Raw genomic sequence first — 111,813 nt, 5'->3', positions numbered from 1 at the left:
GAATATTTACGGGGATTTTCAAATAGGTCTTACCATTGACCTCAGGTGTGGGCAGGTAGCCAGCACGGATATTGACCTGAATAGACGGTAGTATGAGATTGGGCATATCTAAGGTAGCGTCACGTTTATTGCGCATTTGCACAAATTGTTCTTCGCTAATACCTGTATGCACATGAATATTGGACTTCTTTTCCTCGCCAACTGTTGTGCAGTAGGCTGCGGCACGATCAGTAGGCGGGTAATCATGGCACATATACAGCCTAGTCTCATCAGGATAAGCCAATACTTTCTGAATAGACCTATACAAATCTTGAGCACTGCCTCCTGGAAAGTCGCAACGCGCTGTACCAACATCAGGCATAAATAAAGTATCCCCAACAAATAAGGCATCGCCGATTTCATAAGCCATACAAGCAGGAGTATGTCCTGGAACATAAAGCGCTTTTAAGGTGAGATCTCCAAATTGAAGGGATTCACCGTCTTGCAATAAATAATCAAATTGAGATCCATCAATCGCAAATTGATCATCCAAATTGAAGACACCCTTAAAAACGTTCTGAACGCTAGTAATGTGATCTCCAATAACAATCTTACCGCCCAGCTTACTTTGGATATAGGGCGCTGCTGTTAGATGATCTGCATGAGCATGGGTTTCTAAAACCCAAGTTAGCTGCAGTTGTTCACTTTGTATAAAGCCAATAACCTCATCAGCAGATTTTGTAGAGATGCGACCTGATTTAGGGTCATAGTTCATGACCGAATCAATTACTACGCATTGGCTTTGCTTTCCAGCATAAACAACGTAGGTAAAAGTCCAAGTTTCTGGATCAAAAAAGGCCTCAACATTGGCTTGAATGAGTGATTTCATGGCAATCTTTCCTAACAATATTGCAATTACACTCGAAAAGAGTCATTAATATATTTATTTATATATTATCTTAATATAAAATTAATTGCAATGGACTACTCAATTCTCATCAGCCCCTGCTTGGGCCTTATTGTGGGCTTATTAATGGGTCTGACTGGTGCTGGCGGCGGAATCCTGTCCGTTCCTTTACTGGTATTCATCTTGCATTTGCCAGTAGCTGAAGCAGCCCCTATCTCCCTTTCTGCAATTGCGCTCTCTGCAGGAGTTGGCGCCCTATTAGGTTTAAAAAATAAGATTCTTCGCTATAAAGCTGCGGGATTCATGGCAATATTTGGTTTGATACTTTCTCCAATAGGATTATGGGCATCACAACGCATTCCCAATGCTCCCCTATTAATTCTTTTTAGCTGCACACTGTTCTACGTTTCTATTCGCCTATATCGACAGGCTTACAAAGAAATTCACGGCATATCTGATTTTGAGGGCAAGCCTCCGCCGCCATGCTTATTAGATACTTCCAGGGGAAAGCTAGCATGGAATATTCCATGTGCAAGAGCACTCATGTTATCCGGCGGGTTGGCAGGATTTCTTTCTGGCTTACTTGGGGTTGGCGGAGGATTCGTCATTGTTCCTGCATTAAAACGCTACACAGATTTGCCCGTTAAGTCGATTGTTGCTACCTCACTAGGAGTACTAGCAATCATCTCTAGCGGCGGCGTTATATTTTCAGGAATCTCTGGCAATCTGGATTTGACTCTTGCAGCGCCTTTTTCACTAGGCGCTTTAATTGGCCTGCTAATTGGTAGAGCATTTGGCAAAGAGCTCAGCGGTCCAAGATTGCAACAAATTTTTGCTGTGTTGACGTTTGTCGTGGCTGTCAGCCTCATTCTTAAAGGGCTTAATAGTCTATGAGAAAGCCATTGGCATCTATTATTTATATTCTTGTATTCAGCCTCTTAGGGGCCCTACTGATGTCCACATCTAAATCTAGAGTCTTTCTATCCAACTCAGTCAGCGCCATCTCCGGTACGGTCAGCAATCTCAATCATGAGCTACTCGAATACGTCAATCCCGAGAAGCCTACCCACGATCATTCCTCAGTCTATTACCAGCGCTTCTTTATCTCCAAATTTAACTTGGGTGATAAGGCAATCGAGGCTAAGTTTTCAGCACCAATGCAAATTGCCGAAGGTGATCAGGTGATCGTATCGGGATACCCAAAAGATGGAACCCTTCAGGTTCTTGCTTATAGCAACCAAACGCAACAGGTCAGCAGCAATGAGAATTGGATCGTGCTGGCCTTAGGTGCCCTCTTCTTTCTTGCGGTAGCACTAGGTTTGCTTAATAGCGAACTAGTCATTGAGGGCGCACTTATTCCTAAGCTCTTTTTATTTGGCTTTACTTTAGTAGCCATGTATATGGGATACCGAGCGCTCTTGATACGTGAGGCTATTAAACTGATCTCAAACTAAGTTAGCGCAAAAAGAAAAAGCCCTTATTACTAAGGGCTTTTTGTAGCTCGTAGTTTAGATAACTACTTAGTGACCACCAGCACCACCCAAGTAAGCTGCTTTCACAGCCGGGTCATCCTTGAGTTTTGCAGCTGGGCCATGAGTGGCGATCTTACCGTTCTCAAGAACATAGCCATAATCAGCGACGTTCAAGGCTGCGGCAGCAAACTGCTCAACCAACAACATCGTCACACCCTGTGACTTGAGATTAGCAATGATCTTAAACACTTCCTCAACCAAGATTGGCGCAAGACCCATGGATGGCTCATCCAAGAGAATAATCTCTGGGTTCAACATTACGGCACGAGCCATCGCCAACATCTGTTGCTCACCACCAGACAGAGTGCCGGCTAATTGATTGCGACGCTCTTTGAGACGTGGGAACATTTCGAGAGACTTCTCAAGGTCGCTCTTAATATCGCCCTTTGGGCGGCTGCCGGTAAAGCGTGGAAATGCGCCAAGCAATAAATTGTCAGTTACAGACATTGTCGTAAACACGCGACGGCCTTCAGGGCTGTGAGCCAAACCTAAGCGTGCGATTTTATGAGAGTCGTAACCGTCAATTTTTTCGCCGCCTAATGTCACTTCACCAGCCGTTGGTTTAATCATGCCTGTAATAGCGCGCATGGTGGTGGTTTTGCCAGCACCGTTTGAGCCAATCAAAGTAATAACCTGTCCTTTAGGAACATCAATATTGATGCCGTGGAGGACTTTAACTTTGCCGTAGCCTGCTTCAAGATTCTTAATAGATAACATGGTATTTACCGATTCAATATGTTCTAGTGATTAAGTACCCAAGTAGGCATGAATCACCTTCTCGTCTGCCTGAACTTCAGCTGGTTTACCTTCTGCAATCTTCTGACCGAAGTCCAATACAGAAACGGTATCGCAAACTGACATCACCACATCCATGTGATGCTCAATCAGGATGAAGGTAATACCGCTATCGCGGATCTTACGGATAATGCGCAAGAGTTCTTTAATATCCGGGGCTGTCAAACCTGCAGCTGGCTCATCTAACAAGAGCAACTCAGGATCTAATGCCAAGGCACGAGCGATTTCGAGCAAACGCTGCTTACCATATGGCAAGTTACGTGCTTCTTCGTTCGCCAAATCATCTAGGCCAACGAACTTGAGCAAGGCCATTGCACGAGCATGGGCTTCAGTTTCTTCTTTCTTATAACGTGGCAGATGCAATGCAACTTCAACCATGTTGGATTTGAAGGTGTGATGCAAGCCAACCAAAATATTTTGGATAGCAGTCATTTCACCGAAGAGCTGAACGTTTTGGAAGGTACGTGCAATACCAGACAAGGCGATGTCAGAAGAAGTCTTACCAACAACACTTTCACCTGCGTACAAGACATTACCAGCGGTAGGTGTGTAAATACCAGTCAACACGTTCATCATCGTGCTCTTACCGGAACCGTTAGGGCCGATCAAACCATGAATAGTGCCGCGCTTGATGCTGAGATCAACATTGTTCAAAGCCTTCAAGCCACCAAACTGCATCAAGATGGAATCTACTTTAAGGAGTTCTGCACCTGTATTTTGATTGGCTACAGTGCTGATGAAGCTAACGGACTCATCCACCACTTCAGCATCACCACCACGCGTGGTTTTTGCTTTGCCAGCAATAGACTGGTAGAAGCTCTTCGCAAAACCAACAATACCGTTTTGCAAGTAATACACAACCAACAAAATCATGAAGCCGAAAATACTCAGGCGCCAGTCAGAAATAGTATTTAACCAGAATGAGAATGCAGCTAAACCAACCACACCGGCAATAGGTACTGCAACACGGCGTGGAGTAGTAACCTTCTTAGACAAGGCCATACCAGCACCCACCACTACAACGATTGCAATAATCGAAGCAACGATACGGAACAAGTTGATATCGTCCAGGAGTTTAGGCAGCAACACAATAATTGCCGCACCGATCACCGCCCCTAAGCGTGACTTGCGTCCACCCATAATGATGCCAAGCAAGAACAGAACAGCTAATTCGTTGTTATAAGTGTTTGGAGAAATATATTGCTCGGAATACGCATATAAGCAACCAGCTAAGCCAGCAAAACCAGCGCTAATCACAAATGCGATTACCTTAAAGCGGTAAACGGATACACCCATACAGTCACAGGCAATTGGACTATCACGCAATGCTTCAAAAGCACGGCCAATTTGTGATTTAACAAAGCGATCGACCACGATCATGGAGAGAATCAAGATGATTCCAACCATCCAGAAGTACTCAGCCTTAGTCATTGGCACGCCCATGAGTTCAGGCTTTGGAATCTTGATGCCCAATGGGCCTTCAGTCATCCAAGTCATCTCATTAATCAGAATCTGTGCAATCGTACCGAATGCCAAAGTCACCATCGCTAAGTATGGTCCGATTACCTTCAGCGCCGGCAAAGCCAAGATGCCACCGAAGATTGCTGTAACTACGATTGATGCAGGGAGAGTTCCCCAAATAGTCCAACCAAAATGGAAGTACAGAACACCAGCAGTGTATGAGCCGATGCCAAAGAGTGCTGCATGACCTAAAGAAACCTGACCTACATATCCAACAACAATGTCTAAACCAAATAACAAGATGGTGTAGATCAGAATAGTTTCAACTAAGTGAATGTAATAAGGGTTATGAATAAATAACGGCAGAGCAAAGAGTGCCCCAATCGCAATTAATAGAGGTAATAGAGACTTCAATTTCATCATTAAACTTTCTTAATCGCAGATTTGCCGAAGAGACCAGATGGTTTGTATGCCAACACGAGCAATAACAAAATCAAGCCTGGAACATCTTTGTAACCAGTTGAAATATAGAAACCAGTTGCTGTCTCAACAATACCCAGAATCAAACCACCAACAATAATTCCGAGACCGCTAGACAAGCCGCCAATAATCGCCACAGCGAAAGCCTTCAAACCTAGCGCGCCGCCCATCGTGGCGCCAGTCAAGGTCAGCGGAGCAATCAAAACACCTGCGAACGCTGCTGTTAAGGAAGAAAGTGCATAAGAGAATGTAATGACTACGCTGGTGTTGATACCCATCAAGCCAGCTGCATCACGGTCGTTTGCTGTAGCAACCACTGCTTTACCGTAAATTGTTTTACGGTTAAAAAACTCGACCAACAACATCATGACCAATGCACCAACTACCACCAAGATTTCCATTGGGAGAATATTTGCGCCCAAGAAATTCATTGGCTCCATTGGCAATGGTGATGGGAATGGCAATGCATCGCGACCCCAGATATTTTCAGCAACGTTCTTGAAAATAATGCCGAGTGCAATGGTGGACATAATCCAACCAAACTCAGACTTAATTTTGATTGCCGGACGAACACCGATGAGCTCAACAAAGCCACCCTGAATCATTCCGAACAAGCAAACCACAGGGATCATTACCCAATAGTTCATACCAAATGTGTCAACGCAGGTTAAACCTACCAGAGCACCCAGCATCAAGGCCTCACCCTGACCGAAGTTCAAGGTGCCCGATGTGGCAAAAGTGAGCTGGAACCCGAAGGCGATGACCGCGTAGATCATCCCCACCGCTATACCGCTCGAGAGAATTTGTGCAAACATGTCCATGTTATTGGCCTAAATATTCTTAAAACTGTTTTATTAACGAATCCAACATTGTAAGCAAAACGCCGCCTTTTGGGCGGCGCTCTACCTTACAAAATGCTGCAGTGCAAAATAAAAGATAAATTGCCTGCTAATTACTTAAATTACTTCTTCTTGGGTTTAGCGTCCTCAGCATTCAAGAATTCAACACGACCATTTTCAACTACGCCCATCACTACGTCTTTTGTCTTGATAGCGTCGTGATCAGTTGCAGAGAATGGTTTGTTGTAAGTAATCACAACACCTTCAACAGGAGTCTTCAGATCTTGCAAAGCTGCAACAATCTTTGGTCCTTCAGTGCTGTTTGCTTGCTTGATCGCTGCAGCCAAGAGGTATACAGAGTCGTAACCTTGGGCAGCAGAAACTGGGGAAGCGATGTTGTTATTTTTTGGTTTGAACTCTTTTACGTAAGCATCTTGGAATGCTTTGCGTTTAGCAGTTGTAGAAGGAGATTGAATATAGGTTTGTGGCATAGTTGCGCCGTCACCATTCTTACCTGCTGTATCAATAAAGCTAGCCATAGACAATGTCCAGCTACCGATCATTGGTTTTTTCCAACCCAACTTAGCCATACCGTTAGCAATTTGCGCCAACTCAGGTCCAATTGCGTAAGTCAAAATTACATCAGCACCAGCATTTTTTGCTTTGAGCAATTGTGAAGTCATATCTACGTCACCAATGTTGAACTTTTCAGTTGCAACTGGAGTTACGCCATATGTCTTCAAGGCTTTTTCCAAGTCCTCACGACCCAACTGACCATAGTTTGTAGAGTCAGCCAAAATCGCTACTTTCTTCAGGCCACGCTTTTCAACGGCCTCTTTAGCAATCAATGGTGCTTGAATATTATCAGGGGCAGCATTACGGAAAACGTAGTTCTCTGGTGCGTTAGGGAATTGCTTGGTCAAAATAGAACCAGTAGCAACGTTATTCATTACTGGAATCTTGGCGTCTTGATAAAAACGTTGTGAAGCCAATGCAACACCAGTGTTGATGTAGCCAAGAGTAGCAACTACTTTTTCGTTATTGATCAACTCTTGTGCAATTTGAACGCCACGTTCATTTTTAGCCTCATCATCGCGCTCAACCAATACGATTTTGTTGCCATTGATGCCGCCAGCAGCATTAATTTCTTTTGCAGCAAGACGCACACCGTCACGCATACTGACACCCATTGAGGATGATCCACCAGTAAACGGACCTGCAACACCAAGCTTAATATCGGCAGCGTAAGCGCCGGTAGAGAGCATTGCAGTAGCTGCTACTGCAAAAATGTGACGACGAATGTTCATAAAGTCTCCATGACTAAAAATTGCTAATGAATAAATACTTTTTTATAGATAAAACACAAACGAACAGTTATCTTACTGTTAATACAAAGCCAAAAAAAGGGCCTTGTATTAGGGTTTTACATTAGCCTCATGGGCTCAAGAAAGTCTTTGTTTTAGGGCGCGCTCAATATTGGGCCAAAAGAGATTGATTACTAACCCCACAATCACCAAACTTGCCGCCAAAATCTTCCATAAAGGCAATGGTTCAGCCAAGAAGTAAGCCGCTGCCCCCATGCCAAAGATAGGCACCAGCAATGGCGCTGGAGCCACTACCGCGGCTGGATGCTTAGAAAGCAGCCAGGCCCAAGCTGCATAGCCAAAAAGGGTATTTCCCCAGGATTGCCAAAGGACCCCAGCCCATGCCCCTAATGGCGCAGAGCTTACTGAGCTACTCATGTGTTCCCAGCCACCTTCAAATAGAAGGGATATACCAAATAAGGGAGGAATAGCAAAAACGCTCGCCCAAACTACATAGGCCAGCATATTGATAGAGCCCGCCCTACGACTGACAGTATTGGCTACCCCCCAAGAAAAACCGGTAAACACCACTAAAGCCAAACCAAGAAAGGTAGTGCTGGCGTCAGTGTGCAGCGCAATAATTCCCAATCCGATCATGGCAACCAATACCGCCAAAGTTTGGTAAGTGCGCAAACGCTCTTTAGCAAAAAACATCGCAAAGCCGATTGTGAAAAATACCTGCGTCTGAATTACCAGCGAAGCTAGGCCTGGAGAGATGCGGCCATCAATCGCAAAATACAAAATACCGAACTGCCCGACACCCACTGCTAAACCATAAATACAGAGATTGACCCAAGACACTTTAGGTATCGGCAGGAAGAGCGCTAAGGGCAGAAACGCAAAGGTGTAGCGAAGTGCGGCAAATAAGAATGGTGGGAATGCACTAAGCGATAACTTAATCACTACAAAGTTCGTGCCCCACACTGCCACAATGGCGAGCGCCAACAGTAAATGACTCGCTGGTAATGAGTAAGTCTTTTGTGAGGTCTTAGGCACGCGTCAGCAATTCTGCCACACGCTGCGCAATCATCATCGTCGGAGCGGCGGTATTACCCGAGGTGATTGTTGGCATTGCTGAAGCATCCACTACACGCAAATGATGAATGCCTCTCACGCGCAACTCGGAGTCAAGCACGGCCATTGGGTCATCATCACGACCCATCTTGCAAGTGCCAACTGGGTGAAAAATCGTAGTGCCAATATCACCAGCAGCTTTAACTAATTCAGCATCCGTTTGATACTGCATGCCAGGCTTATATTCTTCAGGGGCAAAAGGTCCGAGTGCGGCCTGCTCCACAATCTTGCGTGTTAAGCGTAATGACTCTGCTGCCACTTTGCGATCTTCCTCGGTCGATAAATAGTTTGGGCTAATCACCGGCGGAGCTTCTGGATTTGTTGAGTTGATGTGCACGCTTCCTCGTGAGGTGGGACGCAAATTACAAACGCTCGCAGTAAATGCATTAAATGAATGCAAGTCCTCACCAAACTTTTCTAATGACAATGGTTGCACGTGGTACTCCACGTTTGCACGCCTTTGCTCTGGAGAACTATATGCAAATGCGCCGAGCTGTGATGGCGCCATCGACATTGGACCAGAGCGCTTCAGCACATACTCTAAGCCAATCATCATCTTGCCCCAGAGGGTATTGGCTTTGGTGTTTAAAGTCTTAATACCATTAACCTTGTAAACCATGCGAAGCTGTAAATGGTCTTGTAGATTCTCACCAACCCCTGGGAGATTGGCAATCACAGGAATATCTAATTGATTGAGATGTGCAGCCGCGCCAACGCCAGAGCGCTCTAATATTTGCACGCTTCCAATAGCACCAGCACTTAATAAAACTTCACCGCCCTGTTCAGTAGCGCAGAGCGCTTCAGAAGCGATGCCATTCTTCAGATACTCAACCCCAAGACAATTTTTAGTAACAGGATCAATTTTGAGTTTAGTCACTACTGCCTCAGTCAATATCGTGAGGTTACTGCGCTTGGCTGCATCCCTCAAAAAAGCTTTTGAAGTATTTAAGCGCCAACCTGCGCGTTGGCTAACATCAAAATATCCCACACCAAAATTATCGCCACAGTTAAAGTCGTCTGATGCTGGGATGCCAGCCTGCACGGCAGCCTCTTTAAATCGATCCATGATGGGCCAACGTAAGCGCTGCTTTGAAACAGTCCACTCTCCGCCTTTACCATGCCATTGATTAGCGGCGCCGTGGTAATCCTCAAATGACTTGTAACGCATCAGTGCATTTTCCCAAGACCAAGATTCGTCACCGGTTGCCTGCACCCAAGACTCGTAGTCACCTGCTTGGCCCCGCATATAAATCATGCCGTTAATGGATGAGCAGCCACCTAAAACACGGCCACGGGGGTATAGCAATGAACGGCCATTTAAACCTTTTTCAGCGGCTGTTTTAAAGCGCCAATCTGCTCTTGGGTTATCGATGCAATATAAATATCCAACAGGAATATGAATCCAGATGTAGTTATCGTTTTTGCCGGCCTCAATGAGCAAGACCTTCTTGTTGGGATTTTCAGTTAAACGCTTAGCCAACATGCAGCCAGCACTGCCTGCCCCAATAATGATGTAGTCGTAAGTGTTTGCTTGGGTCATGTTGTTTGCATCTAATAAAGCGTTATTCAATGGTTAGAGGGTTTCCCGCTGCGAATGCCTATTATTTACCAATCTTGCAAATTAGGCATCCCATTAGTCACCTCTGTAGATACCCTCAATAGCAGTCTAAAATAGCTACATGCATATTAATGAGAAGAATCGCACCCCCAAACTGGTTGATGCCGATGAAGGGCCCAGCAAGTCAGAATTAAAGCGCCAAATGACTGAGCGCCAGAAACTGGCGGAAGTTTTGGCTGCCCTAAGTAGTGACGCCCTAAAAACGATTCCTCTCGATGAAGCGATCAAGACTGCTATTGCAGAAACAAACAAGATTAAAAGTTTTGAGGCAATCCGTCGTCATAAGCAATATCTTGGCAAGCTCATGCGCTTTTTAGATGAAGAAGAGCTAGATGCGATTCAGAAACGCTTAGACGCAATTCAGGGCGTTAGTAAAGCCGAGACTGCAAAGTTGCACTTTCTGGAGAGCTATCGTGACAGACTCATTGCGAATGATGAGGCATTTACCAAAATGATTGAGCAATATCCCGATATGGATATTCAGAATATGCGTACTTTGATTCGTAATGCGCGTCGTGAGAAAGAACAAAACAAACCACCTAAGGCCTATCGCGAAATCTTCCGCGTTCTCAAAGATATGGGTCTCTGAACCGAGTCTTGAGTTAGACCTTGAGTTTGTTCGCTGGAATTTCTATCCAACGATAAAAATAATTTGCAGACAAGATGCTGCAAACCACAACACCTAGCATCAATACAATTGCTATTGCCCCGCTTTGCTGGGTATGCAAGCCCAAGGCGATATAAAGCGTGTTTGCCAGCAGAATAAATGCGAAGTGAATTAAGAAAGCGCAGTATGAGCGCTGACTTCCCCAGGCAATAGCTCTTAGCAATCCATTCTGCCTAATGCCAGCAGGATAAGCGGCATTGCCCCACAAGAACAATGCCAGTGCTACAAACCATGCCAGAAAATTTCTAAGCCAAATTTGCTGAATCGAAGCGGCGGCAATAATCAGTCCAATCAAAATTAATGCAGCCTTAGCTAAACGCTTCACACCGACATCTTGAAAGCCGCTAGCCAAATACGCTAAGGCGCCCAATCCATAAGAACCAATGAAGTAAATAAAATACGCTTCATACTCGCCAGAACGATTAAAGAACAATAAAGAACTGACAGCGAAAATACTTACCAACCAAATTAATGCCTTATAGCTGGGAAAAGAAACAAATAGAATGGCCAGCACTGAATACAACTGCCAATCAATTGCAACATACCAAGCGCCAGCAGAAATAGAATCTAAGCCTAAGATGCCTTGAATAAAAAAGAGGTGCGCTAAAAACTGGGAAAGTGTTTCTGATTGACCAACAAATTCATCATTGACCCAGATGCGTGCAATGTAAGCACACGCAATCGTAAAAATGAGTGCCGCGGCATAAGGGGCAAACAATCGTAGATAACGATTCAGAATGAGTTTCAGCAAACCGTTTGCGCTAAATTTAATGTTGGCATAACGGCTCAAAGACTGAGCAGCCAAATAACCCGCCATGACCAAAAAGATTTGCACCGCATAACGCCCGTACTCAAAGAGCCAAGTCATCAGTCTCGGTAAGACAAGCCTTGCATCCTCTGCAATTTGCCCATAGCTTGAGAGGTGATGCAGAATAATCATCAAGGCCGCAAGGACCTTGAGGATATCAATCAGAAAAAGCGGAGACGCTTGCTTCAAGATTTACTTCGATTTGGTCTTGCCCATCAAAGAAGCCAGCAAGGGGTTAGCGCTTGCCATTTCCTTTTTAGACTTTGCTTTCTCTTCTGCCCCTAGCTTAGGAGTCTTAGCAGCGTTTTTCATTCCCTGCGCAGTTTTCAAAGCTAAATTCTTATAGAGATCGGTTTTTTTCATTGTCATGATGAACGCTCTTTATTTTGCTGTTGCAAACTGAATTATTTACTTAGTTACTTAATCAATGAGCGTGCTGCTAAGCCCATAAATAATAATGACCAGCCCTGCAACAACAATTCAATCGCAATCAACATGCCAGGCAGCCATAGACTAGACTCTGGATAGCCATTCATGATCAGCACACCCATCAAAATAGAAATTGCTGAAGAGAGAACCAACCAAAACCATTCACGGAAGTGGCGATGCTGAAATGCTGAGATCAATCGTAATGCACCTGTTACAAAAAAGATTGCCGCAAGCCACAAGGTAATTGCTTCCAGAGCTGGAATTGGGAAAGCCCAGGTGAAGATTGCTGCTGCAATATAGAGTGCCGCCAAAATAAGTTGCACGCTAACACTTTTCCAGCCATGCGACTTCAATGCATGTGCACCCTGCAATATGCCGCCAGCAAATAAAAAGATGCCTAAGACATTAACGGATATAAAAGAAAACAAAGTTTGGCCGGCAATGCCAATCATGCCAAGCACGATAAATAAAATTCCGAGACCAATTAAAGCGCCTGGAACTTTGGCAGCTGCGCCTAATACTTTTGTGCGGAGCTCTTGAATCTGAGCATTGGATAGTTCGGTCATAAAGATGCCTTCTTTTTAATAAATGCTGTTAGTAAATCTAAATAATGAAAATAAGTTACAAAGCATCATCAACGGAGTCGATAAATTGACGCACCGTCTTGTTAAAGGCTTCTGGCTGCTCAATGTTTGATAGGTGAGCAGCCTCCTCCAGTATTACCATTTTGGAGTGACCTATTACACGATGTAAAACAATTCCTTGATCAACAGTACACGCAGGATCGTCACGCCCCGACAGAACCAGGGTAGGCGCCTTAATCTTCAATAACATTGTACTTTGCGCCATATCACGTACGGCGCTGCCGCAAGCCATATAACCATCCACATTGGTACCCAAGATCATTTGACGAACTTTTTCGATTTCTTTTGGTGCTCGTTCAATAAAAGGCGCAGTAAACCAGCGCTTAATTGTGCCCTCCACCAACCCAGCGATACCTTGAGCGCGAGCAATTTCAAAACGCTCTTCCCATAAGCTGCGTGGTGGCATTTCTGAGGCGGTATTACAAAGTGACAATGAGAGAATGCGCTCTGGAAAGCGAGCGCCTAATTGCTGGCCAATCATGCCACCAATCGATAAGCCCATAAAGTGCGCCTTCTGAATACCAAGAGCATCTAATAGTCCAATAGCGTCATCTGCCAATTGTGCAATGGTGTAAGGGCCGGCATTGAGACCAGAGCCACCATGCCCTCTTTTGTCATAACGCAATACGCGATAGCGATCTGCTAATGCGGGCACATTGCCATCCCACATACTACCATTGGCCATCAAACTATTCGCTACCAATAAAACAGGGCCATCTTTGGGGCCATCAAAACGATAAGCAATATCGACACCGTTTACCTTAATCATTTTCAGATCCTGCATTTGAGTCATTTATCTCCACCCTATCTAAAGTTCTATTGATCTTCTATTTATCTATTTGTCAGAGCATGTTAGATTATCCAACGAAACTATAAAAATACTAAGGAGACAAGATGTTTACAACGTTCAGGCGGGTACGCAGCATCCACAAGCCCACTAGACTTATTCTCGCGTTTTGCCTTGCTTTTGGTGTGAGCATTGCTTGCGCCCAAAGTTATCCAAACCGCACCGTGAAAATGATTGTTCCCTTAACTACTGGCTCCGGTGCTGATATTGCTGGAAGGGTGGTAGCAAAAAGCCTCACGGAAACATGGAAGCAATCCGTCATTATTGAAAATCGACCCGGTGCTGGTGGTCTCATTGGTACCGGAGTGGTTGTGAACTCTGACCCTGATGGATATACCCTGCTAGTGCAATCGGCTTCGTACGCAGCTAATCCTGCAATTTATAAGAAGCTACCTTACGATCCACTCAAGAGTTTGGTGGATGTCGCCATTTTGGGACAAACACCTTATGTCATGGTTACTGCAGCCGATGGCCCCTACCAATCCATTCGCGACCTTGTCATTGCGGCTAAATCTAAACCGAATGAAATTACATTTGCCTCTGCTGGCGTGGGTAGCTCAACACACTTGGCGGCGGAGTATTTCAATCAGATGATGGGCATCAAACTCATCCACGTTCCTTACAAAGGATCGCCTGAAGCTATTCAGGACACCATGTCCGGACGCACCGCTTTTTACATGGCTCCTTTGGATACTGCAATTGGTCAACTCAAAGGTGGAAAAGTGCGCGCCCTAGGAGTTACCAGCAAAACGCGCAATCCCGCTGTTCCAGAAATTCCCAGCATCGCAGAACAAGGCTACGCCAACTTTGAAATTGGTTTGTGGTTTGGAGTTTGGGCACCTGCAGCTACCCCACCCGCTATTGTGAAAAAGATTAATCAAGATATTAATCAAGCAATGCAGGATCCAGAAGTCAAAACTGCTTACGAGAACAAGGGGATTAAAGCTACCCCAATGAGTCCTGCGGAGTTTACAAAGTTTGTCCGTGAAGAGATGGGCAAGTATCAGAAGATCGCCAAAGAAGCGGCCATTGAACCCCAGTAATTCTGCGCCTCTGTGTCAGGCTCCGAGTATTGAAGTACGTTCGCCCCTGAGCCCATTCCCGGCAGGGGCGGTGGATTGTCATGCTCATGTGTGCGGTCCTGCCACGCAATTTCCATATGCGCAGGAACGCATCTACACACCACCGGATGCAACACTGGAGAGCTACGAATCGCTATTAAAGATGCTCGGAGTGGATCGCGCAGTTTTAGTGCAACCTAGCGTTTATGGCACTGACAACCGAGCAATGCTTGCAGCCCTCAAATCCAAGCCTCAACAATTGAGAGGTGTTGCCGTTATCTCTAACGACCCTAAAGCGGTGAGCGATCAAGAGCTGGCTGACTTGCATGCTGCCGGAGTAAGAGGACTGCGTTGCAATATTGTTGATATCACCGATAAATCTGCTGGATTACCGATTGCACAATTACGAAACCTAGCAACACGCATTAAACCATTTGGTTGGCATCTAGAGTTATTGATGCATGTGAATGAGTATCCAAATCTTGCGAAGACTTTTGAAGATTTTCCAGTCGACTTAGTGTTTGGTCACTTTGGCTATAGCCATGCAAAGCATGGTGTTACCGATAAGGGTTTTCAGGGTCTTCTAGATTTAATGAAAAACCAACGCGCTTGGGTAAAAATGACAGGCCCCTATCGCATCTGCGATGGTGACCTTCCTTTTATGGATATGCGCCCTTTTTCTGATGCCGTCATCAAAGCAAACCCTAATCGCCTCATCTGGGGAAGCGACTGGCCCCATGTGATGGTGAAGAAGCAAATGCCTCACGATGCCGATCTATGTGACCTGCTTGGTGAGTGGGTGCATGACGAAAATCTCAGAAATGCGATATTGGTCAACAACCCCTGTATCCTGTATGACTTTCCGGCCTTCACTGGGCCAAATGACTTAAATCCCTAGGGATATAGGTCACCACTTTTGAAATAAGCAAGAAAGATTACAAATAAATATGGACAACACTCTGACCGTTATTTTAGGAATCGTTGCAATACTCCTGCCGCTAGTTGTAGGGCGCCTTTTTTGGAAGCGTTTTGATCACTACTTCGGTAGAGGCGATGAGGCTTACATGGATACCTTGGAATATTTCCTTAAAAAGATAGGCTCAACTGTTTTGGTTGCATTTGTTATTTTGTGGATTGGTATGAGTCTCGTATTTAATGGCAGTGCTTCATAAAAAATATGAGCGATCAATTTAAAACCATCCTCCTCAAGGCAAAGCTGAACTTTGCTATCTTGGCTGCCATCCTGGTGATAGCCGTGTTGGGCAAATTTACCAATCCGGAACTCACTAACGGCATCTTTGTAACGGCTGATCAATTGGTGTCTGAGCTGTATCTTGTATTTATTGCAATTACTTTGGGTGCTTTTATTCCCAATTTCAAACTCGTAGTGTTGGGATCTATCGCCGCCTTTATTGCTGCAGTCATATTGATTCAGATGGGCATCTTTACTTACCTCACCAGTGAATACCTTTTTGCTGTACTGATTGTGGTTCTTGGATTTGCATCCATTGCAAACCTTTATAGACACTATCGTGAGAATGGGCTGTAAGACTGAAGATAACTCTTTAACAAACATCCAAATAAAAAGCCCCGAACTGTCGGGGCTTTTTAATTATGTGGCTGGTTTATGCGGCCATCTGAAAGATTCGAATTCTGGATTCCATATCCTTCTGTAGAGTCCTTTTTGCAATTCGCATGTCATATTCTGATTGCAAATTCAACCAAAATCTCGGCTCCATCGAAAAGAAAAGGCCTAGACGCAAGGCGGTATCTGCAGTAATGGGTCGTGCGCCATTCACAATTTCACTAATGCGACTAGGGGAGACATCTATATCAGCAGCTAATTGTCTCGCTGTTATACCCATTGGCTTCATAAAGTCTTCTAACAATATTTCACCGGGATGAATTTCATCAAGTAATTTTGTCATCATCATATCCTCAGTGGTAATCCACAATTTCTACGTTATATGCCCCGTCTTCTCGCCAAGCAAAACAAACACGCCACTGGCCATTAATGCGAATACTGTGTTGACCTTTGCGCCTACCATTTAATGCCTCCAGCATATTGCCAGGCGGGATACGCAAATCCAACAAATTAACAACTGCGTTTAATTGCAGCAATTTTCTTCGCGCCACTCTCTCTATATTCACAAACTTTCTTGCAGCCTTGCTTTCAAATAAATCTTTAGTAAGTTCACAAGAGAATGAGCGGATCATAATGTATTTTATTCCGTATAACAGAATCTGTCAAATAGAATATTTATCACTTATCTGTTGTGCCATAGAAAAAGCCCCGAACTATCGGGGCTTTTTTGTTCATCAGTGTGAGATGAATTACTTCTCTAAAGCTCCATAAATTACCGCATTGAGTTGTTCGCGATGCACCTTACGAATTTCTCCCGGCGCAACACCCATCATCACAACAACCATCTGTTCTTTTGGATCAGCCCAGAAGATGGTTCCGTATGCGCCGTTCCAAGTAAAGTCCCCAACGTTGCCGTTGATAGCAGATAAACCTCTATCAGTACGAACCGCAACGCCCAGACCAAAGCCATAACCCACACGACCCGGCTCAGTACCACCGACATTATTTTTAATATCTTTATTGAGGTGATTTGATGTCATGAAGGCAACGGTTTGCGGACCAAGGACGCGCTTACCATCTAAGCTTCCACCATTGAGCAACATCTGACCAAAGCGAATGTAATCACCAGCAGTGGAATAGGCACATGAGCCACCACAATCAAACTTCACCTTTTGCGTATGAATATCCACTTTCTGCGGCTTGCCAGTTAATGGATCAATCGGGAGTGGTTGCGCCAAACGAGCGCGATCTTTTTCTGCAAGCTCAAAGGTCGTATTAGGCATACCGACCTTATTCCAAATACGTTCTTGCATTACTGCGCCCAAAGGCTTGCCAGCAATTTTTTCCTCAATAATTCCGAGTACATCTAGACCAAAACCATAATCCCAAGCAGTGCCTGGCTCATAAAGCAATGGTGCGCTAGCTAACTTATCAATAAATTCTTGCGCCGTGTATTGCACTGCTGCTGGCGCTGAGCCTGCGGGGTACATCTTGTGCACTGGTGTAGCACCACGACCACCGTAAGTTAGACCATTGGTATGGCGCATTAGGTCTTGGATGGTAATTGGATTTTTTGCCGGCACTAGATTGAGCTTTCCATCGGCATCTACTTGACCGACTTTCATATCTTTAAATTGCGGCAGCCAATTAGAAATGGGTGCATTTAATGGAAGTTTGCCTTGCTCATAAAAAGTAAGGGCGCTTACCGATGCCATTACCTTAGTCATGGATGCCAGATTAAAAATAGCATCCGTAGTCATGGGCTTGTTGTTTGCCTTATCTAAGTATCCATAAGGCTTAAAAATAGTTAACTTGCCATTTTTAGAGACCGCCAAAACAGCGCCGGCCATATTGTTGCCAGCGATCTGATCGGCAAAAAAGGCATCAATTCTTTTAAGGCCTTCTTGGCTAAATCCCTGTCCAGGGGTCGCGCTCAGAGGTAAGGGGGCTTTTGATGTATTAGCTGCAAATAGGCTTGCACTGACCAATAAACCAGCAATAAGGCTGGTTGCCTGCATTGTTTTCATACTGTCTCCACTTTTATCGTTTTATATATGGCAAATCTGGGGAATCAAGGTCCCTCTAAGGCTATTGAAGCAGAGTTTTCAGAAAATGAGTGAATTTTTGGTTCTTTTATATAAATTTTGATATATAGAATCGATTTTTCAGTATTTGAAGGAATAATCAAAATACATGACAATCCATGGCTATGTATAAATACGACGCCATCGACCAAACCCTTGTAGATCAACGGGTTGCCCAATTCCGCGATCAAGTTGCCCGACGTTTGAATGGCAGCCTAGCTGAAGAAGAATTTCGCCCCCTCCGGTTACAAAATGGTCTCTATCACCAACGCCACGCCTACATGCTACGCGTTGCTATTCCCTATGGTTTATTCAGTGCAGCGCAATTGCGCACTATGGCACTCATCTCCGAAAAATATGACCGCGGTTATGGCCACTTCACTACACGCCAGAACATTCAATACAACTGGGTAACACTGGAAGACACGCCGGATATTTTGGCTGAGCTTGCTAAAGTAGAAATGCATGCCATCCAAACTTCAGGCAACTGTATTCGCAATATTACGAGCGATGCATTTGCAGGTGTCGCTGGCGATGAATATGTCGACACACGTCCTGTTTGTGAATTACTCCGTCAATGGTCAACTTTGCATCCAGAGTTTGCACACTTGCCGCGCAAATTTAAATTTGCTGTGAATGGCGCAAAAGAAGATCGCACCGTTTTACTTTGTCATGATGTTGGCATTGAGCTCAAGAAAAATGCTGCCGGTGAACTCACTGCCGATATCTATGCTGGTGGCGGCATGGGTCGCACCCCCATCCTCGGCTCCCTGATTAAACAAGGGCTTCCTTGGAATGTATTGCCTAGCTACCTCACTGCCCTTCTGCGCGTTTATAACCGCTTTGGAAGAAGAGACAATCTCTACAAGGCTCGCATCAAGATTTTAGTCAAAGCCTTAGGTCCTGAAGAATTCGCACGCCAAGTTGAAGGTGAGTGGGCTCATATTAAAAATGGTAACGACAACTTTACTCAGGCGGAGTGGGATCGTGTTGCTAAGCATTTCACAAAGCCGGCATACAAAACATTGCCTGCACTAAGTAATGAACAAATTATTAATGCCGCTACTGAAGCAGAGCAAGCGGCGTTTGCACGTTGGTTAGAGCGCAATGTCAAACCACATCAAGTGCCTGGTTATGCCAGCGTGATTCTGTCACTTAAGCCCCATGGCACCGTTGCCCCTGGTGATGCAACGACAGCGCAAATGTATGCGATTGCAGATTTAGCTGATCAATACAGTTTCGGTGAATTGCGGGCTACGCATGAACAGAACTTAGTTCTTGCTGATGTTGAGCAAGCCAAGTTACTTGAATTGTGGCAAGAAGCGAAAAAGCAAAAGGTAGCTCTACCTAACGTAGGCTTACTCACCGATATCATCGCCTGCCCAGGCGGGGATTTCTGCTCACTGGCTAATGCCAAATCGCTCCCAATTGCGAAAGCGATTCAAGAGCGCTTTGATGACTTGGATTACTTATTTGATTTAGGTGACATCAGCCTCAATATCTCAGGCTGTATTAATTCTTGTGGCCACCACCACGTTGGCAATATTGGCGTGCTCGGTGTCGATAAAGATGGAGAAGAGTGGTATCAAATCACTTTAGGCGGCGAGCAAGGTAACGATGCAGCTATCGGCAAAGTCATTGGCCCGTCTTTCTATGCCGATGAAATCCCGGATGTCATCACCAATGTCATTAATACCTTCGTCGCCCAGCGCACTGAAGATGAATCTTTTATTGAGGCTTATCGCCGCTTAGGAGTTACTCCATTCAAAGAAGCTGCCTATAAAGATAAAAATGAAAACGCCAAGAAAAAAGAGAAGGCTATTGACGGAGGTGCAGCATGAGCCAGCTCAATATCACCTCTCATGCAGAAATTTTGCATTTTCCAAAAGATGGCAAACCTGCTCTAGCTCCTAATGAATGGCAAGTCTGGGGTGGCAGCCAAGATGAAGGAGGCCTCCCGGATCTTGAGCATGGCGCCCACAAAGTATTAGTGCCGTTTACCTGGTGGCTAGAACACCATCATGAAGCAGATATAGCCTCCAAAGCGACTAATGGTCAGATTGGTGTGTGGTTTGCTACCGATGATGACATCCTCAAGCATGCCGATGTGATTGAAGCAGGTAAAAAGGTTTGGCCTTTAGTCGCCGCTCACTTTCCTATTTTTAGAGATGGTCGTAGCTTTAGTACTGCAGCGTTATTGCGTGATCGCTTTCAATGGCAAGGTGAGATCCGCGCAATTGGCGATGTGTTGATTGATCAACTCCTCCAAGGCGCTCGCGTTGGCTTTGATAGCTTTGCTTTGCGCCCTGATCAAAAGCTCGATGTCGCCTTAAAGCAATTTGATTTGTATAGCGTGACTACACAAAATAGCTGGCGTGGACTCAGAACTACACGCACTTCCTTAAGTGCTTAATCTGAATATCATGACTACAACGCCTACTAACGCAAACAATACGCTCGGAAAAGTGTATTTGGTTGGTGCTGGCCCAGGTGCGGTTGATTTAATTACCGTACGTGGCGCCAAGCTATTGGGGCAAGCCAATATCGTGTTCTTTGATGCCTTGGTTGACCCAGAGATGCTGACACTCTGCCCACAGGCTATTCAGGTAGAAGTGGGTAAGCGATGTGGCAAGCTGTCTTCAGCGCAGCAGTTCATTAATAAGCGCTTAGTTGATGCAGCCAAGAAACATTCAGTAATTGTTCGCCTTAAAGGTGGCGATCCCATGCTCTTTGGTCGTGCCGATGAAGAAATTCAGGCTCTTAAAGATGCTGGTATTGAAGTTGAGGTAGTTCCCGGAATTACAGCGGCTCTCGCTGGCGCAGCAAGCATTCAGCAGTCACTGACATTACGTGGGGTTTCCCGTAGTGTGGCGTTTGTTACCTTAGCTCAGGGTGCCGAGAACCTTACCCCAGGACAACCAATCTCCAACCCTTCTGCCGATACTCTGGTGTATTACATGGGCCGTAAAGATGCGGCTCTTATTGCACAGCAATTGATTGCACAAAGCCCCAATCAACATGGCAATACACCTGTACAAATATTAGAAGCCGTGAGTACTTCACGTGAGCGCTTATGGACAAGTACTCTAAAAGAGTTGGCAGCTGGCAAAGCGGATCAGTGGTTTGACGGTAGCTCGCCTGCACTCATCATGATCGGCGAGGCTTTGAGAGCCCCTAGCAGGCTAGCCTCAACAGATACTTCTCAGGAAAAAATTGACGAGCGCCTGCAGAAAGCAGGCTAAAAGAATTATCCTAAAGTTGCAATCATTTCAATCTTGGGTGCAACTGTTTGCACCATCTTTTCGATACCATGGCCTGGGTTACTAATCTTTTGTGACACCAAAAGGCCGATCTTCTCTAAGAGGCCAATATCTTTGTTGATAGCAGAGCGATCACGGTGCAATTTATGACTTAATTGCGTAATAGTTTTAGGCTCATTCATTACCTCCATCATTAGACGTCTACGAGCCTCCGAGAGCACCATAAACATCTCTTGTGGGTCTTCAAACGAAAAGGTAGCCGACCTCTTAATTGATTCTTTACGATCACTTTTTTGAGCAGCTTTTTTAGCGCGATCAAAGAAACCTTCAACCGTATCGGTACGAATAATCATCTTTGTCATTTCTTATCCTTTTTCACTTCCTTGATAATTTCTTGCCACTCTTTTTCAAAACGTTCTAATGTTTTTTCATAACTTACAAAAGTTACTGGAGTTACCTTACCCATGTAATGCTTGTGGTGATAGTCATGAGCATTATCAAATCCGAGCACTCTTCCATTATCTTTTTGGCAAATCAACCGATTGATATACGCCAGGTTATAGCGAGTCACTACCGTTTTACCCTCGCTTACATGGCCCCAAACTTCAAAACTCAAAACACCACCACCGCTACTCGCTTTCAACTTAAATGTTTCTCGTTCAATCAAGGATTCAAGCTTCGGCCTGGTTTTTTTGGTCATGCGCTATTCTAATACAGGTATGTAATTATATTACATACCTGTATTAGAAGTGTGGCTAATGATTACAGCCCTATTTTTTGTCTTCCAAAATCAACAATGGCTTGCAAGACGGCCAAGTCCTCGCCAACGGCAGGCGTAGCGCTTAATGTCATGTTGGGAAACTTACTACGACACTCCTCCAGCAACACTGGAAAATCATTGCGCAGGTGACCACCTTGCCCAAAGAAAACCGGCACTACAGTAATTTCATTCGCCCCCTGCGCGCTTAAGCTGATCACTGCCTCCTCTAAAGAAGGTTGCATCATCTCTAAAAAAGCCAGCTCTACTGGGGTCTTGGGCTGCTGCTCTCGCCACAATACAGCTAAGCGATCAAATGGCTCACGCCAACGGCTATCTCTTGCTCCGTGCCCAAATAAGATAATGGCTTTCATGGATGGCTATAAACTCTCAGTAATTAATAATTAATCGTTTTAGGGTGATTTCACCTGCTAGCTTAACCTTATTTTCTAGATTGCATCTATGACTGCCCTATTAAGCCAAACTTGGTTTATTGCCCTAATGAGTGTCACCCTGATTGGTGCCGTTCTATCAGCTGTTCATCACGCTGAAGTGATTGCCCACAAAACGGGTGAGCCTTATGGCACTTTGGTACTGTCTATTAGCGTCACGATTATTGAAGTGTCACTCATCATATCGATGATGCTGACAGGGCATGAAGGATCAGAGTTTATTGCCCGTGATGCGGTCTTCGCAACCGTCATGATTGTGATAAACGGCGTCATTGGTCTTTGCATCTTTGTAGGCGGTCTCACCCATCATGAAATGACGTTCAGAAATGAGGGTACCAACTCCGCACTGGCAGTGCTTACCGCCTTGGCAACCTTTATTTTAGTGATGCCGATTGTGACTATCAGCACGCCAGGCCCTGACTTCACTAAGAGCCAGCTGGCTTTTGCGGGTATTGCTTCATTTGCACTCTATATCGCATTTCTCTTCTTCCAAACAGTCAGTCATCGTGACTATTACCTACCTAAAACAGAGGATAAGAAAACCGATATCAATTTTCATGCGCACAAGCCCAGTAATGCCAAGACAGCTTTTAGCGCTGTATTACTTTTGCTATCTCTCATCACCGTAGTAGGTCTTGCAGAGTTATTAAGTCCTGCAATTGAGAGAGGTGTTGCCGCTGCTGGCGCTCCTAAAACGATTGTGGGTATTGCCATTGCTTTATTGGTGCTAATGCCTGAGGGGTTTGCAGCTGTAAGAGCCGCCAAGGCTAATCGCCTGCAAAGTAGCTTGAACTTAGCCCTAGGCTCTGCTCTCGCCAGTATTGGACTCACCATTCCCACAGTTGCAGCAATTGCAATCTTCTTTAATCTTCCGCTCAGCCTAGGTATTAGCGATCTCAATATGACGCTAATGTATTTGTCATTCTTTATTGGGGCACTGACTCTCGCCATTGGTAGAACTACCCTATTGCAAGGAATAGTTCACATCATCATCTTTTTGGAATATTTGTTCCTAAGTCTCGTTCCGTAAAAGCGGAATAGGAAAAACAAAACTATTTAACATGCAGTTAACCCATGAAGATCAATTTTTACCTAAGCTAACACCATCCCTTAAGACCTCATAGTGCAAGTGAGGGCCGGTTGATCTTCCGGTTGATCCCACTTTAGCAATGGCTTGGGATTGTTTGACGTAATCACCCTGCTTTACCAAGATCTCTTGTGCGTGGGCGTATCTAGTCACTACTGCATTCTTATGCTGCACATCCACTACATAGCCATACTCTTGATCCCAGGCTGCGCGGATTACTACCCCTTCAGCCGTAGCCAAAATAGGTGTGCGATAAGCTGCTGGGAAGTCTGTTCCCTCATGCCAAGCGGTTTGTTGGGTAATCGGTTGGTGCGATAACTTCTATCAGAGCAAAACCATTTGGAATTGAAGGCTTCTGCATTGAAGGCTTCTGAATTGAAGACTTACAAATAGCGACTCTCAAACTAAGTAGTCTAAGCAGACTAAGTATTTTCTTGGGAGAAAATTTCATGGCTTCATCCAACTAAATCGACCATTACTATTGCGTATCAATATGGCTTGAGAATTCGCTTGCGCAGATGACTGACTGCTCCCTTGAGCATTGAATTGCTTAATAGGAATTTGTAATACTTGCGCTACTTGCTCGCCACCGAGTGTTAGCTGTATTGGCGCCATATCGACAGGCTTATACCAAGACTGGGCTCGGTACACATCGGGCAATAGGCCAGAATTGCCGTTAATGATTGGGCTAGCGGTCGCACCAGGCGCACTACCTGACTGACCCATTGCAGCAGCACCATTAGCACTCGAGCTATTAGGAATAAAAAAGCGCCAGCCAGCAGAATCAATTTGCGCAATCATCGGCGTGCCAGACATGGCACTTTCTTCTTGGGCGAGGTTGAGTGAGGACACTAACTGATCGAGGTTGTCACGCCAGTAACGATCCTCATGATTCGGAATTGCCAATACCGCGACAGCCAAGATCACTGCCATGATGGCTATCGCAACCAGTAATTCGATTAAGGTAAAACCAGACTCAGCAGACTTTCCTTGCGAATGCAAAAGGGTAACTACTTTTTTACGAGTAGAAGCTAAAAAAGATTTACTGCCAGCTACCGATATCGGCATCATTTCCAGTTCCGCCAGGTTTACCATCAGCACCATAACTAAAGACATCGATTTCGCTACGAGTGCCTGGATTGGCGTATTGATATGGATTGCCCCATGGATCTTTTGGAACGGTATCTAAGTAGCCGCCAGTTTTCCAGTTTTGTGGGACTGGCTCTGAAGTCGGTTTTTCTACCAAAGCTTTGATACCTTGCTCTGTAGTTGGATAGCGACCGATATCGAGGCGGTAGAGCTTAAATGCCTGCACCAGGGTACCTACATCATGCTTAGCTGCAGTTGCACGGGCTTCATCAGGGCGCCCCATGATCTTGGGAACAATCAGAGTTGCCAAGATACCAATGATGGCAATCACCACCATAATCTCAATTAAGGTAAACCCAGCATCCCTACGTGCTCGATTGACTGATTTAGCCAAACTTGAGGTTTGCATAGCTAGTTTTGGATCTAAAAATGTAGACTTGGCGTTGGATATAAAGCGAGCAATGCACTGAGCAATAAACTGAGACATTTAGTGGCGCTTTCAATGATTTAAACTGAATTAAATTCTATAGGTATTTTGTCACTTTGAGCGGATTTATCAAACGAATACAGGACAGACTGAAGTACTCTATGAAGGGCTCTAAACAAGCCCTTCAGCAAAGCTTCATGGCGTGCTCAAAGTCAGATGCAAACTCATCTGCGCTCCCAGGAAATCAAGAGCGCATTCAGAAGGCACTCAGCATGCCGCTAGGCGTGCCAACACCATCATTTGTCAGCAAGGGGTTAACCTACGGCTTGATGTTGGCATGCGCGCTCTCGACCACCTTCTGGCTCATGAGAATTGCTCAATTACCAGGAATACCTGCTCAGCCAGCAAATGGGATTTCTAAAGGGATGGCTCTGTATAGCAATCAAGATGCAAACAGCGCTTATGCACTTTTTGGCAGCAAGCCATTGGCTACAGAGAATATCTACCTATGTGGTGTTGTTATTACCTCAAAAAATCCTGATGGCACTCTCGATGGCTTTGCCATATTTGAGATTGATGGCAAGCCCACTAATGCAATTAGCGTAGGCGAAACAATAGGTAAAGGGCTTAGCCTGCAGAGCATTGGCGATGAAACTGCCACCCTGCTATATCAAGGGCAGAAGTTGAACTTTAAGCTCAATAAAAATAAAGATAAAAGCAGTAGTAAATCTGATAACTCCAAGAAATAATCTTCATGGCGTTCAAAAAAAGCTATTTATCGCTTAAGAGATGTGCGCTTGAATTTCTCGCATTAGTCACACTCAGTGTCATGGGATGCAATGTAAGCGTAGCAAGCGAATCAAACAATAGAAATGACACAAGCAATACAAGCGACCTGATTCAAATTATTAAGCCTCAAACAAAAAGCCAGCTGTGGGTTAATGCGGGCATGGTGTCTCAACACTTTGATCAAGACAAGAATTTCAATAATGGCAATTGGGGTGCAGGACTTGAATATCGCTTTAATACCGTTGCCTCACTAACAGCAGGACGCTTTTATAACAGCGATCGCGCTTACTCCAATTACGCCGGAATGTACTACCAACCTATCGCCATTGGCCCCATCAAAATTGGCGCAGTGATTGGTGGCTTTAATGGTTATCCCAACACTAATAATGGCGGCTGGTTTGCCGCAGCCCTGCCAGCACTGACTTGGGAAGGTGATTGGGTCGGAGCAAACGTCTTTGTAATCCCAACCATTGGTGATCGCGTGCATGGCGCAATATCACTCCAGGTCAAGCTTAAGATTTGGGAGTAATTTCCAATGCAGCGTTTTTGATGCATCACCTCTAAATCTGAGTCTTTGCTTTAGCCATTGTTATCTACTCTTGGCCATCTAGACTCAAGCAAGATCATCGTCAGAAACAATAGGGGGCTTTCAGAAAAAAGGTTTGCCAACTATCGCATCAAAGCGTAAGGTACTTTTATGACGTCGATTGCTACTACTCCAACTATGCCCTAGCTTTAGGGGTAATACCTCAAATATTCTGGGGCCTTGGAGTCGCTAGTCTTTCGGCAATGAATACAAAAACCTTTTAGTGCACTCAGACTGCCAGTGTATTTATAAAACTTCGTGGGGCCAGAAAGAAATTTTATACCCTAACTATTTTAGAAAATCATCAAATTCATAAAGTAATAATGCAGCTTTAATAGAGTATGTATAGTTTAGAAAATCACTTTCTTATTTCAATTTACTCCATCACCATTGGGCAGGTATCCAGGTACCAATTTTTTGAGCAGGCCTCTAATTAAATTAGTATCCCCTGCGTCTAATGCCAAATTAAGCTTTTCAAGCTCTTGCTGCAAATCATCCCAAGACAAAAACTCTTCATGCGCCTTCATAATTTTCGGGTGATCCGTTGGCTGTGGATTTTCACCAATCAACAGCTCCTCGTAGAGTTTTTCTCCTGGGCGTAATCCAGTAACCTTAATCTCAATATCACCGTGAGGGTGATCTTCATCTTTCACCAGTAAGCCCGATAAATAAACCATCTTGGCAGCCAAATCATAAATACGCACTGGCTCGCCCATATCTAATACAAAGACATCTCCGCCAACAGCCATTGCGCTCGCCTGAATCACTAACTGTGCCGCTTCAGGAATAGTCATGAAATAACGTGTCACCTCAGAATGCGTTAGGGTAATGGGGCCGCCAGCTGCAATTTGCGCGCTAAAGAGCGGAGCTACTGACCCTGATGAACCCAGTACATTACCAAATCGCACCATTGAAAAATTGGTTGAGTGGTTACTCTTATTCGCAATATCAGCCATTGCCTGCAAAACAAGTTCGGCAATGCGCTTACTAGCGCCCATGACATTAGTTGGTCTAACAGCCTTATCGGTACTTACCAAAATAAAATTACTTACGCCACACTCTAAACTTGTCTGGGCGCAAGTAAAGGTTCCAAAAACATTATTGCGAATGCCTTCGCCAGGATTTTGCTCTACCAATGGAACGTGTTTATATGCGGCAGCATGAAAGACCGTAGCTGGTCGATGAGCCCCAAAAATCTTCAGCAAAAGATCAGCATCGCGTACTGAAGCCAAGCAGGGCACCAGCTTCACCGGCAAACCCAAATGAGGCGAAGAAGCTTGATCAGCGCCATCCGCAGCCGAAAGGTCATCTTCGAATCCGCTAAGGGCTCTCTTTAGTTCTTCATAAACCAAATAGAGAGAGTGCTCACTACTATCAATCAGAATTAATGATTTAGGAGAGAATTTAATAATCTGGCGACATAGCTCACTACCAATAGAGCCGCCAGCACCAGTCACCAAAACAACTTGATTGCGAATATTCTTCTCTAATAGTCCTATATCCGGCGGAACTACCGCTCTTCCGAGCAAGTCATTCATATCCAAATCATGCAAGTCCGATATCCTGACACGTCCAGCAGCCAAATCTATCAAACCCGGCAAGGTCCTAACGCGTACTCCGCACCCATTTAATGAGGCTATAATTTCACTTCTTCGCATCTGACTGGCAGAAGGAATGGCCAATAGTACATCCGTAATATCAAGTCGATGCGCAAGATCTTGCAAATCAGCATTGGAATGCACTGCAATCCCATTAATAGTGCTGCCCTGTAAGCGTGGATCATCGTCAATAAAACCTTTAACTAACATTTCCTTGTTGCTAGATAAGCCAATTGCGAGCTGACGACCTGCTGAACCAGCGCCGTAAATTAGTGCAATAGGCTGCGCCCTGTGAAATGCTTTTTGAACATTATTAATGTTGCCTAACCAATAACGCACAAAATATCGACTAGCACCAATTCCAATAAATAATAGGATAGGCTGAATCACGCCAATTGATCGAGGTACATCATCCACACCAAGAAGTGTAAAAACACAGAAAAATAAACCTGAATAGATAATGAAAACGTGCACCATGGAAGAGAACGCAGTTGAACCAACATACCTAAAAATTGCTCGATATAAGCCAAAAGAGAGAAAAAGAGGCAAAGAAATTCCGATTGTGGCAATGAATACCATCCATTGGCTACTTTGAAAATGACCCCATTGATCCAGGCGCAGTCCAAATGCTAACCAAACACTGAATCCGCAATTCAGAATATCGCAAAACATCACCAAGCTCCGCTTAACTGAGCGAGGCAAGTTTAAGAGTGATTGTTTAGTTGCATTAATTGGCACAATTTATTATAAATTACATAGTCAAATAAGGGGGATAATCCACCTATAGGTCAACCGACCTCAAGAGTAGAATTTTCACGAATTTAAAGGGGTTCTACATAAACTGTTTTAAATTGACTGACAACCAGATGAAGGGGGGGGTTATTGCAGCAATTCCAAGCAAATAATAAGCACAAGAAAATTTGCAAATAGGATTTTCCTTGCAACTTTAATCCAGCCCATAACTGACCTTGTAATCAAAGTTTAATGACTGCGATTGCTTTGATTTTTCTAGAAATGCATTTCCCACCACCAAGATATCGAGCTCAGTGCCCATAAAACATCTAAAGGCATCGCTTGGTGAGCAAACAATAGGTTCACCTCGAATATTAAAAGAGGTATTCACCAATACAGGGCAACCAGTTAACTCTTTAAAGCGTTTAATGAGATAGTAATAGCGAGGATTAGTTTGCTCGTGAACCGTCTGTACTCTAGCCGAATAATCCACATGGGTTACTGAAGGAACATCTGAGCGCAAGATATTAAGCTTTTCAATGCCAAATAATGCCTCTTCCTCAGATGACATGACGCGCCGCTTGGATTTAGCTACATCCGCAACCATTAACATATAAGGGCTATCCGCATCAAGATCAAACCACTCGGAGACATCTTCACGCAAGACGCTCGGTGCAAACGGTCTAAATGATTCGCGATATTTGACCTTAAGGTTGAGCAATCTTTGCATTGTGGCAGATCTTGGGTCAGCTAAAATACTCCTACCGCCCAATGAACGAGGGCCAAATTCCATACGGCCATTCATCCAGCCAATAGCTTTACCATCAGCTAAAGCTTGGGCCGCTCTTGACACCAACTCATCTGGCCCATAACTAGTAAAAACTGCACCGCCCTCTTTCAACTCCGCTTCAATCTCTGCCTGACTAAACTCGGGTCCCAAGTAAGAACCTTTCATCCCATCCAAAGAATCTGAATTAATTTCTCGAGGCTGCTTCAACATAATGTAGTAAGCGCCTAGTGCAGCGCCCACAGCACCACCAGCATCACCAGCTGCAGGTTGAATCCAGATATCGTCAAAGAGATTTTCGCGAAGGAGCTTGCCATTGGCCACACAATTCAACGCTACACCGCCTGCCAAGCACAGATTTTTTTGACCTGTAGATTTAGCAATTCCTCTAGCAAGCTTGATCACTATCTCCTCAGTAACCGCCTGGACAGAAGCAGCGAGATCCATCTCCCGTTGCGTCAACTCAGATTCAGGCAGTCTTGGAGGGCCACCAAATAGGCTATCAAACTTTTTGTTGGTCATGGTTAAGCCAGTGCAATAATTGAAATAGCTCATATTTAAAGCAAATGAGCCGTCACCCTTGATGTCAATCAGATGTTTCTTTATCAGCTCGGCATAAATGGGTTTGCCGTAAGGCGCCAAACCCATTACCTTGTATTCCCCTGAATTAACCTTAAAGCCTGTGTAATAAGTAATGGCTGAATATAGCAATCCAAGTGAATGCGGAAAATGGATTTCTTTGATCACTTCCAGCTTGTTGCCACACCCAACCGCAAGAGAAGTTGTTGTCCACTCGCCCACACCATCCATTGTGAGAACAGCTGCGGACTCAAAGGGAGAAGGGAAAAAAGCGCTGGCTGCATGACTTAAATGATGCTCAGAAAAAAGTAGGCGCTCACCCCACTTAATGTCTTTCCCCCACAAATCTTTTAGAGCATCCGTGATCACGCTTTTTTGAAAGAGTTTATCTTTCAACCATATGGGCATAGAAGTAATGAAGCTCCTTAAACCATTTGGCGCAAAAGCAAGATAAGTCTCTAGCAATCGCTCAAACTTTAAAAAAGGTTTATCGTAAAACACAATGTAATCGACCTGATGAGGCAAAATACCAGCCTCTTTTAAGCAATAAGAGATGGCTCTATCGGGAAACGCTGAGTCATGTTTTTTGCGAGTAAAGCGCTCTTCTTGTGCTGCAGCCACTATCCCACCATCGCAAACTAAGCAAGCCGCTGAATCGTGATAGTAAGCCGAAATTCCTAAGATATACACAGATAGCCAATTAAAAGAGCGTATAAATGAATGGAGCCAAAACTGAACCTTGGGCAAAAACTAACAAAGCACCAAGTACCACCATAACAACGATGATGGGTAACAGCCAAAGCTTTTTTCGGTAACTCAAAAATGCCCACAGCTCTTTTAGAAAGCTCAAAATTAATCCTTAAAATTGATTTTTAAATGAATCCGGCTTGATTGGTGGTTTATTAATCCAATAACTCATAGATTGGCGTTTTTTTAGCAATAATTCATCCCTACCAAACAAACGAGTTACCAAGGCAACAGGCACAATCAAAACAAAAAAAATTATACTTAAGGCCATAGGACTAATTAATTTTCCTAAAAATAAACTTAAGGCAAACCAAGCTCGATTAAGTGGCGCCAATATGATGGGTGCGCAGATAGTAAATAATAGAAAAAGAATGGCTAAAAATAGTAAGCAAATCACCAACCAGGAATAGTTTTTCCACTGAAAATAGATAGAAGATCCAAAAAAGATAGCGCTAAACAACAAGCCAAATTTTTGATTGGAAGGCATATTTACATTGTTTTTAACACTGTTCACCATATAAGAATTATAACTGCACCTATTTATTCGATAGGGCAATACTTGCTCCCTCAACCCCAAAAAGCTTTAAACAGCCGTAGCCTTATAAATTGCAGTAAGGACTCAGTCACAATCCCCCATTGGAGACTTTTCTCAGTATTTTCTAAAACTCCAGCAACTCAAGCCAAAAGGACATTAATATAAATTGGCTATGATGTGATAATTGATGCAAATATCAATACAAGAAAAATATAAAACCACTGTTAATTTAGACCCAAAAGTAAAAAGTATTTTTCTGTAGTAAATAATTGCAGCAATGTACGTTGATACTACATTAATTGGGATACTTAGAATACCAGAGTGTCTAGGATATATGAAACCATGCGGGATTATTTAAAAGGCTTTTATTAGTGAACAACATCGCTTTGAAATAATACCTTTATAGCAGTAAGAATAATGATCTTACAGTCAAGGATAAAAGATATTTTATTTAGGTATTCAACCTCAAACTCGACCTTATCATGAATGGATAGGTTATCTCTTCCATTTACCTGGGCCCAGCCGGTCAAGCCGGGCTTCAACAAATGAACATTATTCTTGGTGCGCAATTCAATAAGATCAATTTGATTAAATAGCGCAGGTCTTGGACCCACAACCGACATTTCTCCGACTAATATACTCCAGAGCTGAGGTAGCTCGTCCAGGCTAGTTCTTCGCAAAAATGAACCAAATGGTGTGATTATATGATCGACTCCCTCCAAAAGATGTGTAGCAACTATAGGAGCACCTTTATCCATAGTGCGAAACTTGGGCATGAAAAAAAAACCATTTTTTTGGCCAACCCTTGTTGAGAAGAAAAGGATGGGGCGCCCTAGTTTAAAAAAACTAATTACAGAAATTATAATAATAACTGGGGAAAGTAAAAGCAGTAGAGACGCAGAGAAAATAACGTCGCAAAATCTCTTAACATAAGAATATGCATGCGAAGGACCAATAGGCCTGAGATATTTTTCCAATTTATATTTTTAGCAAGCTTGCATTACAAGACTGGGCAATTTTTATGCAAAAAATGCCTTGAAATTCTTTCGAATTTTTGAAATTTTAGGAATCATTATGTTTCGTAATCTACTATAGAAATAGTTATTCAATGGCGTAAAGTAACAATCATCACGGACAATTAAGCGAGCGCGATCGTCTTTTGCCCAGAGTGATAAATTTGCAAGCACATTGCCCCAATCATTTCTTCCGCAATATCTTGGCCATTTTGTGGTTTCTTGACAATAAGAAAGATCTATAAAATAACGGGGGCTATTTCCTCCACCCGATCGTGCTCGACGAGAATGAATGGTTGCAGAATTTATGACAACCAAAGATCCCGGCGCTAATTTATCTATCACCTTATAGCCCTCAAAAAAATCAAAATCCTTTTTAAAGAACTGACGGCTTTTTACAAGCATCCGATGCGATCCTGGTACAACCAATAATTCGCCAATTTCACCATTTAATCCACTCAAATAAATTAAAAAATGAAGCATTAGATGTTTGCGGGGTTGATCCGCAAGCTCATAATCATGATGCCAACCCATAGATTTCATTCCCTCTTCATGGCGTGCAGAATGAAGATGGTGAAACCTAAAGCCAACACCACCCATTAATTCATCACAAACCTTGAGAATAGAGTTGTGGGTGATCAACTCTTGATGGGCATCTTTTTTTGTTAATGGCATTAAACCAGTGGCTATATGAGCTTCAATTTCTCGCTGAAGTTTTTTGCACTCCTCCAGAGAAAATACAGACTCTAATACCAAAAATCCCTCTTCATCAAATTTTTTACGATCTAATTTATTCATAACAGATCCTCCAGGCCCAGAAGAAGGCTCAAAAAAGTTGTAATAGTCTCTAAAAATTTGATAATAATAAAAAATTGGGCTAATTTCGAACTTTTATAGCATCTTCCAAAGTTTGAATAGCGCGCCTAGTAAAATTATATGATATCAATGGCTGCAATTTTTTTCCTGAAATTAAATCATTAATATCCAATACTTGATAGTGAAGTGGATTATATTTTTTTGAAAGTAGTTTATCACCAGCCAACTGCAAAAGATAATTAAAAACACTTTCAAGAGAAAGAAAAAAACAAAAAATATTTTTTTTAATAGAAAGCCTATTTTTAGGTAGAAAAATAATAATTTTTGGATTAAAAATTGGATGGGGTATTAAAATTTCATATTCATCAGAAATTACTTTGAAAAAACTATGTTCAGGCGCAACAATCGAACCACTTAATCGAGCGGAAATATTATCTCCTAACAATACAATGTTGTAGGTTAGATCTACACTCGAAGAATTCTTAATAAAACTGCAGGCTGTATGAGCAATATCCAGGCGTGAAAATAAAGAGGCAATGTAAATTTGATAAACACCCAAATCAGCCAAGGCGCCGCCATACTCCTTGGACTCAAACAACTCATTAGCAACTATTGTATTGTTGAATGCCAGCGTAGATTCCATGTGTTGTAGACGACCAAATTTTTGGATGAAATTTTTGTCAGATATTTTTTGTATATTTCTATTATATAAAGTCCACATACCATCAAGAATATATGCTTTATTGTTATTTGCAATTTCATACAAAATATCTAATTGATCAACATTAACCACTATCGGCTTTTCTACCAATACAGAGATTCCGTGCCTAAGAAATAACTTTGCAATCTCAAAATGAGTTGAAATAGGGGTTGCAATATAAACCGCATCAATGCCCGAAGACAAAATCATTTCCATGGGCGACCCATAGGCATAATCTAACCCAAATTCATTTGCAAATGCATTAGCCTTTTCGATGCTTCTAGAGCAGATGGATGTGATTGAACAATTCTTTAAAAGTGAAAAATTTTTAACAAATTTTTTTGATATAGCGCCTACGCCTACAATGCCCCAATTAATTGAATTAGATTCCGAAACATTCATACAAACAGCGCCTTTATAAATTCATGTTGCAACCGTATTTTTGAGAAGCAAAAAAATCAAAGTATGCAAATGCATGAAGTCATTGTATTATTTTTTATGCGGAACTACTGGGCTGATAAGCTGAAATCTTTCTGGTACCGCTCTGATAGGCGCCTGGCAATAACTTTCCCCACCAATTTGCTGCCTTCCCCATTTAAATGAACGGCATCATAAATATATTTTGAATTCGAAGGGATCTCTTTATCCAGATCAATTAAGGTAACCTTTTTTTCGCGAGCGACCTCACGCGTTATTTCGTTCATTACCGCATATAGAGATACAAAATCATCCCAATTAATGCCGGTTTGAGAGTCTTTTTCATAAACTTCTTGAATAAATTTATCACCCATATGAATTCTATTGAATTGGGTCATTAGAACCGGCTCAATCCCCCATGCTCTTGAAATTTCAACAAAAGAAATGAGAGATTTTTTAAATTGGTCATGAACACTACGTCTAATTTCGATGTAGTTTCGTGATGATAATTTATATTTTTTATGGTCTAAATTTACATTATATTTGCTGGCGATATTTGAAATAATGTATTTATACTCGGGCCATGTATTTGGAATAAGAACTTGCTTAATGAAGTTAAAGGAAAAATATTTGAAGCCAAAATCCTCCCTTTGGCCGCTAACTACCAAAGCTCTGTCAGTCGGCGCATCCCAGTATGAAGGGACTAGCTCTAGCAGGGTTAGGTCGTTAATAGCATGCATTAAAAAAGCATATTTTGGCCTCTTTGGCAATCCTTTTCCAATTAGCGAGATAAGGGAATGCATCGAGTTGCTGGCCCCCATTCCTGCATTTAAAGCAACTATTGGCGCACCATCTTTGCGAGTAATCAAATCTGAAATATGTGCTGGAAATCTTATATCTTCATCAACTAAAATACATTGAGTTGTACTTCCGCCAAAAAATATAATATCCACCTTAGCGGAATCTTTTTCTGAATTTGCCTTGCCTAATATAAACCCATTTGAGTCTGTTCTGTACTTGTAATTCTTCTTTTCAAGATTTTCCGTTCTACTTAAATAATAAGTAGTTGGAGTTGTATAGCTCTCTGTATTCGGGGGTATCTCTCGAAGAGAGATGGACCTTACGCTGCCATTAACCCTTTCAGACGGAGAGATGAAGCCCCAGGCAATATCTATAGTTTTTAGCGTTAGCAAAAACAAAATAAATGCTAATAAAAAGGTTTTAATCCAACTCATAATTTCCCTGGCAAGCCTTAATAAGTTTTTTAATAGTTTTGTTATACACAATCAATCCTCTGGTATATAAACTATTCGATATACATGGCATGTTTAGATGTTGCTAAAGTCTTTTCATGAGGCCGCTGACACTTACGGCATACGAAACATGCCCCCCAAAAAAAATGCTGGATAGATTACAACTCAAAGCAAAACTTCAAAATAATTACTTAATTATTTGTAATCTTTCAGGCCCTCAAATAGGCTGATTTTAGGGCTCCATTCTGTTAGGGACATAAATTCCTCGGCTGGGTAATATGCATCATCCATTAATTTTGTAAGGGTTAAAGAGTTATAAGGCAGCTCATTACGAATAACTTCCTGCAAGATATCGCAGATTATTGCCGAAATTACAAAAAGGAACTTAGGAACCTCAATAGATAATTTTCTGTAGCCGTAAATCTCTCTAAATTTATCAAAAATCTCCCTGCCTGATGGAGCATATAACGCCGATACAGCGAGGACTTTTCCGTTGATATTATCGTTATTAATTGCAACTTCAATAGCCGTAGTTAGGTCATCAATATGAATCATAGATCTACGGTTCCGAGTCTCCGGAATCGGAGGGAAGATGCCATTTTTGACATAACGGGCCATCAATGCCAAATACCCCTTACTACTTTTTCCGAAAACCATGGGAATTCTCAAATTAACAGAGCTAAAAAAAATTTGACAGGCAGGGTCCCTCAGATAATCTTCGGCTGCTTTCTTATATTTACTATAAAAGTCTGAGTCAGGAGCGTAAGCCTTGATCGATGATATATTGACGATTTTAGATACGTTAGCCTTTTTGCAGGATGCAGCTAAACTGATCACTGATTCGTAATTTAGAGATTGGTGCTTAAATTTTTGAGTTTTATCAAACTTAGAGCTTACTGAATGGGCATAACCCACGCAATTGACCACCACGTCAGCCCCATTAATCAGCGCGCTAAGCTTATCCACCTCAAAAATATCACATTTCAGCACGCCCTCAATATTTGGATTTCTTGCTATTCCTGTGCACTCATACCCCCTGGAGCGTAGATAGGAATATAAGTGTGACCCCACATATCCCCCTGCACCTACAATTGCAATTTTTTTCACCCCTGGGTCCTTTTGGGCAAATTAAAATTTTTTACAAGATACCTTGTTAAACTTTTAAGATGCCATAAAAAAAATTTCAAGTTTTTATGACTTTGTCTACGTGCATCATGTATTACTTTCGCAGCAGGAACTACATATACTGACCTATTGATACTCCAGACTCTTGCGCAAATATCAACGTCCTCATAATATAAATAATACTTGCGGTCAAAACCACCAAGGATGGAAAAAGTTTTTCTCTCAAAAAGCATAAACATACCCGCTACCCAGTCACTTAAAAAAGGCTCACCATCACCTTGATAATTGGACTGACCCTTTTTATCAAAAAAAACTTTTAAAAACAAAGAGCTCAGACTTGGAAAATTGCGAAAGCTATCTTCAATATCCAAACTCTGATTGCAAACTAATGGTGCAGAAACCCCAACGGATTGATTTAAAAAAATATCAAGCAATAGAGGAAATGGATTTTCTAAGAAAAAAATATCTGGGTTTAAAACACAGAAAAAATCACTATAGCATTCTTCAAAAGCGGAGTTATGATTGTCACCAAATCCCTTTGGTGACAAATTCCTTATGACCTGAAGCTTATCTGATTTAGGTAGATATGATTCATCAGGAACATTGATTGTCAATATTATTTTTTCTACCTCAGGAAATTGATCAAGAGCAACTATAAGCGCCGGCAAAAACTCTCCATGATGATGGCTAACGATAGAGACGGCTATCACATCACACCCATAATTTTTTTGAAAAAATGTCTCAAAGACCTAATTCTGGGGTGCACTGCAATTATTCCAACTATGTATAAAATATTTTTTGTCAGTAAGAACTCGGTGAAAAGGAAACCTGAAATCTCAGCATAATTTTTTTTAGCATTTTTTACCGAAGTTATTTGCCCCTGATGACGCCGGTAAAAAAGTAGGGATTTATTTACATTCTTAAAACGAATTTCAGGATTTCTCGCCAATCGAATAAAGAGCTCATGATCTTCTGACATGTGTCCGTACCTATAACCGCCAACCGAAAGCAAAGCTGAGCGTCTGATCATTAAACTTGGATGAACAAGGGGATTTCTGTATGGCAAAACCCTTCTAATTTCCTTATTAGTTTCATAAAACTTAAAAGTTTGCTGGAGGACTATGCCTTTTGAATCAATTAATTCAACTTTTGTGCCTAATACATCCAATCCCTCACCACCAATCATTTCATAATATTGAGACTCGAGCCTTAAAGGGTGGGCAATATCGTCAGCATCCATCCTTGCTATAAATTCACCTCTCGCATAAATAAGGCCGTAGTTCAAAGCATTTGCTAAACCCGAAAGCTCAAGACGATGAACGCAAACATTATCACCCCCTTGTACCCTGTTAATTAAAGCAGCGTATTGATGCTCGCTCATGCCATTAGCAATGATATGAAAATCAAAATCTTCAAAAGATTGATTAATAATGCTTAAATAAGCATCTTCAAAATACTCATCAAAAGAATTTATTGCCATCAAAACTGAAATCTTCATTTAGATATTTTATCCCTTGATATCAACATACTTATTATTATTGATGGTATTACTACGGAAATAAGCTCAGCAGTGATTAATACAAAAATTCCATTAACTGGATTATTTTCTACTAGAAAGTAACTGCATAAAACTACAATGAAAATATAAAAAATCCTTGTAAAGTAAAATCTGGCAACCTTACCAAATGCAATGATTCCTATTGTTAAATAAATAGTTGATATATAAATAGCAAAAGAATACAAGCAAGAATACATTAGCCAAACAATAAGAACTTTATCGTCGACTGAAAATCCTATAATTTTTTTAACCAGGGCTATTGGAGTTAAAAATTTGATAGATAAAAGGCATGCACAAGTCGATAAAAATCCAAAGAAAAATAGCTTTTTATAAACCTTCTCTTTTGTTTGTACTTGCATAGTTACATTTTTAAATGCAGGCGTAATCACCACACTAAGGAATGCTGTTAACATTCTAGCTATATTGAAGATAAACATGAAAACACCATAAACCTCTGAAGCTAATATATTTTTAAAAAAATATAAAATAAATAATCCCTCATTAAATAAGAAGATCCTGTTGGCCCCCATTGGGATAGCAATCCATAGCTGCCTGGCTCCATCCACTAAATCAATTTTTGGGAAGAAATTCTTTTTATTTACATTGGCAATAACAGTACTATAGATAATATTAGTAAATCCAAATGCGAATACATAATACTCAAAGCTAACTCCTGCACCCAAAAGGATAAGAACAAAAACTAAATAACTTAACCTAGTAAAAAAAAGCGTTTGGCTTACCCTCTTTAGCTCTGAGTGTTCCATATGAAGGTATGAAACATCCATAACTGAACTAAACATCATCAAGAGGATACCAATCTGAAGAATGCCATTTTGAATGAGCAATAAAAATGGTAGCAGCAACAGAAAAACTAAAAACTTTGAATTAAATATTAAAACATCATGCTGCTCGATCAGATTTCTTGACCTTTTTTCCGCGTAAAGACCTATTGATTGCTCATATCCTAAAAGTATTATTGCCTTAAAGCCCTCTCCAACAGCTACATAGAATGCATAGTCTCCGTATTCAGTTATTCCAACACCCCGAATTACCAATACTGTTGCCAATAAAGAGGCAAGCAAACTTAAAGCTTGCATTATTGAATAGCCAGTAAGGCGTTGAATAAACCTCATTAGGCTACTTTATATTTTTTTCTAGTAGTGTTGTTTTCCCCTTTATGGATTACATATCCATTTTCTTCAAGTGAAATTCCACCAATTAATCCTAGACTTCTGTAAGCCTGAACCACGATCCGTTCTTTTTTGAATTTTTCGTAAGAGCCCAATAAATCATAATTAGCTTTTTTATAGATTCCCGGGTTAATTGAAATTCCTTGCCATATAAAGTTATGAGATTTTTCAAAGCCATAATAATCAACTTTTTTTTCAAATTCCCATTTATTCCAATCAGCATGAGGACGCAATGAAAGACTTACAAGTTTTGAATTTTTTTCAAATACTCCTATTGAATTCTCAATAAAACCAGATTTAATGAATTCCCAATCCTCTTCGAGATGAAAAATATACTCCGTATCAACAAATGCATATGCTTCATCAATTGAATTTAATTGTCCAATATTTTTTGAATGTAGCAATATTTTTAAATTCTCATCCTTTAATTGCTGCCTTGCAATTTCAACAGATTCTTTGCAGCCAGCATCTTCTACAATAATGAATTTACTAATTTTATATGTATTAAATTTAACAAAAGATACTAATAAATTTCTTAATTCCTTAGGTCTATTGCATGAAGTAATAACTACCGTGACTCCTTTGCTATATTTAGATTCTTTATGATCACTAGAAATTAAATACCGATAATATAAAAAAAATACAATCAAAGAGTACAAATCATTAAATAATAGTCTTTTAATTTCTTTTAAATTTCTCAAAAAAAATTTATATACTTCCATCATATAATTTAATATACTTTCAATAATATTCATTTACTAATATTTAATTTTAAATGTTTTGTTAAAACTAGAAGTATTAATAACCATGCCATAGTATTAACAGTCGGCGTTTCAAATGTTTGCTGAACAGTCATCATAACAAAAAATGCAGCTATATACGGGAAAATATTTAGCGCACCCTTACCAATAGCTCTTAAAATACTTGAGATAGTGGCCATGTAGTAAAGAACGCCTATGAAGCCGCCATGAACCAGAAGTGCTAATACAAAGCTTTCATAATGAACGGCTCCGGGATTTATCCTCCCAGATGCTGGCCCCGTAGCGCCGACACCCCTTCCATACAAGTGGAAATCATTTATTACATCCCAATATCTCGCGGAACGGAGTGCATTATCTCCGCTGGTAAAATTAAACGTATTACTCAACCGCCAAATTAATTCATTTACACTTGCGCTGCTATATACTTTAAATTCACTTAAAAATAATAATACTAATATTAACGGCAATAAAAAAAGAATAAAAATAATTATTATCTTTGGAGATAAAAATTTTATTTTTTTTATACTTATTAAAAAAATAAAGGTGAAACAGGCTAATAAAGCACCTCTACTTTGCGAGCATAAGACCCCAATAGCTATAATAAACATGAAAAAAAATCTATAAAAATTGCACCTTATATTCCATGCGGCTAAAAAACCAAGAAACATTAGACTGCTGTAATTCAAGGTTGATCGAGATAATCCTCTTGCCCTATTTATATCGATTGGGACAATTTCAATAAAATGAAAAAATTGACCCAAGGCAAATACTGAGCTTATGGAAGCAGCAAAAGCCATTAAAAAAAATCCAAATTCAAAATTAATATCAATATATTTTGAGTTAGCATACATCATTATTGATAAAGGAGGTAAATACTGATATAGAAATATATATCTTAATAAGCTTTCGTCATTAATTACTATATAATAAGATGTTATGAATATTAAATAAATTATATAAATAATGGTGTAGTAAACATATGAGTTATCAAATACTATATTTTTATCATATTTTCCAAAAAATATTAATCCTGCAAAAATAATTATGCCAATGACCATTGGAAGACCTTCGGCGATAAATTCGCTAAATCCTAATTTATTCTGAACTATATAAGTATTGAATCCTAGAATTATTACAGCAGCCAATAACAAACTATTAATTTTTGTAAGTTTACTGGGCATTATTACTACCCCTAAATTTACTGAATGCTTCCTTAAGTAACAAAAGAAATAGGCCGAACATTAGCCCAGCAATTGCTCCTGCAGGAATGATTTTGAGAGGGCTAGGACGAACAGCCTCGCCAATGTAAATTGGTGTTAACAGCACTGCATCATATCTTTTAGAACTCTTCAAAAAGTCTCCTAAGCCCGAAATACTCTCTCGAGATACATGTATGTCCGCATGTGCTAAACGCAATTGCTCATTGACATATTTTTCATTCACAAGGGATAAATACTCCTTAAGCATTTTAGATTCACTGCTTTTTATCAAATTAAATATTGACTCTGCACACTCACCAGCAACCTGAGCATTATCTGCCCTAACCTTAAGCTCTACAGTATTTGGCTCGCCAGAGACTGGAACCCTTAAGTCAATTTTTTGGAGCAGTTTCCTAGCAGATCTGTCGTCCCCCTCAGCACCACAGAAATTTTGATCTCTAAGATCATATAAGCCAGCCGTCTTAATTCTATAAATTAACATCGATGGTATTTCGGGGTATATGCTAGTAATTGCAAGGCCTGGAGTAGCCACCCCATCAATATGACTTAATTGTATGTAAGCTTTAGCTTCATATGTTTTGGGGAAATTTTGCAGGTATAACGCTGAAGCTATTGCCCCAAGAAGACTTATGCCCCCCAATAACCATTTATTTTTGATAAATAAATTAAAGACATCAAAAATTGATTTTTTTTCGTTCATTTCATTCACTTTTTATTTACACACCCTACTGTTCATTGAAAAAGCAAAATATTTTTTATAATGCCTTCAAAATATAGTTGGAAAAAACCAAAAAGTTTCTCATTAATTAGGAATAGTAGAGGCAATTTTTGGACTCAATCAATCCAATGTGCAATTAAGGGTGCCTTAATTATCAATTCTTTTGATGTGAGGCTCACTATGATCATAACTCCTTGTGAGTTAATTTCACCCTAAGTGCGGGCTCGGCATACTTAGCAATAAGAAATGATACCAGGACTAAAGCAAACAACCCCGGAAAAGGAGTTAGGATCCCTGGCAGCCATTCTATATAACTATGCGTTTTCATAGTCAATGAAACAATTGCATTTTCGTGTATCAAATATAATGGGTAGCTTATAAAGCCAAATAATAATAAAAGCCTGCATTCAAAAATGTACCTAGATTTTTTTATAAATACACTACAAAAAAATATAAAAAAAACAAGAGCACCAAAAATAAACCCAGAAAAATCTAAGCCAAACATCAAGGCTATTGAAGGCGGCATTAATGCAATAGCATAAAGTATGTATAAATTTTTCTTCATTTTTTTTGCGCTATTAAGCATTATTCCAATACAAAACCATCCAAAATATTGAGCCGATAAAAAAATAAATATAATTTTTTGTATTACCCCATCAGGAGGAATCATCTCTAGATGAATCAAGGTCTTACATAATATGCTGCTAAAAAAAATAGCTAGTAGTATATGAATTGATTTATCTCTTTTAACGAAATAAATTATTCCATATATTAAATAAAACTTTACCTCTACATATAATGACCAGAATGCACCTTCTAGCCCTGTAAATTTTGTATCAAAAATTATCTGAAGTAGTTCTGGTTGAATAAGAGTTAGGCCTGGGATCAGGTCTTTTAGATTGGGCGCTCCTGCTGGTCTTTCATGTAGAAAACTAGCCGAAATAAATATAAGTATCGTGGCTAAAAATATTGCTGGAAATAATCTTAGCCACCTTTTAAAAATAAATAGAAAAAAGCTTGAGGAATTTTCTATTGTCATATTAATAACAAAGCCTGATATTATGAAAAATAACGCAACCCCAAAGCCTCCATATTTAAATAGCGTAAAATGCGCATGATCAGTTACCCAGGGAATGTATTCAGGCCATCTGGAGAACGTATGACACATCAGAACCATGATGATGGCGATACCTCTCAATCCATCCAAATACCGAATTCTTTGTTGTTTTTCTGAAGGCATTTTTAATAGAAAATTTAATTCCACATTATCTAATTACTACCAGTCATTTTTCAAGCGCAAATGATAATTTAAAAATTTTTATGCGGGACTAAAATTCTGCACTTGACCACTATCCACACTTAAGTCTAGTTACCCTGAATAGACTAAACGGCTCCCTAGCAAGACCATCAATCTAAACGCGAAACAGCTTGACAGCTATTTTCAAAGTCCCACGCGCTTTCACACATTTCCTCCAAAGAACGTCTGGCATACCAGCCAAGCTTTTGAAGTGCCAATTCAGCGCTAGCGTAATAGATGGGCAAATCACCGCTGCGTCTTTCTATATAGTTGATGGGCAATGATATTCCCGTTACCTTCTCAAATGCGCTTACACACTCCATAACACTTGCAGATTTGCCAGTACCCAAGTTTATAGTGTGACACCCTGAATTATTTTCCAAAAAATTCAGGGCTGCGGCATGCCCCTCGACGAGATCCATTACATGAATATAATCTCTTTCACCAGTTCCATCGCGTGTATCGTAGTCTCGCCCAAAAATACTAAGCTTTTCCAGCTTACCAGCAGCAACCCTAGTGATGTATGGCATTAAGTTCCCCGGTTCTCCTGATGGATTATCCCCAATCGCGCCAGAAAAATGCGCACCAATTGGATTGAAATAACGTAAACAAGCAATTCTCCACTCCGGGTCTGAATTAGCTAAATCCCTTAGAATTATCTCTACCTGTAATTTGCTATTACCATATGGATTGATTGGATTGGTTGGGTGATTTTCATCATAAGGCAAATAAATGGGTACGCCATAGACAGTTGCACTTGAACTGAAAATAATCTTCCTTACCCCTGAAGTTTGCATTGCCTGCAAAAGACTAATCGAGCCCTGAACATTATTAGCATAATAGAATGTAGGTTTTTTAACTGATTCACCCACCGCCTTTAATCCCGCAAAGTGAATCACGGCATCAATTTTACAGTCTTGCAGTGTTTTGGTAACAAGTGCGGTATCGCGAACATCACCCTCAATGCATGGCAACGCCTTACCCAAAATCTTTTGTAGTCGCTCTAAAATACTTTTTCGACTATTACAAAAGTTATCTAACAACACCACCTCATGACCGGCTTGTGATAGCACCACTGCGGCATGACTACCAATGTACCCAGCGCCACCAGTTAACAGAATATTCACAAAGAGTTCTTTTGATTATTGGTTTTAAACTGCTTAAGATTTATCTAACACTCAAGCCCGCTAATGCCCGATACCGGACATTCAATTGCATTCTATTAGCGCTGGACCGCATGCGTTGACCCAAGAGCAATAAGAGCGCTAAGAAAAATCTGCAAGCCAACCCGGCACCTACAAAGGCAGCAAACGCGAGCTTCTTCCAAAAATCGGTTAGGCAATTGAGGGCGTCTAGAAGAGAGATTCGAGGGTCGCCATTAAAATCATGGGGAGTGGATGTGTTATCACTCATGGATAGGCTTGGAAGTTACTGGGTTTAGTGGGCAATTTAATTATTATTCGTTTTCTTATACTCAATTTCCATTATAACTTTTTGCATTCATTAGGGTCAATATATGCCTTATTCATAACGCCTATGGTTATAACCTGCATTAAAATTACAGCCCTAAAAATGGATGAAATTTTTTCGGCACTCAAGGACTCATTAATTGAGCTCAAGATCAATCCTAAAGTCGGGGGCTAGTGCAATCCAAATAAATAGTGGGTTTAACTTGCTATTATTTAATGCTTCGGTAGGGCGCCATAACAAGAGTGTCAATAAAAGTATCCACGTTTCTGGGCATTGTAAAATTTCGAGTATGCGTTAGTGCCATGGGAATTTGGGTAGTAACCCCGTACATCAAGTTGGCCATCAGGAGGCAGCTACAGCGCCAAAAAACTAAAAAGTACATAGAAGCCTAATTTGAGAATGGCCAAAAGAGGTAATTCCTTGCCTCCAATGAATCAATTTTGAATTTTCCGACAGCCACAAAACTGACTGCCATTTTATTTATGAAGCAAAGGGAGCTATAAGTAGTGCTAGCCATATAAGCTCTCAGAGTACCTTAACTAAGGATAAAGCGCTCCCAAAGGGCTAATTCCTCTGATTTTTATCTAGAAAATTTAATCCAGATGCCCAGCAAATCCAAAAAATAAGAGCCGAAAAGGAAACGGTTGCAGCAACCTCTGTAGTAACCCAAAGCACTAGATTAGCGATAAGCCCCCAAAATATTAACGATATCCAGGGCCGCTGGACTGCTAGTGATAGCCTAATATTTAGAATCAAGGCCCCCAGTAGACACAAAATCCCTGGGAAGCCCAAACCCAGAATTAAATCAAGCCAGCCGCTATGACTGTGAGAGAGATTTGGGCTTGCCTCAGGCCAATGGCCCTTGACCATCTTTTTGAAAGAATCTTCTACTAATCCATAGCCTAAGGGATCAATAAGCGCCAATTGCAAACCCGCCTTTAACCAAGCAGCACGCTCATAGTTGGTTCCAGAAACCATCTTTCCATATTCATTATTAGGATAAACTTTCTCGCCCGCGAACTTCCACTGGGGAAATTGCTCAAGCTGAAAACCAATCTTGATATCAGCAATCAAGGTGCGCCAAGAATCATTCTTTTGCAAATGTGGCAGAAGTAAAGCATATCCAGCAATCACTACAGTCATCATAAGAATTACCTTTTGCCAGAGTCTGACTGAGGATCCTCGAAAGAGAATGAACCCAAGAAATAACGTGATCAGAATTGCTGCATATGCTATGCCATTCTTTGTATTTTGCACATAGAAAAGGAGTAGGGTTGTAGCAATTACAAATAGGTAGCAGAACATTGCCAGATATTGAGTTGTGCGTAGACGAAAATTAGAAATGAGCAGGCCATAAATTTGCCCCAAAGATAGCGCTAAAACTGGCAAACAAAAAGCAATATAGTCAGTTTTAGGAATGTAATATGCAGAATGAGGATCGGAATTAATCCTTAAAAATGCTGGGGGTGCGATACCCAACAAAGATCCATAGGTAGATAATAAATATCTAAGTAAATATATTAAAACTGGCAAACATAGTCCGAAATAAATCAAAGGCCAATAGTGAGGGGGTTCTACTGCGTTAGGCCTACTGATCTGGGTGCTTGCTAGCGATAAGCCTAGACCAAGCGCAAAAATTGCACCCAATCCTGCATATTTCCAAATACGCTTCAATTCCATTAACTGCGCAGGATAATCATGGGCTAAGAAGAAAAGATGGAAAAGCGCCCACACAAATAGCCCAGCCATCAACCATATTGGGGCAGCTCTTTTTCGAAGAAAGTAGTGGCGATACTGGTAAATCGGATATAGCGACAGTAAGGCGCCACTAATTAATAGAATTCTTCGAAAGTAAAGCAACTCATAGATCATCCAGACTGAGTAGAGCGCAGTAAAAATAATGCACTGCGCCCAAATTAGGGGCGGCGGTATACGCACAGTATTTTTATCCAGGGTATCTGAGGTCATGATTGCTTTTCATATGCTGTCTTTTGGGGCGTCAAGAATCCTGTTTCGCCTCAATTTAGACCATTGACTGATATTATCATCCAATCCAGTTGCCACAATTCACACTACAGAACACCCGCTTAAGCACTTAATCCAACCAATGCTGCATAGACCAATTTATCGATTTTTAGGGAGTTTGCTCAAAAAATATGATCGTCGCAAGCTCGCCTCCAAAATATTGATGAGTGAGAGTTTTGACTACTCCATTAGAAATGCAAGTTTTGTTAATAGCTGGACACTGATGTTTGCCTGCGATATACATCCCGTAAGCCCCCAGTCGGATGCACACACCCTCTCATACATAAGCAGCATAGCTACACAGGTTTCTGACTTCTCCAAATCAAACCCTGATCGCACACCATCCGTTTATGTACCTAGCGATCAAATCGTTACCTTTACCAATCAAATTTTAAGACGCCTTGATAAACCCTTCATTTTGGTTACAGGCGATAGTGATCTACCGGTAAATTTTGCAAGCCTGAATGGCAGCCTCGAAACCTTACTTAGTAGCCCACTGGTATTAATTTGGTTTGCTCAAAATAGAGACTTTGATCACCCCAAGCTCCACTCCCTGCCTATTGGGATCAATATTCATAACCAGTGGAGCAATCCTTTGCAATGGGGAGGTGGATTTATATTGCCCGCCTTCCAAGAGCTACAACTCAGAACTATTGCTGACACAGCCAAACCCTTTAATGAAAGGGAGGCAAAGGCTTTTTGTAATTGGCACTTTTCACTAGATAGGGCGGATCGTAGAGAGTGCGCAAATTTATTGGATAAATCCGTTTGCCACTTTCAGCAGCAGCCTGTACCGATGGCAGATACCTGGGAACAACAATCTCAATACCAATTTGTCATCAGCCCTCACGGGGCTGGACTAGATTGCCATCGCACTTGGGAAGCTTTATTACTTGGCTGCATTCCTATTGTCAAAAAAGCCAAGATGAATGATCTCTTTAAAGATTTGCCATTCATTGAAGTAGAAGACTGGGGACAGATCAATCAAGCTTTTCTAGACGATGCCAAAAAGCAGCTTAGCCTGAAGACTTTTAATCAAGAAAAGCTTCTAATGCGCTACTGGAAGAAGCTAATCAATCAAACTCAATAAGCTTATTAAGTTTACCTAAGCAGACAACGTAAATTAAGCCGCTCTTATATCGTTAATACTCTTTGATCTCTAAAGAGATAATCATGGTAACTAAGCTGCTCAACCAATTCATAATCGTTTTGATGTAGATAGCTCTTTAGTTTCTCCAGATCCTGGCATTCAATGCAAAGGTACTGAAAGCGAAAGCGTGTGTGATCCACCCCTTTGAGCACCTCAATCTCAACACCCTCAACATCCAGGGATAAAAAATCAATCTTCTGAGGGGCATTCGCCTCAAGCAGAATCTCATTGAGTGTTTTTGCAACTGCTCCAAAGCTAAAGACCCGCTCATCCCCCTCTAAGAACTGTGTTCCAGCATTAGCATGCGATACAGGATCTTGAATATCGGATTCAAGACCTATAGAACTTGTCATGAGGTTTGAAAAAAGGATCTCAACGAAGCGGTCTTTGTAGTCAAAGGATACGCAAGCATTGCAAGCGATGTAATTGTCTTTTGAACGATTAGATAAGCATTTGAGGTAGTTGTGTGGGGTGGGCTCCACTAGCACACCCTTCCAATTTTTATATCGCTCAAAGTACAAAGTGTTGGATTGGCTAACACCATCATTAGCACCAAGCTCAACATAGAAGCCATTGTCATGAGGCAAGTACTGCTCAATTTTTTGATCTAAGCCATGAATACTGAAGAAGTTTTTCTGATTTCTTTTCCTAAACTTCTTGAAATAAGTACCAATACCCCACAACAAAGGTGGAGTTAACTGCTTCATGATGGTACGAATCGGTTTTTCCATTTACCTACTTATCAAGAATAATGATGGCAGCTAATCAAATGCCCATTCAACGGATCAAGCTCAAGCCTGATGTGTAACAAATTCAGAATAAGCCTCGCGCAAGCCCTCTTCTAGATTGACCTTTGGCGTCCAACCTAGTTTATTCAAACGCTCAGAGCTCATCCACTTTCTAGGGGCGCCATCTGGCTTCGTAGAGTCAAAAACAATATTGCCTACATAGCCTGTCGCTTTGGCAACCGCATGCGCTAATTCATTAATGGTGATGTCACTGCCATAGCCCACATTAATGTGGCCTTGCATTGCCTGAGTTTGAGTATCGTAAGTTGCTTTATCAAGCTGCATCACAAACACTGAAGCAGCAGCCATATCGTCCACAAATAAAAACTCACGCCTTGGAGTGCCAGTACCCCAAATAACCACTTCTGGCGCATTAGCAACCTTGGCCTCATGGAAGCGTCTAATCAAGGCTGGAATGACATGGCTATTTTCAGGATGGTAGTTATCGCCAGGGCCATACAAATTCGTAGGCATCACTGAGCGATAGTCAACACCATGCGATTGGCTATATTGACGGTTATAGCTTTCGCACATCTTGATGCCGGCAATCTTGGCAACAGCATAAGGCTCATTGGTTGGCTCGAGCTTGCCAGTAAGGAGTGCATCTTCACTCATCGGCTGAGGTGCTAGCTTTGGATAAATACAGCTAGATCCCAAGAACAATAGTTTTTTGACGCCATTCAAAAAAGCTTGATGAATGACGTTGTTTTGAACCATCAAGTTATCGTAAATAAACTCGGCTGGATAAGTGTTATTCGCATGAATACCCCCCACCTTTGCAGCAGCCAAATAGACTTGATCGGGCTTCTCTTGCTCAAAAAAGGTTTTTACTGCCGCCTGATCTGTCAAATCCATCTCAGCGTGAGTACGGGTAACAATATTGGTGTAGCCCTGTGCCTTAAGATTGCGCACAATGGCTGAACCCACCATGCCGCGATGTCCTGCAACATAAATCTTTTGACTTAGATCGTTACTCACGTTTTTGATTTTTTCTTTATATCTTGTATTTTTTATTTTTGTTCTTTTTTAATTCTCTTTACCAACCGACACTGAAAATCCATGCTTACTCAAGAGTGCATGCTGCTTGGCTTGGTCTAAGTCATTCGCCACCATCTCTACGATCATTTGATCAAGAGTGATTTCTGGAACCCAACCTAATTTCTCTTTGGCTTTTGTAGGATCACCCAATAAGGTTTCTACTTCGGTTGGACGGTAGTAGCGTGGATCGATCTGTACAACTACATCACCTACCTTGAGTGCTGGAGCTTTGTCGCCCTCGATGCTAGCAACAATCGCTTTTTCATTTTCGGCACTACCTTCAAATTTCAAGGTTATGCCTAGTTGCTTAGCACTACGGATAATAAATTCACGGACAGTGAACTGCACACCCGTCGCAATCACAAAGTCTTCTGGCTTATCTTGTTGAAGCATGAGCCATTGCATGCGGACGTAGTCTTTAGCATGACCCCAGTCACGCAAGGCATCGATATTACCCATGTATAGGCACTTCTCAAGGCCTTGTGCAATATTGGCAAGACCACGGGTCACTTTACGAGTGACAAAGGTTTCGCCACGACGCTTAGATTCATGGTTAAACAAAATACCGTTACAAGCATAGATTCCATAAGCCTCACGGTAGTTCACAGTAATCCAGTAGGCGTACATCTTTGCTACTGCATACGGGCTTCTTGGGTAGAAAGGTGTAGTTTCTTTTTGTGGAATTTCCTGCACTAAGCCATAGAGCTCTGAAGTGGAGGCTTGGTAAAAACGGGTCTTCTTTTCCAAACCCAAAATACGAATCGCTTCCAACATACGTAGTGGACCCATCGCATCAACATCAGCCGTGTACTCTGGAGACTCAAAAGAAACTGCCACGTGTGACTGCGCGCCCAAGTTATAAATCTCATCAGGCTGGCACTCTTGAATAATACGCACTAAGTTGCTGGTATCGGTCAAATCACCATAGTGAAGAATTAAATCAGGATGATTGATGTGCGGATCTTGATAGATATGATCAATACGCTCAGTATTAAAGGACGAGGCACGACGCTTAATGCCATGAACAATGTAGCCCTTTTCCAAAAGGAATTCGGCCAGGTAGGAGCCATCTTGGCCGGTAATGCCGGTGATTAGCGCAACTTTTTGCTTGGTCATTTTTTGGGTCATTTCATAAACTCGTTGTGATATTTAAACTGATTTTTTAATTTCTGCCGTAGGAATCTTCAAAACGCACAATGTCGTCTTCGCCAAGATAGCTACCTGATTGCACTTCGATAATTTCTAAGGGTGTTTTGCCTGGATTTGCGAGGCGATGGGTCTGGCCCTGCGGAATATAAGTACTCTGATTTTCAGCAAGATGAATGACTTTATCGCCATTTGTAATCTCGGCAGTACCTTTAACAACAATCCAATGTTCTGCGCGGTGATGATGCATTTGCAAGGAAAGACTGGCGCCCGGCTTTACCTGAATACGCTTAACTTTAAAACGTTCGCCTTCATCGACGCTGTCATACCAACCCCATGGACGAGATACTTTGCGATGCAGATTCTTCTCTTCACGCTTTTGCGCTTCAAGTTGACCAACAATATTTTTAACGTCTTGGCTATTTTTTCTATCGGCCACCAACACCGCATCAGCAGTTTCTACGATGATAAGATTCTCTACCCCTACTGCGCTCACTAATCTGCTACTTGCATGAATCAATGAGTTCTTGGAGTTTGTCAATAAAGTATCGCCACTCGTGACATTACCCTGTTGATCTTGTTTGCCTACTTGCCATACTGCATCCCAGGCACCAAGGTCATTCCAGCCGGCATCAAGCTCAACCATCTTGATGGGGAACTTAGCGTTGCCTGGGCATTTCTCGATAACTGCGTAATCAATCGACTCACTCGGAATAGTCTTGAATATCTCTTTATCGGGGCGGATGAAAGTCGCATCGCCTGAATGATCTTCAGCCTTGCCTACCCAGGCAGTTTCTGTAGCCCCAAAAATATCAGGACGAAACTCTTTTAAGGCAGCCAACCAAATGCTGGCTTTAAGCACGAACATGCCGCCGTTCCAGTAGTAACCACCCTCTTGCAAATACTGTTTAGCAGTTGCTTCATTCGGCTTCTCTACAAAGCGCTCCACAACAAAAGCATCATCTTGCTGATGCTTAGTTTCTTGATTTGCTTCATGCTTTGTCTTGATATAGCCGTAACCAGTTTCTGGTGCAGTTGGCGTAATTCCTAAAATAGCAATTGCACCTGTTTGAGCAATATCAATACTTTTAGCCAATGCTTTTGTAAATGCAGCCGGATTAGTCACCGTTTGATCTGCTGGCGTTACCACCAAGATAGGATCACCGTTTATGCCAACGGTCTGGTCTTGCGCATACAAAGCTGCCAAAGTTAATGCAGGAGCTGTATTTCTTCCGATCGGCTCAAGCAATAAGGTTGCTTCTAGATTCTGGTGTTCGCCTTTGAGCTCGCGCAACTGATCGAGTGCCAGAAAACGATGCTCCTCATTGGTAACAATGACTGTTTTGCCTAAAGCAACCTCTTTACCAGCCACCGCATGAATACGGCCAATTGCCTGCTGAAAGAGGCTTTGATTAGAGCCGTCGCCAGAGAGGACTAAAAACTGCTTTGGGAAGCCACTTCTGGATAATGGCCAAAGACGGGTGCCCGAGCCACCGCACAAAATCACAGGGATTATTTGAGATGATTTAGAGGCTAGCGTAATATCAGTCACAGATTATGTATTTTGACGAAATAACTGCCATTGTAAGGCCCAAAGCATATAGGGCTACCCCAATTTCACAGCCAAATTAGCTCTACAGAACACCTGCCCAAGAACCCCATTTAGCCATGCCCACCCCTTCCTCCCTGTGCTACGTCACGACCGTGCCGGTTTATAAAGCCAAGCCCTCCCAAACAGAGGCTTTTTCGCTGCTGCAATTGCGCATTTTGGGGGTTCAAAATGTCACCTTAGTTTGCCCAGAGGGTTTAGACCTCGCTGCCTATTTGGATTTGTGGCCAGAGCTGCAAGTGCAGCGTTATGCCCCAGAGCATTTTGTCAGCGTACAAAGCTATAACAATCTCGTCATTAGTCCGGCTTTCTACACCCCATTGATTCATTACGACTATCTCCTGATATACCAATTGGATGCTTTTTTACTCAGCAATCAAGTGCTCGAGTTTTGTAACGAGGGTTACGACTACTATGGCGCCCCTTGGATCAAAGGCTTTCCACAATATCGCTTCTTATTTAACCGCTGGCCCATTCAGATCAATGGTAAACGGTTTCATGTAGGCAATGGCGGACTCTCCTTACGCAAAATTGATAGCACCCTCAATTTACTCAAACGCAAAGCCAGCCACATTAGCAAAACCTTCTTTATGGAAGATGCTTTTTTTGGCTATTGGGGCTCTCTAGACCCCGACTTTCATGCTTGCCCACCCTTGGTGGCAGCACGATTCTCGCTAGAGATGGAGCCTAGCCATTGGATGGAGCAAACAGGGGTATTACCCATGGGCATGCATGGCTTTGAAGTTTGGCACAAAGATTTTTATAATGCACTATTACAAGAAAGCTATCAAAAGCTTCGTGACACTTATCCACAACTTAATAATCAACTCAATAATTAATTCAACAACATTTAGGAGACAACATGAGCAACACACCAAAAATTAATGTTCGTAATTCAGTAGTAGAGTGCGCCCAATCACTCAAAAAAGAAAATGCAGGCAAGTATCACAACTACGGCATTAAAGATTGCATCGCCTCGATAGCTGCTACCAAGGTTAAATAATCTGACTGACTTCAGAGTAGGGGAACTACAGACTCTGATATAGATCGCGATACAGGCCTAAATAACTTGGCTTTTTCCTAAGCCGCTTTATTTAGGTCTATTGGGATAGGCTTTACCAGTCAAATTGCTGTAAATGCCACCCGCCAAGACAAGCAAGATTGAATCGACCATTACCGGAAAGAAAGCATAGCGGTAATGCGTTACATGACCCAGCACCACAATTAACGCAACTGCAGCTGCTGGTGGATGCAAACAGCGCAAGATAAACATTCCCATGATTGCTAGGCTGGCCGCTAAAGGCATGGCCAAAAGAGGCTCGCTGACTAGATGCAATACGGTAATTCCAACCAGCGCCGATAGGGTGTTACCAGCTACGACAGCCCATGGCTGAGCCATGGGGCTTTGCGGCAGAGCAAAGACCAATAAAGCACTTGCCCCCAAGGAAGCCATAAGCCATTCATCTAAGCCGCTGAGCTCACCCAGATACTTTGCGACAGTCAGCACTAACGCAAGCCCAATAAAAGCCCCAAATACAGAGCGCAGACGCTCTGCCCAAGCTACCGCAGGCTGATCACCACCAAAGTAAAAAGAATACTTTTTTACGAGAATTACAAAAGATTGCTTCATGTGTTTTTATAAATGCTCTCAAGCTTGAATTGGTAATGTAATTTCATTACCTCATCATAAGGCTGGACTAATAAGTGTGTTTTGATTTTTAAGGTAGCTACCTTTGAAGCAATAAAAAAGGGCCACCGAAGTAGCCCTGATTTATTGCCGAAACAAATCGACTAAAACTAGATTGCTAACTTAAGCTTTCTTGGCGTAAGCAGAGCACCAGCCTTTACCAGCAACTTGCTTGCCAGCAAACAAAGAACAACCACCAGCAGCTGAACCCGCTTTACCTTGATACAAGGCACAGTTATCGCACTGTTGACCAGCAGCGTATTTAGCGTATTTCGCTTTATCCACTTTAGAAGCGTCAGCTTTGTAACCCAATGCAGCAGCTTGTGGATCAGTTTCTGCAACCATTGCTTGAGCTTGAACTTTACCGTTCAAGGCCAATGTACAGGCACCAGCAGCAGACAAAATCATAAATTGGCGACGACTATTTTTCATGGATTCTCCAAAAATAAATCAGTAAGTAAAACGCAAGCGCATAAACAAATACTGCGCACCATTAAAAGCTAAGGGAGATCATAGTGGAGAAGATTTGATGATGCTAGCTACCACGTAAGCTGATGATTTATATAGAAATATAGATGAGAATTGTTCTCAGATATCCAGCAGCGCGTTTATGCACCAAACCTAGCCAAGAATATTGGCTTTGGAAAAGAAAAAGCCACTCCGAAGAGTGGCTTTAATAAGCAACTAATTTAGTAAGTCTAAATTAGAACTTGTAACCTACGCCAACTGTACCAACAGTAGCGCTAGGAGTGTATGTCAATCCTGACTTAGTTACGCCAGAGTAGGTGATTTGTTGTGCTTCAGCTTGAACGTAGATATTTTTGGTAACCAAAGCTTGGATACCAAGGCCAGCGCCAAAACCATTAAATGTTTGGTTAGCTGACATACCGTTAATGCTAGCTTTACCAGTCATGCTGTTGTAGCCCAAAATGGCATAAACCATAGTGTTGTTGTTGAAAACATATCCAGGCTTAAAGTTAATACTGTAATGATCTGTATTCTTGAAGTTCAAGTTGTCTACAGTACCAGCTTTAGTTTCAGCTAAGTCGTAAGTCGCTGTCAAACCTAAAGAAATTTCTTTGCTCAAACCATAAGCGTAGCCAACTTCAAGAGTAGGAACGATAGATTGTTGCCCTACGTTAGCAGAAAAACCAGATGCTGAGAGTGCAGTAGAAGCACCAACTGAGCTAACTTTAACGCCAGCAGAGAAACCTTCGAATGCGTTAGTTTGTGCAAATGCGCCAGTAGCAGCTACTGACAACAAAGATGCAACTAATAATTTTTTAGACATGTATAAACCCCTTTTTATAATTGAGTGTCTTTGAAAGACTGATTGCACTATATATGAAAAATAGAAGTAATCACCTTCAATGTGGTTCATTTACAACGCTAAAGAGGCTGATACATTGAGCAGGAAACGGCTAAATTAGGCTATTTCCAGCCCTTAAGCTTCATACAACCCACCCATTGACGCAAGTGGGCACCAGAGCCTGTTTCTGGGTAATCCTCCCCGCACTCCCTTAGATCCTTCTTGTAGGTTGCCTGGTTATTTTTGACAGGGTCTACGTTCTCAGAAGGAATGCTGACACACGCGCCCACACCCATTGCCAGCAAAAGAGTCATTATTTGGGAGAGACGCCTCATGAACTTATTTACGGTCTATCAAAGCCAAGAACTCACGTCGTAAGTTAGAGTCTTTTAAGAAGGCACCGCGCATCACGCTATTGATCATTTTGGAGTCACGGTCTTTAACGCCGCGCCACTGCATACAGAAGTGGTCCGCATCCATCACTACGGCAACACCGATTGGTTTGATCTTTTTCTCCAGCATGTCGGCTAGCTCTACTACAGCCTCTTCCTGAATCTGTGGTCGACCCATCACCCACTCGGTCAGGCGCGAGTATTTAGATAGACCAATGAGGGCAGACTCTTTGCTTGGCAGCACGCCAATCCAAATGCGCCCCATGATCGGGCATAAATGGTGGGAGCAAGCACTGCGGACCGTAATTGGGCCAATAATCATTAATTCATTTAAGCGACTGACGTTCGGGAACTTCGTCAATGCTGGCTGCTCTACATAGCGGCCATTAAAGACTTCTTGCACAAACATCTTCGCCACACGACGGCTGGTATTTTTAGTGTTGTGATCGTTTTGAGTATCAATCACAAGGCTTTCCAATACAGCCTGCATCTTCTCTGCAACTTCATCTACTAAACCCTCAATCTCGCCTGGCTTAATAAAAGCAGCAATATTGTCATTTGCATGAAAGCGGGCTTTTTGGGCCTCGATACGACGGCGAATCACTACTGACAATGGCAAACCAGCATCATCTTTTTTAGATGCTGACTTTTTGGCTGGTAGTTTTTTGGCTACCGCGGGCTTTTTAATGGGCATAAGAAGTATTCTGTCTCGAATTATTTAGAGTTGTGGTTTTTATGAATTAAGCGGTGTGAATAATCAAGAGTGCGGATATTCAGATCTGGAAAAACAAACTCACCACACAGATGATCCCAAAGGACCAAACAATTGATCGGGTGGTTGGCCAGTTGGCTACATAGCAAACGAGGTAAGTAATACGTGCAAGTACAAACCCCATTGCAAGCAGATCAATTCTGTCTTGGGGTGCATTTGCTACTGAAGCGATGATCACTGCAGCAAAGAATAGCGGTAAAGATTCAAATAAATTAGCCTGCGCTGCATTGGCTCTTGCTCTAAAGCCTGTTTGTTTAGCAAGCCACTGTCTTGGCATGGCATTGTCATAACCTTGGAAACCTTTTTTAGCAATACCCGCTGCTACATAAGGCAGAAGGCCCATAAAGAGAATACAAGCGTAAGCAATAGTCATAGTGAGGGCCTTTGAATGTTTGAGGATGTCTTAATGAGTAAATGAAATTTATTGCTTTAATTATTTGGGGCTCTTTTTAGAACCAATACGACTTTCATTGCCGTTGATTAAGTTTTGGATATTGCTGCGATGACGCCAAATTAATAAGCAGCAAACTACCAGCAATGCGATGCCCATAGGCTGAAAGCCAAATAAGAAAACAAAATAGATGGGGCCAAAGATGGCGGCAGCCAATGCAGCCAATGATGAATAACGCATGAACATGGCAACAATGATCCAAGTGCTTAGTGTGGCTAAGCCTAAGATCCAATTAATGCCAAACAATATGCCGCAGGCAGTAGCAACACCTTTGCCACCTTTAAATCCATGGAATATTGGAAAGAGGTGCCCAAGAAACACTGCCAACACCACACCACAGAGAAGCCAAGAATTTAATGTTGAAGTGAGGGACTCATCACCCAAAATGTGACGTGCGAGCATCACCGCAAAGTAACCCTTCAGTGCATCACCAATCAAGGTAAGTACGGCGGCCAACTTATTACCGGTACGCAATACATTGGTCGCGCCTGGATTACCAGAACCATAAGAATGGGGATCGGGTAGGCGCATGCACTTACTCACCACAACCGCAAAAGAAATTGAGCCTATTAAATAGGCAATCGGGATCAGTAATAAATCGAATGTAAATTCCATACCGCTATCTTAAACACTTATGAACTGCATAAAGCCCCAGCTTTCTGGCTTTATTCTGGTATTTCAGGGGAGAACTCTTAAGAACCCCGTGGATGGTGCTGCTGATGGATGGATTTAAGTCTTTCGCGGGCTACGTGGGTATAAATCTGGGTGGTGGAGATATCCGCATGCCCCAAAAGTAGCTGTACTACCCTCAAATCAGCTCCATGGTTTAGCAAGTGAGTGGCAAAGGCATGGCGCAAGGTGTGGGGTGAAAGCGCTACAGGGATATTGGCTACAGTGGCATAGCGTTTAATCAAAGCCCAAAATGCCTGTCTTGTTAAGCCGGTACCAGTATGACGCCCTACAAATACGGCATCTGATGATTTTCCTTCGAGCAAGGGTGTGCGCGCTTCGGCTAAATACTTTCTGAGCCACTGTCCTGCCTCACCACCAAAGGGCACTAAACGCTCTTTACCGCCTTTACCGTTGACGACTCTTACAACACCTTCATTCAAACCGAGTGCAACCGTTTTTAAAGAAACGATTTCTGAAACGCGTAAGCCACTGGCATACATCAACTCCAACATCGTGCGATCACGCAAACCTAAAGACGTTTCAATATCTGGCGCATTTAGTAATGCAGTAACTTGATCTTCACTCAATGTCTTCGGAAAACGAAGAGCTTGCTTTGCCGCACGCAATCCCATGCAAGGATCACTCTTGACTAAATTCATGCGCATCGCATGACGATAGAAACGTTTAAAAACAGTGAGGCGGCGATTAGCAGTCGTTGCTTTATCGGCTCTGCGATAAGCAATGTAGGCAGTCAGATCTTTTTCAGTAACACCATAGAGATCACGGCCAGAGTCTTTATAAAGCCACTGGGCCAATAACAGTAAGTCTCTGCGGTATGCGGCCAAGCTGTTTTGCGCTAGGCCATCCTCTAACCAGCAAGCATCGCAGAAGCGCTCAATGGCCTCTTGGCTCACTTGAGAGATACCATTTTTATCAGCTGGCATTATTTTTTCTTAATAGGCGGGTAAAGACGCCAAAATTACTTGGTTACCTCTTCCAGCTTTTCAGCAAGCCAGATTTTCATTAGGGACTGATATGGAACATCGAGCTTGTTAGCTTGCAATTTGATGTTCTCTAAAAAACTCTGCGAGAGTCGAAGAGAGATAGAGGCAGTGCTTGGCTTGAGGTTGGGCATAGTGACTCGTACCGCTTTTGACAGGTCAAAATAGTCGGATGCGTCATTCTTTTCCCAAAAAGCACGCTCCTCTTTTTCAGTCTTAAAAGCAGGGATTGGTTTGCTAGGCTTTTTCATAAAACGCCCTTTCTCTTTTACTCATAGGCCTTGCAGAAACTACACGAACTAGCGTTGCATTTTTCCGCAAGGTAAACACCACCGAAAGAAGAGTGCCGGGAGAAGTAATGCCTAGGGCAAGGTAACGATTTTCCTTATCGCTATGCTTGTCATCTACCGATACCAACAGGGGCTGATTAAAAAAGATTTCCTCAGCCTCTGCCTGGGTGACGCCATGCTTCACTTGACTCTTGATGGCATTCCCAGCGTCCCACTGAAACCCAACTATTCGATGAAAATCAATCATTTATGTATATTATCATAATATACATGATCCTAAAAAGCAAATGGTTATTGCTGTGACGATCAGCCAATTAGTCACGGAAATTATTAAAGCCCAATGGCGCTTCGGTCACTTCTTTTTTCAATAAAGCCATAGTCTCTTGCAAGTCATCACGCTTGCCACCAGTGATACGTACTGCATCACCCTGAATACTGGCTTGCACTTTGATCTTGCTGTCTTTAATAATGCGCACTACTTTTTTAGCCAATTCTGATGTGATCCCTTTTTGGATCTTCATCGTCTGCTTGCGCTTATCGCTGCCAATGGTTTCCGTTTTGTCATCTTTGAGATAACGCACATCCACATTGCGTTTGGCCATTTTGCTGATTAATACATCACGCACTTGACCCAACTTAAAGTCATCATCACCAAACAAAATCAAGGCTTCGTCTTTTTGCTCAACTCGGCTATCAGAGCCCTTAAAGTCAAAACGATTGGTAATTTCTTTATTGGATTGCTCGATGGCATTTTTGAGCTCAATCATGTCCGGCTCACACACTACGTCAAATGAAGGCATTTCTACTCCTTAATTAATCTGGTATCCATTTTTGCGAATTTCTGGAGGATTGGGGCAGCTTTTTTGCTACAAAGCCAAAATAACCGCTCCAGATTCGTTTACGAATAAGATTGTGGCATGACTCGCCCTCAAAATGCGTCCACCCCAGCAAAATTGATCCCAAACTTAGGGCTCAAGGAGCGCAATACCTTTGGCTTAGACGCTGTAGCAGAGTTCGCCTATGACATTAGCTCAGCCGAGCAAATTCCGGCTGTGATGTCTGATATTGCAAAGCAAAAGTTATCTTGGCGGATTTTAGGTGGTGGCAGCAATGTCATTTTGCCAAGCACTTTAGCTGGCGCCACCCTGCTCATGAATATCCTGGGCCAAGAAATTATCAAAGCCGATGATGAGGCCATCTATTTATCGGTTGGGGGCGGAGTTATTTGGCATGACCTCGTTTCTTGGACTCTAGAAAATGATTTACCTGGCTTTGAGAACCTGGCTCTCATTCCGGGAACAGTGGGTGCAGCGCCGATTCAGAATATCGGGGCTTATGGTGTTGAGATTGGTGAATATATTGATCACATCGAAGCCTTTGACGTCAAAGACCAAGCCTTTGTCACTCTCCAACAAGATGCCTGCCGCTTTGCTTATCGCGATAGCTACTTTAAGCAACATGCCGGACGCTTTATTGTGACAAAGGTCGTTTTTAAAATGCCGAAGTCATGGCAGGCCCGCATTCATTACGCAGATCTTGCCAAGCAGTTTCCAGATAACGCTAGCCCTAGCCCGGAAGAGATCTTTCTAGCCGTTTGCAAAATTCGGACTCACAAATTACCAGACCCTAAGGTGATTGGTAATGCGGGCAGCTTCTTTCAGAACCCGATCATTCCCAATGAGCAGTACGAGACCTTACTGAGAACCTACAGTGATCTTGTTTCTTATCCTGATACGCCAGGCAAACGAAAGCTTGCTGCAGGTTGGCTAATTGATCATTGCGGCTTTAAAGGTCAACGCATGGGCGCTGTTGGTGTTTATGAAAACCAAGCACTAGTTTTAGTGAATCATGGCGGTGGCACAGCCCAAGATATCCTGGGCCTAGCTAAATGCATTCGAGACAAGGTGCATGACAAATTTGGCGTTACTCTTCAAATCGAGCCAAATATTCTGTAGTACATAGCATCACCTCATTCTTGTTGAGGTGATTGGGGTCCACACCCCAAAGAGGGTCAATCCATTCAAAGATAATACGTTGCACCCAATGTTCTGGTGCAGCCCTCATTTAGCCCGCATCATTACAAAACACAACATATATGTTAAGATTTGCATGAATTCAAAACAAATGAAAAGATGGCTTGAACAACAAGGCGCCACTTTTCTTCCGGGCAAGGGATCGCATTTGAAAGTGTTTTTAAATGGCAGGCAATCCTCTTTACCAATGCATGGAACAACTGAACTTGGTAAGGGTTTGGAAGCCGCAATTAAACGTCAATTAGGCTTGAAATAATGGAATATATGTTTAGATACCCGGCAATCCTGTCCAAAGACGGTCGTAACATCCTGGTAACCTTCCCCGATGTTCCCGAAGCAATTACTTTTGGCAAAAATGAATCTGAGGCATTGGATAAGGCTATTGAAGCATTGGAAACTGGCCTATCTTTTTACGTTGATTCCCGTAAACCATTGCCAAAACCAAGCAGGGCAAAACGCGGTCAAAAATTAATCAGCCCTTCAGCCCTAGAGTCGGCCAAGCTTGGGATCTACCAAGCCATGATGGATCAGGGTATTAAGAAAACTGAATTAGCACGACGCCTTGGATGGCATATGCCGCAGATTGATCGCCTGTTTGACCTAAAACACTCTTCAAAATTCGATCAAATTGAATCTGCAGCAAATGCTCTAGGCTGCCATATAGAAATTACTGTCGCAGCTTAAAAAGCTTAGGGCGACTGTGCAGGCCCTAGGCTTGGTGCTTTAGTTGGCGCAGCAACTCCCACAAAAATGACCATACCATCACCACCTGGATTTAAGAGGATGTCATTCAAGCCAGACGGCTTCCAATTGTTTGCAGCCCAAACATTACCCGCCATATCTGCGTTCACAGAAGTTAAGCGCATTAAAGGTAAACAAGAAGCAGGCGCGCCCGTTCCATACAAAGGCTGACCAGAGCTCAATAGCACCTGACTACCAGCAGATGGAAGAGTGTAGCCAGCGCTAGGGGTAATTGCCGCGCCCATCGCTACACCTGTAGGGCAATTTGATGTCGCGCCACAAAGTTGCACGACGCTATATCGCGCGCTTGCTGAGGTGGTTCCAAAATTCGCCACCCAAACATTTTGATTAGCGTCCAATGAAATGCCCCATGGGCCATTAATACCCTGCCCTGTATACGTTCCCACAATTGTGCCGCTGGAGTTAATCGCATACACAGTAGAGGTGGCGCCTGCTGCAACCCATGCATTACCCAAGGAGTCTACAGCCACCCCTTTAGGGTTGCTACCGGTCGGCAGTGTGACTGTAAATAATTTAGAAACGACACCACTGCTGTAGCGTAATTTAGATACAGTGTCTGAACCCGTATAAGTAACCCACGCATATCCATCGCTAGTGATTGCCATACCAAAGGGCTCTGTATTAGCATCAGCATAACTAATGGGGGTATTGGTTTGATTTGGATAAACCACTACTGCATTATTTCCGTAGCTGGCCATCCAAACATTATTAGATTGATCCACTGCAGTTCCTTGCACGCGCAATAAACCGGCGGTGTAACCAGCAGCAGGAGAAATAGGAGCACCAAGTGCGGATAGTTTTGCTACCGCTCAGCTGCTTGGTACATTATTTCCCCAGCCAAAACTGCCTGACCAGATATATCCAAGCTTATCTATCGCCACTCCAAAACCTGATCCTAAGATACCGCCCCCAGTGATAGGTGACGTGGGGGTCGCAGTATATCCATTAGCAATGCCATTCGCGGCTTGTCCGTTTGGTTTCAGAACCACTAAGCAATTTGTAGAATTTGGTGTTCCTTGAATGACATTGTTATTGATCCACGCATATCCATTAGCATCAAACGCCACATTAGCAGGGCCTCCGAATGGGCAACTGCTACTGCCGGTGTTATTCACTTTGACTGCCATAGTCCAAGCATCGAGCTTTTGCAGTACCGATGCTGAATTCGGTCCTTGAGTTGCTGTGAGTGCTGGCGCATAGCTAGTAACAACACTACCTAAGTTATAAATCGCAGCGACATTGACTGCCGGATTTAAAGCGATATTCACGATCGCTTGCAAAGTTGTCGTTGGTGTCACTCCACTTGCAGTAGGCGTCAGAGCAAATAAATTAGTACACGCATTTGCTATCCCTTGGGTGCATCCAGCTAAGACATTGGCCAATGTGCCAAGGGCACTCCAAGTATTAGTTTCATATCCGTTCGGTGATGTTTGAATCACGGTAGATGCTGAACCAGATTGCGCGGCAACTAAATTCTCAGCCATCCCCGCAGCAATACTCAAAGGCAGCGCACTGCCAGCAATCGAGTAATCACTCCGAAACAATTGCGCAAAAGCATAAGCTGATGCAACTGTAGTGAGCTCATTAATACGTACCGCCGTTAAAGGGCCCGTTCCTAGGCTCGCCATGAGCTCAATACTGGGAGATTTGGTGGGCTACCGCATAGTAAGTAATAGGATTGCTAGCAGTGTTAGCGGTATTGCTGGGTACCTTTACCGAAAAATTACCTGCACCATCTGAAGTGGCTTGCGCAACAACTGAAGGTATACCGGACTGCACTTGATAGACCGTCACAGCGGCGCCACTAATTGCAATCGGTGTTGAACCTCCACCCGTACTGACTACACCATTAATCACTGAGCTATTACCAGATCCACTACTCGGACAGCCTGAAAGCATTGCAATACAGGTAGATACACATAACACTGAAATCAGTTTTATGAGCACTCGATACATATTATTTATTTTCAATCTGGCTTATTTCTGAAGTAACTTCTGAAAATACTACATCTGCCTGACCTTCAGCTAGGCGTATTTGATACTTATTGCTTGTACTTAATTCAGATGGCTTTCTGACAGCATGTAATTCATCTTTACCCGCATTCAAAACAACTGCATACCCACGTTCAAGCGTTCTTTGCGGATTAAGCATTTCTAACTGAGATTGATAATGCGATTGATTGCGCTTCCAATTCTCCATGCGGACAGACCAAGCTTGATTCAGACGTTGCTGCCAGCCAGTAATTTGTTCGCGCATCCGATCCGGATTGGGCAGGGCGTGACTTAATCGCAATGCCAATTGGTCCAAGGTTTGCGCTTCACGTTCCACCCGCTGATTGATACGCTGCAAGAGTGCCTGCATGATGGCATCTAATTCTTGCAACATTTGATCTCTGCGTGGCGCAGCCAACTCTGCTGCACCAGTCGGAGTCGTCGCACGTAAGTCAGCAACAAAGTCGGCAATCGTGAAATCGGTTTCATGTCCAACACCACTCACTACCGGAATGGATGAGTCGGCAATTGCATAGGCTAATTGCTCATCATTAAATGCCCACAGGTCTTCTATGCTGCCGCCACCACGCACCAGCAAAATCACATCGACTGCTTTTTCTTTTTCCGCCGCTTTCAATGCCTTAATAATTCCAGCGGGTGCATCGGGACCTTGAACCAGCGTTGGGTAAATTACAATCGGTATATGCGGCGCTCTTCTTGCAAGCGTGCTTAATACATCTTTCAGCGCAGCTGCTTGTGGTGAAGTGATGATGCCAATCGATCTTGGATGACTAGGTATATCCCGTTTGCGCTCTTCATCAAATAAACCCTCTTTAGCTAATTTAGCTTTGAGCTTTAAGAAGGCCTCATACAAACCACCCATCCCTGCACGACGCAAAGTCTGAATAGTGAGTTGAATATCGCCGCGCGGAACGTACATGCCTAAACTGGCGCTAACCTCAACCAAATCTCCTGATTGCGGCATAAATCCCACCTGGCCATTGCGACCGCGGAACATGACACAACGAATTTGGCCCTCTTCATCCTTTAACGAGAAGTACCAATGGCCGCTGTCATAGGCCTTGAAATTGGAAATCTCCCCGCTAACCCAGACCGTATCGAAACGGTCCTCTAAAGAAGCAGCAATGGCGCGGTTTAAATCGCCAACACTTAGAATTTCTCTTGATATTTCCGACATTTTTTCTCTTTGATTACGGCGCCACCTGACTTAGCAGGCAATAAATATCCACAGAAGCTTATGCGCTCTTGGTCTAATCCGCATAAGTAAGTAATTACTGACCCAAAACGTCTCATAAATCCAACACCAATAATTCAACCCGTTGATTTATATACTGAATTAATCCAACCCCCATGGCCTCACGTAGTCCATTTATTAGGCAAGCTACCATCAATCAAGGACTTACAGCAAAATACCAGGAAAGTTGTGCACAGACTTATCCACAGGCTTGCTTTCCCAAAAGGGCTTTTTAATTCAGCTAAAGTACTGAGCTTATGTACTCCATCTTACTATCCGCCGGTTGGCCTATTTGGCCCTTATTAATCATCTCCATTATTGGCCTGGCGATCGTCCTGGAGCGCAGCTGGTATTTGCGAAAAATCTATATTTTTCCTAAAAATTGCCTAGAAAGCGTCTTTTCCCTGACAAATCAGTTAGTTAGAGATCAATCGACGGTTTCTGAGCTACAAATTCAAGAGTTGGCCAATCTTTCGCCTGCTAGCCCCCTGTTGGCCTGCGCTCTAAAAGAAAAATTGGCAGGTAGCGGTCCTGATGTAGCCCTCGAAGAATTGCAAGCGAGCGCGCAGACAACCTGGCAAAAGTTTGATCGTTATTTAGGTGCTTTGGCCACAATCGCAACAGTAGCTCCCTTACTCGGCTTATTCGGCACTGTAGTGGGCATGATTGAAATCTTTGGTAGTCAAGGTGCTATCAATGGTGCAGCAGGCAATCCGCAGCAATTGGCACACGGCATTTCAGTAGCGCTATACAACACTGCATTTGGTTTGCTGATTGCAATCCCTGCGCTGGCTGCATGGCGAGGTTTGCGCGCAATGGCTAATCAGCGTCAACGCGAGTGCGAAGAATTTACTCGCCAATTATTTAAAAAACTATACCCCACTGATTCTGCTAAATGAGTTGGCTAGAAACGCACTCACAATCGAAGAGAAGATTTTCTCTTGGAGGTGCTGCTGCATCTGTAGAGCCAGAAATTAACCTCATACCCTTTATTGATGTCCTCTTGGTGGTGCTGATCTTTTTAATGATCTCTACCACCTTCACACGTTATCAAGAATTAGCTATTACGCTGCCAACCGCTAATGGTGGCGAAAGCCAAGCTGAAGCGAAACAAATTCATATTGCTGTGAGTCGCGATGGTCGATTTGCGATTAATGGAAAAGTCACTGATAAATCACAGCTGAGTAGCGCTCTCATGCAAGTGAGTGGACAAACCGATAACAAGAAAGAATCTGCAGGCAATCTACAGGTGAATATTGATGCAGATGCACGCGCGCCCCACCAAGCCGTCATGAGCGCGCTAGAGGCCGCTCGCGACGCTAATCTTTCTAATATTGTGTTTAGTAGTCAATTTAATACCCAAGCCAAGAAATAATTTCCCAATACAAAAGCCACTGAATGTCATTTTCTTTTTTCCGTAAAGCCCCAAAGTTCTGGGAAAGACGTGGTCCTACTAGCATATTGCTATGGCCGCTTTCTTGGCTTTATGGCACCGTCTTGCGTTTACGCAAACTGATACAAGAGACTGGCCTTATCAAACATCGCCCAGCGCCAGTGCCTGTCATTATTGTGGGCAATATTCGTGTTGGCGGCACCGGCAAGACACCAATCGTGATTGCACTAGCCGAACGCCTCAGTCAACTCGGCTGGAGACCCGGAATTATTAGTCGGGGGTATGGAAGTTCCAGCACTTCTTCACAAACAACACCCTTACAGGTACGCAGCGATTCTGATCCTGCGCTGGTTGGTGATGAACCCGTCTTAATTGCAAAACGTACGCAAGATCAATTTCCGATTTGGGTTTTTCCAAAACGCCAGAAAAGTATTCAGGCCTTGCTGAGGCATGACCCCAATGTCAACGTCATTATTAGTGATGACGGTTTACAGCACACGGGTTTAGCTCGCTGGCCCGCACGTGAAGGTGGTCGTGATATTGAATTTGTAGTGCGTGATGGACGTGGTGAAGGCAATCGCTTTCTACTACCTGCGGGCCCCTTACGTGAATCCGCCACACGAGAGCGTGATGCCACCCTCTTTACTGGCAAAGCCAAAAATAGTGAATCGAAGTTTGGCCCTCAGGATGAATATTTTTTAGGTCGTCGCGCATTCTTACTCCAAAGTCATTTGGGCAATGCGTATCAATTAATTCATCCAGAGAACACACAGACCCTTACTCAAATTACAGATAGTTACTTACCAAATAAGATCACCGCTGTTGCCGCTCTAGGCAATCCCCAGCGGTTTTTTGATGATCTACTGAAACAAGGGGTTGCTGGCAAAACTATTCCTTTGCCGGATCATGCAAGCTATACCACTGAGTTCTTTTCCAAGATTAATGCGCAATGCATCCTGATTACCGAGAAAGATGCCGTCAAATGCGCAGCAATTACTGACGAGCGTATTTGGGTGGTACCAATGACGCTTACCCTCCCTGATACTTTGGCTGAATGGCTGCAATCCATCCTGCAAAGACCAGATCCCTACCGTTACACCTTGTAGGTTTGGCGCACATAGCACTACACTGTGTTCTCATTTATTTAAACTTCATTTAGACCACTGCAAAGAAATCATGGATAAAAGACTGCTCGAGATTTTGGTTTGCCCATTGTGTAAAAGCCAATTGCATTTAGATTCCAATAAACATGAACTTATTTGCAAAGCAGATCGCTTGGCTTACCCCATTCGTGATGATGTGCCAGTGATGTTGGTGGATGAGGCCCGTAGCCTTAGCGCCGATGAAATCGCTTAATCTTTCGCTTGCCAACACTTTCCAATCTGAATGAATGCCACCTCTAAACCCCTGGATTTTTTGGTAGTCATTCCAGCGAGACTGGGATCGACTCGCTTGCCTCGTAAACCATTAGCGGATATCGGTGGTAAGCCTATGGTGATTCGGGTTGCTGAGCGCGCAAAGCAATCACTCGCGCATAGCGTCGTAGTGGCTACTGACTCACCAGAAATTCAAGCGGTTTGCGATGAACATCGCATCGAGTGTTTGCTAACTAGCGCAGAGCATCCAACCGGCACTGACCGTCTCGCTGAAGTTGCGCAATTATTAAAACTCCCCAATGACGCACTGATCGTCAATGTCCAGGGTGATGAACCACTCATCCCTCCAGAACTCATTAATCAGGTAGCCAGCACTTTGGCAGAGAATCCACAATGCGCCATCTCTACAGTTGCCGTACCCATTACTAATGTTGCAGAAATCACCAACCCCAATGTTGTGAAAGTGGTTCTCAATCGATCTGGTGAGGCCCTCTATTTTTCAAGAGCGCCCATTCCATTTGTAAGAGATGCAAAAGCGCAAGATACAAGCGTACATTTGCGTCACCTTGGTATCTACGCATACCGAGCGGACTTTTTGCAAGCCTATAGTCGCCTAGAGCCAGCGCCTCCCGAACAAGCAGAAGCCCTTGAGCAATTAAGAGCCCTCTGGAATGGTTACCGAATTGCCGTACATATTGCTCCAGAGGCCCCTCCAGCCGGGGTAGACACACCCGAGGACCTTGAGCGCATCAGACAAATACTAGGTAATTCTTAAAAAAAGTAGTTTCACAACACCCTAGGAGCCCATCTCGGGGATAATCCTAGGCACTAGGCATTCATGTACCCAACAAAATACGGGACAATGACAGCTCTTCTAAGGGGAAAACAATGCGGTTGATTCTGCTCGGTGCACCAGGTGCTGGAAAAGGCACACAAGCTCAGTTTATTTGCGAAAAGTTCGCTATTCCACAAATTTCCACGGGCGATATGTTGCGCGCTGCTGTGAAAGCCGGAACTGAACTGGGCATTGCTGCCAAAAAAATTATGGATGCTGGTGGCCTTGTGTCTGACGACATCATCATTGGCCTCGTAAAGGATCGCCTCACCCAACCAGATTGCAGCAAAGGTTACTTATTTGATGGTTTCCCAAGAACCATTCCCCAAGCGCAAGCAATGAAAGATGCGGGCGTACCTATTGATTACGTTTTAGAAATCGATGTGCCATTTGATGCCATCATCGATCGCATGGGTGGTCGCCGCGTTCACCCAGCTTCAGGCCGCACTTATCACGTCAAATACAACCCACCAAAGGTTGAGGGTAAAGATGATGTGACTGGCGATCCATTGATTCAGCGTGATGACGACAAAGAAGAAACTGTACGCAAGCGTTTACAGGTTTATGACGATCAAACCCGTCCATTGGTTGAGTATTACTCTTCCTGGGCCGCTCAAGCAAATACTGCAGACAAAGTGAAGGCGCCAGCCTATCGCAAAGTCAGCGGCACTGGTAACGTTGACGATATCACTGCCTCTATTTTTGCAGTCCTAAATTAAGCTCGATCAATTGGCAGCCAAAAAAGCACTCATTATCGGTATTACCGGTCAAGATGGCGCTTACCTAGCAAGACATCTACTGTCAAAAGGTTATGAAGTGACAGGTTCATCACGCGATGTGATGGCCTCGTCCTTCAATAATCTCAAAACCTTAGGCATTCATTCTCAAGTGAAATTGATCTCGGTATCGATTAATGACTTCAGAAGTGTATTTAATGCCATTCAAATTGCAGACCCAGATGAAATCTACAACCTTGCTGGTCAGACATCTGTAGGGCTTTCGTTTGATCAACCAGTTGAAGCAATCGAGAGTATCGCCATTGGTACCCTCAATATTTTGGAAGTGATTCGCCTACTCAGCAAGCCAGTCCGCTTTTATAACGCTGGATCAAGCGAATGTTTTGGCGATACTGGCAATACTCCGGCAAATGAGCACACCCCCTTTGCACCCCGCAGCCCATATGCAGTGGCTAAGTCCACCGCCAAATGGCTCATCAATAGCTATCGCGAATCTTATGGCCTGTATGCCTGCACTGGCATTCTCTTTAACCACGAATCTCCGCTACGCCCAGAACGCTTTGTAACTCAAAAGATTATTGCGGGCGCAGCCAAGATTAAAGCTGGTCAACTGGATAAATTACAACTCGGTAATCTAGATATTTCTAGGGACTGGGGTTGGGCACCAGAGTATGTTGAAGCAATGTGGCTCATGATGCAGTTGGATAAACCGGATGACTTTGTAATCGCCACTGGCAGACAAGAGTCATTGAAATATTTTGTTGCCAAATCATTTGAATACTTTGATTTAGATTGGCAAAAATTTGTTGAAATTGAGCCTAGCTTCTTCCGTCCAAATGAGATCGTTACCAGCGTAGGTAACCCAGAAAAAGCAATTCAAGTTTTAGGCTGGAACAAGCCGACTGATATCGACGGCGTTATTAAGATGATGTGCGCTGAGAAAGCGAAATCAATCTAATCGTATTTATGCTTGAACGCTCAGCTTCATTCCAAGCGCTTGGATTACCCTGGTCACAGTCTCAAATCTTGGTCTAGCTTCAACTTTCAGAGCTCTATAGAGGGACTCACGAGTAACCCCACTCTTTTTAGCAATCTCAGTCATACCTTTAGCTCTCGCAATATCGCCTATTGCCGCCACAAATAATGCAGGATCCCCATCCTCTAATACAGCTGATAAGTAGGCGGCTATATCTTTTTCAGTCTTTAGATAATCCACGGCATCAAATTTAGACAAATCTTTTATTTTTATTTTTCTCTTCATTTAAACCTCCAATGTTTGCAGCAGCTTTTTGACTGCTTTTATGTCCGCAGTTTGCGTGGACTTAATGCCTCCGCCCAACATCAGCACAATCAGCTTACCTCGTTGTATGTAGTACATGCGCCAGCCAGAACCGAAGTGCTCCCGCATCTCCCAGATGCCTGCTGATATAGGACTGATATCACCAAAATTTCCTAAGGTCGCTTTACGCAATCTTGCAACCAATCGCTGTCGAGTTGAGGCCTCACGAATGCCGGTTAACCATACGTCAAATTCTGGGGTTGTTCTAATGTCATACATCCCCAAATTGTAATCAATTGGTTACAGTATATAACAAACAACCCCGCACATGAAATAGTCTTTTTAAAAATAGTGGCAACCTCGGAACAGAGGCTAAGTTATTTACTTCAGCTCTTTGAGGGCGCTCTCAAAAGATTCAATATCCGCAAAACTCCTATAGACAGAAGCAAAGCGAATGTAAGCAACCTTATCCAGGCGCTTGAGCTCACGCATCACTAATTCACCAACACGCTCACTTGGGATTTCTTTTTCGCCAAGACTGAGCAACTTTTCCTCAATCCGCGCAATGGATTCATCAACAGAGTCAGAAGAAACCGGACGTTTACGTAAAGCAAGTTTGATTGAGCTGGCCAATTTGTCATGACTGTACTCAACGCGGCTACCGTTTTTCTTAACAATAGCTGGCAGAGCCAATTCAACGCGCTCGTAGGTTGTAAAGCGCTTGTTGCATTTAGCACAACGGCGACGACGGCGAATGGTATCGCCCTCATCCGATACCCGGGTATCTAAGACCTGGGTATCGTCGTTATGGCAAAAAGGGCAGCGCAAAGTAGTCTTTCGCCTGATTAACCGTATACAGGAAAACGCTTTGTTAACTCTGAAACTTGAGCGCGTACCTTAGCGATATTCTCTGCATCATTTGGATTATCCAAAACATCGGCAATAAAGTTACCTACTTGTCTTGCTTCTGCTTCTTTAAATCCACGAGTGGTCATCGCAGGTGAACCCAAACGAATACCGCTAGTCACCATTGGTTTTTCTGGATCGTTTGGAATACCGTTTTTGTTGCAAGTGATATGCGCTTCACCCAATACACGCTCTGCCTCTTTACCAGTCATCTTCTTGGCACGCAAATCTACCAACATCACGTGAGAATCTGTACCGCCAGAAACAATCCGCAAGCCACGGGCAATTAAAGTCTCAGCAAGCGCTTTTGCATTCGCAATCACTTGCTTTTGATAGTCTTTAAATCCTGGCTCTGCCGCCTCTTTAAATGCCACTGCCTTAGCAGCAATCACATGCATGAGAGGGCCGCCCTGTAAGCCTGGGAAGACTGCAGAGTTAATTGCTTTCTCGTGCTCAGCCTTCATCAAGATGATGCCGCCACGCGGGCCACGCAAACTCTTATGCGTAGTAGAGGTAACGATGTCTGCATGAGGTACTGGATTTGGATAAACACCAGCAGCAATCAAACCAGAGTAATGCGCCATGTCCACCATAAAAATCGCACCCACTTCTTTTGCCAACTTACCAATACGCTCCCAATCAATAACGAGAGAGTAGGCAGATGCGCCAGCAATAATCAATTTCGGTTTGTGCTCACGCGCCAAACGCTCCATTTGCTCGTAGTCAATCGCTTCGTTTTTATCGAGGCCATAGGAAATAGGATTGAACCACTTACCACTCATATTCAAAGCCATACCATGAGTTAAGTGACCACCTTCTGCAAGACTCATACCCATGAAGGTATCGCCTGGCTTTAAGAATGCTAGAAATACCGCTTGGTTAGCAGATGCGCCGCAATGAGGCTGGACGTTAGCAGCTTCAGCACCATAAAGCGCTTTTACACGATCAATCGCCAATTGTTCAGCAACGTCCACAAACTCACAGCCGCCGTAATAACGCTTGCCAGGATAGCCTTCAGCATACTTATTGGTTAGCTGAGAGCCCTGTGCCTGCATTACTGCTGGCGAGGCATAGTTCTCAGAAGCAATCAGCTCAATATGGTCTTCTTGACGCTTATTTTCGTTCTGAATGGCTTCCCATAATTGGGGGTCGGTTTTGGCTAAAGTATTCTGACGATCAAACATGGCAATAATCCTGAAAAAGTTAGATTGCTAAGTTCATTAACTTAGTAAAATCAACCTACATCATACAAAATCCACCATGACCTCTACACAAGACCTCTCATTCCTCTCCCTAGTCCTCAATGCCAGCCTATTAGTACAGTTAGTAATGTTGTTATTACTAAGCATGTCCGTGGCCTCTTGGACCATTATTTTCAAGAAAACGGCTGTTTTACGTGGGGTTCGCCAAGATACCGAGCGTTTTGAGCGCGACTTTTGGGCCGGTGGAGACCTAAACACCCTCCTGGAGGCTGCCCAGCGCAATACCCGCAGCGATGCCGTCCTAGAGCATATCTTCGAGGCTGGGATGCAGGAGTTCACTAAGGGCCGTGAGATTGACGCAGCCCGCCGCGCCATGAAAGCGACCTACCAGCGCGAAATGGACCTCTTAGAGGCCAATCTGCCTTTCTTGGCATCCGTTGGCTCAGTCTCCCCTTATATCGGCCTCTTTGGCACTGTTTGGGGGATCATGCACTCCTTCCGTGGTTTGGCTAATGTACAAAACGCGACGCTTTCTGCGGTAGCTCCTGGTATTGCAGAAGCGTTGATTGCGACAGCGATTGGTTTGTTTGCTGCGATTCCAGCAGTGGTTGCATACAACCGCGCGGCTACCGATGTCGATCGCCTCTCCATTCGCTTTGAAACATTTATTGAAGAGTTCACCAATATCTTGCAGCGTCAAACTGCTGGACGCTGATTGAACCGATAAGAAAATTATGGCTGGCTCTTCATTACGTAAAAACAAACGTCGGGCAATGTCTGACATTAACGTCGTTCCATACATCGACGTGATGTTGGTACTGCTCGTGATCTTCATGGTCACTGCACCAATGGTAAATCCAGGCGTCGTCAATTTGCCAACTGTTGGTGGCGCGAAAGTCCAATCATTGCCACCTGTCTTTTTAACAATCGATGCTAATGAAAATGTCATCGTACGAAAAGATGGTGACCCAACACAAACACTCAATAAATTTGAGCTCGGCGCTTTTGCTAGATCACAAGCAGAAAAATCTGCCGATCAACCGATTGTGATTGCGGCTGATAAATCCATTAAATATGAAACAGTGATGGAAGTCATGTCCAAACTCAAAGAGAATGGCGTGAAGCGCGTTGGCCTTGCGGTCAAGACCCAATAAGGCTCAGAGGCTTGATTTAGCTGCTTATGAATAGCGCACCCACTTTTCAATCTTCTTTCTCGCCATTTAAGCGAGGTCGACATACCAAGTCAGAGAGCACTAAACGTGCATTTACATTTTCGCTCATTGCGCATTTGGGATTGCTTGCATTTTTAATGATCGGCATTAGCTGGAACAACAGCACTTCATCGGGTGTTGAAGTAGAGCTCTGGGATTCTTCACCGCAAGTTCAGACACCACCTGAACCTGAACTCAAAACCGAAGTGAAAGAAGAAGCTGCCGACATTGCCATCAAGAAAAAGAAGGTAGAAAAAGAGCCTCCCAAGAAAGAAGTAATCAAAGAAAAACCAAAAGAAGTAAAACCTCCCCCACCAAAAGAGAAGGTTAAAGAAAAAGAGCCTCCGAAAAAAACTGAAGCACCTAAGGCGCTATCCCCTGCCGAAACTAAAGCAAATGCCGCCGCAGAAAAAGCGCGCGCAGATCAATTAGCGCGTTTACGTGCAGCAGCTGGTGCCGAGGGTGGTAGCGGCGGTACCGTTGGTAGTGGTGTTGGTGGTGGTGGCAATGCTCCTCCGGGCTGGACCGATAAAGTCATTAAAAAAGTAAAACCTTTAATAGTCTTTAACCCAGAGTCTGTGAGCGGCAATCCAGCAGCCGTGATTTTGGTTAGTCTTGCGCCAGATGGGGCTATCTTGAGCACCAGCATTCAATCTTCTAGCGGTAACGCTGGCTGGGATCGTGCGGTATTGTTAGCCTTAACGCGTGCAGAGAGTCTTCCAAAAGACGACAATGGCAAAATTCCACAGCGCGAAGTAAAACTGACTTTTAAACCCAAGGATTAATGCATGTTGCAAATAGCGAAAAGACAGATACAGAAACTGACATCACAGCTGAATTCTGTTGGCTTAGTCGTTATTACTTTGTGCATGACGCTCCTTATAAGTACGGCAACACCTGCGTTAGCGCAGATGAATATTGAAATCACTGGTGTAGGTCAATCGCTCTACCCAATCGCAGTCATGCGGTTTAAAGATGAAAACAAATTGCCAACCAGCGTTACCGAAATCATTCGTCAAGACTTAGCTCGCAGCGGTTACTTTAAAAATACCGAGAACGGTAATGCTGTTGAGAGTGATGAAGGTACGCCCAACTACAAATCCTGGGCGGCACGGGGTGCTGATGCATTGGTAGTGGGCTCTGTTGTACAAACTGGCAATAATCAATTTGATATTCACTACAAGTTGTTTGATGTTCGTAAATCCCAAAGTCTGGGTGGCTTGAATCTCAATTCCAGCGCCGACAACTTACGTGCAGCCGCTCATAAGATTGCTGATGACATCATCTTCAAATTACTCGGTGAGCGCGGCGTGTTCTCTACCCGCCTCTCCTATGTCATCAAGGATGGCAAGCGCTATCGCCTCGTGATCTCTGATGCAGACGGTCAAAATATTCGTAATGCTATGAATAGTGGTGAGCCAATCATCTCTCCATCATGGTCACCCGATGGCAAAAAAGTAGCTTACGTATCTTTTGAAGATCGCAAGCCAGTGATTTATGTTCACGAGCTGGCTACTGGACGTCGTATTTCTCTTTCCAACCAAAAGGGAAATAACAGTGCGCCAGCATGGTCACCTGATGGCAAGAAACTCGCCATCTCCTTATCCAAAGATGGCAATACGCAGATCTATGGCATCAATGCAGATGGAACTGGCTTGCATCGCTTAACACGCGGCAACACCATTGATACTGAACCACAATATTCTGCTGATGGTCGTTATATCTATTTCACTAGCGATCGCGGTGGCAATCCACAAATCTATCGCATGAGTGCTGATGGCGAGCAAGTTGAAGGGGTTAAGCGCGTGACCTTCAAGCAAGGATTCGTGACATCTCCACGCATCTCACCCGATGGAAAGTATTTGGCCTACATCGCGAATATTGGCGGCGCCTATCGTCTCTACATTCTGAATTTGGCTACGGGTGATGCTCAGGCACTCACCGACGGCACTAGCGATGAATCCCCTTCCTTTGCCGCCAATGGGCGCTACGTTCTGTACTCGACCAAGGTTGGTGGCAAACGGGTACTTGCTGCCGTTTCTGTAGACGGTAACTCCAAACAGGTATTGAGCATCCCAGGATCTGACGTTCGTCAGCCGTCCTGGGGTCCATTCATGGACTAACTCCAAAACACCTCAAGCACTCTTAAACCCCTTTTTAGGGTGTGAAATAGTCACTTTTAATGTTCTTAGGGGCATAATATTAAGTATTAGCCCACTTAGGGCGACTTAAGTATTTAATTTGTTATTCAGCTTGTAGGAAAAAGGAAAAATCATGAAGATTTCTATCGCACGTCGCGCAGCGACATTCGCCATCATCGGTGCAACCGCATTACTCATGGCGGCATGCTCAAGCGTCAAACTAGATGATACCGATGGCGCCAATGGCAGCGGTAGCGGTAGTGGCAAGTTTGGTTCACAGCCATGGAATGATCCAAGCAGCCCACTCTTTGACAAGAGCGTTTACTTTGGCTTTGACGAATACACCGTTCAGACTAAATATCAAAAAATGTTGTCTGCACATGCAAGCTACTTAAAAGCCAATCCAAAACAAAAGATCATCATTCAAGGCAATACTGATGAACGCGGCACAGCAGAATACAACTTGGCACTTGGTCAACGTCGTTCTGATGCTGTGCGTAAATCACTGAACTTAATGGGCGTTTCTGATGACCAAATGGAAGCAGTCAGTTTTGGTAAAGAAAAACCAAAAGCAGAAGGTGACACTGAAGCAGCCTGGGCGGAAAATCGCCGTGCTGATATCGTTTACATCACCAACTAAATGAAGATGCTTTCATACTCAGTAAAACAAACGCTCTCACGAGCGTTTTGTTTAAGTGCCGCCCTCATTTGCCTAGGTGCATCGAATAGCGCTTGGGCCCTCTTCTCCGACGATGAGGCGCGCAAAGCGATTTTGGATCTACGTAAGTCCTTAGCCACTACCCAGCTTGAGCTTCAAGGTCAAATTGATAAGCTTAAAACTGAGAACGCAGAGCTGCGCGGCAAAGTTGAAGAGCTTGAGAAGCAAGGCGAAGACATCAGCACCAGTCAAAAGACTTACTACCAAGATCTCGATAATCGCTTGGGTAATTTTGAGCCACGCACTATCACGATTGAAGGCGTCTCTGGCACAGTACAACCAGGCGAGAAAAAAGCTTACGACGATGCATTGAAAGCTTTTCAAACGGGTAACCTAAAAAAAGCTGACGATAGCTTTACTGCATTCACGGCAAAGTATCCAAAAAGTCCTTACTTACCACTTGCCCTCTACTGGAGCGGTAATAGCAAGTATGCGAATAAAGAATATTCCGGTGCCATCAGTCAACTGCAAAGTTTAATTAAGCGCTACCCAAGCCATCCGCGTATTCCTGCAGCAATGGTCACCCTAGGAAACGCTCAATTAGAAAGTGGTAACAAGGCAGCAGCCAAAAAAACATTTAGTGAAATCATCGCTAAATATCCAGATACCGACGCTGCCAAAGATGCACAGCAACTCATAGCCGGTACGAAGTAATCATTCATTATGTCTAAGCTGTCTGCTGCATTCGAATCTCTGGCGCCCCGTAAAGCGGGCGCTCCAGCAGTCATTCTGTTTTCTGGCGGCCTAGACTCTACTACCGTTCTAGCGCTTGCTAAAGATCTAGGATATACGCCTTATGCGTTATCTGTAGGCTATGGTCAAAGACACTCCTCTGAACTTGCTGCTGCAAAACATATCGCTAAACAAATAGGCGTTGCCCGCCATGAGGTGGTGAATTTAGATCTCACTCGTTTTGGTGGCTCTGCTTTAACCGATTCTTCTATTGCAGTTCCCATCACGCCAGGCAAAGATCAGGAGATTCCGGTTACTTACGTGCCAGCACGCAATACGATCTTTCTATCACTTGCTTTAGGCTGGTCCGAGTCTTTAGGTGGTCTTGATGTTTTCTACGGCGCTAATGCGGTGGATTACTCTGGCTACCCTGATTGCCGCCCAGAGTATGTAGCCTCTTTTGAGCACATGGCCAATCTAGCGACTAAAGCAGGCGTTGAGGCTATCAATGATGCGAATCGCTTTCGGGTACACGCACCCATCATTAGCCTCACTAAAGCCGAAATTATTCAACTAGGTAACACCATGGGTGTGGACTACTCACAAACAGTCTCTTGCTATCAAGCAAATGATTTAGGTGAAGCCTGTGGTGAATGCGAGTCTTGTCGTTTAAGACAAGCAGGGTTTCTACAAGCTAATGTGAGTGATCCCACTCGCTATCAGAAAAATAAATGAGACTTTTTATTTATTGAGTTATCCGACCTGAATTCGGCGGATCAATTGCATAATTTTTTGATTCGTAAGCCTCTATTGAATTCAGCAGCGACTCAAATCTAAACGCTTCTTGGCTACCAAGTATGGGCTCATTTTCAAAAAAAGTAGATGCCTCAATCAGCGCGGCTCGATACTCAAGCTCATCTTTAATTGAATCTATTTTCTTCATAAGTTCACATCAACTGCTTTTACTAAGCATCCGCGCCACATAGCGCGCAATTAAATCCACTTCAAGATTCACTGCGTCACCTTGCTTTAAGTTGCCTAGCGTAGTGTTTTCTAGAGTATGGGGAATGATGTTGATATCAATGATGCAGGTATTTGCTGTGTCTTCAGTTAAATTAACTGTAAGCGATACCCCATTCACAACGATAGAGCCTTTGTAAGCAAGGTATTGCGCCAATTCTTTAGGCGCTTTAATGCGAAGTAACCAAGAGCCATAAGCATCATTAGCCACTTGAGAAAAGTGCGCAACTTTACCAACACCATCGACGTGCCCACTCACTAAATGTCCGCCTAAGCGATCATTTAAGCGCATGGCCTTCTCTAAATTAACCGGACCCACCTTATCCAGGCCAACCGTTTTATTCAGAGACTCCCGAGAGATGTCTAAAGCGAAAGAATGATTGGTTAGTTGAGTGGCTGTCATGCAAGCGCCCTGAATCGCAATACTGTCACCCAAAGCAACATCATCTAAATAGCCCTCTGGCACCTCAACAAGCAAGTGCAAACCATCACCCTTCGCTTGGGCGCTCTTAATTTGACCAACAGCAGTAATGATTCCAGTAAACATAAGTGTAATTTTAGTTCTTAATTATTTTTTAATTAAACGCATACGAAGATCGGGGCCAAACAGGCTGTGATCGATGACTTGCCAATCTTGCCTGCTATCCAAAGAATTTAGTGGTGAAATATTAGCCATACCAATACCTTCACCCATCAAGAATGGGGCGTAATAGAGCAATAACTCATCCACACAATGTTCTCTAAGCAAAGAACCATTGAGCTTGAAGCCCGCCTCTATATGAATCTCATTCATCTCACGCTCTGTGGCTAGATACGCAAATAGCTTGGGAAGATCTACTTTGCCAAATGGGTTGGCCATAGCGATGACTTCAATGCCGCGCTCAGTAAATGCCTTAGCTTTTTGTTGCATGTCCGTACTATCTAGGCTTGCACACACAATGATGACGGCTGAGTGATCAAGTTGATTCAAGATCTTTGCGGAGACTGGTGTCTCTAATTTGGAATCCACGATGATGCGCCAAGGCTGACGCTCAGTATGAACATCGCGCACATTCAGAGTAGGATCATCTTCCTTCACAGTGCCTACGCCAGTAACAATCGCACAGGCCTGAGCACGCCAGTGATGACCATCCGCTCTTGCTAGAGGTCCAGTGATCCATTGACTGCGGCCATCAGGCAAGGCAGTCTTGCCATCTAGACTTGCGGCGATCTTCATTCGCACCCATGGCAAACCTCGCGTCATTCTTGAAATAAATCCACGATTTAGTGCTTGTGCTTCTGACTCCAACAAACCGCACTGCACCTCAATACCGGCGGTCCTTAACTTTTCTAGACCCTTACCCGATACAAGGGGATTAGGATCTGACATGGCCACGATCACTTTGGCTGGCTTGGCATTCATCAAGGCATCTGCGCAAGGAGGCGTTCTACCGGTATGGCTGCATGGCTCTAGAGTGACATAGATAGTTGAACCAGCGGGATCATTTCCAAGTGCTTTTGCATTAGCTAGCGCCTGTACTTCAGCATGAGCGCTGCCTACCTTCTGGGTAAATCCGCGACCAATGACTTGACCATCTTTAACGATCACACAACCCACTCTTGGATTGGGGTTTGATAAGTAAAGTGCTTTTTGAGCCTCGGCAATGGCCTCGCTCATAAACTGGTGGTCAACTACGGTGTACATGGGGTCTATTAAACCATTCAATGGCAGCGCTTTGCATCTCTAGCAGGATCGCAGATCCGCCAACGCCCTCCGCTACCCAAAATCATTTGGCGCTCCAAGTTAGGGGCCCTTTGGTGACCCAGGATCAATCGATTCGCGACAAACCCGCCTTGAGCTGTTTTTGCCGCGCCAGCCGCATTAAACAAAATGCCTTTTTTCCCTGAATTAGGGTCAATGAATTGCTTGCCTCCGCCCTTAAAGTAGATAGGGTCAATACTTGCCTGCGAGAACCAAGCCTTCCCAATACACCCCACTTTCACGAGTTTTCCAATACAAGCGCCTTGAACCACCCATCCTGCCTCCCATCGATCATCAGTGATGGGAACGAGGTGCACGGGCCGACCCAAATGCAGGGCTTGCTGACGAGCAAAGTGGGCATGGGAAATAAATCTTCTGGCAATGGTCTCGATTTCTCGAGCTGCAATTTGCTCTTGCAATAGGGGCATCGTCATCATGGCAGCAATTGCAATGATTAAAACTACAGCCATCAACTCAAGAAGGCTGAATCCAGGTTGCGAATCCAGTATTAACTTATTCAAAGACTTGTCGCCAATTAATACGGGTTGCAGCGCCCGTCTTTTCATCAATGACAACCCCAATCTGAATCGCCGGCTTTTCTTTGCTCGAAATTAACCAACGATGTTTACCCGCTGACTGAATAAAACAAGCATTCTCATTTAAGTCTGCAAGGTGGGTGATATTTTGCTCGCACTCTAATACTGCTTTTTCAGCATTAAAGAAATATTTTTGCGCTTGCTCTATTGTTTTTATTTCTGTCATGCGCAGTGCATTCAACCGCTCTAAATGAACTACCAGAGAAGAGCAAAGCAAGAGTAGTGAAATTACCCAAGCCAAAATCACAAGAGATTCCTCGTCGCAAATGTTCGCTCCAGATCTAAGCTGATCTTGGCTCCGTCGGTCATCTGCAGTGTTATTTTGAAGAGCCTTTGACCCCCATTGGACTGAGCTTGGGTGGGATTGAGCTCCTCAATTAATAAAGTATTGACTCCATTCATTAAGGTGGTGTTTTGAATGCGCCCTTGGCGATCAAGCGATTGACATATCAACGAACCTCCGTTGACTCTTTGCCCCTTTGGCACTCCCGCCTGACGATCCACCAAGAAGCCCTGCATAGCTAAATTATTTTTAGTGCGTTCTTTAGAAAGTCCATTGCCAATGCAATCAAAATCGACACCATCAGACAATTCGTGACGAATCGTCAATGCATCTGATCCACGAAATCCAGATTTTTTATTTACCTCAAGGAATGAAATCGCACTTGTTTTCTGCCTAGGCTTTTGGTTTGCGCTGGCTACAGATTGAATATTGCGATAACCCGCTATGCGAATCGCTCGGCCAATGAGTTCAAAAGCGCGCTCTGCCTCTGAAATAAGCGCCTGTGATTTTTCATACTCCATTTGCTGAATGACCAAATCAGCGCTTGTTCTTAATAATGGATTGAGTAGTAGTGCGCACAGAGCGATCCCGACTAGACATTCGAGCAGGCTCATGGATTACGGTTGGGCTAGGTAATTTGAAATGAGTCCTGCTTTGCTCTTGCGTTTCAAAAACATCAGAGTCCTTTCTGAGTTGCGATCTTTTGCTTTCTTGTTGATTCAGATTTAAGGCTAGGCGCTGATAAGCACCCACCGATGCCATCCAGACCCCCAAAATCATGCTCATAGCCACTAAAACCTCCAGCAAAATGAATCCCCGGCAGCCGTGACGGTAGAGTCTTGCATTGAGGCGCTTTTTAGGGGGCATCGCCTATTTTCAAAGGTAGGCCTCCAAACCGAAACTCCCGTCCAAGGGTCTTACCGTCAGAAAGACGGGAAATTGCGGTAGGACCGAACGACAAGTAGGTCCTGCGCTTAAAATAGAGGGCTATGCCAAATACCCTAGCCTCCACCGAAGAAATCATTGCCGACATCCGTGCCGGCAAAATGGTGATCCTTGTCGACGAAGAAGATCGTGAAAACGAAGGGGATTTAGTGTTGGCCGCAGATCATGTGACTGCAGAAGCGGTTAATTTCATGGCCAAATATGGTCGTGGTTTGATTTGCCTAACCCTCACTCGTGAGCGCTGCCAACAACTCAACCTACCGTTAATGGTCAGAGATAACGGTACCTCCATGGGAACTAATTTCACAGTATCGATTGAAGCTGCGACAGGTGTCACTACCGGTATTTCAGCGGCAGATCGTGCGCTCACAATTAAAACGGCGGTCGCACCAAATGCTAAGCCTAGTGATTTAGTTCAGCCTGGTCATATTTTTCCATTGATGGCTCAGCCTGGTGGCGTATTGATTCGCTCAGGACATACTGAAGCTGGATGCGACTTAGCAGCAATGGCCGGATGCTCCCCCACTTCCGTGATTTGTGAAATCATGAAAGACGATGGCAGCATGGCTCGTCTTCCAGACTTGCTGGAGTTTGCCAAAGAACATCAACTAAAGATCGGTAGCATTGCTGATCTCATTCAATATCGCAGCCAACATGAAAGCATCGTGGTTCGCGAAGGTGCAAGAGAATTTGTCACGCCATGGGGAAAATTCCAGGGAATCATTTATCGCGATACTCCAAGCTCATGCATACACATTGCATTGGTGAATGGCAAACCTTCTGAGGCGCAAGAAACCTTAGTACGCGTTCATGAGCCTGTGACTGTTTTAGATTTTCTAGACTCCAATGTCAGCACCCACTCCTGGCCACTAGCCCAGGCGCTTCAACAGATTGCTGCCGCACCCGCTGGCGTAGCTGTATTGTTAAATGCATCTGGCATTGCAGCGCCTAGAGATAGCGATTGGCTTGCGCAGTTTCAAAAATTAAACCAGTCTCACGATGCCGAGCAAAAACCTTTGGCCAGAAAAACGGATTTTAGAAGCTACGGTATCGGCGCTCAAATCCTCAAAGATATTGGTGTCGGCAAAATGCGCTTGCTTGCCAACCCTAGCCCTGTTCCTAGTCTATCTGGTTACAAGCTCGAAGTTACAGGTTATACCCCATTCACACCTTCAATTTAGAAAAGCATCATGACAAACTCCACCAATGATTTTGTAGGCGTACTAGAGGCCGATTTAAATGGTCAAGATCTACGCATTGGCGTTGTACAAGCCCGCTTTAATGAGGACCATTGTGTTGCCTTAACAAATGCTTGCATCAATGAACTCATTTCACTTGGCGTATCGCAAGCAGACATCAAGTTAGTAACGGTTCCTGGCGCTCTGGAAATTCCATTTGCTTTGCAAAAACTGGTAGAGACTGGCGAGTTTGATGGCCTAGTTGCTTTGGGAGCAGTCATTCGTGGTGAGACCTATCACTTTGAGTTAGTCTCCAATGAATCTGCTTCTGGCATCACGCGCATCTCTATTGACTCTGGCTTACCAATCGCTAATGGGGTGCTCACTTGCGACACCGATGAACAAGCCCTTGCTCGTGTTCAGATAAAAGGCGCAGAATGTGCTCAAGCAGTAGTGGAGATGGCAAATTTAGCCTTAGCGTTAACTCCCGATATTGATATCGAAATTAACTCGAGTGAAGAAGAATAATTCGCATGTCTACATCTAACCAGAACCCACTCAATCCTCAAGATGCCAAGGAAGCAAAGCCAGCTCCAAAGCGCTCACTTACGCCTCGTCGTCGTGCGCGTGAGTACGCTCTTCAGGGTGTTTATCAAAGCCTAGTGATGCGTCGTGCAGGCAGTATCCCCAATGGTGCTAACATTGCCAAACAGCTTGCTGAAGACCCAGCGTTTCGTCGCTGCCAACTTGATCTCTTTCAAGGAATATTTGATGGCGTGCTCGCTAAAACGGATGAATTAGAAGCAATCATCACACCGGCATTAGATCGCCCGATTAATGAACTTTCTCCAGTGGAGCATGCAGCATTGCTCATTGGCGCTTATGAACTGGCCGCAGACCTTTCGGTACCTTACAAAGTAGCGATCAATGAAGCAGTTGAGTTAGCCAAAACGTTTGGCGGCACTGATGGCCACAAATATGTGAATGGCGTACTAGATCTATTAGCCCAGAAGTTAAGAACAGCCGAAACTCAAGCAAGCTAGAACAAGCACCCTAGAAACAACCCAGAATCTCTGCCCCCAAGCCCCAAAAGCTTGGGGGCAATTTTGTTTATAGCAGGATAAAATAATCTACATCTTTACTAAGGTCAGACATCATGCAAAAAGTCGATATTCGCAGCCAATTAGAAGATTCAAGTCTTTTTAGAGAAGAGGCTTTTATAAACGGTAAATGGGTTGGCTCTAAAAATACCTTTACGGTTTCTAACCCAGCCACTGATGACATCATTGCAGCCGTAGCCAATCTTGAAGTTAAAGATGTGGTGCTTGCAATCGCTGCTGCCGAGAATGCATTACCTGCATGGCGGAGTAAATTAGCTAAAGAGCGTGCGCAAATTATGCGCAAGTGGTTTGACCTCATTATTGAAAATACGCAGGATCTTGCAAAGCTCATGACACTTGAGCAAGGCAAGCCTTTAGCTGAAGCAGCTGGCGAAGTGGTTTATGGCGCCTCCTTTGTAGAGTGGTTCGCTGAAGAAGCGAAGCGCGTAGAGGGCTCAATCCTAGGTACCACTTGGGGTGACAAGCGCATGATGGTGCTAAAGCAAGCAATTGGTGTCTGCGTAGCAATTACTCCATGGAACTTTCCGATTGCGATGATTACGCGCAAGATAGCCCCAGCGCTAGCAGCAGGTTGCACCATTGTGATTAAACCTGCTGAACTGACACCGCTATCCGCCTTAGCCCTTGCTGAACTTGCCAAGCGCGCTGGTATTCCGGACGGAGTGATTAATATTGTGACCGCCGACGCCGATCAATCGATTGTGATTGGTAAAACACTTTGCTCCTCACCCACAGTACGACACCTATCCTTCACAGGCTCAACTGAAGTGGGTCGCATTCTCATGGAACAGTGTGCGCCTACGGTTAAGAAACTCGCTCTCGAGTTAGGTGGACATGCCCCATTTATCGTCTTTGAAGATGCTGATATCGATGCGGCGGTCATTGGCGCCATGTCTTCTAAGTTTAGAAATTCTGGTCAAACATGCGTTTGTGCAAATCGCTTTTATGTCCACAAAAATGTGCATGATGTATTTGTTGAAAAGTTTGCTAAGGCTCTCTCCGTTATTAAAGTAGGAAACGGCATGGATGCTGGCATCACTCAAGGACCATTGATTGAGACCGCAGCACTTAAAAAAGTGGAGAAGCATGTAGCAGATGCCCTCAGCAAAGGTGCAAAACTCGTTACTGGTGGCAAGCAAGCTATTGAAGGCAAGAACTTTTATGAGCCGACTATCCTGGCCAATGTAAATAGCCAAATGCTCATTACCTACGAGGAGACTTTTGGTCCCATCGCACCGATTATTCCTTTTGAGAGCGACGATGAAGTAATCAAGTTAGCGAACAATAGTCAATTTGGTTTAGCTTCTTACTTCTACAGCCGTGATATTGGTCGCGTTTGGAAAGTAGCCGAAGCCCTTGAATACGGAATGGTGGGTGTTAATACCGGGCTCATCTCTAACGAAGTGGCGCCTTTTGGCGGCATCAAGCAATCCGGCTTAGGTCGCGAAGGCAGCGTCTACGGTATGGATGAATACCTGGAAATGAAATACGTCTGTGTAGGCTTGTAAGCCTGGGTTATTTTTTCTGATAAACCAGATCCCAAACACCGTGGCCTAGTTTGATGCCGCGGTTTTCAAACTTTGTTACAGGGCGATAAGCAGGTCTGTCGACATACCCAGTATGCTGAGCATTTAATTGCTCTAGTGTTGGCTTAAATTCATTGGGTATTTCATCAGGCTTGGCGACATCTGAACCATCAAAAGTTTCAATCTTCACCAAGTTACTCGAGGTATTTTGCAAAGTGGGTTCTGCATTTAATACCAAGAGCATTTGCTCTGCATAGTTATGCCAATCCGTAGCCAAATGCAAATAAGCACCCGGTTTTAGCCTGGAAACGAGGAGGCGAACAAACTCTGCCTGAATTAAACGACGCTTGTGGTGGCGCTTTTTATGCCATGGATCTGCAAAGTAGATATGAATGCCATCAAGACTATTGGGAGCAATCATTTTCTCAAGTACCTCAACTGCATCGTGACGAATCACTCGCAAATTGCTTAACTGATTCTCACCAATGAGTTTGAGTAAAGCGCCTACTCCGGGCAGGTGCACCTCAATACCCAAAAAATCATCTTCCGCTCGAAGGGCGGCAATCTTAGCGGTGGTCTCACCCATGCCGAAGCCAATTTCTAAAATCTTGGGTTTCGTGGATCCGCCAAAAGCTTCTACCAAATTGAGGGGTGCATCTTTAAACGAAAGTAAAAACTGTGGGCCCAACTCATCCATTGCCCGCTGTTGGCCAGCGGTGGTTCTACCAGCCCTTAAGACAAAGGATCGGATGCGATCAAAGTGTTTTGGACCGCTATCTTCATTGCTTTCATTGCCTACATTGCCCAAATTACCCACGCATTACCCCACAACCTTCTTGAAGTAAGCAATCGTCTCTTTAAGACCATCCTCAAGGTTAACTTTAGGTTGCCAACCGAGTTTGGCTTTAGCTAATTCAATATTCGGTTGACGCTGCTTTGGATCATCGGATGGTAATGGCTGGTAAATAATCTTTGATTTACTGCTTGATAACTTCAGAATCGTTTCAGCCAACTGCAGCATAGTGAACTCACCTGGATTTCCAATATTCACAGGACCAGTAAAGCCTTGTTCTGAGTTCATCATTTTGACCATGGCATCGATTAAGTCATCCACATAGCAAAAGCTTCTGGTTTGCTGACCATCACCGTACATTGTGATGTCTTCACCCTTAAGGGCCTGCACTATGAAGTTGCTCACTACACGGCCGTCATTGGGATGCATGCGAGGACCATAGGTATTAAAGATACGCACTACCTTGATATCTAGATTGTGTTGGCGGTTGTAATCAAAAAAGAGGGTTTCAGCGCAGCGCTTGCCTTCATCGTAGCAAGAGCGAATACCAATTGGATTCACCTTGCCCCAATATTCTTCTGGCTGAGGATGCACTTCTGGGTCACCATAGACTTCACTAGTAGAGGCTTGCAAGATCCGCGCCCGGGTTCTTTTGGCTAAGCCCAGCATATTAATAGCACCATGCACACTGGTCTTGGTGGTTTGTACTGGGTCGTATTGGTAATGTACTGGCGATGCTGGGCATGCCAAGTTATAGATTTGATTGGTTTCTACATAGAGCGGAAAGGTCACATCGTGACGCATTAGCTCCAAGCGAGAATTAGGCAATAAATGCGCCAAGTTCTCTTTAGTGCCTGTGAAATAGTTATCCACTACCAAGACATCATTACCCTCTTTGAGGAGCTTCTCGGTGAGATGAGAACCCAAAAAGCCTGCGCCACCAGTGATGAGGATTTTGTTCATAGTTAATCTTTTATAAAAAGTGATTTGGAATTAAATAGGCCATTCATCTACTTTGGGGTATTCCATCCTGCAGATCGATAGGCATAGACAACTTCGGTTAATACGATAGATAAGGATGTCATAAAGAAAACTAGGCCCAGCACAAAAGTCCAGATGACATAGGTAGTTTGCAATGAGCGAACAGCGCCAGCCTGAAAGAAAAATAATTCCAGCACTGTCAATGAAATAAATACGCCACTGAGAACATCAAAAAAGATGGCAGCAGTGCAGAGACGGCCACGAATTTGGGCTTCATCAGCCTCTTTATTCATATGCTCCAGTAATGCCGCATCCTTTACTTCGCCTCGAGTAATGGCATGTCGAATTGCGCGCATACGATCGACTGAACGAGCTAAGCGCCCTGAAATTGCATTAATTAAAGTTGCTACAGCAGTCAATAAAAATACAGGGGCCAAAGCCAGCTGAATATTATTGGTAATTGCGTCTATTGATGCATCCATCAGAATTTCCTGAACTTTCAGTTGCTTAAGCGGTTAATGAGACCAGGCAATTAAGCCAGTATAGGAAGTAAATAAAACCAATAAGCCAAAAGCTATTCGGTACCATGCAAATGGAATGAAATTATGGTGGGCTACATAATGAATTAACCAGCGCACACAGATAAATGCGGAGATAAAGGCAGCAATAAAACCAACAAGAATCGCTAGAGTAAATTCTCCAGAAAATGCTACAGGCGCTTTCCAAAGTTTGAGCAACTCATAAGCTGTGGCGCCACCAATCACTGGAATTGCCAAAAAGAATGAAAACTCAGTTGCTACAGCGCGCGGCAAACCAAACAACATGCCCCCAATAATCGTCGCCCCAGAACGAGAGGTGCCAGGAATCAAAGCGGCACACTGTGCTAAGCCAACTTTAAGGGCATCTAGTGGAGTCAGATCATCTACTGATTTAATCTCACTAGAAACTTCTGCCTGGTTCTGCTGCCGACGCTCCGCCCAAAAAATAATGAGCGCCCCCACAATAAAGGCGCTTGCTACTGGAATGGGTGAAAACAAAACTGCTTTGATGTGCTTGCCGAATACAAAGCCAAGGCCCATCGCGGGAATAGAGGCAATGAATAAGTTGAGAACAAAACGGCGAGACTCCGAACTGCCAGTAAAAGAAGTGGCTACTTTGATCAGCTTTTGGCGGAACTCCCAGCAAACCGCCAGAATGGCACCAAACTGAATAATGACTTCAAATGCCTTACCCCGATCATCATTAAAGTCGAGCAAATCCCCAACTAAAATTAGATGCCCAGTGCTGGATATCGGCAAAAACTCCGTTAATCCCTCTACTACCCCCAGAATGACTGCTTTTAGTAACAAAATTAGATCCATAGGCCAAATTTTATAGGTATATAGGATCAATCAAGAGGTTTTGGCAAAATAGTGCCTAAATGAGCAATTTGAATAAATTAGCCTTAAACTGCATGGCACATTGAACAGTATCTGACTTACATGACCCCAAACCGCTTTAGACTTTCTAGACTTACCGCCTTTGGTTTGATCCTAAGTCAGGCGCTCGGCTGGAGCACTTGGTTTGGCAATGCCCTGGCCCAAAGCCCCAATGCCGCTGCAAGACCAGCCTTACCCACGCCCATGAGTGCCTCGACCCTCATTGGCCTGGAGCAGCCACCCCAAATGGCACCGCCACCGGTCAAACAGGCCGTACCAAGCGTCACAGCACCCTCCAATCTCAATGGAAATAAAGCTGCCGATAGCAAAGGTCAGCTCAATGACTTGATCCAACTTTATCAAGAGGCTGCTTTTAGCGATCCAGTATTGACGGCAGCCCGCTTTAACTACCAAGCAAGTAAAGAGCTTTATTGGCAAGGCTTCTCATTACTCATGCCTCAGGCAAATGCAACGCCTGGTGGCACTCGTTACTATCAGCACGGCACTGGCAGCACAGTGGTTTCCAATAACTCGGGTAACTCACGCGTCTTTGACCAAAAAAGTTACACAGTCACCTTGACGCAACCTGTATTTAACGTGGCCGCTCTTGAGTTATTTAAGCAAGGTGATCTCAACACCAAATTAGCAGATATGCGTTTTTTCTTGGCGCAACAAGATTTGATATTACGAGTATCACAAGCTTATTTTGATGCACTTACCAGCCAAGATAACGTAGCGCTTTATAAAAACAAAAAAGATTTAATCAAACAACAGCTTGAAGTTGCACAAGCCAAATTTGATGCTGGGTTAGCCACTATTGTGGATGTCAACACTGCGCAAGCTGCCTTGGATTTAGCAAACTCCCAAGAGATTGCATCTCAGGCCGACTTAATCGTGAAGCGCGGTGCGCTCGAACAAATTGTGGGTCGCCCTATCGGCGCATTAAAACCCCTGGTAAAAGATGCCAAGATTGATGGCGTACTCAAGGATCCTCGCAGCAAAAGCAAGGATGCCAAAGGGAACCCCATTGCAGAAAGCGTTAACCCACATTTACCTCCAGGCCAAACGCTGGATGACTGGATTAATCAAGCTGAAGCTGCAAACTTCAACGTATTGGCAGGCCAGCTATCCGTTAGCCTTGCGGAAAGTACTTATCGGGGAGCGCAAGCTTTGAATTACCCGACAGTCAACTTGGTAGGAACATCGGGATACAACACCTCTAATGGCACACCCAATAATTACACGCCATCGAACACCAACGTATATAACAACACGGTTGCTTTGCAAATGACCATTCCATTGGTATCGGGTGGATTTGCTAGTTCAGTGATTCGACAAAATGCTGCTTTGCTGGATGCAGCCAAAGCCAACTACGACAACAATCGTCGTACTGCAGCCCAAAATACGCGAGCAGCTTTTACTGGCTTCTACGGCGGCCTAGCAAGCGTCAAAGCCTATGAAGCCGCCGAGCGCTCGACCTCATCGGCTCTTGAGTCAAGCAAGCTTGGCTTTCAGGTGGGTACCTTAATCAATATTGACGTATTGATTGCTTTGGACTCGTTAATTAATACGCGTTCTTTATTGCAACAAGCACGCTACAGTACGATTCTGAACGCAATTAAGTTAAAGGCACATGCAGCCGCTTTAACAGATGAAGACTTAGTCGCAATTAACGCCTTGTTGCGCTAAGACAGCAACTCTAAAGCAGTAACTCGTTAGCTGCCTGAAGCACTGCCGCTACTGTTGGCGGATGATGAATATCACCAACGTTACGAATCTGGTTAGACCAATATCCCTCGGTCTTCCACAATGGTGAGTCACAATAAATCTCAACCGTTGGCTTATTGAGTACTGCCGCTAAATGCGTCAGGCCAGTATCAACACCCACAGTTAATGCCGCACTCGCAATTACAGAGAATGCCTCCTCAATTGAAAAAGCAGGTGGCACTAAGGCATTCGGAATTTGCGATGCTATCTCTTTACTTATTGCCTGCTCGGCCAAGTTGCCCCAAGGAAAAACTACTTGATACCCGCGACTGGCGAATGCTTTGCCCAATTCAATCCAATGGTTGTTAGGCCAACGTTTAGCCTCTCTCGCAGTTGAATGAAAACAAAGAACATAAGGAGCTACTAGCTGATGAGCGATAGGCTTACCAGTCACGCTCAAAGATTGAATATATTCATCAGGATAAAACTGAGGAGCTTGTGAACGCTCTAGCAGTGGCCAATCCAAAGCGGAACACATCACCCAACGCGAACGATCGACTGCATGGCATTGCTTTGGCACTTGCACTGATTGGTTGTAAAAAGATCTTGCGATAGGCTCATAACCAGAAAACTCAGTTGCATTAGCTAAGCCTGCAATCACTGCGCCTGAAGACTTCCTGGCCAGAGAGCAAACAATGGCTGATTTCAGAAGACCCTGAGTTTCAATGATGATGTCATAGGCCACCTCTTGAAGTTCTGCTTTAAAGCCAAAAAATTGCTTCCAGGTTGACAGCTTCAGTAGATTCTTTTTCCAGCGACGCAGGCCAAAAGGAATAATGCGATCAATACCTTTAAATCCATCACGACTCAAAAGAGGTTTGAGCAAATGAACATAGCCCTCCTCAACTACCCAGTCAATTTGAGCATTAGGCAAGCGTGCCCGTAAATCCCAAATAATCGGCAGGTTGTGAAGTACATCCCCCAATGACGATAGCTTCACCAACAAAATCTTGGGATTAGCGGAAGGATTTAATACGGGGGTAGAAGATACAGCGCTCATATGAGCATTATCTTATCTTTTCCAATGAGACTACTGAGCATTAAAACTTAGGCGCGGCGTCCCATAAGAGGCCAGAAGCATCCTTGGCATTCATATTGGGCTGGAGGCCAGCAGGCAAAGGCCATTCAATCGCAAGCGTTGGATCATTCCATGCGAGGCAAGCCTCGCTTTGTGGGTGATAGTAATCCGTAGTTTTGTATAAAAACTCTGCACTTTCTGAAAGCACTAAAAATCCATGCGCCAGTTTTGCTGGAATCCAAAGTTGCTTATGATTTTGCGCGCTCAACTCAATACCCACCCACTTTCCATAGGTAGGCGAGTCTTTACGAATATCGACTACAACATCAAAAACACTGCCGGCTACTACCCGTACCAACTTGCCCTGGGTCTTCTCTAGTTGATAGTGCAAGCCACGCAAAGTCCATTGACGTGAAAAAGAATGGTTGTCTTGTACAAACTCAACATCAAGTCCTGTTAATTTTGAGAAGTCTTCCGCATTAAATGATTCTGTAAACCAACCACGCTCATCACCAAATACCTTCGGCTCCACAATAAAGACATCATGAATAGCCGTTGGCGTTATCTTCAACTTAGATGGGGCAGTCATTTGCCAGTCTTCTTTGCCGAAAGAGAAATGGGTTGTGCTGAACTGTTGAGCTCATTCAAAATCTTGCCAAGATATTGGCCATAGCTATTCTTACTTAGCCGGGCTACCACCTTCTGCACTGCTTCTGCAGTGATCCAGCCCTGACGATAGGCAATCTCTTCGGGGCATGCCACCATTAAACCTTGACGCTTTTGCAGTGTGGCAATAAAGCCAGCAGCATCAAGCAGCGAATCATGCGTACCGGTATCGAGCCAAGCAAAACCACGACCCATAATCTCCACACTGAGTTCATTCTTCTCAAGATAGACACGATTGACATCTGTAATTTCAAGCTCGCCACGCGCGCTAGGTTTGATGGATGCCGCAATATCGCACACTTGGTTGTCGTAGAAATACAAGCCAGTAACTGCGTAACTACTTCTTGGCTTTAATGGCTTCTCTTCAATTGAGAGTGCTTTGTAATCTTTATCAAACTCCACGACACCATAGCGCTCTGGATCATTGACGTGATAGGCAAACACTGTTGCACCAGTACTACGATCGTTTGCGCTATCTAATTGCCCCACAAGTTCGTGGCCGTAGAAAATATTGTCGCCAAGTACTAAAGCACTTGGATTATTGCCAACGAAGTTTTTACCTAGCGTGAATGCTTGTGCCAAACCATCCGGAGAAGGTTGAACGCAATATTCAATGTTGAGACCCCACTGTGAGCCATCGCCCAATAGCTCAGTGAAACGAGGAGTGTCATGTGGTGTTGAGATGAGCAAGATATCGCGAATACCAGCCAACATCAAAGTGCTCAAGGGGTAGTAAACCATTGGCTTGTCATAAACCGGCATCAGCTGTTTGGAAACGGCTTGAGTTACCGGATAGAGACGAGTGCCAGACCCGCCTGCCAAAATAATGCCCTTACGATTTACAGCCATGCAATTACCCCTTTGAAGTACCCCAGGCAACACGAACCAGTTTTTAAATCACACCGTCCGCAGCAAGCTTAGATACATATTCTTGAACCATACCATCCCAAGACGGGAAATTTGGCACATTTTGGGGTTCATTATAAGAGTTTGAAGCGTCTAAAAGAGCGCCTTGTAGGGCAGTGCGCAATTTAGCGCTATCCATACGAGAATTCATGGGGCGCGGGGCTGGTAAGGGGTATTCAACGGCTAGGATGGGCTTGATTGACTCTGGCTTGGCCTTCAGAACCACACCAACATCGAGGGCACTCTGAATCGCTAAACAGGCTAATCCATGCCATGTTGTTTCGCCCGCAGGCACTACGTGATAAATACCAGACGCAAATTGTCTGATGTGGAAATCTATATCTAGCGCCAGGCTCAGACTTACTTTCGCAAGCCAATCTGCGCTGGTGGGAGCCCCCTGTTGGTCATGAACAACTTTTAACTCATCACGTTCTTTTGCCAAACGTAACATGGTGCGAATGAAATTACCGCCATCACCATAAACCCAGCTGGTTCGGAAAATAGCAAATTGTCCTTTAGCTGAATTACTGAAAACTTTTTCTATAGCAATCTCACCAGCAGCTTTGCTCTTGCCATAAGCACTTAAGGGATTACGTTCATCATCTTCAACATACCAACCCTCTTTGCTACCATCAAATACATAGTCTGTTGAGTAATGCAGGAAGGCAGCACCATGCTCAGCGGCATATTTAGCCATCAACTCTGGCGCATGCGCATTGATGGCATAAGCCATCTCAATATCCGCCTCTGCTTTATCGACCGCAGTATAGGCAGATGCATTAATAATGAGGTTTGGTTTCGCTTTAACCAAGAGATTGTTTAGTGCAGCAGTGTCACTTAAGTCACACTCGGAGCGCCCCACGTATTGCACGCTGACATTTTGAGTGCTGGATGCAGAACTGAAAAGGGCTTTAAAGGCTTTCCCTAACTGCCCATCTTTTCCGAAAACTAAAATATTCACGTAAGCTCTAATTGTGCGTGCTAGTTGTATTGCTTTTGCAGCCAGTCGCGATAAGACCCGCTCACCACACCCTCGATCCACACTGGATTATCCAAATACCATTGCACCGTTTTACGAATGCCAGTATCAAAGGTCTCCGCGGGGCGCCAGCCAAGCTCACGCTCGACCTTGCTAGCATCAATGGCGTAACGACGATCATGTCCAGGACGATCTTTTACGAATGTGATTTGCTCAACATACGATTTACCATCAGCGCGAGGCTTGAGCTCATCCAAAATCCGACAGATTGTTTTGACCACATCGATGTTGGCTTTTTCATTCCAGCCTCCAATATTGTAGGTCTCACCCAATTTGCCTTTAGCCAATACCTCGCGAATTGCTGAACAATGATCGCCCACATACAACCAATCACGAATTTGCTGACCATCACCATAGATAGGTAAAGGCTTGCTGTTTAAGGCATTTAGGATCACTAGCGGAATCAACTTCTCAGGGAAGTGATAAGGGCCATAGTTATTAGAGCAATTGGTGGTCACTACAGGGAAGCCATAGGTATGAAACCATGCGCGTACCAAATGATCAGACGCAGCCTTGGATGCAGAATAAGGGCTGTTCGGCTCATAAGAATTCGTTTCAGTAAAAGCTGGATCAGTCAAAGACAAAGATCCATATACCTCATCAGTTGATACATGATGAAAGCGAAAAGCCTCTTTTGCATTTCCTTCAAGCGCATTCCAATACTCGCGTGCGCATTCCAGCAAATGAAATGTACCCACGATATTGGTCGTAACAAACTCTGCTGGCCCATGAATGGATCGATCTACATGGCTCTCAGCAGCAAAGTTCACAATGGCTCGAGGTTGATACTCTTTTATTAGCTTTGTAACCAGCTCTTTATCACCGATATCACCATGAACAAAAATATGTCGTGGATCATCTTTTAATGGCTCCAGGGTAGCAAGGTTGCCGGCATAAGTTAACTTGTCTAAGTTAATAACACCCTCATTGCTTGGAACTTTTAACCAATCAAGAACAAAGTTGCCACCAATAAAACCCGCGCCGCCAGTAACTAATATCATTTTTTATCTATCAAGACTGTTTATTGAGCGCCAAGGTTTATGGCGTTTGCATCATTTGAAGGTACTTATTAAAACGTTTTTTACCGAATAAGAAGATACCCAATTTCTGCACCAATTTTAGACCACCTCTTGGTTTTGGAAGGGGGATTTCCTCAACTGCGCCACCAGGTGTCTTATCGCAATTAATTAAGGCAGGATTAATGAAAATACGATAACCTTTTCTTCGTAAGTCACGATGAAAAGGAATGTGATCGGCCACGTCTATGCCCTGCGCCTCGTCATCAGTCCCAGCATATCTGCCAGCCAAAAAGGATTCACGCGTATAGATACCCAAACCACCAAAAGCTGAATCCACTTCTATTAGATCTGCTCTAGGATCAATCGGCGACTGCTTGGAGGCAACAGCAATATTCTGAGCCATTTCATTACCCAAAATATTTTCTAAGCGCTGCTTTTGCTCCCAGCAATCGATGGGGTTCCAATAGGGATGACTCAGACCCCAGATATCGTAGTACTCACCCAACTGATTTGCAGTAATCACATCCCAAGGCTCATCCACTTCCCAGCATTGGGCAACTTTTTCTGGGGTAACCAGCGCATTCATGCCATCCATATCTGCCATGGCGATGTAATCAATATCCGCATATTCTGGTCTTGAGGCTACTGCGTCAATAATCAGGTTTCTACACAAAGCGATTCGGTCAGTGCGTCTTGGGTATTTACTACTTAAATTACCAACACTGACATAAGAGAAGTTTTTAATGACTCCTTGTAGTTCTTCTAATTTTTTCGCGGTATCATCACTAGAATCACTCTCAACGACAAAGCAATAAATTTCCTTGAAGTTACCAAGACTGGAAACTAAGGTTTCAATCTCATTTTGAATAGTATGCGCAACATTCCTGACGGGACCAGCCAGTAAAATTTTGGAATCAACAATCGCCTTACGAGCAGGTTTTCGAAACTTAATTAGAGTCATATAAAAATGTTATTTGCCAATTACTATCAACCTGATAGGGTAAAAAATGCCTCTTTTGAGGAAATCGATAGACATCATACCTACAACCCAACCTTTACCAATAGATTACTAAGATCAGAGTTTCTGAAGCACGGTATTGAGTTAAATAATCCGGACGTCAACCAAGGGCGCGACATTGCTTTTAGTATTTTGCATGACGGCCAACCTTTAGATCAAATTTCTGGTCCAAAGTACCTTATTGCCACAGAAAACCCCTATATCTGTCCACCCAACAAAGATAAAGCGTACTTAAACAAGTTCGATGGGGTATTCACATGGAATACGGACTTTTCAAGCTTGCCCAATGTCAGTCACGTTTTTATTCCCAATCAAATTCGAAATCAATCTACACCCTCTTTTTTTGAGAGGCCGATTTTCTCCTGCATCATTAATGCCAATAAAGCATTTCCAAGAGGCCTTGAAAACGATCTGTATAGAGAGCGCCTTGAAGTAATTCGCTGGTATGAGAAACACGCTGCCGACCACTTCTCTTTATATGGTTTAGGCTGGAGTAAGCCGGAACCGGCATTTAATGCCACTGAAAAAGCCGTTAGGCGCATGAAGCGTTTAGCTACACAACTCTTTGGCTATAAACCCTTCCCTAGTTATGCGGGAGAAGTAGAAGACAAAGAATCCATCTACCGAAAAACAAAGTTTGCTTACTGCTATGAAAATGTAGCCAATCTTCCAGACTACATTAGCGAAAAAATATTTGATTGTTTTTTTGGGGGCTGCGTTCCCGTGTATTGGGGCTCACATACGATTGCGAAACACATTCCCAGCTCTTGCTTTATCGATAGAAGAGATTTCAAGAGCACTGGAGATGTACATCGCTATCTTCTCAGCATTGGCGAGCCTGAATACACTAAGTATCAGGAGAATATTAGTCAATTTCTCGCAAGCTCCAAAGCAAGAGAATTTGATACCAGCACTTATGTATCAACGATTATCAATGCCATTCTCAAAGGCATAAATAATGGCTAATCGCTTTATACTTGATTACGATAATCCCGATGCCGGCATCGGACATTCGATGGGCATTATCAATAGAGCATTGAAAATTGCAGACCGTAATCAACTGCAATTTGCTTATTCCGAAAGCCAATTAGCTAAGTCTCACCATCAATCCTTCAAGTGGCGCCTCAAGCAGTCTCTTCGTAGACTCAGAGGTCGCAAGGCGAACGAGACACACAATATTGGCAATGATCTCAATGACATGCTAAATCCGATAGGACTGCTTCCCAGTCGCGAGGAGATTGAGAAGCGCATTCAGCGTGGTGAAATTCAGCTCATCGAATTACCACCCTTTGAGATTCATATCCCTTCGAATGAACAAAATGACGATGACATCTATCGCAAGGTGGATGAATTCATTCAAAGTCATCCTGGACCCAATATCGCATTCAAGATCAGCAACAATCGCTTTGGGGATTATGAATATGCCTCAACCAGAGCATGGTTTCTAAATGCATACTCCAAAGCACGCGAGCAATACCCTATTCCGCTATCCCTAGACGCCAACAAACTGAATATTGCAGTACATATTCGTAGGGGCGATCTGTTGCCTGGCCGACAATTCTCAGACCTTTCTTCCAGAATGCTGCCGGACGCCTGGTATTTAGAAATTCTCAATATGATTTCGCGCAACACACGCAAAAACTTGGCTATTCATATTTTTAGCGAAGGTAGAGATGGGGTATATCACTCTGAAAGTGGTTTGCCATTTTCATGGAAAGCCTATTTTCAAAATACTCCTCATGAAGTCCATGAGCACATCGATAGCGATTTCATGAGCGCATTCCACCACCTGCTCCATGCTGATCTACTCATTGGCTCTAAGAGCGGCATGAGCCATTTGGCAGGTGTTCTGAACCAGCAAACCAAAATCATGCCCAAAATGTGGCACTCCTACCGAGGCGCTAATCAATTACTAGAGGTGTCGAGTTTGCAGTCGGAGCTGAAAGAAGATGAAGTTGTTCGTCATCTTCAGAAACTGCTTTAGGCACTAAACCAAGAAGCTTGCCCAAAGCGCAATCAATAAGCGCTCGAGCCGCGTGAATGGGGTCCACAAGCCATTTTTTCGATACTGAAACCGTGCATAAATCTCTGCATTAGCACGCAAAGAAACCCCTGGAAATTTTTTATTTAGGGCTAGCAATAATCTGGACCCCAACGTCATTCTCTCAGGCCACGGCAACTGATGTGGATAGAGTTCCGCAGAAATTCCTAATTGCTCAAGATATTTTTTCTGCACCTCAATCGTTGTCACCCTAAATTTATCCAAGTGAACAGAACTTGTTTGGGCAGGATAGCGGCGATAAGTAATTAATCGCTCCTGGAGATTTAAGAAGCGGTAACCTGCGGCAGCCATCTGTACCCACAAGTAATAATCTTCAGAGGTCAAGATTGTGGTGTCGTATTTAAAGTGCTTGAATATTGCTGCTTTACCCATCATTGCAGAGTTACAAAGGCCGCAATACACAGACAGCAATGCGCGTAAATCGGGGTCAGTAAATTTATCTTTTGACTTTTTTATCTTGCCAGTAGCTTCGTCCAGAACCCATTGGGCACTTCCCGATAAATCACATTCGCCAGCCTGCAGGCTACGTAGCTGCTTTTCTAGACGGCTAGGATCGGCAATATCGTCGGCATCCATCAGCGCAATATATTCGCCGGCGGCTTTATCAATCATGTCATTGCGAGCTCTCACAACACCATAATTCTGATCTGACAGCATCTTCACAATGCGAGGATCATTAAAACTTTGGATTACTTTTCGAGTGCCGTCAGTAGATCCATCATCAAAAATGATGAGCTCAATATTTTGGTAGCTTTGATTGAGAATGCTCTCGATTGCTTCAGCTATATAAAGCTCAGAGTTATAGGCAGGCATGAGCACGCTAATTAGCGGCTGTGTAGTCATTAGATAAAGCTCTGCAAGTAACGCCCAAATCGTTTCATTTTTTTCAGGGCTCTAGAAAAAATCGATTTTTGGCTTGTGCCATAGTCAAGACCCAGATCCCAACTCGACTGATATATGACGCCAAGATATTGCTCTTTCATCTTCGCTGGAGTCTCTCCCATTCTACGTAGCAGGTAGTAGTGCCAATCGTAGTAATAAATCCGGAATAACTGCTCAATCGGGTGCAAAGGAATTGCTTTGAAATTCAATAAAGCCTCTAGGTACAAGAGAGTTTCCGGATGCTCTGGAGTGCAAACATCCCAGAAAGTCAGACCCTTAGGCTTGAGGTATGACTCCTCCAGGGATCGCCATACCTTTGCTGACCAAATAAATGGAGGGCAAGGGCAATAGTAGTTAGGTCCCTTGCGCCCAAATAAACGCTTAACCCTATCACCTTCAGCGATTAGTTGAAGCGGAGCTTTAGCAAACCCACGATCAATTGCGAGTTGAAAATATTCTTTATTTTGATAAATGACTGTGTAGGGATTGCCATCGTCTGCTAAAAAATCAGACTTATTAAAATTCTTAATGAAAATACAATCCGAGTCTAGGCAAACATAATTCTCACATAAATCTAAGCGCCAAAATTCAGACTTAATAATTTGTTGGGTCAAGCTACCAGATTTATTTTTCTCAATACCACTAGGCGCATTTGTATTGGCTTGCAGAATGGATTCATCTGAGATCCATTCATATCCCTCTTTGCCAACCAATTCCACTAACAAATCATGATCAGCCTGTGGCGTAGAAATATAAAACGGAATGTGATCCGCATTATGTTCAGAGATGGACTGTAATAGGCGCTTTAATCGCAAAAAATCTTTACGATACGATTTACAGTAAAGAACGATGTCCTTCAAGATGCAGCCTTTTCTTGAGCAATATGCGAAAGAATACTGCTAACCGCCTGATCTACGCCAATCGGCTGCCAAACAGGCTTTAGTAACTGCTTTTCCTGCCAATCCAACCAGATTCTCTCGAGCGCCATGGCAATACCCTCATCATCTCCATCGGCACTTAAATACGATTTTCTATCCAAGAGCATTTCATCTAACTGGGGATTGCGGTGGGTGATACCCCAAATAGGTCTGCCAGACCAGAGGTAGTCATAAAATTTTGACGGGATATATTCCGCGCACCACTCATCATTCCCATGCAACAAAATCAGAACATCTGCTTCTTGCATTTTTTGTGCGACTCTCTCGCGTCCAGATTTTTTCGTAACTGGATCATGCTCTAAGCGGCCGTGGGCCAACAAGACGTCCGAAAAATCGTATTGATTGATTGCCTCTAAGGACAAAGAATCCAAAGGCGCTCCATAGGCATGTACCCGAAGATGTTTTCTGGCCTCAGGATACTTTGCAAAGAGGACTTTAGCCGCTTTCAAAATAATCGAGAGCGACCTGTCATTTGCTAAAGAGCCAAAGTGACATAAATTTAAATGCTCACCATATTGATGCTGAGATTCCCCGCGCATTTCACCTGGGGGGTTTGCACCCGGCATCACCACAAAACCAGTGGCATTACCCTTGGTATTTAAATTGGGATTTCTGACTTTTGCATAGTGAAGTGCGCCATCCGTAAACCACCATACATAATCTGAATATCTGCACAGCAAACTCTCTAAGTGATGACGAAAGCGCGCATCACGATTTTTAGGCTTCTCAAAACCCTGATCATTAGGGCCTTTACGAATCACCAGTGGATCATGCACCTCAGATATCAACGGTAAACCAGTAGCACGCTTTAACCAAACACCCGCCAGGTGTGCAGACCAAGCGCTGCCAATGGAATAAATCACATCGACTTTACCGCTGCGAATCAAGAAATAGCCACGTACAAACGCAGGGAGCGCCCACGACCATTGACTGGAGTAACCAAGCAGTAACTTTTCGATTGCAATCAATGGCGCTAGCAGAATCGAAACTGTTCTTGTAGTGATTTTATAAATGAAGCCACGCCCATACTTATTGGCAATCCAGTGGCGAAAATCAAATCTAAATGCGGCTGGACCCCAAGCTAAAAATTGCTTGTGCGGGAAACGTTCATCTTTTAGACCGGTGATGGCGCTAAAAACTGTTGGATGGATGCCAGCCTCTAGAAAATATGGGATCTTATCCGTAATGGTTAAACTGGCCGCTCTGCCATCCATATTGAATGCATGAGAAAGCAGGAGCCAATTTTTCTGTTGCGTAATAGATTTAGACTTCAATCAGCACCCTTATATCACCACTTAAAATCACAATAGTAGCTAGAATTATAGTAGGCTTCCCACCACATATCGAATATTAAACGTGCATGTCCAAAATTAAAGATCTCTTCCAGAAATTGCTATTTTCATTAGCCGGAAGATCGAACTATATTCTCTGCAAAGATCGTCTCTTTACCAAAAAGCCAGTTTTGGTAAAAAATGATCGCGTTCAATTTATCAAGCGCTGGTCACTACTTCCCTTCGATACCAAAGCACAAAGCTTGGAAGGCGAAGTCTTCTATTTACTGATTATTCACACAGATAATATTGCGCACTTTTTTCATGATGTCTTTTTTCCCTTCTACTATGAGTGGAGAAAAAATAAAAAGCGTGTCTGCGTTTCTATCAAAGGAAATTCATTTCAAAGAGAATTTTTAGAATCAGTGCTTGATGCTCATGATTTAATCTTTTTGGATTACGAGACTCCTTATGCTTTTTCAGAATTGATTGTTGCCCCAGAAGGCAGAGATTTACAGGTCTATCCAGACTATCCAGAAATTTGCCGAGAAATTAAAGCAATCTGCTTTGCAAAGCATGATATTTCTGAAGCGCGAACCAAAAACTTGATTTATGGCAGAAACGAGCTGAGTCGTAAAAATTTACTGAATATTGATCAAGAATTTTTAAAATCCAATGGCATTGAGCAAGTCTTTTTATCAAAACTCAGCTTTAAAGACTATCTTGAGACATTAGCGAGCGCCAAGACCTTTGTCTATATGGTTGGAGCTGGTGTGTTTAATTTGCTGTTTCTCAATAACGAGGTAAGCGTTTTAGAAATTAATCCGCATAGGAATAATTCGTGGGCTCAAATGTTTGGTCTATCCAAGCTATGTCGATTCAATGTCGTCATCAGCAACAACTTAGAACACTCCAGCGCTGCAGCACAAGATGAACTAATACTGGATAGCCACGTCAACTTTGATCAACACATCGCAACAGCTATTACAGAATTAATTGCCAGCCACAATTGACATTACTGCCATACGCACAGCAATGCCAAAGGTAACCTGATTCAAAATGACTGACTGAGGTCCATCTGCCACCACTGAATCAATTTCTACTCCACGATTCATAGGGCCTGGATGCATCACAATGGCATCCGATTTAGCCAAGGCTAAACGAGCAGGTGTTAAACCATACTGATTAAAGAAAGCATCTCCCTCGGGCACCTGGCCAGCTTCCATGCGTTCTTTCTGAATGCGCAACGTCATCACGACGTCAACATCCTTTAAACCTTCTTCCATGTTGTGGAAGACCTTGACGCCCAGCATATCTAAATCGCTTGGCAGCAAACTCTCAGGTCCAATTGCACGGATATCTTCACAACCTAAAGTGGTCAGTGCATGAATATTAGATTTAGCGACGCGACTATGAACAATGTCACCCACAATCGCCACCTTCAGGCCTTTGAAGTGTTGCTTAAAGTGCCGCATGGTATACATATCCAACAAACCTTGGGTTGGATGTTGATGACTGCCATCTCCTGCATTGACGACGTGCACATGGGCTGGTACGTGATTTGCAATTTCAATGGGCGCCTTAGAGACGCTATGACGCACAACAAAAATATCAGCCTGCATCGCCACCAAATTATCAATCGTATCTAGCAAGCTCTCGCCTTTGGCGGTAGAGGATGTGGAAATATCTAAATTAATAACATCTGCTGATAAACGTTTAGCAGCGATTTCAAAAGTGGTTCTCGTGCGAGTAGAGTTTTCAAAGAACAGATTAAATACACTCTTGCCTCGTAGCAAAGGCACCTTCTTTACTTCACGAGCAGGATCTGTCACGCTCACAAACTGTTGCGCAGTATCTAATATGTGCAGAATTTGCTCTTTTGGAAGGCCCTCTAGAGTCAGGACATGCGTTAACTCTCCAGCCGCATTAAATTGATTGACTAGCTGACTCATTACTCACGCTCCTCAAGCTGAAAGCTGAACTTGCCAGCAGTATCTTTTTCTAAAACCAGAATTTGATTCTCTGGAACCTGTAACTGCTCACCCACAAAATTAGCAGCTACTGGCAATTCTCGATTTCCTCGATCGGCGAGGACCATAAGCTCCACTTGAGCAGGTCGACCAAAATCAAATAACTCATTTAGAGCTGCTCGAACAGTCCTACCTGTGAGCAACACATCATCAATCAAGATCACATTGGCGCCATTGACATCAAAAGGCAAATGCGTGGACATAGTACTAGCGGTACGTAAAGCAGTCATACCCTTCTCGGCATAATCATCTCGATGGAAGGCAACATTAATGACACCAAAGTGCGGAAGCCCTAAATCTTGAGCGAGACGCTCTGCAATCCATGCCCCACCCATAGCAAGCCCAGCAAGTTCAAAAGAGCCCTTTTGTGCCCTCTTGCGCAATGCCTCTAATAATTTTCCGTATAACTGTTCAGCGTTCATTCTTTGATCCGGGCTCTATATAAGGTCTATTTCTTAATCTGGTATTTAACTTCAAGACTGCATGCTTTGTTCTGCAAAATACTGCTCCAAAATGAGTGCTGCAGAGTGCGCATCTAGATTGTCGTGCATCTTCGGGTCTCCCTCCAAAACTGCGGAGGTATAACGCTCATCTACCCAGTGAACCGGTAAATGAAAGCGTCCCTGCAATTGATTGCCAAAGCGAACTGCCTTACTGGTCATCTCATGGGAGGCACCATCTGGGTGTACTGGCCTACCAACCACGATTTGATCAGGCTGCCACTCCTTCAAGAGATGCTCAATTTCCTGAAAAAGCGCATCGCTACTTGGCGCCTTGATAGTCTTTAATGCTTGGCCAGCCTTTGTCATGGTGTTACCGACTGCCACACCCACTCTGCGAGTGCCGTAGTCAAATGCCATCATCGTCAATGCCTTAGGCATGTCCGGCCTCTCCAGACAAATGAGACAAATCAAAACCTAGATGACTCACAGCCTTTTCGTATCGCTGACTTGAGGGGGTATTAAAAATAATCTCAATCATTTGCTCTCGCGCTAGTGGCACATTCATCCAGCCATTGAGCGTGATTTCTTCTTCAAGCTGACCAGCACCCCATCCGGCGTAACCCAGGGTCATCAAAAAATGTTGCGGGCCCTTGCCTACAGCAACCGCTTCGAGAACATCTTTAGAAGTGGTCATTGTCAGTCCACCAGGAATAATCAAGGAAGAACTATAAGGAGATAGCGAATCGGATTCATGCAATACAAAGCCGCGCTCTATCTGCACGGGACCACCAAAATAGACCGGTTGCTTTACTAAAGGGGCGATCTCTAATTTCAACTCAATCTTGTCAAAGAGAGTTCCTAAATCGACCTCAGTGGGACGATTGATCACCAGACCCATTGCGCCCCTCTCGGTATGCTCAAAAAGGTAAATTACGGAACCAGCAAAATTAGGATCCACCATGCCAGGCATGGCAATTAAGAACTGATTGGCAAGATGGTCTGCAGAAAAAGAAATTGATGACTCTGATACAGAAGCTCGTTCTGAAGCAGGAGGTGCTTTTTTAGCAGAAGTCATGGGTTGTATTTTACAGAATATCTAGATTTTTCCGGTAATCCAGTAAGCAAAAAGTCCCACTATTTCGTGGACCAGGATGTTCCAGTTGTGAGCGCCATCCACTAAGTCAAACATCGTCCACTGAAGGCTATTAGCCGTTTGATAATCCACTAAGATCGGAATTACATCCAAGCCTTGTTTTTCGAAAATCTTGGTGGAACGGTACATATGACTGGCAGAGGTAATTAAAAGCCATGGTTTTAATTGGCCAGCATCCGTTTTTAATCCGAATTCTTCGATCACTGGCTTCTTATGAAGCGCATTTTCATAGGTATTACGAGACTGATTTTCGTAATGCGCATTCTGCTCACTTAAGCCCTGTTCTTGAATCAATTGCTTAAATGCGTCTGCCTCTGAAACACCCCTGGGGGTAATTCGACCTGAATAACCACTGAAGATGAACGGTATATTTGGATTCTTGCGGATCAACTCAAATGCTTTAGTCACTCGCTCAGCGGATGATCGCAGAGAAACCTCGCCGCGATCCCCAATAATTTCCCCATCCTCAATAGCGCCACCCAAAATAATGATGCCACCTACGTCATTGTTTGCTAATTTTGCAATCTCTGTTTTCGTGACGGTATTTTCAAGCGCACTTAGAAAGACTTCAGATGCAGGAAGCCAGCCCACTAGAGCCAAATCCAACAAGGCCAGTATTAAGAATCTTTTACAGAGGTGTGGTTTTCGTAAAGACAGAAAAAGTAAGGCCAAGAAAATCAATATAGGCACCCAATTTAAGGGCTCTATACAAAATTGCACTACCTTCGACAGAATAAAAAAGATCGTATCCATAATTCCTTAGGATCTTAACCTGATTACCCCAACTAGCCGCCTGCATTTACTCTAAATAAGCCCTAATATAGGGGCTATGCAAAAAGCTCTCGTTTGGCTCCGCCGTGACCTCCGCCTCTATGACAATGCCGCGCTTCACCACGCCCTGAAAGAAAGCGGCCAAGTTTGGCTGGCTTTCATTTTCGATACCACTATTCTCAAACCCTTATTGAAGGGTGATTTAGATGCTAATGGCCTCAAGCATGACCGCCGCGTGGATTTCATCTGGCAAGGTATAAAGCAAATTGATGATGCACTTCGCAAGCAAGGTGGCGGACTCATTGTTCGATTTGGTCGGCCAACAGAATGCATTCCCGAAATTGCAAAAGAATTGGGTGTTGAGGCAGTCTTCACTAATCATGACTATGAACCATCGGCCATTGAACGCGATGAAACGGTTAAAGCTCAATTAGAGAAGCAAGATATTAGATTTGAGACCTATAAGGATCAAGTAATTTTTGAGAAGAAGGAAATCCTGACCAACTCTAATACCGTTTTTTCAATCTTTACGCCTTATAAAAATAACTGGCTCAAGACTCTCCAAGAAAAAGATCTTGCTGCCTATGAATGCAATCCAAAACCTGGGCAATTTGCACCCATTCCGAAAAAGTTAAGTCAAGTATTTCCCTCTCTTGAGTCGATGGGCTTTTGCCCCACTGGCATTGAAAGCTATCTACCGCCTGGCTCCGAAGGGGGCCAAGCCTTTTTAGAAGACTTCCTGCCGCGGATTGACCAATACCAAATTGGCAGGGACTTCCCCGCAATTAAGGGAGTCAGCTATCTCTCAACTCACCTTCGCTTTGGCATGCTTTCTATTAGAGGGTTGGTACGCGAAGCTCACCGTCGCATGCTAGCCGGTAGCATGGGTGCAACTATTTGGTTAAGCGAATTGATTTGGCGTGATTTTTATTTCATGATCCTAGCCAATCATCCACGCCTTGCATCAGGTGCATCTTTTAAACCAGACTACGACAATATTGTTTGGGAGTCTGGTGCTAAAGCAAAGAAACTATTTTCCGCTTGGTGCGAAGGTAAAACAGGTTATCCCCTTGTCGATGCAGCAATGCATCAACTCAACCAAAGTGGTTATATGCACAACCGCTTACGCATGGTGGTGGCCAGCTTTCTGACCAAAGACTTAGGTATAGATTGGCGCTGGGGTGAGGCCTACTTTGCAGAACATCTCAATGACTTTGAGCTTTCCTCAAACAATGGCGGATGGCAGTGGGCTTCATCATCCGGATGTGATGCCCAACCCTACTTCCGCATCTTCAACCCCATTACCCAATCAGAGAAGTTTGATCCCGAAGGTAAGTTCATCAAACGCTACCTGCCTCGACTGGAAAAACTCTCCAAGAAATCCATCCACGCCCCTTGGAAAGCCGGGCATATTGAGTTAGAGGCTGCAGGGCTAGTGCTTGGACGCGATTATCCGCTGCCAGTAGTGGACCATGATGAGGCGCGTAAGAGCACTCTAGTGCGTTACAGCGTAGTCAAAAAAGTTGCCTAATCCGGTCTTATTCCACTTAAATTCAGATCTATTCACAGTTCCGCTTTAAGATTAGGTATGAGCAAGATCTATGCCGTAGGTGATGTGCAAGGCTGCGCACCTTCGTTAAAAGCCTTAGTCAAGAAACTTCCTAAAAAATCCAAGATGATTTTTTTGGGAGACCTTGTTAACCGTGGGCCAGATTCTTTAGGTGCATTGCGCCAACTTAAAGTCTTACAGGAATCTGGTCGCGCTGAATGTATCTTAGGTAATCATGATCTCCATCTTCTAGCGATTGATGCCGGTCTTCGCAAACCCAAGGGCTTGGATACCATCCAACCGATACTCGCGGCGCCAGATCGTAAGGAACTGATTGATTGGATTCGCAATCGTCCCATGGCATTGAGCAATGGCAATGTATTAACGGTTCATGCAGGGGTCTTACCGCAATGGGATTTACAGCAAACGATTGAGTGCGCTCAAGAGGTTGAAAGAACCTTGCGGAGTAAGTCATACAAAGACTTTCTGGCAAATATGTATGGCAACACCCCGAATAAGTGGAGTAATTCACTCAAAGGTTACGAGCGCCTTCGCATTATTACCAATGCACTCACGCGGATGCGCTTTTGCACACCAACTGGCCAAATGGAATTTGAGAGTAAAGAGGGTTTGGAGCAAGGCCCCAAAGGTTATATTCCGTGGTTCACGGTACCTAGCAGAAAAACCCAGGATGTTCTGACCTACTTTGGCCACTGGTCCACGCTAGGCTTACTTCGCCAACACAATGTGATTGGTCTAGATACTGGCTGCGTTTGGGGTGGCAAGCTCTCTGCCCTAGAAATCTCCAATACAAATAAAGACTCTAAACATCTGGAGCTTATTCAGGCGAATGGTTATGACCACCCACTCCGAATGTAATGACTTGCTGGAATAAAAAACGTTTACTTAAAGTTTTTTAAATGAATTCTCAGCAGCAGTAATAATGGCATCAATCACAACATTGTCATGAGCAATTGAAGTGAAGCCAGCCTCATACGCTGAAGGCGCTAAATAGACGCCCTGATCCAACATGAGATGAAAGAATTTCTTAAAGGCATCAATATTGGATTTTGTCACTGCTTCAAAGGAGGTGGGAACGTGATCGGTAAAGTAAAAACCGAACATACCGCCAACACTATCAACAGCAAAAGGAACATTGGCTTTATCAGCCGCCATCTTTAGACCAGCCATGAGCTTTTCAGTTTGGCCTGTTAAGCATTCATAAAAACCTTCGCGAGAAATAATCTCCAAGGTCTTTAAGCCTGCAGCAACCGCCACAGGATTTCCGGATAAAGTCCCCGCCTGATAAACATTACCTAAAGGGGCAAGCTTATTCATAATCTCTTTCTTGCCACCAAATGCTGCCATGGGCATACCACCGCCCATCACCTTACCCAGGCATGTGAGATCAGGTGTGATGCCTTGCAAAGACTGTGCGCCACCCAAGGCGACTCTAAAACCAGTCATGACCTCGTCATAAATCAAGACACTGCCATGCTTGCTAGTGAGATTGCGGATGGTAGACAAAAATTCTTTTGATGGCTGAATGAGATTCATATTGCCGGCAATTGGTTCCAGGATCACAGCGGCAACTTGATCGCCCTGCTTCTTGAAGACTTCTTCAATTGCAGCCACATCGTTATACGGCAGCACCAAGGTATGCTTCACTAAATCTTGCGGAACACCACCAGAAGATGGCGCATTCTGGGTGGAGTCGGCAAAAGTCAGCAAACCTGAACCCGCTTTAACTAACAAGCTATCCGCATGTCCGTGATAGCAGCCCTCAAACTTAATAATTAAGTCACGACCAGTGAAGCCGCGAGCCAGTCGTAAAGCACTCATTGTTGCTTCAGTCCCACTAGAAACCATGCGCACTTGTTCAACGCTTGGCATCAGAGCGCAAATACGCTCGGCTAATTCAATCTCACCCTCAGTGGGTGCACCATAACTAAAACTGGTCTCAGCAGCTTTTTGTACGGCCGCCACTACCTCAGGATTTGCATGACCCACAATCATTGGGCCCCAAGACATAATTAAATCGATGTAACGCTGATCGTTTGCATCCCAGAAGTACGGGCCTTGAGCTTTAGTAACAAAACGGGGGATACCACCCACCTGACGAAAGGCTCGCACCGGTGAATTCACGCCCCCTGGAATAGTTTTTTGCGCACGCTCAAATAAAACTGCGTTTTGATCTACTGTTGACATCATTGCTTTCGAATTCAATAAATTAAATCGCCATCATTTCAAAATCTTCTTTGCGAGCACCGCACTCTGGACAAGTCCAATTCATTGGGACATCTTTCCATAGAGTTCCCGGTGCAATACCTTCATCAGGCAAACCAGCAGCTTCGTCATACACCCAGCCACAGATCAAACACATATACGTTTTAAATTCCATTACCTTGCTCTCCGCCTATCCTTAGTTTCTTTAAGCTTCTTCTTTTATTTTAAGGTCTTTAACCACATTAAGTTGGTCGCTTAGCATGCATCTCAAACTTAAATAAACGACATTCAAGCGGGCCATTAAACATCGGGGTACGCTTGGATTCTTTGATACGCAACTGACCTGGCAGAGCCATATCTGCCGTCAAGACAAATATGTTCCAGCCACCAAAGTCATCTTTGAGATGTTGGCCAAACTGACGCAAAAACTCGACAAACTTTGGATCTTGTTCTTCCTGAGCCTGCAGCTTTTTCAAGGATTCACGACTAGATCGTTTTGCACTTTGGCGGCCCGTCTCTAGGTTCATCTCAAAACGATTTTCAGGTTCTTCATCGTAATTGGCGTCTTCAGCGGATACGCGATCCTGCCCACGGCCACCCTTAATCACCAAGCGCTCGCCGTATGGAGGATTCAACAACATGACGCCTTCATTCATATTGCCTGGAGGTTTAGCGGCTAAAGCATCAATCTGACGAACTACTGGTTGATCTGGCAATTGGGCTCTTTGCCAATTGCCTTTAAACATCGATACCAATTTCTCATTAATATCGCCACCACTGATTTTTAACGAGTCCACACTAGGAAGCTGCTTACGCTTCTCTAGCATCAACGCAAGCGCTGCCTCTTTTAAATCGACCCAACGCTTTTGCTCAGCAGCTTCATTGAATGGCTTAAGCCTCTGAAATCCAAAGCCATGGGCTGAAGTCACTAAAGGCCGATAGGCCAATCTGCTTGGCTTGGCATCATCGCCATACATCCCAGCACGAATAGCACCCGGTGGAATTGCTAAGGCCATCTGCGCTGCTTCAATTAAAAAGGTACCGCTACCGCACATAGGATCAAATAGGGCTTGGCCAGGCTTCCAAGCCGTGAAAGACAAAATACCAGCAGCTAAATTTTCTTTTAGGGGCGCATCACCCTTTTCGTCACGCCAGCCACGCTTGAACAATGCTTCGCCTGAAGTATCTAAATAGATAGTGACTTGGGTTGCTGTCAAATGCGCCTGGACTCGTACATCCGGAAAGGCAGTATCAATACTCGGACGATCACCAGTCACATCGCGCAAGCGATCGACGATGGCATCTTTAATTTTGAGAGTCGCAAAATTTAAACTCTTTAATGGTGAGCGATGGGCTGTGACATCCACTCGTAAAGTTTGTTTAGAGGTGAACCACTCCTCCCATGCCAAGCCGCTAGCTAATTTATATAAGTCATCTTCTTGTCTATAAGGTGCTTGCGCCATTTGTAACAAGA

132 protein-coding genes (2 of these 132 running past the window's edge) are annotated in these 111,813 nt (G+C 43.7%); 43 read left to right on the top strand and 89 right to left on the bottom strand.

The genetic code is table 11. The features are described from left to right. Positions 1-868, bottom strand: the 5' portion of a protein-coding gene (locus AOC21_RS01875; RefSeq protein ID WP_215392126.1) for an MBL fold metallo-hydrolase. Its footprint begins 5 nt before the window's first position; the window shows 868 of its 873 coding nt (coding positions 1-868); its start codon is at positions 866-868; its stop codon lies beyond the left edge, outside the window. Positions 869-958: 90 nt separating this feature from the next. On the opposite strand from AOC21_RS01875, the gene AOC21_RS01870 reads away from it, so the two are divergent. Then, positions 959-1,780: a sulfite exporter TauE/SafE family protein gene (locus AOC21_RS01870; RefSeq protein WP_215392125.1), complete on the top strand. Its 822-nt coding sequence runs from the start codon at positions 959-961 to the stop codon at positions 1,778-1,780. 59 nt (positions 1,781-1,839) lie between these two features. Continuing rightward, a complete protein-coding gene (locus tag AOC21_RS01865; protein WP_215392124.1) occupies positions 1,840-2,340 on the top strand; it encodes a hypothetical protein in 501 nt (166 codons plus the stop codon). A gap of 66 nt (positions 2,341-2,406) precedes the next feature. Here AOC21_RS01865 and AOC21_RS01860 read toward each other — a convergent pair whose 3' ends face one another. From AOC21_RS01860 to AOC21_RS01835, 6 genes are all read right to left on the bottom strand, one after another. Then, a complete protein-coding gene (locus tag AOC21_RS01860) occupies positions 2,407-3,135 on the bottom strand; it encodes an ABC transporter ATP-binding protein (protein WP_215392123.1) in 729 nt (242 codons plus the stop codon). A gap of 30 nt (positions 3,136-3,165) precedes the next feature. Further along, positions 3,166-5,094, bottom strand: a complete 1,929-nt coding sequence (locus tag AOC21_RS01855) for an ATP-binding cassette domain-containing protein (protein ID WP_215392718.1) — start codon at positions 5,092-5,094, stop codon at positions 3,166-3,168. Positions 5,095-5,096: 2 nt separating this feature from the next. Continuing rightward, complete coding sequence (locus AOC21_RS01850) at positions 5,097-5,975, bottom strand: branched-chain amino acid ABC transporter permease (protein WP_215392122.1); 879 nt, start codon at positions 5,973-5,975, stop codon at positions 5,097-5,099. Positions 5,976-6,115: 140 nt separating this feature from the next. Then, positions 6,116-7,300, bottom strand: coding sequence for an ABC transporter substrate-binding protein (locus AOC21_RS01845; RefSeq protein ID WP_215392121.1), 1,185 nt, complete (start codon positions 7,298-7,300; stop codon positions 6,116-6,118). Positions 7,301-7,435: 135 nt separating this feature from the next. Continuing rightward, the gene (locus AOC21_RS01840; RefSeq protein WP_215392120.1) at positions 7,436-8,353 is read right to left on the bottom strand and encodes an EamA family transporter; all 918 of its coding nucleotides are present in this window, start codon (positions 8,351-8,353) and stop codon (positions 7,436-7,438) included. Next, complete coding sequence (locus AOC21_RS01835; protein ID WP_215392119.1) at positions 8,346-9,971, bottom strand: GMC family oxidoreductase; 1,626 nt, start codon at positions 9,969-9,971, stop codon at positions 8,346-8,348. The genes AOC21_RS01840 and AOC21_RS01835 overlap by 8 nt, the downstream gene beginning before the upstream one ends. A 139-nt stretch (positions 9,972-10,110) precedes the next feature. Between AOC21_RS01835 and yjgA the strand changes: the two genes are divergently transcribed. Continuing rightward, the gene (gene yjgA, locus AOC21_RS01830) at positions 10,111-10,638 is read left to right on the top strand and encodes a ribosome biogenesis factor YjgA (protein WP_215392118.1); all 528 of its coding nucleotides are present in this window, start codon (positions 10,111-10,113) and stop codon (positions 10,636-10,638) included. A gap of 13 nt (positions 10,639-10,651) precedes the next feature. On the opposite strand, the gene AOC21_RS01825 is transcribed toward yjgA, so the two are convergent. The 4 genes from AOC21_RS01825 to pcaD are packed head-to-tail and all read right to left on the bottom strand — an operon-like array spanning position 10,652 to position 13,390. Then, a complete protein-coding gene (locus AOC21_RS01825) occupies positions 10,652-11,713 on the bottom strand; it encodes an acyltransferase (RefSeq protein WP_251371543.1) in 1,062 nt (353 codons plus the stop codon). A gap of 3 nt (positions 11,714-11,716) precedes the next feature. Further along, complete coding sequence (locus tag AOC21_RS01820; protein WP_215392117.1) at positions 11,717-11,893, bottom strand: hypothetical protein; 177 nt, start codon at positions 11,891-11,893, stop codon at positions 11,717-11,719. Positions 11,894-11,940: 47 nt separating this feature from the next. After that, positions 11,941-12,519 carry an HdeD family acid-resistance protein gene (locus AOC21_RS01815; protein ID WP_215392116.1) on the bottom strand — a complete coding sequence of 193 codons (579 nt, stop codon included), beginning with the start codon at positions 12,517-12,519 and terminating at the stop codon, positions 11,941-11,943. A 55-nt stretch (positions 12,520-12,574) separates the two neighbouring features. After that, positions 12,575-13,390: a 3-oxoadipate enol-lactonase gene (pcaD, locus tag AOC21_RS01810; protein WP_215392115.1), complete on the bottom strand. Its 816-nt coding sequence runs from the start codon at positions 13,388-13,390 to the stop codon at positions 12,575-12,577. Between the two features lie 101 nt (positions 13,391-13,491). Between pcaD and AOC21_RS01805 the strand changes: the two genes are divergently transcribed. From AOC21_RS01805 to AOC21_RS01790, 4 genes are read left to right on the top strand one after another with little or no spacing between them, the layout of a single operon-like run. Further along, entirely contained in the window at positions 13,492-14,487 is a 996-nt protein-coding gene (locus tag AOC21_RS01805) for a tripartite tricarboxylate transporter substrate binding protein (RefSeq protein ID WP_215392114.1), read from the top strand. Then, on the top strand, positions 14,474-15,403 hold the full coding sequence (locus tag AOC21_RS01800; protein WP_215392113.1) for an amidohydrolase: 930 nt from the start codon (positions 14,474-14,476) through the stop codon (positions 15,401-15,403). Before AOC21_RS01805 ends, AOC21_RS01800 begins: the two co-directional genes overlap by 14 nt. A 49-nt stretch (positions 15,404-15,452) precedes the next feature. Beyond that, a complete protein-coding gene (locus tag AOC21_RS01795; protein WP_215362693.1) occupies positions 15,453-15,677 on the top strand; it encodes a hypothetical protein in 225 nt (74 codons plus the stop codon). Positions 15,678-15,682: 5 nt separating this feature from the next. After that, positions 15,683-16,054: a hypothetical protein gene (locus AOC21_RS01790; protein ID WP_215392112.1), complete on the top strand. Its 372-nt coding sequence runs from the start codon at positions 15,683-15,685 to the stop codon at positions 16,052-16,054. 76 nt (positions 16,055-16,130) lie between these two features. Here AOC21_RS01790 and AOC21_RS01785 read toward each other — a convergent pair whose 3' ends face one another. The 3 genes from AOC21_RS01785 to AOC21_RS01775 all read right to left on the bottom strand — a co-directional run bounded on the left by AOC21_RS01785 (position 16,131) and on the right by AOC21_RS01775 (position 18,117). After that, complete coding sequence (locus AOC21_RS01785) at positions 16,131-16,433, bottom strand: HigA family addiction module antitoxin (RefSeq protein WP_215392111.1); 303 nt, start codon at positions 16,431-16,433, stop codon at positions 16,131-16,133. A gap of 10 nt (positions 16,434-16,443) precedes the next feature. Beyond that, complete coding sequence (locus AOC21_RS01780; RefSeq protein ID WP_215392110.1) at positions 16,444-16,722, bottom strand: type II toxin-antitoxin system RelE/ParE family toxin; 279 nt, start codon at positions 16,720-16,722, stop codon at positions 16,444-16,446. Positions 16,723-16,839: 117 nt separating this feature from the next. After that, entirely contained in the window at positions 16,840-18,117 is a 1,278-nt protein-coding gene (locus AOC21_RS01775) for a serine hydrolase (protein WP_215392109.1), read from the bottom strand. A gap of 182 nt (positions 18,118-18,299) precedes the next feature. Between AOC21_RS01775 and AOC21_RS01770 the strand changes: the two genes are divergently transcribed. From AOC21_RS01770 to cobA, 3 genes are read left to right on the top strand one after another with little or no spacing between them, the layout of a single operon-like run. Then, the gene (locus tag AOC21_RS01770) at positions 18,300-20,015 is read left to right on the top strand and encodes a nitrite/sulfite reductase (protein WP_215392716.1); all 1,716 of its coding nucleotides are present in this window, start codon (positions 18,300-18,302) and stop codon (positions 20,013-20,015) included. After that, positions 20,012-20,587, top strand: a complete 576-nt coding sequence (locus AOC21_RS01765) for a DUF934 domain-containing protein (protein WP_215392108.1) — start codon at positions 20,012-20,014, stop codon at positions 20,585-20,587. The genes AOC21_RS01770 and AOC21_RS01765 overlap by 4 nt, the downstream gene beginning before the upstream one ends. Before the next feature lie 10 nt (positions 20,588-20,597). Further along, the gene (gene cobA, locus AOC21_RS01760; RefSeq protein WP_215392107.1) at positions 20,598-21,416 is read left to right on the top strand and encodes a uroporphyrinogen-III C-methyltransferase; all 819 of its coding nucleotides are present in this window, start codon (positions 20,598-20,600) and stop codon (positions 21,414-21,416) included. Between the two features lie 5 nt (positions 21,417-21,421). On the opposite strand, the gene AOC21_RS01755 is transcribed toward cobA, so the two are convergent. From AOC21_RS01755 to AOC21_RS01745, 3 genes are all read right to left on the bottom strand, one after another. Next, positions 21,422-21,796, bottom strand: coding sequence for a hypothetical protein (locus AOC21_RS01755; RefSeq protein WP_215392106.1), 375 nt, complete (start codon positions 21,794-21,796; stop codon positions 21,422-21,424). Further along, a complete protein-coding gene (locus tag AOC21_RS01750) occupies positions 21,793-22,134 on the bottom strand; it encodes a DUF6516 family protein (protein WP_215392105.1) in 342 nt (113 codons plus the stop codon). Before AOC21_RS01750 ends, AOC21_RS01755 begins: the two co-directional genes overlap by 4 nt. Positions 22,135-22,196: 62 nt before the next feature. Then, positions 22,197-22,565 carry a sirohydrochlorin chelatase gene (locus AOC21_RS01745; RefSeq protein WP_215392104.1) on the bottom strand — a complete coding sequence of 123 codons (369 nt, stop codon included), beginning with the start codon at positions 22,563-22,565 and terminating at the stop codon, positions 22,197-22,199. Between the two features lie 88 nt (positions 22,566-22,653). Here AOC21_RS01745 and AOC21_RS01740 point away from each other — a divergent pair, with 88 nt between their 5' ends. Further along, the gene (locus AOC21_RS01740; protein ID WP_251371542.1) at positions 22,654-23,673 is read left to right on the top strand and encodes a calcium:proton antiporter; all 1,020 of its coding nucleotides are present in this window, start codon (positions 22,654-22,656) and stop codon (positions 23,671-23,673) included. Between the two features lie 51 nt (positions 23,674-23,724). Here AOC21_RS01740 and AOC21_RS01735 read toward each other — a convergent pair whose 3' ends face one another. The 3 genes from AOC21_RS01735 to gspG all read right to left on the bottom strand — a co-directional run bounded on the left by AOC21_RS01735 (position 23,725) and on the right by gspG (position 25,228). Continuing rightward, positions 23,725-24,033: a M23 family metallopeptidase gene (locus AOC21_RS01735; protein ID WP_215392714.1), complete on the bottom strand. Its 309-nt coding sequence runs from the start codon at positions 24,031-24,033 to the stop codon at positions 23,725-23,727. Between the two features lie 144 nt (positions 24,034-24,177). Next, on the bottom strand, positions 24,178-24,801 hold the full coding sequence (locus tag AOC21_RS01730) for a prepilin-type N-terminal cleavage/methylation domain-containing protein (protein ID WP_215392103.1): 624 nt from the start codon (positions 24,799-24,801) through the stop codon (positions 24,178-24,180). After that, complete coding sequence (gspG, locus tag AOC21_RS01725; protein WP_215392713.1) at positions 24,773-25,228, bottom strand: type II secretion system major pseudopilin GspG; 456 nt, start codon at positions 25,226-25,228, stop codon at positions 24,773-24,775. The genes AOC21_RS01730 and gspG overlap by 29 nt, the downstream gene beginning before the upstream one ends. 179 nt (positions 25,229-25,407) lie before the next feature. On the opposite strand from gspG, the gene AOC21_RS01720 reads away from it, so the two are divergent. Both AOC21_RS01720 and AOC21_RS01715 read left to right on the top strand, forming a co-directional pair. After that, positions 25,408-25,995 (top strand): hypothetical protein, encoded by a 588-nt coding sequence (locus AOC21_RS01720; protein ID WP_215392102.1) that lies wholly within the window; start codon positions 25,408-25,410, stop codon positions 25,993-25,995. 5 nt (positions 25,996-26,000) lie between these two features. Beyond that, the gene (locus AOC21_RS01715; protein WP_251371540.1) at positions 26,001-26,564 is read left to right on the top strand and encodes a hypothetical protein; all 564 of its coding nucleotides are present in this window, start codon (positions 26,001-26,003) and stop codon (positions 26,562-26,564) included. Between the two features lie 428 nt (positions 26,565-26,992). On the opposite strand, the gene AOC21_RS01710 is transcribed toward AOC21_RS01715, so the two are convergent. From AOC21_RS01710 to AOC21_RS01630, 18 genes are all read right to left on the bottom strand, one after another. Further along, entirely contained in the window at positions 26,993-28,768 is a 1,776-nt protein-coding gene (locus AOC21_RS01710; RefSeq protein WP_371817793.1) for a polysaccharide biosynthesis protein, read from the bottom strand. Positions 28,769-29,165: 397 nt separating this feature from the next. Beyond that, entirely contained in the window at positions 29,166-31,007 is a 1,842-nt protein-coding gene (locus tag AOC21_RS01705; protein ID WP_251371539.1) for a carbamoyltransferase, read from the bottom strand. Positions 31,008-31,017: 10 nt separating this feature from the next. Beyond that, the gene (locus AOC21_RS10110; protein WP_256437821.1) at positions 31,018-31,167 is read right to left on the bottom strand and encodes a DUF5989 family protein; all 150 of its coding nucleotides are present in this window, start codon (positions 31,165-31,167) and stop codon (positions 31,018-31,020) included. Positions 31,168-31,176: 9 nt separating this feature from the next. Further along, positions 31,177-31,551, bottom strand: a complete 375-nt coding sequence (locus AOC21_RS01700; protein WP_215392101.1) for an SxtJ family membrane protein — start codon at positions 31,549-31,551, stop codon at positions 31,177-31,179. 416 nt (positions 31,552-31,967) lie between these two features. Further along, a complete protein-coding gene (locus tag AOC21_RS01695; RefSeq protein ID WP_251371538.1) occupies positions 31,968-32,576 on the bottom strand; it encodes a sugar transferase in 609 nt (202 codons plus the stop codon). Between the two features lie 42 nt (positions 32,577-32,618). Further along, positions 32,619-33,410: a phytanoyl-CoA dioxygenase family protein gene (locus AOC21_RS01690; RefSeq protein WP_215392100.1), complete on the bottom strand. Its 792-nt coding sequence runs from the start codon at positions 33,408-33,410 to the stop codon at positions 32,619-32,621. A 79-nt stretch (positions 33,411-33,489) separates the two neighbouring features. Next, the gene (locus AOC21_RS01685; protein WP_215392099.1) at positions 33,490-34,530 is read right to left on the bottom strand and encodes a Gfo/Idh/MocA family protein; all 1,041 of its coding nucleotides are present in this window, start codon (positions 34,528-34,530) and stop codon (positions 33,490-33,492) included. A gap of 104 nt (positions 34,531-34,634) precedes the next feature. Further along, positions 34,635-35,780: an SGNH/GDSL hydrolase family protein gene (locus AOC21_RS01680; protein ID WP_215392098.1), complete on the bottom strand. Its 1,146-nt coding sequence runs from the start codon at positions 35,778-35,780 to the stop codon at positions 34,635-34,637. A 213-nt stretch (positions 35,781-35,993) separates the two neighbouring features. Continuing rightward, positions 35,994-36,905, bottom strand: a complete 912-nt coding sequence (locus AOC21_RS01675) for an NAD-dependent epimerase/dehydratase family protein (RefSeq protein WP_215392097.1) — start codon at positions 36,903-36,905, stop codon at positions 35,994-35,996. Next, positions 36,902-37,633 carry a glycosyltransferase family 2 protein gene (locus AOC21_RS01670; protein WP_215392096.1) on the bottom strand — a complete coding sequence of 244 codons (732 nt, stop codon included), beginning with the start codon at positions 37,631-37,633 and terminating at the stop codon, positions 36,902-36,904. Before AOC21_RS01670 ends, AOC21_RS01675 begins: the two co-directional genes overlap by 4 nt. Next, entirely contained in the window at positions 37,630-38,421 is a 792-nt protein-coding gene (locus AOC21_RS01665) for a glycosyltransferase (RefSeq protein WP_215392095.1), read from the bottom strand. The genes AOC21_RS01670 and AOC21_RS01665 overlap by 4 nt, the downstream gene beginning before the upstream one ends. Beyond that, positions 38,418-39,614, bottom strand: a complete 1,197-nt coding sequence (locus AOC21_RS01660) for a hypothetical protein (protein WP_215392094.1) — start codon at positions 39,612-39,614, stop codon at positions 38,418-38,420. Before AOC21_RS01660 ends, AOC21_RS01665 begins: the two co-directional genes overlap by 4 nt. Further along, positions 39,614-40,426 carry a glycosyltransferase family 2 protein gene (locus AOC21_RS01655; RefSeq protein WP_215392093.1) on the bottom strand — a complete coding sequence of 271 codons (813 nt, stop codon included), beginning with the start codon at positions 40,424-40,426 and terminating at the stop codon, positions 39,614-39,616. Before AOC21_RS01655 ends, AOC21_RS01660 begins: the two co-directional genes overlap by 1 nt. After that, the gene (locus AOC21_RS01650; RefSeq protein ID WP_215392092.1) at positions 40,423-41,613 is read right to left on the bottom strand and encodes a hypothetical protein; all 1,191 of its coding nucleotides are present in this window, start codon (positions 41,611-41,613) and stop codon (positions 40,423-40,425) included. Before AOC21_RS01650 ends, AOC21_RS01655 begins: the two co-directional genes overlap by 4 nt. Next, complete coding sequence (locus AOC21_RS01645; protein WP_215392091.1) at positions 41,603-42,352, bottom strand: Wzz/FepE/Etk N-terminal domain-containing protein; 750 nt, start codon at positions 42,350-42,352, stop codon at positions 41,603-41,605. The genes AOC21_RS01650 and AOC21_RS01645 overlap by 11 nt, the downstream gene beginning before the upstream one ends. A gap of 202 nt (positions 42,353-42,554) precedes the next feature. After that, on the bottom strand, positions 42,555-43,634 hold the full coding sequence (locus AOC21_RS01640) for an acyltransferase (protein ID WP_215392090.1): 1,080 nt from the start codon (positions 43,632-43,634) through the stop codon (positions 42,555-42,557). A gap of 143 nt (positions 43,635-43,777) precedes the next feature. Continuing rightward, positions 43,778-44,794: a UDP-glucose 4-epimerase GalE gene (galE, locus tag AOC21_RS01635; protein WP_215392089.1), complete on the bottom strand. Its 1,017-nt coding sequence runs from the start codon at positions 44,792-44,794 to the stop codon at positions 43,778-43,780. A 907-nt stretch (positions 44,795-45,701) separates the two neighbouring features. Further along, complete coding sequence (locus AOC21_RS01630; RefSeq protein WP_215392088.1) at positions 45,702-47,105, bottom strand: O-antigen ligase family protein; 1,404 nt, start codon at positions 47,103-47,105, stop codon at positions 45,702-45,704. Between the two features lie 139 nt (positions 47,106-47,244). On the opposite strand from AOC21_RS01630, the gene AOC21_RS01625 reads away from it, so the two are divergent. Then, positions 47,245-48,252, top strand: a complete 1,008-nt coding sequence (locus tag AOC21_RS01625; RefSeq protein ID WP_215392087.1) for a hypothetical protein — start codon at positions 47,245-47,247, stop codon at positions 48,250-48,252. 44 nt (positions 48,253-48,296) lie between these two features. Here the strand turns inward: AOC21_RS01625 and AOC21_RS01620 are convergent, their stop codons facing one another. The 4 genes from AOC21_RS01620 to AOC21_RS01605 are packed head-to-tail and all read right to left on the bottom strand — an operon-like array spanning position 48,297 to position 52,836. Further along, the gene (locus AOC21_RS01620) at positions 48,297-49,043 is read right to left on the bottom strand and encodes an FkbM family methyltransferase (RefSeq protein WP_215392086.1); all 747 of its coding nucleotides are present in this window, start codon (positions 49,041-49,043) and stop codon (positions 48,297-48,299) included. Between the two features lie 60 nt (positions 49,044-49,103). After that, positions 49,104-50,078 carry a GDP-L-fucose synthase gene (locus AOC21_RS01615; protein WP_215392085.1) on the bottom strand — a complete coding sequence of 325 codons (975 nt, stop codon included), beginning with the start codon at positions 50,076-50,078 and terminating at the stop codon, positions 49,104-49,106. A gap of 48 nt (positions 50,079-50,126) precedes the next feature. Further along, entirely contained in the window at positions 50,127-51,254 is a 1,128-nt protein-coding gene (gene gmd, locus AOC21_RS01610) for a GDP-mannose 4,6-dehydratase (protein WP_251371537.1), read from the bottom strand. 46 nt (positions 51,255-51,300) lie between these two features. After that, positions 51,301-52,836 carry a mannose-1-phosphate guanylyltransferase/mannose-6-phosphate isomerase gene (locus AOC21_RS01605; protein WP_251371536.1) on the bottom strand — a complete coding sequence of 512 codons (1,536 nt, stop codon included), beginning with the start codon at positions 52,834-52,836 and terminating at the stop codon, positions 51,301-51,303. A gap of 116 nt (positions 52,837-52,952) precedes the next feature. Here AOC21_RS01605 and AOC21_RS01600 point away from each other — a divergent pair, with 116 nt between their 5' ends. After that, a complete protein-coding gene (locus tag AOC21_RS01600; RefSeq protein WP_215392083.1) occupies positions 52,953-53,732 on the top strand; it encodes a DUF5672 family protein in 780 nt (259 codons plus the stop codon). Between the two features lie 23 nt (positions 53,733-53,755). Beyond that, complete coding sequence (locus AOC21_RS01595; RefSeq protein ID WP_215392082.1) at positions 53,756-53,896, top strand: hypothetical protein; 141 nt, start codon at positions 53,756-53,758, stop codon at positions 53,894-53,896. Between the two features lie 87 nt (positions 53,897-53,983). On the opposite strand, the gene AOC21_RS01590 is transcribed toward AOC21_RS01595, so the two are convergent. The 11 genes from AOC21_RS01590 to AOC21_RS01540 all read right to left on the bottom strand — a co-directional run bounded on the left by AOC21_RS01590 (position 53,984) and on the right by AOC21_RS01540 (position 60,267). Continuing rightward, entirely contained in the window at positions 53,984-54,523 is a 540-nt protein-coding gene (locus AOC21_RS01590; protein ID WP_215392081.1) for an HPP family protein, read from the bottom strand. 180 nt (positions 54,524-54,703) lie between these two features. Then, entirely contained in the window at positions 54,704-55,012 is a 309-nt protein-coding gene (locus tag AOC21_RS01585; RefSeq protein WP_215392080.1) for a high-potential iron-sulfur protein, read from the bottom strand. A gap of 271 nt (positions 55,013-55,283) precedes the next feature. Further along, complete coding sequence (locus AOC21_RS01580; RefSeq protein ID WP_215392079.1) at positions 55,284-55,871, bottom strand: outer membrane protein; 588 nt, start codon at positions 55,869-55,871, stop codon at positions 55,284-55,286. 140 nt (positions 55,872-56,011) lie between these two features. Next, positions 56,012-56,203 carry a hypothetical protein gene (locus AOC21_RS01575; RefSeq protein ID WP_251371535.1) on the bottom strand — a complete coding sequence of 64 codons (192 nt, stop codon included), beginning with the start codon at positions 56,201-56,203 and terminating at the stop codon, positions 56,012-56,014. A gap of 25 nt (positions 56,204-56,228) precedes the next feature. Then, positions 56,229-56,975: a GTP cyclohydrolase I gene (gene folE / locus AOC21_RS01570; RefSeq protein WP_215392077.1), complete on the bottom strand. Its 747-nt coding sequence runs from the start codon at positions 56,973-56,975 to the stop codon at positions 56,229-56,231. Between the two features lie 79 nt (positions 56,976-57,054). Continuing rightward, positions 57,055-57,426: an MAPEG family protein gene (locus tag AOC21_RS01565; protein ID WP_215392076.1), complete on the bottom strand. Its 372-nt coding sequence runs from the start codon at positions 57,424-57,426 to the stop codon at positions 57,055-57,057. Between the two features lie 60 nt (positions 57,427-57,486). Then, entirely contained in the window at positions 57,487-58,119 is a 633-nt protein-coding gene (gene plsY / locus AOC21_RS01560; protein WP_215392075.1) for a glycerol-3-phosphate 1-O-acyltransferase PlsY, read from the bottom strand. A gap of 77 nt (positions 58,120-58,196) precedes the next feature. Continuing rightward, positions 58,197-59,120 carry a site-specific tyrosine recombinase XerD gene (xerD, locus tag AOC21_RS01555; protein WP_215392074.1) on the bottom strand — a complete coding sequence of 308 codons (924 nt, stop codon included), beginning with the start codon at positions 59,118-59,120 and terminating at the stop codon, positions 58,197-58,199. Between the two features lie 35 nt (positions 59,121-59,155). After that, entirely contained in the window at positions 59,156-59,428 is a 273-nt protein-coding gene (locus tag AOC21_RS01550) for a BrnA antitoxin family protein (protein ID WP_215392073.1), read from the bottom strand. Beyond that, positions 59,415-59,714, bottom strand: a complete 300-nt coding sequence (locus AOC21_RS01545) for a BrnT family toxin (protein WP_215392072.1) — start codon at positions 59,712-59,714, stop codon at positions 59,415-59,417. The genes AOC21_RS01550 and AOC21_RS01545 overlap by 14 nt, the downstream gene beginning before the upstream one ends. A gap of 67 nt (positions 59,715-59,781) precedes the next feature. Continuing rightward, the gene (locus AOC21_RS01540; RefSeq protein WP_215392071.1) at positions 59,782-60,267 is read right to left on the bottom strand and encodes a YajQ family cyclic di-GMP-binding protein; all 486 of its coding nucleotides are present in this window, start codon (positions 60,265-60,267) and stop codon (positions 59,782-59,784) included. 117 nt (positions 60,268-60,384) lie between these two features. On the opposite strand from AOC21_RS01540, the gene murB reads away from it, so the two are divergent. From murB to AOC21_RS01525, 3 genes are all read left to right on the top strand, one after another. Further along, positions 60,385-61,422, top strand: coding sequence for a UDP-N-acetylmuramate dehydrogenase (gene murB, locus AOC21_RS01535; RefSeq protein WP_215392070.1), 1,038 nt, complete (start codon positions 60,385-60,387; stop codon positions 61,420-61,422). A 154-nt stretch (positions 61,423-61,576) separates the two neighbouring features. Further along, positions 61,577-61,756 carry a type II toxin-antitoxin system HicA family toxin gene (locus tag AOC21_RS01530; RefSeq protein ID WP_215392069.1) on the top strand — a complete coding sequence of 60 codons (180 nt, stop codon included), beginning with the start codon at positions 61,577-61,579 and terminating at the stop codon, positions 61,754-61,756. 8 nt (positions 61,757-61,764) lie between these two features. After that, on the top strand, positions 61,765-62,184 hold the full coding sequence (locus AOC21_RS01525; RefSeq protein WP_251371534.1) for a type II toxin-antitoxin system HicB family antitoxin: 420 nt from the start codon (positions 61,765-61,767) through the stop codon (positions 62,182-62,184). 5 nt (positions 62,185-62,189) lie between these two features. On the opposite strand, the gene AOC21_RS01520 is transcribed toward AOC21_RS01525, so the two are convergent. From AOC21_RS01520 to xseA, 4 genes are all read right to left on the bottom strand, one after another. Next, positions 62,190-62,984: a hypothetical protein gene (locus AOC21_RS01520; RefSeq protein WP_215392067.1), complete on the bottom strand. Its 795-nt coding sequence runs from the start codon at positions 62,982-62,984 to the stop codon at positions 62,190-62,192. A gap of 87 nt (positions 62,985-63,071) precedes the next feature. Further along, entirely contained in the window at positions 63,072-63,890 is an 819-nt protein-coding gene (locus AOC21_RS01515) for a hypothetical protein (protein ID WP_215392066.1), read from the bottom strand. A gap of 4 nt (positions 63,891-63,894) precedes the next feature. Then, complete coding sequence (locus tag AOC21_RS01510; protein WP_215392065.1) at positions 63,895-64,218, bottom strand: hypothetical protein; 324 nt, start codon at positions 64,216-64,218, stop codon at positions 63,895-63,897. Position 64,219: 1 nt separating this feature from the next. Further along, positions 64,220-65,452 carry an exodeoxyribonuclease VII large subunit gene (gene xseA / locus AOC21_RS01505; protein WP_215392064.1) on the bottom strand — a complete coding sequence of 411 codons (1,233 nt, stop codon included), beginning with the start codon at positions 65,450-65,452 and terminating at the stop codon, positions 64,220-64,222. Between the two features lie 314 nt (positions 65,453-65,766). Between xseA and AOC21_RS01500 the strand changes: the two genes are divergently transcribed. From AOC21_RS01500 to AOC21_RS01470, 7 genes are all read left to right on the top strand, one after another. Continuing rightward, positions 65,767-66,408 carry a MotA/TolQ/ExbB proton channel family protein gene (locus tag AOC21_RS01500; RefSeq protein WP_215392063.1) on the top strand — a complete coding sequence of 214 codons (642 nt, stop codon included), beginning with the start codon at positions 65,767-65,769 and terminating at the stop codon, positions 66,406-66,408. After that, positions 66,405-66,884 carry a biopolymer transporter ExbD gene (locus AOC21_RS01495; protein WP_215392062.1) on the top strand — a complete coding sequence of 160 codons (480 nt, stop codon included), beginning with the start codon at positions 66,405-66,407 and terminating at the stop codon, positions 66,882-66,884. Before AOC21_RS01500 ends, AOC21_RS01495 begins: the two co-directional genes overlap by 4 nt. Positions 66,885-66,907: 23 nt before the next feature. Beyond that, the gene (gene lpxK, locus AOC21_RS01490; protein WP_215392061.1) at positions 66,908-68,008 is read left to right on the top strand and encodes a tetraacyldisaccharide 4'-kinase; all 1,101 of its coding nucleotides are present in this window, start codon (positions 66,908-66,910) and stop codon (positions 68,006-68,008) included. Positions 68,009-68,078: 70 nt separating this feature from the next. Then, positions 68,079-68,258: a Trm112 family protein gene (locus tag AOC21_RS01485; RefSeq protein ID WP_215392060.1), complete on the top strand. Its 180-nt coding sequence runs from the start codon at positions 68,079-68,081 to the stop codon at positions 68,256-68,258. A 30-nt stretch (positions 68,259-68,288) separates the two neighbouring features. Then, positions 68,289-69,053, top strand: coding sequence for a 3-deoxy-manno-octulosonate cytidylyltransferase (kdsB, locus tag AOC21_RS01480; protein WP_215392059.1), 765 nt, complete (start codon positions 68,289-68,291; stop codon positions 69,051-69,053). A 113-nt stretch (positions 69,054-69,166) separates the two neighbouring features. After that, a complete protein-coding gene (gene adk / locus AOC21_RS01475) occupies positions 69,167-69,832 on the top strand; it encodes an adenylate kinase (RefSeq protein WP_215392058.1) in 666 nt (221 codons plus the stop codon). Positions 69,833-69,842: 10 nt separating this feature from the next. Next, positions 69,843-70,808 (top strand): GDP-mannose 4,6-dehydratase, encoded by a 966-nt coding sequence (locus tag AOC21_RS01470; protein WP_215392057.1) that lies wholly within the window; start codon positions 69,843-69,845, stop codon positions 70,806-70,808. A gap of 6 nt (positions 70,809-70,814) precedes the next feature. Here AOC21_RS01470 and AOC21_RS01465 read toward each other — a convergent pair whose 3' ends face one another. The 4 genes from AOC21_RS01465 to glyA all read right to left on the bottom strand — a co-directional run bounded on the left by AOC21_RS01465 (position 70,815) and on the right by glyA (position 73,219). Further along, the gene (locus tag AOC21_RS01465) at positions 70,815-71,111 is read right to left on the bottom strand and encodes an addiction module antidote protein (protein ID WP_215392056.1); all 297 of its coding nucleotides are present in this window, start codon (positions 71,109-71,111) and stop codon (positions 70,815-70,817) included. Continuing rightward, positions 71,112-71,408 (bottom strand): type II toxin-antitoxin system RelE/ParE family toxin, encoded by a 297-nt coding sequence (locus tag AOC21_RS01460; protein ID WP_215392055.1) that lies wholly within the window; start codon positions 71,406-71,408, stop codon positions 71,112-71,114. It lies immediately after the preceding gene. Between the two features lie 102 nt (positions 71,409-71,510). Next, positions 71,511-71,957, bottom strand: a complete 447-nt coding sequence (nrdR, locus tag AOC21_RS01455) for a transcriptional regulator NrdR (RefSeq protein ID WP_215392054.1) — start codon at positions 71,955-71,957, stop codon at positions 71,511-71,513. 17 nt (positions 71,958-71,974) lie between these two features. Further along, a complete protein-coding gene (gene glyA, locus AOC21_RS01450) occupies positions 71,975-73,219 on the bottom strand; it encodes a serine hydroxymethyltransferase (protein WP_215392053.1) in 1,245 nt (414 codons plus the stop codon). Positions 73,220-73,295: 76 nt separating this feature from the next. Here glyA and tolQ point away from each other — a divergent pair, with 76 nt between their 5' ends. The 7 genes from tolQ (at position 73,296) to queC (ending at position 78,714) form a co-directional block, all read left to right on the top strand. Beyond that, positions 73,296-73,952: a protein TolQ gene (gene tolQ, locus AOC21_RS01445; protein ID WP_215392052.1), complete on the top strand. Its 657-nt coding sequence runs from the start codon at positions 73,296-73,298 to the stop codon at positions 73,950-73,952. A 19-nt stretch (positions 73,953-73,971) separates the two neighbouring features. Further along, positions 73,972-74,391, top strand: coding sequence for a protein TolR (gene tolR, locus AOC21_RS01440; protein ID WP_072583297.1), 420 nt, complete (start codon positions 73,972-73,974; stop codon positions 74,389-74,391). A gap of 26 nt (positions 74,392-74,417) precedes the next feature. Beyond that, a complete protein-coding gene (gene tolA, locus AOC21_RS01435) occupies positions 74,418-75,233 on the top strand; it encodes a cell envelope integrity protein TolA (RefSeq protein ID WP_215392051.1) in 816 nt (271 codons plus the stop codon). A gap of 84 nt (positions 75,234-75,317) precedes the next feature. Next, a complete protein-coding gene (tolB, locus tag AOC21_RS01430; protein WP_215392707.1) occupies positions 75,318-76,571 on the top strand; it encodes a Tol-Pal system beta propeller repeat protein TolB in 1,254 nt (417 codons plus the stop codon). Between the two features lie 151 nt (positions 76,572-76,722). After that, complete coding sequence (gene pal / locus AOC21_RS01425) at positions 76,723-77,229, top strand: peptidoglycan-associated lipoprotein Pal (RefSeq protein ID WP_215392050.1); 507 nt, start codon at positions 76,723-76,725, stop codon at positions 77,227-77,229. Then, the gene (gene ybgF / locus AOC21_RS01420; protein ID WP_215392049.1) at positions 77,230-77,961 is read left to right on the top strand and encodes a tol-pal system protein YbgF; all 732 of its coding nucleotides are present in this window, start codon (positions 77,230-77,232) and stop codon (positions 77,959-77,961) included. A 9-nt stretch (positions 77,962-77,970) separates the two neighbouring features. Further along, a complete protein-coding gene (gene queC, locus AOC21_RS01415) occupies positions 77,971-78,714 on the top strand; it encodes a 7-cyano-7-deazaguanine synthase QueC (RefSeq protein WP_215392048.1) in 744 nt (247 codons plus the stop codon). Positions 78,715-78,724: 10 nt separating this feature from the next. Here the strand turns inward: queC and AOC21_RS01410 are convergent, their stop codons facing one another. The 7 genes from AOC21_RS01410 to AOC21_RS01380 form a co-directional block, all read right to left on the bottom strand. Further along, positions 78,725-78,922 (bottom strand): hypothetical protein, encoded by a 198-nt coding sequence (locus tag AOC21_RS01410; RefSeq protein ID WP_215392047.1) that lies wholly within the window; start codon positions 78,920-78,922, stop codon positions 78,725-78,727. A 9-nt stretch (positions 78,923-78,931) separates the two neighbouring features. Beyond that, positions 78,932-79,546, bottom strand: a complete 615-nt coding sequence (locus tag AOC21_RS01405) for a riboflavin synthase (RefSeq protein ID WP_215392046.1) — start codon at positions 79,544-79,546, stop codon at positions 78,932-78,934. 21 nt (positions 79,547-79,567) lie between these two features. Next, entirely contained in the window at positions 79,568-80,683 is a 1,116-nt protein-coding gene (ribD, locus tag AOC21_RS01400; protein WP_215392045.1) for a bifunctional diaminohydroxyphosphoribosylaminopyrimidine deaminase/5-amino-6-(5-phosphoribosylamino)uracil reductase RibD, read from the bottom strand. Between the two features lie 17 nt (positions 80,684-80,700). Further along, on the bottom strand, positions 80,701-81,306 hold the full coding sequence (locus AOC21_RS01395) for a GspH/FimT family pseudopilin (protein ID WP_215392044.1): 606 nt from the start codon (positions 81,304-81,306) through the stop codon (positions 80,701-80,703). After that, entirely contained in the window at positions 81,254-81,502 is a 249-nt protein-coding gene (locus AOC21_RS01390) for a hypothetical protein (protein ID WP_251371533.1), read from the bottom strand. The genes AOC21_RS01395 and AOC21_RS01390 overlap by 53 nt, the downstream gene beginning before the upstream one ends. A 77-nt stretch (positions 81,503-81,579) precedes the next feature. Continuing rightward, positions 81,580-82,155: a hypothetical protein gene (locus AOC21_RS01385; RefSeq protein ID WP_215392042.1), complete on the bottom strand. Its 576-nt coding sequence runs from the start codon at positions 82,153-82,155 to the stop codon at positions 81,580-81,582. A gap of 1 nt (position 82,156) precedes the next feature. Next, on the bottom strand, positions 82,157-82,486 hold the full coding sequence (locus AOC21_RS01380; protein WP_215392041.1) for a prepilin-type N-terminal cleavage/methylation domain-containing protein: 330 nt from the start codon (positions 82,484-82,486) through the stop codon (positions 82,157-82,159). 122 nt (positions 82,487-82,608) lie between these two features. Between AOC21_RS01380 and ribBA the strand changes: the two genes are divergently transcribed. The 4 genes from ribBA to AOC21_RS01360 all read left to right on the top strand — a co-directional run bounded on the left by ribBA (position 82,609) and on the right by AOC21_RS01360 (position 86,371). Further along, a complete protein-coding gene (gene ribBA, locus AOC21_RS01375) occupies positions 82,609-83,745 on the top strand; it encodes a bifunctional 3,4-dihydroxy-2-butanone-4-phosphate synthase/GTP cyclohydrolase II (protein ID WP_215392039.1) in 1,137 nt (378 codons plus the stop codon). 9 nt (positions 83,746-83,754) lie between these two features. Further along, positions 83,755-84,270 carry a 6,7-dimethyl-8-ribityllumazine synthase gene (gene ribH / locus AOC21_RS01370; protein ID WP_215392037.1) on the top strand — a complete coding sequence of 172 codons (516 nt, stop codon included), beginning with the start codon at positions 83,755-83,757 and terminating at the stop codon, positions 84,268-84,270. Between the two features lie 5 nt (positions 84,271-84,275). Next, complete coding sequence (nusB, locus tag AOC21_RS01365) at positions 84,276-84,785, top strand: transcription antitermination factor NusB (RefSeq protein ID WP_215392036.1); 510 nt, start codon at positions 84,276-84,278, stop codon at positions 84,783-84,785. 113 nt (positions 84,786-84,898) lie between these two features. After that, positions 84,899-86,371 (top strand): NAD-dependent succinate-semialdehyde dehydrogenase, encoded by a 1,473-nt coding sequence (locus tag AOC21_RS01360; RefSeq protein WP_215392034.1) that lies wholly within the window; start codon positions 84,899-84,901, stop codon positions 86,369-86,371. Positions 86,372-86,378: 7 nt separating this feature from the next. Here the strand turns inward: AOC21_RS01360 and trmB are convergent, their stop codons facing one another. The 4 genes from trmB to AOC21_RS01340 are packed head-to-tail and all read right to left on the bottom strand — an operon-like array spanning position 86,379 to position 89,524. Next, positions 86,379-87,206 (bottom strand): tRNA (guanosine(46)-N7)-methyltransferase TrmB, encoded by an 828-nt coding sequence (trmB, locus tag AOC21_RS01355; RefSeq protein WP_215392033.1) that lies wholly within the window; start codon positions 87,204-87,206, stop codon positions 86,379-86,381. Between the two features lie 3 nt (positions 87,207-87,209). Then, a complete protein-coding gene (locus tag AOC21_RS01350) occupies positions 87,210-88,145 on the bottom strand; it encodes a UDP-glucuronic acid decarboxylase family protein (protein WP_215392031.1) in 936 nt (311 codons plus the stop codon). A gap of 47 nt (positions 88,146-88,192) precedes the next feature. Then, positions 88,193-88,645: a DUF2721 domain-containing protein gene (locus AOC21_RS01345; protein WP_215392030.1), complete on the bottom strand. Its 453-nt coding sequence runs from the start codon at positions 88,643-88,645 to the stop codon at positions 88,193-88,195. 33 nt (positions 88,646-88,678) lie between these two features. Continuing rightward, a complete protein-coding gene (locus AOC21_RS01340; protein WP_215392029.1) occupies positions 88,679-89,524 on the bottom strand; it encodes an undecaprenyl-diphosphate phosphatase in 846 nt (281 codons plus the stop codon). A 120-nt stretch (positions 89,525-89,644) separates the two neighbouring features. Here AOC21_RS01340 and AOC21_RS01335 point away from each other — a divergent pair, with 120 nt between their 5' ends. After that, complete coding sequence (locus AOC21_RS01335) at positions 89,645-91,270, top strand: TolC family protein (RefSeq protein WP_215392028.1); 1,626 nt, start codon at positions 89,645-89,647, stop codon at positions 91,268-91,270. Between the two features lie 10 nt (positions 91,271-91,280). Here the strand turns inward: AOC21_RS01335 and waaC are convergent, their stop codons facing one another. Genes waaC through AOC21_RS01305 form a run of 6 tightly spaced genes read right to left on the bottom strand, consistent with a single transcriptional unit; the run spans position 91,281 to position 96,957 of the window. After that, positions 91,281-92,348, bottom strand: coding sequence for a lipopolysaccharide heptosyltransferase I (gene waaC, locus AOC21_RS01330; protein ID WP_215392027.1), 1,068 nt, complete (start codon positions 92,346-92,348; stop codon positions 91,281-91,283). A gap of 40 nt (positions 92,349-92,388) precedes the next feature. Then, positions 92,389-92,955 carry a dTDP-4-dehydrorhamnose 3,5-epimerase gene (gene rfbC, locus AOC21_RS01325; protein WP_215392025.1) on the bottom strand — a complete coding sequence of 189 codons (567 nt, stop codon included), beginning with the start codon at positions 92,953-92,955 and terminating at the stop codon, positions 92,389-92,391. Beyond that, the gene (gene rfbA, locus AOC21_RS01320) at positions 92,952-93,881 is read right to left on the bottom strand and encodes a glucose-1-phosphate thymidylyltransferase RfbA (protein WP_215392024.1); all 930 of its coding nucleotides are present in this window, start codon (positions 93,879-93,881) and stop codon (positions 92,952-92,954) included. The genes rfbC and rfbA overlap by 4 nt, the downstream gene beginning before the upstream one ends. A 43-nt stretch (positions 93,882-93,924) precedes the next feature. After that, positions 93,925-94,899, bottom strand: a complete 975-nt coding sequence (gene rfbD, locus AOC21_RS01315) for a dTDP-4-dehydrorhamnose reductase (RefSeq protein WP_215392023.1) — start codon at positions 94,897-94,899, stop codon at positions 93,925-93,927. Between the two features lie 20 nt (positions 94,900-94,919). Further along, entirely contained in the window at positions 94,920-95,978 is a 1,059-nt protein-coding gene (gene rfbB, locus AOC21_RS01310; RefSeq protein ID WP_215392022.1) for a dTDP-glucose 4,6-dehydratase, read from the bottom strand. A 37-nt stretch (positions 95,979-96,015) separates the two neighbouring features. Then, positions 96,016-96,957 (bottom strand): hypothetical protein, encoded by a 942-nt coding sequence (locus AOC21_RS01305; RefSeq protein ID WP_215392020.1) that lies wholly within the window; start codon positions 96,955-96,957, stop codon positions 96,016-96,018. A gap of 6 nt (positions 96,958-96,963) precedes the next feature. On the opposite strand from AOC21_RS01305, the gene AOC21_RS01300 reads away from it, so the two are divergent. After that, positions 96,964-97,980 (top strand): glycosyltransferase family 10 domain-containing protein, encoded by a 1,017-nt coding sequence (locus tag AOC21_RS01300; RefSeq protein WP_215392019.1) that lies wholly within the window; start codon positions 96,964-96,966, stop codon positions 97,978-97,980. Further along, positions 97,973-98,998: a hypothetical protein gene (locus AOC21_RS01295; RefSeq protein ID WP_215392018.1), complete on the top strand. Its 1,026-nt coding sequence runs from the start codon at positions 97,973-97,975 to the stop codon at positions 98,996-98,998. Before AOC21_RS01300 ends, AOC21_RS01295 begins: the two co-directional genes overlap by 8 nt. Before the next feature lie 3 nt (positions 98,999-99,001). On the opposite strand, the gene AOC21_RS01290 is transcribed toward AOC21_RS01295, so the two are convergent. From AOC21_RS01290 to AOC21_RS01280, 3 genes are read right to left on the bottom strand one after another with little or no spacing between them, the layout of a single operon-like run. Then, positions 99,002-99,919 (bottom strand): glycosyltransferase, encoded by a 918-nt coding sequence (locus AOC21_RS01290; RefSeq protein WP_215392017.1) that lies wholly within the window; start codon positions 99,917-99,919, stop codon positions 99,002-99,004. Next, on the bottom strand, positions 99,919-100,818 hold the full coding sequence (locus tag AOC21_RS01285) for a DUF6492 family protein (RefSeq protein ID WP_251371530.1): 900 nt from the start codon (positions 100,816-100,818) through the stop codon (positions 99,919-99,921). Before AOC21_RS01285 ends, AOC21_RS01290 begins: the two co-directional genes overlap by 1 nt. Beyond that, on the bottom strand, positions 100,815-102,170 hold the full coding sequence (locus AOC21_RS01280) for a glycosyltransferase (protein ID WP_251371529.1): 1,356 nt from the start codon (positions 102,168-102,170) through the stop codon (positions 100,815-100,817). The genes AOC21_RS01285 and AOC21_RS01280 overlap by 4 nt, the downstream gene beginning before the upstream one ends. Positions 102,171-102,358: 188 nt before the next feature. Between AOC21_RS01280 and AOC21_RS01275 the strand changes: the two genes are divergently transcribed. Next, a complete protein-coding gene (locus tag AOC21_RS01275; RefSeq protein WP_215392016.1) occupies positions 102,359-103,180 on the top strand; it encodes a glycosyltransferase 61 family protein in 822 nt (273 codons plus the stop codon). Here the strand turns inward: AOC21_RS01275 and AOC21_RS01270 are convergent. From AOC21_RS01270 to AOC21_RS01250, 5 genes are all read right to left on the bottom strand, one after another. Further along, positions 103,160-104,119, bottom strand: coding sequence for an aspartate carbamoyltransferase catalytic subunit (locus AOC21_RS01270; protein ID WP_215392015.1), 960 nt, complete (start codon positions 104,117-104,119; stop codon positions 103,160-103,162). The genes AOC21_RS01275 and AOC21_RS01270 overlap by 21 nt on opposite strands. Next, positions 104,119-104,619 (bottom strand): bifunctional pyr operon transcriptional regulator/uracil phosphoribosyltransferase PyrR, encoded by a 501-nt coding sequence (gene pyrR, locus AOC21_RS01265; RefSeq protein ID WP_215392014.1) that lies wholly within the window; start codon positions 104,617-104,619, stop codon positions 104,119-104,121. The genes AOC21_RS01270 and pyrR overlap by 1 nt, the downstream gene beginning before the upstream one ends. Before the next feature lie 51 nt (positions 104,620-104,670). Then, positions 104,671-105,078 (bottom strand): Holliday junction resolvase RuvX, encoded by a 408-nt coding sequence (gene ruvX, locus AOC21_RS01260; RefSeq protein ID WP_215392013.1) that lies wholly within the window; start codon positions 105,076-105,078, stop codon positions 104,671-104,673. Then, positions 105,071-105,610 carry a YqgE/AlgH family protein gene (locus tag AOC21_RS01255; protein WP_251371590.1) on the bottom strand — a complete coding sequence of 180 codons (540 nt, stop codon included), beginning with the start codon at positions 105,608-105,610 and terminating at the stop codon, positions 105,071-105,073. The genes ruvX and AOC21_RS01255 overlap by 8 nt, the downstream gene beginning before the upstream one ends. A 126-nt stretch (positions 105,611-105,736) precedes the next feature. After that, the gene (locus AOC21_RS01250; RefSeq protein ID WP_215392010.1) at positions 105,737-106,546 is read right to left on the bottom strand and encodes a YdcF family protein; all 810 of its coding nucleotides are present in this window, start codon (positions 106,544-106,546) and stop codon (positions 105,737-105,739) included. Positions 106,547-106,622: 76 nt separating this feature from the next. Here AOC21_RS01250 and AOC21_RS01245 point away from each other — a divergent pair, with 76 nt between their 5' ends. Continuing rightward, positions 106,623-108,095 carry a deoxyribodipyrimidine photo-lyase gene (locus AOC21_RS01245; protein ID WP_215392009.1) on the top strand — a complete coding sequence of 491 codons (1,473 nt, stop codon included), beginning with the start codon at positions 106,623-106,625 and terminating at the stop codon, positions 108,093-108,095. A 57-nt stretch (positions 108,096-108,152) separates the two neighbouring features. Continuing rightward, positions 108,153-108,992 carry a symmetrical bis(5'-nucleosyl)-tetraphosphatase gene (locus AOC21_RS01240; protein WP_215392007.1) on the top strand — a complete coding sequence of 280 codons (840 nt, stop codon included), beginning with the start codon at positions 108,153-108,155 and terminating at the stop codon, positions 108,990-108,992. A 27-nt stretch (positions 108,993-109,019) separates the two neighbouring features. On the opposite strand, the gene hemL is transcribed toward AOC21_RS01240, so the two are convergent. The 3 genes from hemL to AOC21_RS01225 form a co-directional block, all read right to left on the bottom strand. Further along, the gene (gene hemL, locus AOC21_RS01235; RefSeq protein ID WP_215392704.1) at positions 109,020-110,321 is read right to left on the bottom strand and encodes a glutamate-1-semialdehyde 2,1-aminomutase; all 1,302 of its coding nucleotides are present in this window, start codon (positions 110,319-110,321) and stop codon (positions 109,020-109,022) included. A 22-nt stretch (positions 110,322-110,343) separates the two neighbouring features. Beyond that, positions 110,344-110,514, bottom strand: coding sequence for a rubredoxin (locus AOC21_RS01230; protein WP_071464595.1), 171 nt, complete (start codon positions 110,512-110,514; stop codon positions 110,344-110,346). Positions 110,515-110,581: 67 nt separating this feature from the next. Beyond that, positions 110,582-111,813, bottom strand: partial view of a class I SAM-dependent RNA methyltransferase gene (locus AOC21_RS01225; RefSeq protein ID WP_215392006.1) — the 3' portion only. Its footprint extends 205 nt past the window's final position; only the last 1,232 of its 1,437 coding nucleotides appear in the window; the start codon falls outside the window, past its right edge; it ends in the stop codon at positions 110,582-110,584.

The sequence above is a fragment of the Polynucleobacter sp. VK25 genome (assembly GCF_018687355.1).
In the GTDB taxonomy this organism is placed as follows: Bacteria; Pseudomonadota; Gammaproteobacteria; order Burkholderiales; family Burkholderiaceae; genus Polynucleobacter.
This window is presented reverse-complemented; position numbering and strand designations above follow the sequence as displayed.

Bases quoted from the DNA above. Each gene is read 5' to 3' on its own strand.
- AOC21_RS01870 (WP_215392125.1), top strand. From the start codon at position 959: ATGGACTACTCAATTCTCATCAGCCCCTGCTTGGGCCTTATTGTGGGC.
- AOC21_RS01865 (WP_215392124.1), top strand. From the start codon at position 1,840: ATGTCCACATCTAAATCTAGAGTCTTTCTATCCAACTCAGTCAGCGCC.
- AOC21_RS01860 (WP_215392123.1), bottom strand. From the start codon at position 3,135: ATGTTATCTATTAAGAATCTTGAAGCAGGCTACGGCAAAGTTAAAGTC.
- AOC21_RS01855 (WP_215392718.1), bottom strand. From the start codon at position 5,094: ATGAAATTGAAGTCTCTATTACCTCTATTAATTGCGATTGGGGCACTC.
- AOC21_RS01850 (WP_215392122.1), bottom strand. From the start codon at position 5,975: ATGGACATGTTTGCACAAATTCTCTCGAGCGGTATAGCGGTGGGGATG.
- AOC21_RS01845 (WP_215392121.1), bottom strand. From the start codon at position 7,300: ATGAACATTCGTCGTCACATTTTTGCAGTAGCAGCTACTGCAATGCTC.
- AOC21_RS01835 (WP_215392119.1), bottom strand. From the start codon at position 9,971: ATGACCCAAGCAAACACTTACGACTACATCATTATTGGGGCAGGCAGT.
- yjgA (WP_215392118.1), top strand. From the start codon at position 10,111: ATGCATATTAATGAGAAGAATCGCACCCCCAAACTGGTTGATGCCGAT.
- AOC21_RS01820 (WP_215392117.1), bottom strand. From the start codon at position 11,893: ATGACAATGAAAAAAACCGATCTCTATAAGAATTTAGCTTTGAAAACT.
- AOC21_RS01815 (WP_215392116.1), bottom strand. From the start codon at position 12,519: ATGACCGAACTATCCAATGCTCAGATTCAAGAGCTCCGCACAAAAGTA.
- pcaD (WP_215392115.1), bottom strand. From the start codon at position 13,390: ATGACTCAAATGCAGGATCTGAAAATGATTAAGGTAAACGGTGTCGAT.
- AOC21_RS01805 (WP_215392114.1), top strand. From the start codon at position 13,492: ATGTTTACAACGTTCAGGCGGGTACGCAGCATCCACAAGCCCACTAGA.
- AOC21_RS01795 (WP_215362693.1), top strand. From the start codon at position 15,453: ATGGACAACACTCTGACCGTTATTTTAGGAATCGTTGCAATACTCCTG.
- AOC21_RS01790 (WP_215392112.1), top strand. From the start codon at position 15,683: ATGAGCGATCAATTTAAAACCATCCTCCTCAAGGCAAAGCTGAACTTT.
- AOC21_RS01785 (WP_215392111.1), bottom strand. From the start codon at position 16,433: ATGACAAAATTACTTGATGAAATTCATCCCGGTGAAATATTGTTAGAA.
- AOC21_RS01780 (WP_215392110.1), bottom strand. From the start codon at position 16,722: ATGATCCGCTCATTCTCTTGTGAACTTACTAAAGATTTATTTGAAAGC.
- AOC21_RS01775 (WP_215392109.1), bottom strand. From the start codon at position 18,117: ATGAAAACAATGCAGGCAACCAGCCTTATTGCTGGTTTATTGGTCAGT.
- AOC21_RS01770 (WP_215392716.1), top strand. From the start codon at position 18,300: ATGTATAAATACGACGCCATCGACCAAACCCTTGTAGATCAACGGGTT.
- AOC21_RS01765 (WP_215392108.1), top strand. From the start codon at position 20,012: ATGAGCCAGCTCAATATCACCTCTCATGCAGAAATTTTGCATTTTCCA.
- cobA (WP_215392107.1), top strand. From the start codon at position 20,598: ATGACTACAACGCCTACTAACGCAAACAATACGCTCGGAAAAGTGTAT.
- AOC21_RS01755 (WP_215392106.1), bottom strand. From the start codon at position 21,796: ATGACAAAGATGATTATTCGTACCGATACGGTTGAAGGTTTCTTTGAT.
- AOC21_RS01750 (WP_215392105.1), bottom strand. From the start codon at position 22,134: ATGACCAAAAAAACCAGGCCGAAGCTTGAATCCTTGATTGAACGAGAA.
- AOC21_RS01745 (WP_215392104.1), bottom strand. From the start codon at position 22,565: ATGAAAGCCATTATCTTATTTGGGCACGGAGCAAGAGATAGCCGTTGG.
- AOC21_RS01740 (WP_251371542.1), top strand. From the start codon at position 22,654: ATGACTGCCCTATTAAGCCAAACTTGGTTTATTGCCCTAATGAGTGTC.
- AOC21_RS01730 (WP_215392103.1), bottom strand. From the start codon at position 24,801: ATGATGCCGATATCGGTAGCTGGCAGTAAATCTTTTTTAGCTTCTACT.
- gspG (WP_215392713.1), bottom strand. From the start codon at position 25,228: ATGCAAACCTCAAGTTTGGCTAAATCAGTCAATCGAGCACGTAGGGAT.
- AOC21_RS01720 (WP_215392102.1), top strand. From the start codon at position 25,408: ATGAAGGGCTCTAAACAAGCCCTTCAGCAAAGCTTCATGGCGTGCTCA.
- AOC21_RS01715 (WP_251371540.1), top strand. From the start codon at position 26,001: ATGGCGTTCAAAAAAAGCTATTTATCGCTTAAGAGATGTGCGCTTGAA.
- AOC21_RS01700 (WP_215392101.1), bottom strand. From the start codon at position 31,551: ATGCCTTCCAATCAAAAATTTGGCTTGTTGTTTAGCGCTATCTTTTTT.
- AOC21_RS01690 (WP_215392100.1), bottom strand. From the start codon at position 33,410: ATGAATAAATTAGATCGTAAAAAATTTGATGAAGAGGGATTTTTGGTA.
- AOC21_RS01685 (WP_215392099.1), bottom strand. From the start codon at position 34,530: ATGAATGTTTCGGAATCTAATTCAATTAATTGGGGCATTGTAGGCGTA.
- AOC21_RS01680 (WP_215392098.1), bottom strand. From the start codon at position 35,780: ATGAGTTGGATTAAAACCTTTTTATTAGCATTTATTTTGTTTTTGCTA.
- AOC21_RS01665 (WP_215392095.1), bottom strand. From the start codon at position 38,421: ATGAAGATTTCAGTTTTGATGGCAATAAATTCTTTTGATGAGTATTTT.
- AOC21_RS01660 (WP_215392094.1), bottom strand. From the start codon at position 39,614: ATGAGGTTTATTCAACGCCTTACTGGCTATTCAATAATGCAAGCTTTA.
- AOC21_RS01655 (WP_215392093.1), bottom strand. From the start codon at position 40,426: ATGAATATTATTGAAAGTATATTAAATTATATGATGGAAGTATATAAA.
- AOC21_RS01650 (WP_215392092.1), bottom strand. From the start codon at position 41,613: ATGCCCAGTAAACTTACAAAAATTAATAGTTTGTTATTGGCTGCTGTA.
- AOC21_RS01645 (WP_215392091.1), bottom strand. From the start codon at position 42,352: ATGAACGAAAAAAAATCAATTTTTGATGTCTTTAATTTATTTATCAAA.
- AOC21_RS01630 (WP_215392088.1), bottom strand. From the start codon at position 47,105: ATGACCTCAGATACCCTGGATAAAAATACTGTGCGTATACCGCCGCCC.
- AOC21_RS01625 (WP_215392087.1), top strand. From the start codon at position 47,245: ATGCTGCATAGACCAATTTATCGATTTTTAGGGAGTTTGCTCAAAAAA.
- AOC21_RS01620 (WP_215392086.1), bottom strand. From the start codon at position 49,043: ATGGAAAAACCGATTCGTACCATCATGAAGCAGTTAACTCCACCTTTG.
- gmd (WP_251371537.1), bottom strand. From the start codon at position 51,254: ATGACCAAGCAAAAAGTTGCGCTAATCACCGGCATTACCGGCCAAGAT.
- AOC21_RS01600 (WP_215392083.1), top strand. From the start codon at position 52,953: ATGCCCACCCCTTCCTCCCTGTGCTACGTCACGACCGTGCCGGTTTAT.
- AOC21_RS01595 (WP_215392082.1), top strand. From the start codon at position 53,756: ATGAGCAACACACCAAAAATTAATGTTCGTAATTCAGTAGTAGAGTGC.
- AOC21_RS01590 (WP_215392081.1), bottom strand. From the start codon at position 54,523: ATGAAGCAATCTTTTGTAATTCTCGTAAAAAAGTATTCTTTTTACTTT.
- AOC21_RS01585 (WP_215392080.1), bottom strand. From the start codon at position 55,012: ATGAAAAATAGTCGTCGCCAATTTATGATTTTGTCTGCTGCTGGTGCC.
- AOC21_RS01580 (WP_215392079.1), bottom strand. From the start codon at position 55,871: ATGTCTAAAAAATTATTAGTTGCATCTTTGTTGTCAGTAGCTGCTACT.
- AOC21_RS01575 (WP_251371535.1), bottom strand. From the start codon at position 56,203: ATGACTCTTTTGCTGGCAATGGGTGTGGGCGCGTGTGTCAGCATTCCT.
- folE (WP_215392077.1), bottom strand. From the start codon at position 56,975: ATGCCCATTAAAAAGCCCGCGGTAGCCAAAAAACTACCAGCCAAAAAG.
- AOC21_RS01565 (WP_215392076.1), bottom strand. From the start codon at position 57,426: ATGACTATTGCTTACGCTTGTATTCTCTTTATGGGCCTTCTGCCTTAT.
- plsY (WP_215392075.1), bottom strand. From the start codon at position 58,119: ATGGAATTTACATTCGATTTATTACTGATCCCGATTGCCTATTTAATA.
- xerD (WP_215392074.1), bottom strand. From the start codon at position 59,120: ATGCCAGCTGATAAAAATGGTATCTCTCAAGTGAGCCAAGAGGCCATT.
- AOC21_RS01550 (WP_215392073.1), bottom strand. From the start codon at position 59,428: ATGAAAAAGCCTAGCAAACCAATCCCTGCTTTTAAGACTGAAAAAGAG.
- AOC21_RS01545 (WP_215392072.1), bottom strand. From the start codon at position 59,714: ATGATTGATTTTCATCGAATAGTTGGGTTTCAGTGGGACGCTGGGAAT.
- AOC21_RS01540 (WP_215392071.1), bottom strand. From the start codon at position 60,267: ATGCCTTCATTTGACGTAGTGTGTGAGCCGGACATGATTGAGCTCAAA.
- murB (WP_215392070.1), top strand. From the start codon at position 60,385: ATGACTCGCCCTCAAAATGCGTCCACCCCAGCAAAATTGATCCCAAAC.
- AOC21_RS01530 (WP_215392069.1), top strand. From the start codon at position 61,577: ATGAATTCAAAACAAATGAAAAGATGGCTTGAACAACAAGGCGCCACT.
- AOC21_RS01525 (WP_251371534.1), top strand. From the start codon at position 61,765: ATGTTTAGATACCCGGCAATCCTGTCCAAAGACGGTCGTAACATCCTG.
- AOC21_RS01515 (WP_215392066.1), bottom strand. From the start codon at position 63,890: ATGGCGAGCCTAGGAACGGGCCCTTTAACGGCGGTACGTATTAATGAG.
- AOC21_RS01510 (WP_215392065.1), bottom strand. From the start codon at position 64,218: ATGTATCGAGTGCTCATAAAACTGATTTCAGTGTTATGTGTATCTACC.
- xseA (WP_215392064.1), bottom strand. From the start codon at position 65,452: ATGTCGGAAATATCAAGAGAAATTCTAAGTGTTGGCGATTTAAACCGC.
- AOC21_RS01500 (WP_215392063.1), top strand. From the start codon at position 65,767: ATGTACTCCATCTTACTATCCGCCGGTTGGCCTATTTGGCCCTTATTA.
- AOC21_RS01495 (WP_215392062.1), top strand. From the start codon at position 66,405: ATGAGTTGGCTAGAAACGCACTCACAATCGAAGAGAAGATTTTCTCTT.
- lpxK (WP_215392061.1), top strand. From the start codon at position 66,908: ATGTCATTTTCTTTTTTCCGTAAAGCCCCAAAGTTCTGGGAAAGACGT.
- AOC21_RS01485 (WP_215392060.1), top strand. From the start codon at position 68,079: ATGGATAAAAGACTGCTCGAGATTTTGGTTTGCCCATTGTGTAAAAGC.
- kdsB (WP_215392059.1), top strand. From the start codon at position 68,289: ATGAATGCCACCTCTAAACCCCTGGATTTTTTGGTAGTCATTCCAGCG.
- adk (WP_215392058.1), top strand. From the start codon at position 69,167: ATGCGGTTGATTCTGCTCGGTGCACCAGGTGCTGGAAAAGGCACACAA.
- AOC21_RS01465 (WP_215392056.1), bottom strand. From the start codon at position 71,111: ATGAAGAGAAAAATAAAAATAAAAGATTTGTCTAAATTTGATGCCGTG.
- AOC21_RS01460 (WP_215392055.1), bottom strand. From the start codon at position 71,408: ATGTATGACATTAGAACAACCCCAGAATTTGACGTATGGTTAACCGGC.
- glyA (WP_215392053.1), bottom strand. From the start codon at position 73,219: ATGTTTGATCGTCAGAATACTTTAGCCAAAACCGACCCCCAATTATGG.
- tolQ (WP_215392052.1), top strand. From the start codon at position 73,296: ATGACCTCTACACAAGACCTCTCATTCCTCTCCCTAGTCCTCAATGCC.
- tolR (WP_072583297.1), top strand. From the start codon at position 73,972: ATGGCTGGCTCTTCATTACGTAAAAACAAACGTCGGGCAATGTCTGAC.
- tolA (WP_215392051.1), top strand. From the start codon at position 74,418: ATGAATAGCGCACCCACTTTTCAATCTTCTTTCTCGCCATTTAAGCGA.
- tolB (WP_215392707.1), top strand. From the start codon at position 75,318: ATGACGCTCCTTATAAGTACGGCAACACCTGCGTTAGCGCAGATGAAT.
- pal (WP_215392050.1), top strand. From the start codon at position 76,723: ATGAAGATTTCTATCGCACGTCGCGCAGCGACATTCGCCATCATCGGT.
- ybgF (WP_215392049.1), top strand. From the start codon at position 77,230: ATGAAGATGCTTTCATACTCAGTAAAACAAACGCTCTCACGAGCGTTT.
- queC (WP_215392048.1), top strand. From the start codon at position 77,971: ATGTCTAAGCTGTCTGCTGCATTCGAATCTCTGGCGCCCCGTAAAGCG.
- AOC21_RS01410 (WP_215392047.1), bottom strand. From the start codon at position 78,922: ATGAAGAAAATAGATTCAATTAAAGATGAGCTTGAGTATCGAGCCGCG.
- AOC21_RS01405 (WP_215392046.1), bottom strand. From the start codon at position 79,546: ATGTTTACTGGAATCATTACTGCTGTTGGTCAAATTAAGAGCGCCCAA.
- ribD (WP_215392045.1), bottom strand. From the start codon at position 80,683: ATGTACACCGTAGTTGACCACCAGTTTATGAGCGAGGCCATTGCCGAG.
- AOC21_RS01395 (WP_215392044.1), bottom strand. From the start codon at position 81,306: ATGAAAAGACGGGCGCTGCAACCCGTATTAATTGGCGACAAGTCTTTG.
- AOC21_RS01390 (WP_251371533.1), bottom strand. From the start codon at position 81,502: ATGACAGAAATAAAAACAATAGAGCAAGCGCAAAAATATTTCTTTAAT.
- AOC21_RS01380 (WP_215392041.1), bottom strand. From the start codon at position 82,486: ATGCCCCCTAAAAAGCGCCTCAATGCAAGACTCTACCGTCACGGCTGC.
- ribBA (WP_215392039.1), top strand. From the start codon at position 82,609: ATGCCAAATACCCTAGCCTCCACCGAAGAAATCATTGCCGACATCCGT.
- ribH (WP_215392037.1), top strand. From the start codon at position 83,755: ATGACAAACTCCACCAATGATTTTGTAGGCGTACTAGAGGCCGATTTA.
- nusB (WP_215392036.1), top strand. From the start codon at position 84,276: ATGTCTACATCTAACCAGAACCCACTCAATCCTCAAGATGCCAAGGAA.
- AOC21_RS01360 (WP_215392034.1), top strand. From the start codon at position 84,899: ATGCAAAAAGTCGATATTCGCAGCCAATTAGAAGATTCAAGTCTTTTT.
- AOC21_RS01350 (WP_215392031.1), bottom strand. From the start codon at position 88,145: ATGAACAAAATCCTCATCACTGGTGGCGCAGGCTTTTTGGGTTCTCAT.
- AOC21_RS01345 (WP_215392030.1), bottom strand. From the start codon at position 88,645: ATGGATGCATCAATAGACGCAATTACCAATAATATTCAGCTGGCTTTG.
- AOC21_RS01340 (WP_215392029.1), bottom strand. From the start codon at position 89,524: ATGGATCTAATTTTGTTACTAAAAGCAGTCATTCTGGGGGTAGTAGAG.
- AOC21_RS01335 (WP_215392028.1), top strand. From the start codon at position 89,645: ATGACCCCAAACCGCTTTAGACTTTCTAGACTTACCGCCTTTGGTTTG.
- waaC (WP_215392027.1), bottom strand. From the start codon at position 92,348: ATGAGCGCTGTATCTTCTACCCCCGTATTAAATCCTTCCGCTAATCCC.
- rfbC (WP_215392025.1), bottom strand. From the start codon at position 92,955: ATGACTGCCCCATCTAAGTTGAAGATAACGCCAACGGCTATTCATGAT.
- rfbA (WP_215392024.1), bottom strand. From the start codon at position 93,881: ATGGCTGTAAATCGTAAGGGCATTATTTTGGCAGGCGGGTCTGGCACT.
- rfbB (WP_215392022.1), bottom strand. From the start codon at position 95,978: ATGATATTAGTTACTGGCGGCGCGGGTTTTATTGGTGGCAACTTTGTT.
- AOC21_RS01305 (WP_215392020.1), bottom strand. From the start codon at position 96,957: ATGACTCTAATTAAGTTTCGAAAACCTGCTCGTAAGGCGATTGTTGAT.
- AOC21_RS01300 (WP_215392019.1), top strand. From the start codon at position 96,964: ATGTTATTTGCCAATTACTATCAACCTGATAGGGTAAAAAATGCCTCT.
- AOC21_RS01295 (WP_215392018.1), top strand. From the start codon at position 97,973: ATGGCTAATCGCTTTATACTTGATTACGATAATCCCGATGCCGGCATC.
- AOC21_RS01290 (WP_215392017.1), bottom strand. From the start codon at position 99,919: ATGACTACACAGCCGCTAATTAGCGTGCTCATGCCTGCCTATAACTCT.
- AOC21_RS01270 (WP_215392015.1), bottom strand. From the start codon at position 104,119: ATGAGTCAGCTAGTCAATCAATTTAATGCGGCTGGAGAGTTAACGCAT.
- pyrR (WP_215392014.1), bottom strand. From the start codon at position 104,619: ATGAACGCTGAACAGTTATACGGAAAATTATTAGAGGCATTGCGCAAG.
- ruvX (WP_215392013.1), bottom strand. From the start codon at position 105,078: ATGCCTAAGGCATTGACGATGATGGCATTTGACTACGGCACTCGCAGA.
- AOC21_RS01255 (WP_251371590.1), bottom strand. From the start codon at position 105,610: ATGCCTGGCATGGTGGATCCTAATTTTGCTGGTTCCGTAATTTACCTT.
- AOC21_RS01250 (WP_215392010.1), bottom strand. From the start codon at position 106,546: ATGGATACGATCTTTTTTATTCTGTCGAAGGTAGTGCAATTTTGTATA.
- AOC21_RS01245 (WP_215392009.1), top strand. From the start codon at position 106,623: ATGCAAAAAGCTCTCGTTTGGCTCCGCCGTGACCTCCGCCTCTATGAC.
- AOC21_RS01240 (WP_215392007.1), top strand. From the start codon at position 108,153: ATGAGCAAGATCTATGCCGTAGGTGATGTGCAAGGCTGCGCACCTTCG.
- hemL (WP_215392704.1), bottom strand. From the start codon at position 110,321: ATGTCAACAGTAGATCAAAACGCAGTTTTATTTGAGCGTGCGCAAAAA.
- AOC21_RS01230 (WP_071464595.1), bottom strand. From the start codon at position 110,514: ATGGAATTTAAAACGTATATGTGTTTGATCTGTGGCTGGGTGTATGAC.